This is a genomic window from Bradyrhizobium sp. HKCCYLRH3059 (genome assembly GCF_051168035.1).
Classification (GTDB): domain Bacteria; phylum Pseudomonadota; class Alphaproteobacteria; order Rhizobiales; family Xanthobacteraceae; genus Bradyrhizobium.
On sequence record NZ_JBNPUF010000008.1, the window covers coordinates 114,660 to 230,002 of the forward strand.

Annotated in this window: 98 protein-coding genes and 1 tRNA gene (2 of these 99 cut by a window edge); 49 read left to right on the forward strand and 50 right to left on the reverse strand. The window is 64.9% G+C overall.

Annotated features, from left to right (window positions below):
• From ACQR13_RS24640 to ACQR13_RS24655, 4 genes are all read right to left on the reverse strand, one after another.
• Nucleotides 1–8, reverse strand: partial view of a GspE/PulE family protein gene (locus ACQR13_RS24640; RefSeq protein WP_316202518.1) — the start only. It extends 1,669 nt beyond the left edge of the window; the window shows 8 of its 1,677 coding nt (coding positions 1–8); its start codon is at nt 6–8; the stop codon falls past the left edge of the window.
• Between the two features lie 113 nt (nt 9–121).
• Nucleotides 122–649: a tetratricopeptide repeat protein gene (locus ACQR13_RS24645; protein WP_316202517.1), complete on the reverse strand. Its 528-nt coding sequence runs from the start codon at nt 647–649 to the stop codon at nt 122–124.
• Nucleotides 646–3,003 (reverse strand): type II secretion system secretin GspD, encoded by a 2,358-nt coding sequence (gspD, locus tag ACQR13_RS24650; protein ID WP_434863320.1) that lies wholly within the window; start codon nt 3,001–3,003, stop codon nt 646–648. Before gspD ends, ACQR13_RS24645 begins: the two co-directional genes overlap by 4 nt.
• Nucleotides 3,004–3,140: 137 nt before the next feature.
• Nucleotides 3,141–4,979 (reverse strand): porin, encoded by a 1,839-nt coding sequence (locus ACQR13_RS24655; RefSeq protein WP_315715581.1) that lies wholly within the window; start codon nt 4,977–4,979, stop codon nt 3,141–3,143.
• Nucleotides 4,980–5,896: 917 nt separating this feature from the next.
• Between ACQR13_RS24655 and ACQR13_RS24660 the strand changes: the two genes are divergently transcribed.
• The 3 genes from ACQR13_RS24660 (at nt 5,897) to ACQR13_RS24670 (ending at nt 13,431) form a co-directional block, all read left to right on the forward strand.
• Nucleotides 5,897–10,933 (forward strand): helicase, encoded by a 5,037-nt coding sequence (locus tag ACQR13_RS24660; RefSeq protein ID WP_434863321.1) that lies wholly within the window; start codon nt 5,897–5,899, stop codon nt 10,931–10,933.
• Between the two features lie 37 nt (nt 10,934–10,970).
• Nucleotides 10,971–12,485 carry a formylglycine-generating enzyme family protein gene (locus ACQR13_RS24665; protein ID WP_316201043.1) on the forward strand — a complete coding sequence of 505 codons (1,515 nt, stop codon included), beginning with the start codon at nt 10,971–10,973 and terminating at the stop codon, nt 12,483–12,485.
• Nucleotides 12,486–12,867: 382 nt separating this feature from the next.
• Nucleotides 12,868–13,431 (forward strand): DUF4399 domain-containing protein, encoded by a 564-nt coding sequence (locus ACQR13_RS24670; RefSeq protein ID WP_316186890.1) that lies wholly within the window; start codon nt 12,868–12,870, stop codon nt 13,429–13,431.
• A 513-nt stretch (nt 13,432–13,944) separates the two neighbouring features.
• On the opposite strand, the gene ACQR13_RS24675 is transcribed toward ACQR13_RS24670, so the two are convergent.
• Genes ACQR13_RS24675 through ACQR13_RS24710 form a run of 8 tightly spaced genes read right to left on the reverse strand, consistent with a single transcriptional unit; the run spans nt 13,945 to nt 21,317 of the window.
• On the reverse strand, nt 13,945–14,868 hold the full coding sequence (locus ACQR13_RS24675) for an NAD-dependent epimerase/dehydratase family protein (protein WP_315828109.1): 924 nt from the start codon (nt 14,866–14,868) through the stop codon (nt 13,945–13,947).
• A gap of 3 nt (nt 14,869–14,871) precedes the next feature.
• Nucleotides 14,872–15,873, reverse strand: coding sequence for a fumarylacetoacetate hydrolase family protein (locus ACQR13_RS24680; protein ID WP_315715577.1), 1,002 nt, complete (start codon nt 15,871–15,873; stop codon nt 14,872–14,874).
• A complete protein-coding gene (locus ACQR13_RS24685; RefSeq protein WP_434863322.1) occupies nt 15,873–16,448 on the reverse strand; it encodes a cupin domain-containing protein in 576 nt (191 codons plus the stop codon). The genes ACQR13_RS24680 and ACQR13_RS24685 overlap by 1 nt, the downstream gene beginning before the upstream one ends.
• Before the next feature lie 16 nt (nt 16,449–16,464).
• Nucleotides 16,465–17,622, reverse strand: coding sequence for an MFS transporter (locus ACQR13_RS24690; protein ID WP_316174801.1), 1,158 nt, complete (start codon nt 17,620–17,622; stop codon nt 16,465–16,467).
• A 49-nt stretch (nt 17,623–17,671) separates the two neighbouring features.
• Nucleotides 17,672–18,802, reverse strand: a complete 1,131-nt coding sequence (locus ACQR13_RS24695) for an FAD-dependent oxidoreductase (protein ID WP_315828108.1) — start codon at nt 18,800–18,802, stop codon at nt 17,672–17,674.
• Between the two features lie 37 nt (nt 18,803–18,839).
• Complete coding sequence (locus ACQR13_RS24700; RefSeq protein WP_315715574.1) at nt 18,840–19,199, reverse strand: Rieske (2Fe-2S) protein; 360 nt, start codon at nt 19,197–19,199, stop codon at nt 18,840–18,842.
• Nucleotides 19,183–20,136 carry a VOC family protein gene (locus ACQR13_RS24705; protein WP_315828106.1) on the reverse strand — a complete coding sequence of 318 codons (954 nt, stop codon included), beginning with the start codon at nt 20,134–20,136 and terminating at the stop codon, nt 19,183–19,185. The genes ACQR13_RS24700 and ACQR13_RS24705 overlap by 17 nt, the downstream gene beginning before the upstream one ends.
• Nucleotides 20,137–20,159: 23 nt before the next feature.
• Entirely contained in the window at nt 20,160–21,317 is a 1,158-nt protein-coding gene (locus tag ACQR13_RS24710; protein WP_315715572.1) for an alpha/beta hydrolase family protein, read from the reverse strand.
• Nucleotides 21,318–21,462: 145 nt separating this feature from the next.
• Here ACQR13_RS24710 and ACQR13_RS24715 point away from each other — a divergent pair, with 145 nt between their 5' ends.
• A complete protein-coding gene (locus ACQR13_RS24715; protein WP_315715571.1) occupies nt 21,463–22,371 on the forward strand; it encodes a LysR family transcriptional regulator in 909 nt (302 codons plus the stop codon).
• 89 nt (nt 22,372–22,460) lie between these two features.
• Here the strand turns inward: ACQR13_RS24715 and ACQR13_RS24720 are convergent, their stop codons facing one another.
• Nucleotides 22,461–23,444 (reverse strand): SphA family protein, encoded by a 984-nt coding sequence (locus ACQR13_RS24720; RefSeq protein ID WP_315715570.1) that lies wholly within the window; start codon nt 23,442–23,444, stop codon nt 22,461–22,463.
• A 1,188-nt stretch (nt 23,445–24,632) separates the two neighbouring features.
• On the opposite strand from ACQR13_RS24720, the gene ACQR13_RS24725 reads away from it, so the two are divergent.
• A complete protein-coding gene (locus tag ACQR13_RS24725; RefSeq protein ID WP_315715569.1) occupies nt 24,633–25,367 on the forward strand; it encodes a LuxR family transcriptional regulator in 735 nt (244 codons plus the stop codon).
• A gap of 78 nt (nt 25,368–25,445) precedes the next feature.
• Nucleotides 25,446–26,216, forward strand: coding sequence for an acyl-homoserine-lactone synthase (locus ACQR13_RS24730; RefSeq protein ID WP_434843936.1), 771 nt, complete (start codon nt 25,446–25,448; stop codon nt 26,214–26,216).
• Between the two features lie 530 nt (nt 26,217–26,746).
• On the opposite strand, the gene ACQR13_RS24735 is transcribed toward ACQR13_RS24730, so the two are convergent.
• From ACQR13_RS24735 to hemA, 5 genes are read right to left on the reverse strand one after another with little or no spacing between them, the layout of a single operon-like run.
• The gene (locus ACQR13_RS24735; protein WP_434843935.1) at nt 26,747–27,706 is read right to left on the reverse strand and encodes a DMT family transporter; all 960 of its coding nucleotides are present in this window, start codon (nt 27,704–27,706) and stop codon (nt 26,747–26,749) included.
• A gap of 18 nt (nt 27,707–27,724) precedes the next feature.
• Complete coding sequence (locus ACQR13_RS24740) at nt 27,725–30,133, reverse strand: penicillin acylase family protein (RefSeq protein WP_315752037.1); 2,409 nt, start codon at nt 30,131–30,133, stop codon at nt 27,725–27,727.
• Nucleotides 30,133–31,638 (reverse strand): hypothetical protein, encoded by a 1,506-nt coding sequence (locus ACQR13_RS24745; protein ID WP_315752038.1) that lies wholly within the window; start codon nt 31,636–31,638, stop codon nt 30,133–30,135. Before ACQR13_RS24745 ends, ACQR13_RS24740 begins: the two co-directional genes overlap by 1 nt.
• Complete coding sequence (locus tag ACQR13_RS24750; RefSeq protein ID WP_315752039.1) at nt 31,635–33,173, reverse strand: B12-binding domain-containing radical SAM protein; 1,539 nt, start codon at nt 33,171–33,173, stop codon at nt 31,635–31,637. Before ACQR13_RS24750 ends, ACQR13_RS24745 begins: the two co-directional genes overlap by 4 nt.
• Nucleotides 33,174–33,230: 57 nt before the next feature.
• The gene (gene hemA, locus ACQR13_RS24755) at nt 33,231–34,538 is read right to left on the reverse strand and encodes a 5-aminolevulinate synthase (RefSeq protein ID WP_315752146.1); all 1,308 of its coding nucleotides are present in this window, start codon (nt 34,536–34,538) and stop codon (nt 33,231–33,233) included.
• Between the two features lie 517 nt (nt 34,539–35,055).
• Between hemA and ACQR13_RS24760 the strand changes: the two genes are divergently transcribed.
• The 4 genes from ACQR13_RS24760 to ACQR13_RS24775 are packed head-to-tail and all read left to right on the forward strand — an operon-like array spanning nt 35,056 to nt 39,452.
• Nucleotides 35,056–35,865 carry a HalD/BesD family halogenase gene (locus tag ACQR13_RS24760; protein WP_315752040.1) on the forward strand — a complete coding sequence of 270 codons (810 nt, stop codon included), beginning with the start codon at nt 35,056–35,058 and terminating at the stop codon, nt 35,863–35,865.
• Nucleotides 35,862–36,770, forward strand: a complete 909-nt coding sequence (locus tag ACQR13_RS24765; protein ID WP_315752041.1) for a DMT family transporter — start codon at nt 35,862–35,864, stop codon at nt 36,768–36,770. Before ACQR13_RS24760 ends, ACQR13_RS24765 begins: the two co-directional genes overlap by 4 nt.
• Nucleotides 36,767–38,218: an amidase gene (locus ACQR13_RS24770; protein ID WP_315752042.1), complete on the forward strand. Its 1,452-nt coding sequence runs from the start codon at nt 36,767–36,769 to the stop codon at nt 38,216–38,218. The genes ACQR13_RS24765 and ACQR13_RS24770 overlap by 4 nt, the downstream gene beginning before the upstream one ends.
• A gap of 46 nt (nt 38,219–38,264) precedes the next feature.
• Nucleotides 38,265–39,452 (forward strand): amidohydrolase, encoded by a 1,188-nt coding sequence (locus tag ACQR13_RS24775; RefSeq protein WP_315752043.1) that lies wholly within the window; start codon nt 38,265–38,267, stop codon nt 39,450–39,452.
• A 191-nt stretch (nt 39,453–39,643) separates the two neighbouring features.
• Here ACQR13_RS24775 and ACQR13_RS24780 read toward each other — a convergent pair whose 3' ends face one another.
• Both ACQR13_RS24780 and ACQR13_RS24785 read right to left on the reverse strand, forming a co-directional pair.
• Complete coding sequence (locus ACQR13_RS24780; protein WP_315752044.1) at nt 39,644–40,111, reverse strand: GNAT family N-acetyltransferase; 468 nt, start codon at nt 40,109–40,111, stop codon at nt 39,644–39,646.
• Nucleotides 40,112–41,051: 940 nt separating this feature from the next.
• A tRNA-Gln gene (locus ACQR13_RS24785) sits at nt 41,052–41,126 on the reverse strand.
• Nucleotides 41,127–41,415: 289 nt separating this feature from the next.
• Here ACQR13_RS24785 and ACQR13_RS24790 point away from each other — a divergent pair.
• Nucleotides 41,416–43,194, forward strand: a complete 1,779-nt coding sequence (locus ACQR13_RS24790) for an acyl-CoA dehydrogenase (RefSeq protein WP_315715558.1) — start codon at nt 41,416–41,418, stop codon at nt 43,192–43,194.
• A gap of 1,041 nt (nt 43,195–44,235) precedes the next feature.
• Nucleotides 44,236–44,529: an HdeA/HdeB family chaperone gene (locus ACQR13_RS24795; protein ID WP_315715557.1), complete on the forward strand. Its 294-nt coding sequence runs from the start codon at nt 44,236–44,238 to the stop codon at nt 44,527–44,529.
• A gap of 115 nt (nt 44,530–44,644) precedes the next feature.
• On the opposite strand, the gene ACQR13_RS24800 is transcribed toward ACQR13_RS24795, so the two are convergent.
• The gene (locus ACQR13_RS24800) at nt 44,645–45,337 is read right to left on the reverse strand and encodes a phytanoyl-CoA dioxygenase family protein (protein ID WP_315715556.1); all 693 of its coding nucleotides are present in this window, start codon (nt 45,335–45,337) and stop codon (nt 44,645–44,647) included.
• A gap of 270 nt (nt 45,338–45,607) precedes the next feature.
• On the opposite strand from ACQR13_RS24800, the gene ACQR13_RS24805 reads away from it, so the two are divergent.
• Nucleotides 45,608–45,976 carry a hypothetical protein gene (locus tag ACQR13_RS24805; protein ID WP_315715555.1) on the forward strand — a complete coding sequence of 123 codons (369 nt, stop codon included), beginning with the start codon at nt 45,608–45,610 and terminating at the stop codon, nt 45,974–45,976.
• Nucleotides 45,977–46,248: 272 nt separating this feature from the next.
• Complete coding sequence (locus tag ACQR13_RS24810; protein WP_315715554.1) at nt 46,249–46,506, forward strand: hypothetical protein; 258 nt, start codon at nt 46,249–46,251, stop codon at nt 46,504–46,506.
• Nucleotides 46,507–46,859: 353 nt separating this feature from the next.
• Here the strand turns inward: ACQR13_RS24810 and ACQR13_RS24815 are convergent, their stop codons facing one another.
• Nucleotides 46,860–48,128, reverse strand: coding sequence for a DUF892 family protein (locus ACQR13_RS24815; RefSeq protein WP_315715553.1), 1,269 nt, complete (start codon nt 48,126–48,128; stop codon nt 46,860–46,862).
• Nucleotides 48,129–48,702: 574 nt separating this feature from the next.
• Here ACQR13_RS24815 and ACQR13_RS24820 point away from each other — a divergent pair.
• Together ACQR13_RS24820 and ACQR13_RS24825 are read left to right on the forward strand one after the other, a co-directional pair.
• Entirely contained in the window at nt 48,703–49,032 is a 330-nt protein-coding gene (locus tag ACQR13_RS24820) for a hypothetical protein (RefSeq protein WP_434863323.1), read from the forward strand.
• A 1-nt stretch (nt 49,033) separates the two neighbouring features.
• Nucleotides 49,034–49,408, forward strand: coding sequence for a hypothetical protein (locus tag ACQR13_RS24825; RefSeq protein WP_315828092.1), 375 nt, complete (start codon nt 49,034–49,036; stop codon nt 49,406–49,408).
• A 26-nt stretch (nt 49,409–49,434) separates the two neighbouring features.
• Here ACQR13_RS24825 and ACQR13_RS24830 read toward each other — a convergent pair whose 3' ends face one another.
• The gene (locus ACQR13_RS24830; protein ID WP_434863324.1) at nt 49,435–50,247 is read right to left on the reverse strand and encodes a hypothetical protein; all 813 of its coding nucleotides are present in this window, start codon (nt 50,245–50,247) and stop codon (nt 49,435–49,437) included.
• 246 nt (nt 50,248–50,493) lie between these two features.
• Between ACQR13_RS24830 and ACQR13_RS24835 the strand changes: the two genes are divergently transcribed.
• On the forward strand, nt 50,494–51,258 hold the full coding sequence (locus ACQR13_RS24835) for an enoyl-CoA hydratase-related protein (RefSeq protein WP_434863325.1): 765 nt from the start codon (nt 50,494–50,496) through the stop codon (nt 51,256–51,258).
• A 21-nt stretch (nt 51,259–51,279) separates the two neighbouring features.
• Nucleotides 51,280–52,473: an N-methyl-L-tryptophan oxidase gene (gene solA / locus ACQR13_RS24840; RefSeq protein ID WP_434863326.1), complete on the forward strand. Its 1,194-nt coding sequence runs from the start codon at nt 51,280–51,282 to the stop codon at nt 52,471–52,473.
• 12 nt (nt 52,474–52,485) lie between these two features.
• Here the strand turns inward: solA and bla are convergent, their stop codons facing one another.
• Nucleotides 52,486–53,373, reverse strand: coding sequence for a subclass B3 metallo-beta-lactamase (gene bla / locus ACQR13_RS24845; protein ID WP_316164259.1), 888 nt, complete (start codon nt 53,371–53,373; stop codon nt 52,486–52,488).
• Nucleotides 53,374–53,480: 107 nt separating this feature from the next.
• Here bla and ACQR13_RS24850 point away from each other — a divergent pair, with 107 nt between their 5' ends.
• The 7 genes from ACQR13_RS24850 (at nt 53,481) to ACQR13_RS24880 (ending at nt 62,178) form a co-directional block, all read left to right on the forward strand.
• The gene (locus ACQR13_RS24850) at nt 53,481–55,157 is read left to right on the forward strand and encodes a bifunctional metallophosphatase/5'-nucleotidase (RefSeq protein WP_315752054.1); all 1,677 of its coding nucleotides are present in this window, start codon (nt 53,481–53,483) and stop codon (nt 55,155–55,157) included.
• Nucleotides 55,158–55,269: 112 nt separating this feature from the next.
• Nucleotides 55,270–56,199, forward strand: coding sequence for a histone deacetylase family protein (locus ACQR13_RS24855; protein WP_315715545.1), 930 nt, complete (start codon nt 55,270–55,272; stop codon nt 56,197–56,199).
• Nucleotides 56,200–56,299: 100 nt separating this feature from the next.
• Nucleotides 56,300–56,551 carry an exodeoxyribonuclease VII small subunit gene (locus ACQR13_RS24860; RefSeq protein WP_315715544.1) on the forward strand — a complete coding sequence of 84 codons (252 nt, stop codon included), beginning with the start codon at nt 56,300–56,302 and terminating at the stop codon, nt 56,549–56,551.
• Nucleotides 56,552–57,513: 962 nt separating this feature from the next.
• Nucleotides 57,514–59,439, forward strand: coding sequence for a 1-deoxy-D-xylulose-5-phosphate synthase (dxs, locus tag ACQR13_RS24865; protein ID WP_315715543.1), 1,926 nt, complete (start codon nt 57,514–57,516; stop codon nt 59,437–59,439).
• 29 nt (nt 59,440–59,468) lie between these two features.
• A complete protein-coding gene (locus ACQR13_RS24870; protein WP_315715542.1) occupies nt 59,469–60,029 on the forward strand; it encodes a nucleoside 2-deoxyribosyltransferase in 561 nt (186 codons plus the stop codon).
• 183 nt (nt 60,030–60,212) lie between these two features.
• A complete protein-coding gene (locus ACQR13_RS24875) occupies nt 60,213–60,950 on the forward strand; it encodes a TlyA family RNA methyltransferase (protein WP_315715541.1) in 738 nt (245 codons plus the stop codon).
• Nucleotides 60,943–62,178 (forward strand): class I SAM-dependent RNA methyltransferase, encoded by a 1,236-nt coding sequence (locus ACQR13_RS24880; RefSeq protein ID WP_434863327.1) that lies wholly within the window; start codon nt 60,943–60,945, stop codon nt 62,176–62,178. Before ACQR13_RS24875 ends, ACQR13_RS24880 begins: the two co-directional genes overlap by 8 nt.
• 199 nt (nt 62,179–62,377) lie before the next feature.
• Here the strand turns inward: ACQR13_RS24880 and ACQR13_RS24885 are convergent, their stop codons facing one another.
• Nucleotides 62,378–62,950 (reverse strand): septal ring lytic transglycosylase RlpA family protein, encoded by a 573-nt coding sequence (locus tag ACQR13_RS24885; protein WP_315715539.1) that lies wholly within the window; start codon nt 62,948–62,950, stop codon nt 62,378–62,380.
• A 199-nt stretch (nt 62,951–63,149) separates the two neighbouring features.
• On the opposite strand from ACQR13_RS24885, the gene ACQR13_RS24890 reads away from it, so the two are divergent.
• Nucleotides 63,150–63,992 (forward strand): nucleotidyltransferase domain-containing protein, encoded by an 843-nt coding sequence (locus tag ACQR13_RS24890; RefSeq protein ID WP_434863328.1) that lies wholly within the window; start codon nt 63,150–63,152, stop codon nt 63,990–63,992.
• 64 nt (nt 63,993–64,056) lie between these two features.
• Here the strand turns inward: ACQR13_RS24890 and ACQR13_RS24895 are convergent, their stop codons facing one another.
• On the reverse strand, nt 64,057–64,911 hold the full coding sequence (locus tag ACQR13_RS24895; RefSeq protein ID WP_434863329.1) for a DUF1194 domain-containing protein: 855 nt from the start codon (nt 64,909–64,911) through the stop codon (nt 64,057–64,059).
• Nucleotides 64,912–65,137: 226 nt separating this feature from the next.
• Between ACQR13_RS24895 and clpS the strand changes: the two genes are divergently transcribed.
• Nucleotides 65,138–65,443 (forward strand): ATP-dependent Clp protease adapter ClpS, encoded by a 306-nt coding sequence (gene clpS / locus ACQR13_RS24900; RefSeq protein ID WP_315715536.1) that lies wholly within the window; start codon nt 65,138–65,140, stop codon nt 65,441–65,443.
• Between the two features lie 9 nt (nt 65,444–65,452).
• Here clpS and ACQR13_RS24905 read toward each other — a convergent pair whose 3' ends face one another.
• The 4 genes from ACQR13_RS24905 to fabI all read right to left on the reverse strand — a co-directional run bounded on the left by ACQR13_RS24905 (nt 65,453) and on the right by fabI (nt 69,347).
• A complete protein-coding gene (locus tag ACQR13_RS24905) occupies nt 65,453–66,643 on the reverse strand; it encodes an adenylate/guanylate cyclase domain-containing protein (RefSeq protein WP_315828083.1) in 1,191 nt (396 codons plus the stop codon).
• Nucleotides 66,644–66,701: 58 nt separating this feature from the next.
• Entirely contained in the window at nt 66,702–67,787 is a 1,086-nt protein-coding gene (gene aroC, locus ACQR13_RS24910; RefSeq protein ID WP_315715534.1) for a chorismate synthase, read from the reverse strand.
• A gap of 114 nt (nt 67,788–67,901) precedes the next feature.
• Nucleotides 67,902–68,501, reverse strand: coding sequence for a histidine phosphatase family protein (locus ACQR13_RS24915; RefSeq protein ID WP_315715533.1), 600 nt, complete (start codon nt 68,499–68,501; stop codon nt 67,902–67,904).
• A 12-nt stretch (nt 68,502–68,513) separates the two neighbouring features.
• Nucleotides 68,514–69,347, reverse strand: coding sequence for an enoyl-ACP reductase FabI (gene fabI, locus ACQR13_RS24920; protein ID WP_434863330.1), 834 nt, complete (start codon nt 69,345–69,347; stop codon nt 68,514–68,516).
• Between the two features lie 206 nt (nt 69,348–69,553).
• On the opposite strand from fabI, the gene ACQR13_RS24925 reads away from it, so the two are divergent.
• Together ACQR13_RS24925 and ACQR13_RS24930 are read left to right on the forward strand one after the other, a co-directional pair.
• On the forward strand, nt 69,554–70,042 hold the full coding sequence (locus ACQR13_RS24925) for a sigma-70 family RNA polymerase sigma factor (RefSeq protein ID WP_315752062.1): 489 nt from the start codon (nt 69,554–69,556) through the stop codon (nt 70,040–70,042).
• A gap of 91 nt (nt 70,043–70,133) precedes the next feature.
• On the forward strand, nt 70,134–70,907 hold the full coding sequence (locus ACQR13_RS24930; protein WP_315752063.1) for an anti-sigma factor family protein: 774 nt from the start codon (nt 70,134–70,136) through the stop codon (nt 70,905–70,907).
• 369 nt (nt 70,908–71,276) lie between these two features.
• Here the strand turns inward: ACQR13_RS24930 and ACQR13_RS24935 are convergent, their stop codons facing one another.
• Together ACQR13_RS24935 and ACQR13_RS24940 are read right to left on the reverse strand one after the other, a co-directional pair.
• Nucleotides 71,277–72,239: a DnaJ C-terminal domain-containing protein gene (locus ACQR13_RS24935; protein ID WP_434841927.1), complete on the reverse strand. Its 963-nt coding sequence runs from the start codon at nt 72,237–72,239 to the stop codon at nt 71,277–71,279.
• A 112-nt stretch (nt 72,240–72,351) separates the two neighbouring features.
• Nucleotides 72,352–72,756: an RT0821/Lpp0805 family surface protein gene (locus ACQR13_RS24940; protein ID WP_315715528.1), complete on the reverse strand. Its 405-nt coding sequence runs from the start codon at nt 72,754–72,756 to the stop codon at nt 72,352–72,354.
• A gap of 125 nt (nt 72,757–72,881) precedes the next feature.
• On the opposite strand from ACQR13_RS24940, the gene pdxH reads away from it, so the two are divergent.
• Nucleotides 72,882–73,532 carry a pyridoxamine 5'-phosphate oxidase gene (gene pdxH, locus ACQR13_RS24945; RefSeq protein ID WP_315715527.1) on the forward strand — a complete coding sequence of 217 codons (651 nt, stop codon included), beginning with the start codon at nt 72,882–72,884 and terminating at the stop codon, nt 73,530–73,532.
• 139 nt (nt 73,533–73,671) lie between these two features.
• Complete coding sequence (locus ACQR13_RS24950) at nt 73,672–74,424, forward strand: SDR family NAD(P)-dependent oxidoreductase (RefSeq protein ID WP_315715526.1); 753 nt, start codon at nt 73,672–73,674, stop codon at nt 74,422–74,424.
• A 256-nt stretch (nt 74,425–74,680) separates the two neighbouring features.
• Here the strand turns inward: ACQR13_RS24950 and ACQR13_RS24955 are convergent, their stop codons facing one another.
• Nucleotides 74,681–74,899 carry a hypothetical protein gene (locus ACQR13_RS24955; protein ID WP_409998659.1) on the reverse strand — a complete coding sequence of 73 codons (219 nt, stop codon included), beginning with the start codon at nt 74,897–74,899 and terminating at the stop codon, nt 74,681–74,683.
• Nucleotides 74,900–75,290: 391 nt separating this feature from the next.
• The gene (locus tag ACQR13_RS24960; protein ID WP_316226605.1) at nt 75,291–76,268 is read right to left on the reverse strand and encodes a magnesium transporter CorA family protein; all 978 of its coding nucleotides are present in this window, start codon (nt 76,266–76,268) and stop codon (nt 75,291–75,293) included.
• Nucleotides 76,269–76,611: 343 nt separating this feature from the next.
• On the opposite strand from ACQR13_RS24960, the gene ACQR13_RS24965 reads away from it, so the two are divergent.
• On the forward strand, nt 76,612–77,292 hold the full coding sequence (locus tag ACQR13_RS24965; RefSeq protein WP_011925214.1) for a L,D-transpeptidase: 681 nt from the start codon (nt 76,612–76,614) through the stop codon (nt 77,290–77,292).
• 96 nt (nt 77,293–77,388) lie between these two features.
• On the opposite strand, the gene ACQR13_RS24970 is transcribed toward ACQR13_RS24965, so the two are convergent.
• The gene (locus tag ACQR13_RS24970; RefSeq protein WP_434863331.1) at nt 77,389–78,861 is read right to left on the reverse strand and encodes an extensin family protein; all 1,473 of its coding nucleotides are present in this window, start codon (nt 78,859–78,861) and stop codon (nt 77,389–77,391) included.
• On the opposite strand from ACQR13_RS24970, the gene ACQR13_RS24975 reads away from it, so the two are divergent.
• The 4 genes from ACQR13_RS24975 (at nt 78,808) to ACQR13_RS24990 (ending at nt 84,145) form a co-directional block, all read left to right on the forward strand.
• On the forward strand, nt 78,808–80,436 hold the full coding sequence (locus ACQR13_RS24975) for a fatty-acid--CoA ligase (RefSeq protein WP_315752068.1): 1,629 nt from the start codon (nt 78,808–78,810) through the stop codon (nt 80,434–80,436). The genes ACQR13_RS24970 and ACQR13_RS24975 overlap by 54 nt on opposite strands.
• A gap of 164 nt (nt 80,437–80,600) precedes the next feature.
• Nucleotides 80,601–81,806, forward strand: a complete 1,206-nt coding sequence (locus ACQR13_RS24980; RefSeq protein WP_315715521.1) for an ABC transporter substrate-binding protein — start codon at nt 80,601–80,603, stop codon at nt 81,804–81,806.
• 127 nt (nt 81,807–81,933) lie between these two features.
• Nucleotides 81,934–83,151: an MFS transporter gene (locus tag ACQR13_RS24985; RefSeq protein WP_316171895.1), complete on the forward strand. Its 1,218-nt coding sequence runs from the start codon at nt 81,934–81,936 to the stop codon at nt 83,149–83,151.
• Between the two features lie 133 nt (nt 83,152–83,284).
• On the forward strand, nt 83,285–84,145 hold the full coding sequence (locus tag ACQR13_RS24990) for a DUF1499 domain-containing protein (RefSeq protein WP_315715519.1): 861 nt from the start codon (nt 83,285–83,287) through the stop codon (nt 84,143–84,145).
• Nucleotides 84,146–84,225: 80 nt separating this feature from the next.
• Here the strand turns inward: ACQR13_RS24990 and ACQR13_RS24995 are convergent, their stop codons facing one another.
• From ACQR13_RS24995 to ribB, 3 genes are all read right to left on the reverse strand, one after another.
• On the reverse strand, nt 84,226–85,143 hold the full coding sequence (locus ACQR13_RS24995; protein ID WP_316171894.1) for an MBL fold metallo-hydrolase: 918 nt from the start codon (nt 85,141–85,143) through the stop codon (nt 84,226–84,228).
• Between the two features lie 211 nt (nt 85,144–85,354).
• Entirely contained in the window at nt 85,355–86,569 is a 1,215-nt protein-coding gene (locus ACQR13_RS25000; RefSeq protein ID WP_315715517.1) for an acyl-CoA dehydrogenase, read from the reverse strand.
• Nucleotides 86,570–86,633: 64 nt separating this feature from the next.
• On the reverse strand, nt 86,634–87,710 hold the full coding sequence (ribB, locus tag ACQR13_RS25005) for a 3,4-dihydroxy-2-butanone-4-phosphate synthase (protein ID WP_315715516.1): 1,077 nt from the start codon (nt 87,708–87,710) through the stop codon (nt 86,634–86,636).
• Nucleotides 87,711–87,885: 175 nt separating this feature from the next.
• On the opposite strand from ribB, the gene ACQR13_RS25010 reads away from it, so the two are divergent.
• A complete protein-coding gene (locus tag ACQR13_RS25010) occupies nt 87,886–89,124 on the forward strand; it encodes a PLP-dependent aminotransferase family protein (protein ID WP_316164245.1) in 1,239 nt (412 codons plus the stop codon).
• Nucleotides 89,125–89,135: 11 nt separating this feature from the next.
• Here the strand turns inward: ACQR13_RS25010 and ACQR13_RS25015 are convergent, their stop codons facing one another.
• Nucleotides 89,136–90,416 carry an amidohydrolase family protein gene (locus ACQR13_RS25015; RefSeq protein WP_434863332.1) on the reverse strand — a complete coding sequence of 427 codons (1,281 nt, stop codon included), beginning with the start codon at nt 90,414–90,416 and terminating at the stop codon, nt 89,136–89,138.
• Nucleotides 90,417–90,591: 175 nt separating this feature from the next.
• On the opposite strand from ACQR13_RS25015, the gene ACQR13_RS25020 reads away from it, so the two are divergent.
• Both ACQR13_RS25020 and ACQR13_RS25025 read left to right on the forward strand, forming a co-directional pair.
• A complete protein-coding gene (locus ACQR13_RS25020; protein WP_315715513.1) occupies nt 90,592–91,038 on the forward strand; it encodes a hypothetical protein in 447 nt (148 codons plus the stop codon).
• A gap of 144 nt (nt 91,039–91,182) precedes the next feature.
• Nucleotides 91,183–91,410, forward strand: a complete 228-nt coding sequence (locus ACQR13_RS25025; RefSeq protein WP_315715512.1) for a hypothetical protein — start codon at nt 91,183–91,185, stop codon at nt 91,408–91,410.
• A gap of 91 nt (nt 91,411–91,501) precedes the next feature.
• Here the strand turns inward: ACQR13_RS25025 and ACQR13_RS25030 are convergent, their stop codons facing one another.
• From ACQR13_RS25030 to ACQR13_RS25040, 3 genes are all read right to left on the reverse strand, one after another.
• A complete protein-coding gene (locus tag ACQR13_RS25030) occupies nt 91,502–92,323 on the reverse strand; it encodes an aldo/keto reductase (protein ID WP_434863333.1) in 822 nt (273 codons plus the stop codon).
• A 192-nt stretch (nt 92,324–92,515) separates the two neighbouring features.
• Entirely contained in the window at nt 92,516–92,935 is a 420-nt protein-coding gene (locus ACQR13_RS25035) for a hypothetical protein (RefSeq protein WP_434863334.1), read from the reverse strand.
• Between the two features lie 322 nt (nt 92,936–93,257).
• The gene (locus tag ACQR13_RS25040; protein WP_434863335.1) at nt 93,258–94,139 is read right to left on the reverse strand and encodes an aldose 1-epimerase family protein; all 882 of its coding nucleotides are present in this window, start codon (nt 94,137–94,139) and stop codon (nt 93,258–93,260) included.
• Nucleotides 94,140–94,470: 331 nt separating this feature from the next.
• On the opposite strand from ACQR13_RS25040, the gene ACQR13_RS25045 reads away from it, so the two are divergent.
• Entirely contained in the window at nt 94,471–95,667 is a 1,197-nt protein-coding gene (locus ACQR13_RS25045; protein WP_315715509.1) for an amidohydrolase family protein, read from the forward strand.
• A 147-nt stretch (nt 95,668–95,814) separates the two neighbouring features.
• On the opposite strand, the gene ACQR13_RS25050 is transcribed toward ACQR13_RS25045, so the two are convergent.
• The 8 genes from ACQR13_RS25050 to ACQR13_RS25085 form a co-directional block, all read right to left on the reverse strand.
• A complete protein-coding gene (locus tag ACQR13_RS25050) occupies nt 95,815–96,330 on the reverse strand; it encodes a MarR family winged helix-turn-helix transcriptional regulator (protein ID WP_316164241.1) in 516 nt (171 codons plus the stop codon).
• Nucleotides 96,331–96,343: 13 nt separating this feature from the next.
• Nucleotides 96,344–97,048 (reverse strand): ABC transporter ATP-binding protein, encoded by a 705-nt coding sequence (locus ACQR13_RS25055; RefSeq protein ID WP_315715507.1) that lies wholly within the window; start codon nt 97,046–97,048, stop codon nt 96,344–96,346.
• A complete protein-coding gene (locus ACQR13_RS25060; RefSeq protein WP_434844815.1) occupies nt 97,045–97,836 on the reverse strand; it encodes an ABC transporter ATP-binding protein in 792 nt (263 codons plus the stop codon). The genes ACQR13_RS25055 and ACQR13_RS25060 overlap by 4 nt, the downstream gene beginning before the upstream one ends.
• Nucleotides 97,833–99,719, reverse strand: coding sequence for an ABC transporter permease (locus ACQR13_RS25065; protein ID WP_434863336.1), 1,887 nt, complete (start codon nt 99,717–99,719; stop codon nt 97,833–97,835). The genes ACQR13_RS25060 and ACQR13_RS25065 overlap by 4 nt, the downstream gene beginning before the upstream one ends.
• A gap of 182 nt (nt 99,720–99,901) precedes the next feature.
• Nucleotides 99,902–101,104 carry an ABC transporter substrate-binding protein gene (locus ACQR13_RS25070; RefSeq protein ID WP_315752083.1) on the reverse strand — a complete coding sequence of 401 codons (1,203 nt, stop codon included), beginning with the start codon at nt 101,102–101,104 and terminating at the stop codon, nt 99,902–99,904.
• A gap of 26 nt (nt 101,105–101,130) precedes the next feature.
• Nucleotides 101,131–101,715 (reverse strand): amino acid synthesis family protein, encoded by a 585-nt coding sequence (locus ACQR13_RS25075; RefSeq protein WP_315715503.1) that lies wholly within the window; start codon nt 101,713–101,715, stop codon nt 101,131–101,133.
• Between the two features lie 39 nt (nt 101,716–101,754).
• Nucleotides 101,755–102,642, reverse strand: a complete 888-nt coding sequence (locus ACQR13_RS25080; RefSeq protein ID WP_434863337.1) for a UPF0280 family protein — start codon at nt 102,640–102,642, stop codon at nt 101,755–101,757.
• Nucleotides 102,639–104,090, reverse strand: a complete 1,452-nt coding sequence (locus ACQR13_RS25085) for a 6-hydroxynicotinate reductase (RefSeq protein WP_434863338.1) — start codon at nt 104,088–104,090, stop codon at nt 102,639–102,641. Before ACQR13_RS25085 ends, ACQR13_RS25080 begins: the two co-directional genes overlap by 4 nt.
• A 285-nt stretch (nt 104,091–104,375) precedes the next feature.
• Here ACQR13_RS25085 and ACQR13_RS25090 point away from each other — a divergent pair, with 285 nt between their 5' ends.
• The 9 genes from ACQR13_RS25090 to ACQR13_RS25130 all read left to right on the forward strand — a co-directional run.
• A complete protein-coding gene (locus ACQR13_RS25090; RefSeq protein WP_316193384.1) occupies nt 104,376–104,858 on the forward strand; it encodes a (2Fe-2S)-binding protein in 483 nt (160 codons plus the stop codon).
• A complete protein-coding gene (locus ACQR13_RS25095; RefSeq protein ID WP_434863339.1) occupies nt 104,858–108,403 on the forward strand; it encodes a molybdopterin cofactor-binding domain-containing protein in 3,546 nt (1,181 codons plus the stop codon). Before ACQR13_RS25090 ends, ACQR13_RS25095 begins: the two co-directional genes overlap by 1 nt.
• 153 nt (nt 108,404–108,556) lie before the next feature.
• Nucleotides 108,557–109,339, forward strand: a complete 783-nt coding sequence (locus ACQR13_RS25100) for an IclR family transcriptional regulator (RefSeq protein ID WP_315828064.1) — start codon at nt 108,557–108,559, stop codon at nt 109,337–109,339.
• Nucleotides 109,339–110,214 carry an ABC transporter permease gene (locus ACQR13_RS25105; RefSeq protein WP_315828063.1) on the forward strand — a complete coding sequence of 292 codons (876 nt, stop codon included), beginning with the start codon at nt 109,339–109,341 and terminating at the stop codon, nt 110,212–110,214. The genes ACQR13_RS25100 and ACQR13_RS25105 overlap by 1 nt, the downstream gene beginning before the upstream one ends.
• 8 nt (nt 110,215–110,222) lie before the next feature.
• The gene (locus ACQR13_RS25110; RefSeq protein ID WP_315715496.1) at nt 110,223–111,101 is read left to right on the forward strand and encodes an ABC transporter permease; all 879 of its coding nucleotides are present in this window, start codon (nt 110,223–110,225) and stop codon (nt 111,099–111,101) included.
• 14 nt (nt 111,102–111,115) lie between these two features.
• Nucleotides 111,116–112,180 carry an extracellular solute-binding protein gene (locus tag ACQR13_RS25115; RefSeq protein WP_316193386.1) on the forward strand — a complete coding sequence of 355 codons (1,065 nt, stop codon included), beginning with the start codon at nt 111,116–111,118 and terminating at the stop codon, nt 112,178–112,180.
• Nucleotides 112,177–113,265 (forward strand): ABC transporter ATP-binding protein, encoded by a 1,089-nt coding sequence (locus tag ACQR13_RS25120; protein ID WP_316193387.1) that lies wholly within the window; start codon nt 112,177–112,179, stop codon nt 113,263–113,265. Before ACQR13_RS25115 ends, ACQR13_RS25120 begins: the two co-directional genes overlap by 4 nt.
• A 78-nt stretch (nt 113,266–113,343) precedes the next feature.
• Nucleotides 113,344–114,447 carry a DUF917 domain-containing protein gene (locus tag ACQR13_RS25125; protein ID WP_315828060.1) on the forward strand — a complete coding sequence of 368 codons (1,104 nt, stop codon included), beginning with the start codon at nt 113,344–113,346 and terminating at the stop codon, nt 114,445–114,447.
• A gap of 2 nt (nt 114,448–114,449) precedes the next feature.
• A protein-coding gene (locus tag ACQR13_RS25130; protein WP_316202488.1) for a hydantoinase/oxoprolinase family protein crosses the window boundary here: on the forward strand, nt 114,450–115,343 show its 5' portion. Its footprint extends 660 nt past the window's final position; the window shows 894 of its 1,554 coding nt (coding positions 1–894); the start codon lies at nt 114,450–114,452; the stop codon falls past the right edge of the window.

Below are 115,343 nucleotides of genomic sequence, written 5' to 3' on the forward strand. Positions count from 1 at the left end.
GAGCTCATGGCGCGTCCCGTGACGGATCGTTGTCGATCACCTCATTGTCGAGGTCTGGATTGTCGAACAGTTCGTTCTCGATACCAAAGATGACCCTTCTGCGGTCAGCTGATTAGAACAACTACAAACCCGAACTCGATGCGGTCGCGCGAACTCCGCCGGGCTGCGTCGGCCGCCATTCGAGCGCGAGCCGTTGGCCGTCGGCGATCTGATCGGGCGACATCTTGAACGCGATGGCGTCCCGGATTCGCAAATAAGGTTCGCGCAGACGATTGGGCGCTGCGGCCGCTGCAAGGTTGAGCCATTTGTAGGCCAGCACGAGGTCCTGGCAGACGCCATGCCCCTTGTCGTAGCTCAGACCCAAGAGGTGCTGCGCCGTCGGGTCGCCGCGCTCGGCGGCTCCGATATAGAGCTCGACCGCCGCCTCGTAGGACTGCGGGACGCCGAACCCGTTTTCATACATGTAGCCGAGCGCGGTCATGGCGGGCGGATGTCCACTCTGCGCCATCGGCGCCAACGCTGCGGCCGCCCTGACATACTCGCCGCGCGCCAGCGCGGCCCATGCGTCGCCGCGCGGCCGCGCGTCGGCCGCGACGATGCCGAAGGCGAGCGCCAGAACAGCGAAGGCCGTTGTCGCATGCCGCATCATCGATTGACCCGCGGAGTCTGAAGCGCACTTGTCGAGACAGGCCTGATCGTGCCGCGCAGCTTGGAGCGCAGCTCCTCGGCGACGTAATGGGCGTCGGTCCCGTCGCGGATGATCTGGGGGCGAATGAAGATGATCAGCTCGGTCCGCCCGCGGCTGCGGTCGTTGTTGCTGAAGAGGTCGCCGAGGCCCGGGATCTGGTCGATCCCCGGCACGCCGCTGCGGGTGCCCTGATGGGTTTCGCTGATGAGACCGGCCAGCAGCACGGTCTGGCCGCTGGCAACTGCCACCGAGCTCTTCACCTTGCGCTGGGCGACAGTCGGCGTGAGGCTGTTGACGGTCTGCGGCGAGACGTTGCTGATCTCCTGCTCGATCTCCAGCCGGACGTTGCCGTTCTCGTTGACCCGCGGTGCGACGCGCAGGATGATTCCGGTGTTGCGGTAGTCGATCGTGTTGACGACCGTGTTGTTGGTCGTCAGCACCGTGGCGCTGCCGGTCGAGACCGGCACCTGGTCGCCGACCTGCAATGTCGCCGCCTGGTTGTCGATCACCACCAGCGATGGGTTGGACAGCACCTTGACATCGGTGACCGTATGCAGCGCGCTGAGGATCGCGCTCGGCTGGGATTCCGACCCGACCAGGAAATTGAACCCGGGAAAAGCGCGGCTGAGAAAGGCGTTGGTGATCGTTCCCGCGGCCGAGGCGACCGTTGCCGGCGCCGATGTCGAGGTGGTGTTGAGCACTGACCCCTGGTCGGGTCTCAGGCCGAGGTTTTTGCTGGTGAGATAGGCCTGCACGCCGTAGTTCAGCGAATCGTTGAGCGTGACTTCGGCGATCGTCGCGTCGATCGCGACCTGCAGCTGCGGACGATCGCACTGACGCAGGGTAGCTTCGATCAGCCGGTAGTTTTCCCTGTCGGCATAGATGAGAAGCGTGTTGTTGACGACGTCGGGCGTGATCCGCACGCCCTCCATGAGCGGCTTGCCGCCCGCGCCCGTTGCGCGCGCTTCCGATCCCGCATCGAGTCCCGCCTGGGTCGGTGGCGGCGTCCCGCCGAAGCCGCGGTTGGCGACCAGGCCGGCGTTGCCCTGCTGCTGGCTCGCGAAGCCGCCCGACTGAGCCGTCGTGCCGGCGGCCGAGAGCCGTTCGCTGCTCGAGCTCGACGATGCTCCGGACCCGGGAGCGAGGTCAGTCGACGATCCCTCGGCCGCGCTGCCCGCGTTTCCGGTGAACATGTCGTTCAGCACCCGCGCCATCTGGCGCGCCTCGCCATACTTGACACGGTAGACATGGACGCTGTTGCGCAGCGTGTTGCCGGCATCGAGCCGCTTGATCCAGGTCTCCGCCGTATGCAGCAGCGCCGGCTTGCGGCTGATGACCATGACGGCGTTCATCCGGCTGACAGTCTGGAACTTGACCATGTTCTGGCCGAGCCCGCTGTCGCCGGTGTCCATGATCTTCTCGAGCTCGGCGACGATCGGCTCGGGATTGCCATTGACGATGGGAAAGATCCCGACCGACTGTCCGCGCATCCAGTCTGCATCGAAGCTCAGCGCGGCATCGATCGCGGTGCGTCGCTCGGCGCCCGTCCCCTGGATCAGCAGCACGTTGCGGCCGGGATCGGCGCGCACCGTGCCGGGCTTGAGCGCAAAGCTGTCGAGCAGCTTCAGCAGTGTCGGGGCGGAGACATATTGCAGTGGCAGCACGGAGATGCCGTAACCAGGCTCTGCCGAGCCTCCGGCGGCATCGACGTTGCCGGCACCCACTGCGTCGCCGAGTGGAATCAGCCGGTATCCGGAGTTGTCGCGAACCAGCGCCGTCCCCGAGAGCCGGAGCGCGTTCTCGAGCACGTAGGCAACGTCCGATTTCGGGACCGGGCGCACCGAGGACAGGCTGACCGTTCCCTGGATCCTTGGATCGATGGTGTAGCCGACGCCGAGAACGTCGCCGAGCACCACCTTGGCCACCGTCGCGATCGGCGTATTCTCGAAGTTCAGCTCGAACCCGTTGCCAACCGGCTGCGAATGCGCGGCCACCTGCTGGATCGGAAGCGAGCCCGCGGCCGGCGCTTCCGCTCGCGCGTCCCTGGCATCTCGTGCATCGTCGTTGCCGCCATAGATCTCGGCACGGGCGCGCCGCGCCGCCGGCGACTGCTCCGGCATGGCCTGCCTGGGATAGCGCGGCGAAAGGTCGATCCGGCCGACCTTGTCAAGCACGTCATCGCCGCGGCTATCGCTGCCGAGCGTCGCCGGGTTGCAGCCCGCCAACGCGATCGACATCGTGAGCAACGTTGCGAGCGTGCGGCATCGCAGCCAAGCTGCGCTCAAATCAGCAATCTCAACCACTCGCCCGCCCACCCGATCTGCCGAGTCCGTTCTACGTTTCGAGGCACACCCGGGCGGAGAGCGGTCGCGCTCCGCCCGGGTGCTCCAACCTGTGTCTTGCGAGGAGACGCCGCTGCCGTCAGGCCGCGGCCCCTGCTCGCGTCGGTCGGCTACCAGAGCCAGCCGACGCCCGCGAGAACCCGGTCGGACATCGCCCCCGCCGCGCTGTGATCGATCACCTTGGTGTAGTTCAGCTTGTAAACCAGGCTGGGATTCGGAAACACGGCAAGGCCGACGTCGTGGAACGTCATGTCACCGCTGCCCGTGATGTTGTTCAGGCCGTTGGTGAGATCGGAGCCGAGCATGCCCGACGTCTGGAAGTTCTGTCGGGTATAGCGATAGAACGGCACGATGTCGTAGTCGTTGGGCGCCCTGAAGTGGTAGGCGATCTCGCCGGAGTAGCCCCACATGTTCTTGCCGACGTTGTTGTCGTCGACGAGATCATTGTTGGCGCGGAGGTTCTCCGGATTGGAGAAGTTTACGTGGGCATATTCAGCCCGCAGCTCCAGCCCGGTGTTCGGAACGCGATAGCGGGCCTCGGTATTGAAGATCGTCATCGCGTTCTTGCCGAGGGGCACCTCGCTGCCGTCCGGCAGCGTCGCATAGGCGCCCCGCGGCGTGACGTTCGGCGAATAATAGATCGCCGAGCTTCCGGCAAAGCCGGGAAGGAACGACGGCGTGTAGCTCAGCCGCAGCGTATAGGCGAGCTGGTTGCTCAGCTGCCGGAAATCGCCGATCGGCGCTCGCGAGAGCGCGAGCGCTTCCGAGCCGTTGATGCCGCCTTCATAGCCGCCCGGATTGATATGACCATTGTCGCCGCGATGATCGAATCCGTCGCCGAAATCCTCCGCGCTCTGGCTGACCTGGAACTGATAGTTCAAGCCGTCGATGATCTTGCCGTGAAACCCTGCCGATGGCGCGTACCATGTCGTCGGGATCAGGCCGTTGGCAAGCTCCGGCCGCTGCACGCTGTAGAACAGCGTCGGCTCGTGATACAGGTTGGTGAAGGAGATCGGGATGAGATCGATACCCGGCGAACGCAGGGTGAAGTGGTCGTTGAACTTGACGTCGAAGAAGGCCTGCTCGACCTCGACCGCACCATGCAGCTTGTCGTCGTTATCGAATGCGGTGCCGCCATGCTCCCATTCCAGCTCCGCGTTGAAAGTGATGGAGTCATTGACCTGATAGGTCGGCAGCAAGACAAGGCGGGCCATGTCGAAGCCGTTCTGCCACTGACCGTTCGCTGCGGGATTTTGCACCGAGCCGAGCTTGATCTCGCCGTACATGCCGATCTTCATGCCGGGGACCGGCGACGGCGCGGCGCCGAACAGGTCTCTGCTGGGCTGCGGCGCAGGTGCTTTTAGATCTGCTGCCGGCAGAAATCGCGGCTTGGAATCCGAATCGGCGAACGCTGCCGCCAGCCGTGATGCCGGGGATGGCGATGGTCCGGCATCAGCCCCCTTCGACCCACTGTCCCTGACGTCCTTCGAGTCGGCGAGCGCCATGGCGTTGCCGACCGGCTGGCTGGACGCAGTCTGCGCGTTGTCGGAGGCTTTCGCACCTCCGGCACGCGCGTCCTTGGCGCCGATCAGAGGCATCGGGTCGGCCGGGCGGCGAGATGCGAGTGATGCGGACTGTCCGACGCTGGTCGTCTTCTTTGCCTTGGCGTCCTTGAGCTCGACTTGAAGACTGTTGATGCGCTGCTCCATGGACTCGAGCTTCGCCATCAGCGCTTTGACGGCTGCCCCGTCCGTGGACCGCGCCGAGCCGGCGTCGGCCGCCTGGGCTGCTGCGGCGCTCAACGCCAATGTCGATACGGCGGCAAGCAGAGATGGCAGGAGTCGGTCGCGGCCGCGAAGCGGGCCACCGCCTTTGCCAATACTCAAAGCGCCGTCGTGTGAAGACGCGGAGCAATCTGCGCGCCTTCCGCTGCAGCTAATCAAGACCATCAGTCAAACCTCCCCATGATGATGCGCGGACGTGCATCCCCTTCGCCCGCGCCGCCGTGAGCACAGAATTCGTGCGCGACTGCGAGCCATTCGCGCTAGAAGCCCGCGATGTCGATACTTGGGCTCGTCGGAGATGCTCGCGTGTCAGCACTTGGGCGGCGCTCGTTGCGCGGCGGAGGCACGGCTTGCCGACCAATCGCTTGGACGCCAGCCGAGATCTGGCTAAGTGTTTTCAGTCATTGATAATTGCTGCTGGGTTCATGTCCGGCGTGCGGAGCGTCGAGCGGCGCAGCGTAGAGCTGCATTCATGCCTTTGCATCGCGAAGTAATAAGCGACGTCACACTTCGCCAACGACGGCCCTACTCCGAAAGAAATTGCGTTCGTGCGATGGCGCAGCTCGGACGAAGCAATGGAATCCAACGAAAAGCCGCAAGCGGACGCGACTGAGATTGCGGCAAGACGCCGCACGCTTCTCTCGTGGAGATGTCGCATCTACGCACGCGAATACCAGTCCCTTCCGATCAAGGCAGTCAAACCGGTAAGGCGCTCGGCTTCTTTAAAGAGATTCTAAACCGGTTACGCGAACCGACAGCGGTGGTTCTCGAAATGATAACAAATCAGTTGGCGCAGTTTTCAGGGTCGACGACACGCCCGGACTCGCTCCCATCATTACGCCGCATTGCGTGACGCTATTATTCGCCAGTTAGTGTGGTCTATCTGACGTTGGCTTCAGTATTCCCTCGAATGCCATCGACGAAGACGTCGCCTGACCACATCAGGATCGTGAATAGTCAGATACGTCCATCTTCTTCGACGCGCGTGACGGAATTTTCTGCAAAGCGGGACGGACGTCAGGACGGGAGTTGAGGGTGAACCGATTGCTTCGCTTGGTCGCCGCTATCATCGGAGAGGCACTATGAACGCTGTCCATCGGTTGGAGCCGGCGGCCGGACCGTTGCAGAATGTTCTTGGGTATCTCACCGAGATGATCCTGCGCAATGCACGTGCGGTCGCGCGCCTGTCTGACCATCGGCTTGCGGGCGGACAATGCTTCGTGTTCCATCAGCATGAGCTGGAGAAGCTGCCCGGCATTACCTACAACACGTTCGACGCTGATGGGCCCGTGTGGCTCTCCATCGAACGCCTGGTCGCCACCGATCCTCCCGCCGTCGAGTACGACCTGGCGATGTGGATTGACGTGTCCGCTGATCCGGACCGTCGCCCGCTGGTTCGGCAACGCGTGACGATCACGGTGCACGCGGCGGAAAAAGACCGGTTGATCGCGGCCGGTGACGCACGCGGCGAGCACTGCTCGCCGGCGAACGGCCCGGGGGTGGCCGCCGGGCTCTGGAACGTGCGATTGCATCTTGAGCAACGCCCGGACATCGTCGAGCGTCTGGACCGCTATCTCGCCGGCTCGTGGACAAATTGGGCCGCGGCCGAGCGGCTACGCCGCAAGACCATCGCGGTTCATCAGCGATTGCGCGAGATGGCTCGCGTGGCGGGAGCCGGAGGCAACGATGGCAGCTGCGAAATCGTGTGGGGCATTGGCGTGTCACGCTGGCGGCAACAAGGCCGCGAGTTGGATCTTCCGCTGCTCGAACGCCTGGTCGAGATCGAGGTCCTCGATGGCTCCGACACCGAAATCAGAATCCGGCCCCGCATGGTCGGCGCGACGGTCAATCTCAAGGCGTTCGAACCGCTGACATCAGCGGCCGGATTGGCGGGGCAAACGGCCGAGCAGTTGCTCGAGACGATCGAGCGCGGCAACGAGCTTTCGCCATTCCAGCCCGCCAGCTTCGAGCCGGTTCTCAGCGCCATCGGCTCACAGCTCGACCCGCATGGGATCTACTGTCCCACCATGCCCGACTCCGCATTGCTGCTTCCCGAGGAGGACGAGCAACTGGTCGTCTCCGATCGCTGGGTGATCTTTGCGCGGCCGCGCTCGGACGCACTGCTGTTGCGCGACATCGAGCGGCTGAAGCGAGCGATCGAATACGCGCCCGGCGACGCTTGCTGCCTGGCCGCACTGTCTCGCCTTCTGCTTGGCGCGCCGGACCACGAAGCCCATGACGGCGCGCGCCGTCGTCTATCCGGCGTGATCGGTGAACCGATCGACGTCGGGCCGGATGCGCAGATCGCGGCGGATCACGGCGACCTGTTCTTTCCGCTGCCGACGAACTCCGACCAGATGGAGGTCGTGCGACAGCTCCGGCGATCGGACGGACTTGTCGTGCAAGGCGCGCGCGGGTCCGAGCGCACGTCCACCCTCGTCAACCTGGTTTGCCATCACCTCGCAATGGGCCTGCGCGTTCTCGTCGTCTCGCGCAACGAGGCTGCACTCGGACTGTTGTCCGAGAAGCTGCCGCGCGCTGTCCGTGATCTGACCGTCGATCTAACCGGCTCCGACAAGGACGTCTTGAAGCATGCGGAGACAGTCGTCAGCCGGCTGCTGTCGATCCTCAAGACCACGAACCCGCGCGCGCAGGCGGAACAGGTCAATCGGCTGGAGCGCGACATCATCGCGACCAGCGTCGAGATAACGCGTCTCGATGACGCGTTCGCAGACATCGCCAGCCGCAGCATGCTGCGGTCATCCGGTGTCCCCGACCTGCCGTTCGACGCGTTGACCACGCTGATCGCCGACCGCGACGCCTATGCCTGGTTCACCGATCAGCCGTCACGATTCGTGAGTGAGAGCGACCTTCTGGTTGCGGCAGTCGAGCAGGCCCGTGAGGCGCGTGTTCGGCTGGGTACCGATCTCGCATATGTCGACGACGCGCTCCCGGAAATCGCGGCCCTGCCGGACGCCGTGACCGTGAGACGTTTGCACGAGGACCTGCAGCCGGCGCGGATCGACGGCGAAAGCCATGACAGCCGGCTTGCCTGCCAGATCATCGCGGAGCTCGGGCCGGACGGAGCGGACTTGCTCGCCGGCGACCTCGACGCGCTCGCGGCGGCCCACCGGATCATTGCCGACGAGCCCTGGCTCGCAGCGCTGTCGCCGGTCGGCCGCAAGGCCGATGCAATGTCGGTTGACGGTGGCATCCTCGTCGATTTTGCCCGCGATGCGTCGTCCCTGCTGTCGCAACGTGCCGGCTTCCTGGTTCGGCCGGTGGAAACGCCGGCGGACGCCTTCGCCAGCCAGGAACTGCTCACGATTGTCGAACGGCTGTCGGCCGGAGCAAGGCCGTTCGCGACATTCTCCCTGTCCGGCCGTGCGTTGAAGCAGACCGTGGAGGCGATCAGGGTGGCTGGCTTCGCGCCGAAGGGCGCGGCCGACTGGGGCCATGTTCGCGACTATCTGACCTGGCGTCGTCACCTGCATTCGCTCGACGCCAGATGGCGATCGCTGGCGGCCGAAATCGGTGCGCCTGCGCCCGAGCCGGACTCCTCTCACACGTTCCACGGTCACGAGCGCGTCGTCAAAAGCGTCGAGGCCGCGATCGTGCTGGCGGCGCTGGCGAAGCGCAATGTTCTCACCGCCGCACCGAAGCTGTCGATGCCGGACGACGCGATCGCCGGACTGCTCGGTGACGGCCGAAGACTGTCCGCGCTCGCAGCCGCAGTGAGGAGCATGGCTCTCCGCATCGGCAAGCAGCGGCTGGAGCTCACCCGGCTGAACGAGCTGTTTGGCGGCAGCGGCAAGGTCGCAACGCAGGCTCATGCCGACGTGCTCTCGCAGATCGGCCGCGACGGTGTCGACCCGCGCGACATCGAGACACGCTGGAGCACCCTTCGCACCCGGCTGCAGTCGCTGCACGACCGGCGCCAGGATTTCGAACTGCTCGACGAGGTCTGCCGAGCGATCACCGAGGCCGGAGCGGACGCCTTCGCCCGGCGGATCAGGACCGAGCCGGCACATCCACAGACCGGGGATCCGGTGCTCGTTGCAGATTGGATGATGGCCTGGAATTGGGCAGTGCTGATGCGGCAGACCGAAGGCATCGGTCAGCATCAGCGTTTGCAGGACCTGTCCGACCAGCGCGCGGCACTGGAGATGCAGTTGCGCGAGCTGTTCGGTCGGGTCGTCGTGGCACGGATGCATCTCGGCCTGGCACAGAACACCGGCAGCGCCATGAGGCAGGCGCTCACCGTGTTCATGACCACGCTGAGAAAGATGGCAGCGACCTGTTCCGGCCCCATCGCGTGCCGGTTGCGTCAGGCCGCACGCGAGGCACTCGAGAGCTGCTACGAAGGCATCCCATGCCAGCTGGTGCCGGCATGGCGCGTGGCCGAGCAGTTGCCGGCCCGGCTCGGCGCATTTGATCTCGTCGTCATCGACGATGCCTCGCAATCCGATCTCCGCGAACTCACTGCGATGCTCCGGGCCCGCAAGGTCGTCGTCATCGAGGACGATCGGCAGACCGGCGAGCGCGTCGCGCAAGGTGAGCACGACATCGAAACCATCGCACGCAGCATCCTGCGCAGCGGTCCGGCTGCCATGCGCCGGTTCCTGCTGCCGGGCGCAGCGCTCTGCGATTTCGTCAAGATGCTGTTTCCCGACCGGATGATCAGACTTCGGGAGCACGCTCGCCGGGTCGATCCGGTCGCGCTTGCAGCCGTCGGCTCACAGCAGCCATCGGCACAGCCGGCGACCAGCCCGCATCCGGCTGCCGCGCGGCTCACTGGCGCGGCGGAGGATCACCCGGCATCCGCGCGATCCGTAACGCGCCGCGCCTATTCGCTGGAAGACGAGATCGCCACGGTGGCCGAAAGCCTGTCGCTGGCGCGGCTCTCGGAGCAACGCGCTGAGCCGGCCATCTCGATCGAGAGCCCGGTGCCGGATTGGCTGGGCAACCGCGCCGGCGCCGGCATCGGGGCGCGTCCAACGCGGCGCCGCGAGCATGAGGTCGCGACCGATGAAACGCGTGCCGCCTCGTCGTCTGATACGCCCGCCTCTGCGCCGCCCGCGTCCGTCGCGCCCGCAGCGCCTGTCGAGATCGAGGAGAATCAGCCGTCCGCGGCCGATCGGCTCGCGGAGGCTGCGAGGTCGCCGGCCGACGATGCCACCATCGCGCGGGTGGCCGTGCTCGCCCGCCCGGCGGAACTGTCCGAGACGACGACGCGCGGCCAAGCCGAGTCGGAGCGCGACGCCGTGCATATCGATCATCGCGCGCTGTCGCCGGGTCGGCGTCCGCGGCCTGATCATGGAGCGAGGCGTCCACACCGCTCGCTCCGCCGGCACATGATGGCCGCTGCCGCCGGCTTGGCGGTCGCGGTGGTTGGCGCATCGATCTACTGGCAGCCGGCGGCGAGCCGGATCACGACGTCCTTGCAAACCGTTTTGAACCGACTCCCGGTGTCCTGGAATGCCGCCTCGCCGGCCGCCGCCGAGCCGCGCAAGGTCATCGCGGATCGGATAACGCCTGACGCCAGGGGCGGTGCTGGCGGCGATGCGATCACCACGGGGAGCGCGACCGAGACGATGGTGTCACATGCCGTGCTGTACCAGGAGGATCCGCAGGATCCGCACGGCAAGCGCTATCTCGGGAAAGTCACCTGGCATGTCGAGCCTGCGGCAGGAGCGGTGCCAGCCTCGATCAAAGGCGATGTCGAGATCGACAAGAGGATGACGGCGACGTTGTCGCTGCGTCCAAACAAGGAAGCCGAAATGCCGGCGAGCCACATCATGGAGATCAAGTTCAACTGGCCGGACGACCCGTCTCACGCCGGGGTGGAGACCTTGAAGGGCGTCAGCATGAAGCCCAAGGAAGCGGGTCGCGGGACCCCGTTGACCACCATGACCGCCAAGGTGACGCCGGAGTTCTTCATGATCGCGCTGTCGGCGGGGGATGTCGACATGAAGCGGAACGTGTTGCTGCTCAAGGGCAAGGACTGGATCGACATCCCGATCGTCTACAATGGCGGCAGCCGGGCGGTGCTGGCGATCGAGAAGGGAGCGGACGGTGAGCGCGCGTTCAAGGATGCGTTTGCCGCCTGGGGACAATGATCCGGCGGCAAGGCCGACGCACGGAAGGCGCCGTCCTATGATCGGCATCGACATCCTCGCGCCATCGCAGGCTCCGGTCACCGATCGGGACGAGCGACCGCTGACCGCCGTGACCTATCCGGTGCCTTGCGAGCAGTGCGGCCGGATCGTGCGGGTGGCGATGAACACGCTGCGCCCACCCGGCTTCCACCGCCTCGACGAGCAGGTCGCCTGCCCCGAGATCCAGGAGCGCCGCAGCAGGGGCGACGGCGGACTGTTGTTGATGATGTGCGGCCCCTTGAAGCAATCGCTCGCCGCACGATGCGATGCGGCCGAGGTCGAGGCCACCGCTCCCGGTGGCGGACAGGCGGGACGGGTCGTCTGCAGCATTCCCGGCGTCTCGATCGCTCAATACGCCCCGAACGAGGCGCGCAGCCGCGCGGAGATCTGGCAGGCGCACGGCTACGACAAGCTGGCCACGAGGCTGCGCGCGGCCGCAGCAAGGGCGGAGCGCAGGCCGCTGGTCTGGACCCGCGCTGCGGCGGCCAGCCTCGGCGCATTGTTGCTCGCTGCCGCCGCCAGCTGGTTCATGCTGGCGCGGGAGCCGGCCGCTCCCCCGCCAACACAGCCGCAAGCCGCCGAGGCCTCCGTGGCCGCGTGGAGCCGCGCAAGCGTCGAGAGTTCGGGGCGCGTCGTCACGGCAGAGGCCATGTCGGCCGCGACCGCCCCGGCGCCGATGCCGGACGCGCCCTCGGACCCTGCAACGCTCTCGCGTTCCACGGAAACCGCGCCGCTCGAGGCACCCGCCCTGCTCGCGTCGGCAAGCGCTGCGACCGCTCCCGAGACTGCGCCGGCAGCAGAGTCGACCGCGACCCCAGGGCCGGCGGAGGCAGCGGCGATTCGCCTGCCTGACATGGTGATGATTCCAGGAGGGGCATTCGCGATGGGCGGCGTCGAGAGCTCCGAGCTTCCGGTCCACCGCGTCACGACCAAGCCGTTCGCGCTCGGCAAGTACCCCGTCACGATTGGCGAGTGGAAGGCGTGCGTGGCTGACGGGGCATGCGCCGACGTGATGAGCGGCCCGGACGACAACCCCGTGACGAATGTCGGCTACGACGACGTCAGGGGCTATCTGGCTTGGCTCTCGCGGGCCGTCGGCAAGCCGTTCCGGCTCCCGACCGAGGCCGAATGGGAATATGCAGCGCGCGGCGGCGCAACGACGGCGTTCTGGTGGGGCGACCGGATGCGCTCCGGCATGGCCAATTGCAACGGATGCAACGAGCCCGGCGCGCCCGCGCAGCTCATGAAGGTCGGAAGCTTTGCGGCCAATCCGTTTGGCCTGTTCGACATGGGCGGGAGCGTCGACCAATGGGTGGCCGACAGCTGGCACAAGAGCTATCAGGGCGCGCCGTCCGATGGCTCGGCATGGATCGACGAGCAGAGCTTCGTCCATGTCATTCGCTCGGGTTCATGGAAGAAGGATGCGAGCTATGCCCGCAGCGGGAGCCGCGACCGCTATGATGGGCGCGTCAGGTATCCGACCCATGGCTTTCGCCTCGCTCTTTCGCTCTGATGCGGCCGCGGTATGCTGAGCCAGGCCAGCGTGCCGTCGACGCCGATGCGGGGCCTGCGCCCGCAAATGTCTCGCGCCACAGCGAACACCAGCGTCGCAGATCCGCAGGACGCCTGGTCTGCCGAGCCTCTTTATTCAAATTCTTATCGGGAATCGTAGGACGAGACCGATCGAAACCTCAAATTTGCCGCGCTACGCCCCATTCATGGACCGGCTACACCGTTCGATATTTGCGATCGATGATCGTCGTTGTTTATGAGTTGGGGATATGTGGAGTGAGAAATCTACGCGTCGCGCGCCGCTACTGGATCTGACGCCCTGGCGACGACGTCGTCTCGCCGCAGTCGCGACGCTCGGGTCCACCGTGTTGGCCTGCACGCTGGTGCTGTTGCCGACTCTCGCATGGGCGCAGGCGAAAACGGCGCCGAAGGACGCCTACCTGTATTTCATCACGCCAACCGACGGCGACACCGTGAAGACCGCGTTCTGGTGCCGGTTCGGACTTCGCAACATGGGCGTGACCCATGCCGGTGACGCCTTTGCCAACACCGGCCATCATCACCTCCTGATCGACGCCGATGAGCCGATCAGCCCGGGCGAGCCGATTCCGCAGGACAGAAAGCACCTGCACTACGGCGCGGGCGAGACCGAGGCCCTGATCGAGCTGCCCCCCGGCAAGCATAACCTGCAGCTCGTCCTGGGCGACGGCATGCACTTCAACTTCGATCCACCGCTGGTATCGAAGAAGATCACGATCACCGTGAGCAGTGCTTCGCAGAGGCACGGGCAGAGCGCCACTTACGCCCACCGGCGGACGCGGCATCTTCACGCGCACACCGCGCGTCAGGCGGCGCAACCGTCGGCCACCGAAGCGCCGCCGTCCGATCCGGCAAAATCGGCGGGAGCCGTCGATTTCATCAAGAGCTTCCTGTCGGGTGCGAAATGAGCCTCCGCCCGCTCCCCGATGGAGCCGGTTCGGCCGGCACATCAGTTCATCGCGACGTGCCGGAGCCTCCAACCGCAGCACTGCATTTGTCCGGCTCGGCTCTATTGATACGACCTCCAGACGCGTGGCTTGCTTCGCCTCGGCGAGCGCCAAGAGCGATCATCAGCATCGGTCCAAGCTCGGAGGCGAGGCGCGGGGAGACCACGCCATTGATCGTCCGGAACAGGTACGACAGGAAATAACCAGCCGCGAATGGAATGAACACCAGAGCCGTAACGGTCCAGCCTGGGATTGCGGCACCACCGACCTTGGCGTCAACGCCCATCCTGCCGAACATGTAGTCCGGCTCAAACTCCCAGAAATCAATAGTTCAGCTTGGAAACTGGCGCTCCCTAAGGAAGCAGGGAAAACCAACAAACTCAAAGAATCAGCACTCCTTTCGGGACGCCATGGCTGCGGTGCCCGTGGCCTCGCCCGACAGATGCTGGTCCGGCGAGTTGGGCTCATTCCCCGTCATGCGATCGCGCGCACCGCATTCGCGATCATCTCCGCCACCGATCCATCGTGGGCGAAGCCGAGGGCCAGCTCGGCGGTGGCATCCAACTCGGGATAGCGGCCGAAGACGTCCTCTATGCCTTGATCGGGATCGAACGTCACGCGCGCGGCGCGCTCCGCGCCGAGCAGCTGCGCCAGGCCGTCCACCACCTCGGCGATCGAGAGACGAAGCGCCGGAAGCTGCAGGGTTCCGCAGACATCGAGCTTCCCGGCGAGGAGGAGATTGTCGACGGCGGCCTTCGCGGACAACCACCAGGCCGTCGCGCCCGGCGACACCGGACAGACATAGCGCTCGCCCGCGGACAGCGCGTGCAGCAGCTCGCTCATGAACGCCGATCCGAAGCCGCTCACGGGCCTGGGCCGCGCCACGATGCCGGGCAGCCGCAGTGCGATACCCGACAGATCTCCGCGTCGCGTGTGATCGGCGAGCGCGATCTCCACCATCCGCTTGTGCGCGCCATAGGTGATCGCCGGCCGCGCCTCCGTGCGTGCGCCGACCCGCGCCTCCGCAAGCGCGCCGTAGACGGCGATGCTGCTGGCATAGACCACGCGCGGCCGATGTCGGCTCTCCGCCAGCAGCTGGAAGAGATCCAGCGACGCATCGAGATTGACGCGGCGGCCGAGCGCGGGCGCGGCCTCGGCGCGGCCGCCGGGAATGCTGGCGAGGTGGAACACGAGGTGGAACGGCGCGGCGCCGAGTTGCTCGAGCACGGCGGGATCGTCGAGGCCGCCTCGGATCCAGGACAGACGCGCACCGGACAATCCCGCTGGCGCCTCGGCGAGATCGAGTGCGGTGATTTCAGCACCGTCCATGTCGATCAGCAACCGATGCAGCAGCGCACGGCCGATGAAGCCCGCGGCCCCCGTGACAAGAATACGCATGGTTCAATCCGGCCGATCGGCGCCCGCCGCACGAACCACGCGCTGCGCGACACGCCCGAACGGACCCGGCCGGCCATCGGCGAAGCAGGCCTGCATGGTCACCTCCTCACCGAAGCGCAGGAACGAGGTCCGCGCCGCGCCGTGCTCGATCATCTCGATCGCCCGGACCTCGGCAAGGCAGCTCGATCCGGCGGCGCGATCGGCGTTCGAGACCGTGCCCGAGCCGATGATCGTGCCGGCCGTCAACCGCCGCGTCCGCGCCGCATGGGCGATCAGCTGCGGGAACGAGAACGCCATCTCGCGGCCCGAGGCTGCGCCGATCCGCTCGCCATTGCGCCGGACATGCAGGGCCATGTCGAGCCGGCCATCGCGCCAGGCATCGCCGACCTCGTCCGGCGTCACCGCAAACGGCGCGAAGCTGGTCGAGGGCTTCGCCTGCAGGAAGCCGAAGCCGGTGCGAACCTCGCGCGCGCCGACCGCGCGCAGGCTCCAGTCGTTGATCTGCACCAGCAGCCGGATTCGTTGCGCAGCCTCTTCGGCAGAAGCAGCCATCGGCACGTCGTCGACGATGACGCCGAACTCGCCCTCGAAGTCGATGCCATCAGCTTCTGTCACGAAGGGAACATCGTCCTGCGGCCCGAGGAAGTCGTCGCTGGCGCCCTGGTACATCACCGGGACGGTGTCGAAGTCGGGGATCGGCGGCTTGTTGAAGGCGACATCCATCAGCCGTCCGTGATTCAGGAAGGCCGAGCCATCCAGCCATTGCGGCGCGCGCGGCAGCGGTGCGAGGCATCGCGCGGGATCGAACGCCGTTACATCGGCAGCCGATCCATCCTCGAGACTTTCAGCGAGCTGGCGCAACGCCGGCTCGACCTGCTGCCAATTCCGCAGCGCCGTCAGCAGATCCGGTGCGATGGCGCTGGCATTGCACGCGCGCGCCTGATCCCCGGAGACGATGACCAGGCCGCCGTCGGGGCTGCCGTTCCGATAGGTCGCGAGTCTCATCAGCTGGCCTTGGTCGGGTTGGCTTCGGGACCGAACTTGCCGTCGACCAGGATGAACAGCATCCGGCACGGCTTGTCGCTGCGGTTGGCCCAGGCGTGGTTGGTGCCGCGCTGGATCACCACGTCGCCGACCTTGAGGTCAGCGGTGCCCTTGTCGAGCACCAGCGTGATCTCACCGGAGATGACGATGCCATAGTCGATCGTCTCGGTGCGGTGCATCAGCGGATGTGGCGATTCCGTCGCCACGGTCGAGGCGTGGGGGTCGCCGATCTGGCTGAACGCGGCATTCATGCGCGCCGCGCCGTTGCGGAGAAAGTCCTCGGTATCCGGCGGAATGTCGACGAAGCGGATGCGGCTGCCATGCGTTGGCGGCGGCAGCCGCAGCGGCCCGATCGTCGGATCGGGACCGTTGTCGATCAGCGCCGGCGTTGCCTGCGTGCTCCAGACCTCGTGGAAGAAGGTGCCGGGGATCGCCGCCAGCTCGGTGACGGTTGGCAAGGCGCCGTCGGACGAGATCACGGCGGCGCCCTGCGCGTCATGGCCGGTGACGACGCGGCGGATCTGCGGAAGGGTCATGCTGGAGGCCTCCTGGTCAGGCGATTTCGAGAGAGGCGGCGGACGCCGCGCCGCGCGCAGCGAACACGCGCGAGAACATCACGACGGCGACGGATGAGATGATGACGGCGCCGAGCCCGAGCGCAGGATAGCCGAACAGCTGCACCAAGGTGCCGCCGAGAATGGGGCCGATCGCAGCGCCGATCATCAGCATCGCCGGCGTGCCGGCCAACGCCCGCGCGGTCGGGTCGAGACGCGACAGCAGCCCGAACGCAAAGGTGTGGGTGAAGATCATTACCGCGGCAAAGATCGCGGTCGGGACCGCATAGGCGACGAAGCCGGAGCCGAAGGTGATCGTCACGGCGATCAGCGCCTGGCAGACCGGGCCCGCCAGCAGCACGTGTCTCGCCGGTAGCCGCCGCTCCATTATGGCGGCGAGCGGCGCCGGCAGCAGGTTGACGAAGCCGAGCGCGATCAGCACGCCCGTCACCGCGTCAGCTTCGAAGCCGCGGTCAGCGCCGATCCGCTCGATGAAGCTGAACAGCATCGCCTGGGTCAGCGCCATGCAGCTGATGCCGGCAATGCCGAACCAGACGGCGCGCGGCAGATGGCTGACCTCCGCGATCAGATCCTCGTCACTGCGCACCACGCCCTTCGGAAATGACAGCGCCGCCGCCAGCGCCGCGACCGCCATCACGCCGGCAAACACGACGAACAAGGCCTGGCCGCCGAAGCTCGCCACGAGATTGGGCGTCATGCCGAGAAACAGAATGGCAAACACACCGAGCGCCATTCCGACGATGGCGAACAGGCGGTGCGGGTTGGCGCTGCGTGCGATGGTGCCGTGAGTGAAGCTCAGCCCGCAGGCCGCTGTTGCGCCGCCCAGCGCGTGCAGCATCGCGAGCAGCGCAAACTCCGACGTTCGGCTCGCGGCCAGGAACACCAGCGCGGCCACGCCATATCCCGCAGCCGCCGCCAGGCGGGCGTTCATCCGGTTGAAGCGAGGTGCGAAGAACAGGCTGCTGAGCACGGCGCCCAGCAGGAACAGCGTGGCCAGCAGTCCCGCCTGCTGCGGGCTGAACCTGTAGCGCTCGATCAGCGCGCCCACCCAGACCGGCAGCGCGACGAGATCGACCATCCCGGCGCAATGCGCGACCATCAGCGCGATGCGTCCGCGCCACGTCTCCGTCGTCACCGTCATGGCTTCCTCCCCGTTGATGATGTTGTTCGTTGATGTTGTTGGCTCAGATCGGCTGCGTCAGCCCGACGATCGACTCGCGCATGATCCTGGCGTGCTCCGCCTTGTCGCCGTTCTCCATTTCGATGCGGCAGAGCTGCGCGGAGTTCTCGATCACCATGCGGCAGCGCTCCCAGCGGCGCGCATGGAAGCGGTCGAATGCCTCCTGCAGGGTCGTCGCGCGAGCCAGCTCCTCGGCCAGCACGATGCCGCTCTCGATGCCGATGCCCGCGCCGGAGGCGAGGTGAGGCGTGGTCGCGGCCACGGTGTCGCCGATCAGGATGACGCGGCCGCGATTCCACGGCGCCGGCACCAGCAGGTTGGCGAGCGGCCGATAGTCGATGGCGGCGTCGGGAGCGAACAAATGCGCCCGCAGTGCCACCAGCACGGGATCGCTGAACGGCGCCAGCAGGTCCGCGACCAGTTGCGGCCAGGACGCGCGCTCGGCCTGGAGCTTTTCCGGCCGCGCCTCCGTCACGAACATATACATGTGGCTCGGCGACACCGGGTTGACGCCCGCCTTGACCGCACCACCCAGCCACATCCGCGGACGCACGATGTCGGCCGGCCGCGGCAGCACGGCGCGCCAGACCACCTGGCCGATGTATTGCGGCGACTTGACCTCGGGAAACAGCAGCGCCCGCGTCTTCGAATGCACGCCATCGGCAGCCACCACGAGATCATAACGGCCCGTCGTGCCATCGGTGAAGGCGACCTCGACATCGCCGTCGTGCTGCGTGATCCGCGTGTAGGTGCAGCCGACACGCACGTGAACGCCAGCGGCGCGCGTCGCATCGGCGAGGATGCGCCCGAGTTCGGGCCGCATGATTCCGCCGCCGCCGGGCACATCCGATCCTACGGCCTTCGGTGTCGGGATCTCGCCGATCCGATGCCCCGATGGCGCGAACAGGTCGACACCGTCAGCCGTGTAGCCGCGCCGCGCGAATTCCGCGAACACGCCGATCGTCTCGAGCGCGCGCAAGGTCGGTCCGCTGACCGTGATGCCGGCGCCCTCCGGCCGCCAGTTCGGATCGACCTCGACGAGATCGATGTTGATGCCCGCCTTGCGCATCTGGATCGACGCGGCCATACCGGAAAAGCCGCCTCCGATCGTCAGCACCCTGCTCACCACTGCCATGGTGCTTCCCCCTCTGCAGTCCGCCCTTGCGGGCATGTTATGACTTTACGAACAACTCGCCGTCGATGACGACGAGCTCGAGACGGCTCAACCGCTCGCCGCGGCACGGCCCCTGCACGCACAGCCCGGTGTCGGGCATGAACTCGGCGCCGTGCGCGTGACAGACGATACGCGTGCCGTCGGCGTTGAGATACGCATCCCTGCGCCAGGCCATCGGCGCACCGCCGATATGCGGACAGGCGTTGCGCCAGCCATGCAGCTGTCCGTGCCGGCGCACGACGAACAGGCTGTCCTGCCCCTCATCATCGGGATCGAAGCCGCGCGACTGCGCCTCGCCGATCTCATCGGCGCGGCACAGCCGGATCCATCGCGCCTCGGCCTCACGCGTAGTCGCCATTCTCGGGGATTCCGGGGCCGGGGTACCATTTCTTGCGCATCTTCATCAGGAAGGTCTGCGAATTGTCGGCGGATGCCGTCGCCTCGCGCGGCTGCCAGCTCGCATCGTGCTGGTCCATGTCGGCATCCATCTCGATGTGGCAGCCGAACGGGCTATTGAAGTACCAGAACCAGTTCGAGCCCAGGATGTGACGGCCGGGGCCCCAGAACGCCTGATAGCCCTTCTCGACGAAGCGATAGCCGTTGGTGATCATTTCCGAAGGACCACCGAAATGGAACGTGAAGTGCTCCACGCCGTGCATGTGCGGCGGCGCGCCGATCAGGAAATGGGTGTGATGGTCGAGCGAGCCGCCCGGCTGCAGGAACGGCCCGGTGCCGGTGAAGCGATCGGTGCAGCGGAAGCCGAGCCGGTTGACGTAGAACGCCTCGGCCTTCACCACGTCGGGCACGAAATAGACCACATGCGACAGCGAGCGCGGACGGATCACGCTGCCCGGCGGCGGCACGCCGAGGCTGTTGATCGGCCGGAACACCACGCCGCCCGGCGCATTCGAAATCTCGCTGGCCAGCATGAACGGCCGCCGTGCCGTCAGTTGAAAGCCGATCACGAAGTCGGAATCGTCGGTCGACTCGATCGAGCCATCGGGCAGCCGCCGGACCTCGCGGTCGCGCCGCAGCTCGGCGGTGATCGCCCCCAGCGTCGCCTCGTCGGCGACGCCCATCACCGTCTTGCGCAGACGGCAGCCCGGCACGGGCGCCGGCGGCAGAGCCGGATCATCCTGCCGTGCGATCACCACGGCGGTGCCGTCGATCGCCTCGAAGCGGCCGCCGCGATCGGAGACGTCGACGGGCGTCAGCCCGTAATCGACCAGGAAGCGCGCCGCGCCCCTCACGTCGTCGACACCGAATATCAGGCTCTCCAGACCGACGATTTTCATAACTTTCCTCTCCACCTGCTGCTTCAGGCGATGTGTCCGTTCAATGTCTCTGCGACCCAGTCCGCGATGTAGTGGCCGGCATTGATGCTGTTGTCGAAGCTCGCATGCTGGGCGCCGCCTTCACGCGCGGTGAAGACCTTCAGCTCGCGCTTGGGCGAATTCACCAGTTGCTCATAGGTCCGCTCGGCCCAATGCAGCGGAATCTGCGAGTCCTTTTCGCCATGCGTCACCAGGAACGGCACCTTGATGCGGTCGAGAATGCCGTCGAGGTGAACCTGCTCGGCAATCCGCATGAAGTCGTCCTGATCTCTCGCACCCCACACCCAGCGCACATGCGCCCAGTAATGCGGGACCGGGAAATCACCTTCCTTCTGCAGGCGCCTCTTCTGCACGTCGCGCCAATCGTGATTGGCACCCCAGGCGACGCCGCAGGCAAAGCGCGGCTCGAAAGCCACCGCGCGCGGACAGTAGTAGCCACCGAGCGAGACGCCCTCGAGACCGATCCGCTTCGGGTCGACGTCGCTGCGGGTCTCCAGCCAGTCGACGACCCGGGACGCCCAATGCTCGCTGTCATGGCGCGCGGTGAGACCCTGCAGCCGGAGCGCCTCGCCCGATCCGGGCTGGTCGATCACGAGCGACGACACGCCCCGTCGGGCGAGCCAGGCGGGCAAGCCGACGCGGTATTTCATCTCCTTGGTCGAATCCAGGCCGTTGACCTGCACCAGCAGCGGCGCCGGCCCGTCGCGCCCTTCCGCGCGGACCATGAGACCGGCAATGTGGGAGCCTTCATAGGGAATCTCGACGCGCTCGCAGTTCTCCCGCGCCAGTGCAATGCCCTTGGCGAACACGTCGAGACATCTGCGGTACAGCGCCAGCCGCCCCGGCGCCTCGTGCGCCTGCAGACGCTCGCAGGTGATCAGATAGCTCGCTGCGCGGCCATATTTCTCGCCGGCCGACAGCAGCCGCCCTTTCGCCTCGTCCTCGGACGCGAGCGCACAGAGCTTGTCTGCCATCCGCGCCCAGGTCTCGCGGAAGGCCTGGGTACCGTTGGCATCGGGCTGCCGGGCCGCCTCCTGCAGCGGCGCGCACATCTCTTCGATCTCGCCGATCCGCGCGCCCATCTCGATCGCGAGATCGACCGAGAGATTCCAGACATAGTTGGTCGGAAAATACTTGAACATGAATGCACTCGCGACGCGCGGCCCGGCCACGCGTCTTCCTCGACGTTCTTCCCGAGGTCTGGCATAGCCCCGTTTGACCATTTCGAAAAATTGATTAACAAGATTGATCGCATTGATCTCTTGAATACCTCGAGCGAGGCCGCCCATGCGCTTCAACAACAAGTTCGACCTCAATCTCCTGGTCGCGCTCGACCATCTGCTGCACCTGCGCAGCGTCAGCGGCGCCGCCGCGCGCATGAACATGACGCAGTCCGCGATGAGCAATGCCTTGCTGCGTCTGCGAACCTATTTCGATGACGAACTGCTGGTGAAGATCGGCCGCAAAATGGAGCTGACGCCGCGAGCGGAGACGCTGAAGGACTCGATCAGGGACCTTCTGGTGCGGGTCGACTGGGCCATCGCCTCGTCTGCCGAGTTCGATCCCGCGCAGTCCGACCGCTGCTTCAAGATCCTGGCGTCGGACTACACGCTGGTGACGCTGATCCCGCGGCTGCTGGCGCGCAGCGAGGCCCTTGCGCCCGGTATCCGCTTCGACTTCCTGCAGCAGGTGCAGCGGCCGGAGCGCGCGCTCGAGCGCGGCGACGTCGACCTGCTGATCATCCCGGAGGAATTCAGCTCCAAGCTGCACCCGTCCGAGGTGATCTTCGAGGACGACTTCTGCGTCATCGCGTGGAGCAAGGGAAAGTATGGCAAGGGCAAGCTGTCACGGCAGGATTTCGCCAAGTCGTCCCACGTCGTGATGCGGCCGGCGATCGCGGCGCAATCGCTCGAAACCTATTATCTGGAGCAGCGCAACACGAGCCGCAGCGAGGACGTTTCGGTCTACGCGTTCACCGCCATTCCGCATCTCGTTGCCGGGACGAACCGCCTTGCCACCGTGCACCGGCGGCTCGCCATCGCCGCCCAGCGCAGCCTTCCCATCCGCATCATCGAGCTGCCGATCGCGCTGCCGGCGCTGCGGCAGCGCGTGCAATGGCATCGCTACCGCTCCAACGATGCCGGCCTGCTGTGGCTGCGCACTCTGATCCGCGAGGTCGTCGCCGAGCTGCCCTGACCACCGTCGACCGGCACTGGCGATGGCGAACGGCCGGCGCGAGACGCCGGCCGCCTTCGTTGATGAGCGATCAATCCAGCTTGCGCGAGTCAGCGCTTGATCGGTCCGGCTCCGGGCGGCGGCGCGGGCACCCAGATCGGGAATGCCAGATTGGCCCAGACCGTATCGCCGCGGCTGCCGTTCTCGACGTAGAATGTATGCTGGTAGTTCACGTTGATCTGGAAGGGGCCCGCATTATAGGTCAGCGACGGGCCTGCATTGATCGAGCGCAACCGGTTGCCGTCCTGCACCCCGGCGAAATTGAATGCCTTGACGCCGTTGATCTTGTCGTCCTGATACTGATGCGTATAGCCACCGACGACGCCGAGCTTCCAGGCGCCGATATTATAGCCCGCGTTGAAGTCGACCACCAGCGCATCACCGCTGCGGTACTGCTGGGTCAGCTGCGTGAAGGCGTTGACCGAATCGGTATTGGTGCCGTTGAGCAGCAGACGTGGCGAGACGGCGAATTCGAAGCCCTTCGGATCGGCATAGCGATAGGCGAGGACGGGCGAGATGGTGGTGTAGTTCGTGCCGACGTTGAGGGGCTGCCGCGCCGAATAGGTGCCGGTGTTGGGCATGATGTCCAGGCCGACCGTGAAGGTCTGCACGGGCGACAGCGCCCAGCTCAGAATGATCGGCGAGAAGGTCAGATTGGCAAGGCCGTTGGCCTGGAACGATCCGCCGGGATTGGTGCTTTCGAGATGGACGAAGGGCACCACGAGCTGCGAATAGACATGGGCGCCGAAAAAGTCGCCGGGATAACTGGCGAGAAACCGCATCGTCTCCGACACGGCGGAGAGCTTGAAGTCGATCGGCAGCTTTTTGCCCTGCCCGTCATACAGGCCGTTGGCGCTGGTGTAGCTGGTCTGGCTGATCGCAAACAGGCCCGGGATCGGCGGAAACGACGCAATGAACACGCCGGGCGAGCCCGCCGGATAGTTGGTGGCCGCGTTCTCGGCGGCCCACGCACCCTGGATCATCCCGGCCAACATCAACGCTGCGGAAGCGGACCGCTGCAGTCCTCTTGTCATGAATCCCCCCTTGGTGGCGCGTTTTCTACGAAACGAGCTTGCCCCCGACCGACCTCATGGCGACGCGCCCGCGCCCGACCGATCGCGTCATTGATGAGCGATCCCAGATCATTCGTAAAATTGATCGTTTTGATCCAAGCTATTCACAGTCTCGATGTGCCGGCCTCACGGGCGTCGATTGATGTCGCGCTCCTTGGTTCGAGCAGAGTGAGCAACCACGGGCACGTCACCGACGACATAATCGATCTCACCCACCGTGTTGAAGATTGCCCGTACGAGGCCTGCAGTTCAGGCCTTGGATCAAACACAACCATAGATTGTTGGCGGCAGACGCATAGGGCACGAACCTAGGACCCGCTGATTAAGAGGCGTATGACTTGCCAGTAACTTCCATGGTCATTCCACCAATGACGATTTCATGACGTCGGGCCACGCTGCTGGATGAGAGGCCGCATGGCGGATTCAAAATCAGTTTGATGATGCAACGATATCAAAGCCATTTTGGCAAATCGTCGAGACGAACTGCCGCAATATCAATCGGTTGTTTGCCTTCTCAATGAACGCGTCGTATCCGGACGCGCGGCGCGATCGGTTCAGCAGGCCGGCTGTTCGCGTTGATGGCGAAAAAACGCAGCGCTTGCAGACCGCTTTTCAAGTGCTGGCTGGGTCAGTCTTCTCATCGTCAATCAATACGTGTATTCGCTGACACTCTCGTCTCCTACCCAGGACGTCGGGGCCGCCGGCTTCTGGCCGTTCATTATCGTTCGGTCGCGTTTGATGGCAGCGAGAGCTGCCCAGCAGAGGAATCGGTGAATGGGTTTCGCCACAGCTTTCTTGATGTCTGCGGCCGATTACCAGAGTCGTACGGCAGACATTCGACGCACCGCTCCGACCAGATTGCCATTCAATCTGCAAAAAACCATTCCAAGGAAACCAGAACGGTTGCATTCCTATACCGTCACTGCTAATCATCCGCAGAGGTTGTAGGGCATGTCGAAGAAGCGACTCTCCAATTTTTTTGTGCACGACCGCGCGGGCGAGACGAGGAATTTCTGAACGGAACGTCGGGAGGAGGTGCGCTGGTTGAATGTGTGGCGACTCGCGAACTTCTAAGGTGACTGTCCGGACGAGAGATATCCGTCAGCTATCGGCAGTATCCTGACTACTTTGCGTTCGAGACAGAAGGCAATGTTTGAGATCCCTCAGGCCTATGGCGAAGCTATCGCTGATGCTACTAGCATCGACAGCCTACTCGAGCTGCTTCTAGCCTCCACTGAGCGCTTCGGAGTGACCGGCGTCTTTATCGCTGACCTGCCGAGCCGAATGGAAATCCTCGAGCCTCATATCCAGCTACGTGGCTGGAATGATGCCTGGATCAGATATTATAATGAGAGAAATTATGTCCATATAGACCCGATTGCCCAACTGCTTCGGGAAAGAGCGACGCCGTACGTCTGGAGCGAGGAGTGTGCGGTTCAGCCGCTCACCGCAAAACAACGAAAGCTCATGGACGAAGCAAGGGACGCAGGACTGATTGACGGCTTCACGGTCCCGATCCACGGTCCGCAAATGCGCACAACCTGCGTATCGTTTGCGACGGGCGCCAAGCCGCTGCAGCGAAGCGATCGGCACAATCTTCATTTCATGGCGTTACTCAGTCATCAGCGTGTCGACCAAATGATACACGCGAAAAGACCTGCAACGGCGAAAGAGGAGCGAGCGTGCGTGCTCGCGCCGCGCGAACTGGAATGCCTACATTGGGCGATGCACGGCCTGAAATCCAAGGAAATCGCCTTTGAGGCTCGTCTTTCCAAGCGAACCGTCGATCAATATCTTCGCAACGCGATGTCGAAGCTTCGCGCCGGCAGCCGAACAGAGGCCGTCCGCATCGCGATATTGAACGGTTCGCTAAAGCCAGTATGAAGTAAATACTGTACTAGAACGGCATCGCCAATACTTCTGCAAAATGATCGGTTGGTCTCCCTACCCGAGGAGACCATGATGATATTTGCGTTCTACGAGGATTCAAAACTGGCGACCCCCAGCCTTATGGATGAAATCTACGATCTTAGATATAGGATCTTCGTGGAAGCGCTTGCGTGGTCAAGCCTTGTCAAGCCGGACCGGCGCGATCGGGACCAGTTTGATGGTGATGATGCGCTGCATGTAGTTGATATCCACGACGGACGGGTGATGGCGTACTCGCGGCTTCTTCCGACGACCAGGCCGCATCTCCTGTCGCACGTGTATCCGGAGCTGGTGCGGGGGCGATCATATCCGAAGGCGCCGGACATCTTCGAATGGACCCGTCTTTGCGCCAGGTCCGAGATCGGAGACGGTGACGTTCTAGCCTCGCGTCGACTGATGGTCGCCATAGCAGAGATCTGTCAGTACCTCGGCATCACGGGTCTTATCGCGCAATCCAAACCGGGTTGGGTACGGCGGCTGAACCGGCTTGGATGGAATGCGCAACCACTCGCCGATCCCGTGGTCTTTGATGGGCGACCGACCCTTGCGTTGGAGGCGAGAGTCTCTGACCGTACGGTATCTACATCGCGCAAATGCTTGGGAATCGACACTGACATCTTGGACCAACCATCCCTCCGAGACCTCGCCGCTTCCAAAGCAAAACGTCACATCTGCGCAGGAGCGCTGCGCAGGACCGGGGTACTTCACGCGCAACGAGAGATTGTACCCGAGCCGTTAGATTTATGCTCCTTGCAGGTGGACGGCGCCAACCGCACCTACAGCGCGGCGATGCCGGTGACCTAACCAGACCTGTCATTCCGAGCCCAAGTTGCCTTCTGGCTGTTGGCTACAGCGAGCCGCCCGCAAGCACCTGCAGGCGGTAAGCCCCGTCCAGGGACGAGCGCTCGGCAGTTCGAGTGCCGATCAGCAGCTTGCGGTCCGCCGCGCCAAGAGCGTGCCGAGCCAGCGTTCGCGCTGACAGCTGTGCGATCGACGATCGTCACCGCGGAATGGCTGGGAGCATTTGCCGATACTTCGCTCTCGGGCGACAGGAAGCGCGGGCTGACTGCGATTGTCGCACCGGACGGCAAGCCGGGCGCGATCGTCTCGGACAAAGTACCGAGCTCACCCGCAGCGTCATGATGAACCGGATGCAGAGATCCGCGACGAGTTCTTGAACGAAACGCTGTTCTTCGACCTTGCGGTTCGGCTCGCTGACAACAACAACCTGCAACCGCATTCATCCAGCACAGCAATTCGCCCAGCCGCTATTGCGGAACGCACATCAAGAGCCGCATTGCTAACCGGCGACCCACCTCGCGGGATACGACCTCTCACGCCGACTTTCGACAGAAGTATACCCCCGTGAGAACCAATCCAACTGCAGCAAAAATGCTCATCGAAAGCTGCTCTCCCAGAAAGATCACGGCTATCAAGAGTGATACGATCGGCTGTCCGAACTGCAGAGGCGCAATCGCCGAGACGCCTCCCTTGTCCAAAGCCCAGAACCATGCGGCGAATCCGATCAAGGTGCAAAAGACCGCAAGAAAGAACAGGGCCCCTCCTCCTACGACCGTCACCCCGGAGATCGCCTCCAAGACAGAGGGCAACAGCGGCGTCACAAGAGCAGCACCGAAGATGATCGACCATGCCGTCGCTCCGAACAGGCCAATTCGCGCAGATGCGCGAGCGCCTGCCACATATCCAATGCTGACCGTAATGGTGCCGATGAGAACGATGACGTCGCCCACCATTGTTCCACTGCCGAAGACATCGCCGTTCGAACGAGCGCCGATCAGAAACGTCTCACCACACAATGCCATCGCACTTCCGATCAGCCAAAGAGTGCGGGGAAATGTCCGGGACAGCACATGCTGGATGATGGATGTAAACACCGGAGCGCAAGCCAAGATGAGAGCCGCGTGCGAAGTCGACGTTCGCGAGAATCCCAGACCCTGCAGAAAGAACGAACCACCGAACCCGATCATACCGTTGATCGCGACGGCGATCCAACCTCCCCTATCGGTCGGAAGCGGCGGCCGAAGCAGGAGAACCATTGGTAGGAGGAACATCGCGGCCAGGAGAAGTCTGGACGGCCCGATCAACGATGAGGGCATGTCATGGGCGACCAGTACTGTCGCGGCCGGAGTCGTTCCCCAAAACATGACTGCGATCAGCCCCAAAACATAGGGACCGGATCGACTGGATCCTGAGTCGACCGGCGGCAACGGCGCGCCCGAGGAGTCGGCTTCCGTATCACCCGATTTGACCAAAGATGCGTCCTCGACCGCCATGTGACTGCCCTGTCAGCCCTACGGAATAAATCTCATGAGAGTCGCGCCTTCACGCTGCAAGGCCAACTCATCGCCAGCCAGCGTGATCGACTCGCCTTCGTTCCAAAGCGGCGTCAGGTTTCCGTAAAAGCGCGAGAAGATATGGCCAGATTGGCCGGTCGCGGTCATGAAGCGGGACCGATCCGGATCGCCGAGATCATATAGGGCTCTAAATGTCGGAACGTGTTTCCGCTCGAACGGGCGATCATGGTGCGGCTGCAGAGCACCTCCGCTGTTGAGCGTATACAGGTCCCCGCCACTTCCGACGCCAAGCTCGCTCAATGACCTGAAGATCGGTATCCGCGAGTAGAAGACGTGCGAAAGCGTCGAGATGTGCTCGTCTCCCCACCGCCATTTCGTCAGGTCAGACCCGCGGCGCCTCGAGAGCATCGCCATAGCTTCTTCGAGAGCCCGCGTCAGACATGCACGACATTCCAGATCCGTCTCTTCGCCCGAAGCGCACCATTTGGGATGCTCCAGGATAAGCTTCCTGAGGAGCGAAGCCGCACATGGCCCGACATACTCAAGCTTCACCTTCGCCTTGTCATCGATCAGCATTCGTCGGAGCGCCTGCATCCACCCGTTGAAAATGAGCGGTTCTGCCCAGTCCTTGTGCATCGTGCCGTCCCACTTCGAGAGCAGCGCGAGGGCTTGCCGTCCCAGTGGACTGGACGGGGTTGCTCGAAGCAAAATCGGCAGAAGATCCTGAGCGGCGAGAGATAGAATGTCGGCCTGCATTTCGGCAGATGTTTCCAGCGAGTGCAATCTGATGTTGTCGAAAAACTGCTGGACTCTTTGTGTCCGATACGGCTCTTCCCAATCGCATCCCATAAAGACATCGTGCCCACACCAGGCCGGTCGACCATTCGCATTATGGATATAGCCACAGGCCGGATTGAACGAGTGCGGCATCTGGTCGAACGGAACGTAGCCTGACCAGTCTGCATCACCTGTTGATCCCGCCGCGGGATGCAGGCCATATTCCGACTTGCGCACTGGGACCCGCCCGAGACTCATGACTCCGATATTGCCGGCGACGTCGGCGTAGAACATGTTCTGCGCAGGCGTTTCGTACAGCCGCAGACTATCCTTGAATTCCTCCCAATTCCGCGCCCGATTGAGCTTCAGAAACGCCTCGGCAGTGCGGTCACAATCTCCGAGCCCGCTGAAGGATAGCGCGATGACGCCATCGCTGCCCGCCAGCGCGGCAAGACGCGGGACAGCATCGGATAGCACCGGGCCATGCCGCGACTTGCGGATGGCGAATTTGACGTCGGGCCGACCTCGGACTCGAATCGTCTCTTCATGCCTGTCAAATGCGTGAGAGCCAGCCTGCGCAAGATATTTGGTCGGATCCGACGGATCCAGAGTTTCCACGAACAGATCCTGAACGTCGGACATCGCCGCCGTGGTTCCCCAGGCGATGCTCTCGTTCTGTCCAAGCAGGATCATCGGTACGCCTGGTACTCCGGCTCCCTTCACCCATCCTCCGGGGGTGACGATCCGGCATAAAAACCAGAGCACCGGCGACGACACGTCAAGATGCGGATCGTTCGCGAGGAGCGGATGGCCGCTCGTGGTACGCTCGCCGGCGACGACCCAAGCATTTGAAGCGCCATTGGCCAATCCGAGCAACGCTCCCATCTTGTCTGAAAAGTCGGATTGTCCGCGCGAGCCACCAGACCCACCCGATACCAATGGTCCGGTCTTGCCCCGCATGGGATCCGGATAAAACGGGCCGGCATCGACCGTTCCGATTCTGCTGGTCAACTCGGCTCGATTCAGCTCGGCGAGATAGTTCCGGCTCATTTGCCAAGCCATGAGCTTGCCCCACACGACTGAATCAATGGGAGACCATGGCTCCGGCCGGATTCTCAACCAGACCATCTCAAACGGCAGTTTGCTTCGGTGGGTCGACAAGAATGCATTGACGCCGTCCGCATAGGCCGAAAGCGTGGATTGAGTTTCCGGCGCAAGCGCGGCAAAGCTGGTCTTGGCCAGTTGGTAGAGACCTAGAACACGAATGATTTTGTCTGTGTCGACGAAATCCGCCCCGAAGATTTCGGAAAGTCGCCCCTGTCCAGCACGTCGGTGAATTTCCATCTGAAACAGGCGCTCGCTTGCGTGCAGGTAACCCAGGCACCGCGCGGCATCCTGAAAATTCTCCGAGAAGATATGGGGAACGCCATGCTTGTCGTGATAGATCCTGACCTCGTTCTTCAACCCGGCAAGCCTGCGTTCACCCGATCGCCTTGGCATCGCGCGCACGAAGATCGTCGCAACCAGCGCCAGCCCGAAAAGAAAACACGGCCCAACAACGCATAGCGTCCCTGTCACCACCGCGGCCGTGAAAGCAGGCATCGAAAATGAGTTGTTCAGCACGAACATCAGTCCGAGACGGCCGCCAAGCGCCGCGTCGCCTCCGCGTTCTTCTCTGACGGGGCGATATCGAGGCGAAGGCTCGGATCTCCCATCAGCAGGATCGGCTCATCGCCCAGGCACTCCTCGCGGACCAATCGGACTGATTGTCCGATCGCATAGCCAACCTTGAGAAATTCTGAAATGGCCGCTACGGCAGCTCGGCATATCCTGGCGGGCACGATGAGCAAATGATACGGGCCAATCGCGACGACGGTCATTTCTGGTCCACCGGCGAGGCTCCACAAACCTGGGCCGAGCCCACGACCGCACGCGCCTGTCGGCGCCTCGTACGACACAAGACCCACCGGATGGACCGCGATCGCCACTTGTGTTGGTCCAATGAAGTTCAGATACGAGCCGAGCAACGTCGACGAGAGAGCCGGCAGGTCCGCGGCGGTCAGGAGCCCGATAGCGCATCGGCGTTGCGCTGCCGATAAAACCGCCTTCGACAGTGCCCGATCAGCCGGTCCGATAATGGCAGTCACGCTCGATACGGACGGTGGGCAGAGAGAGGGCAGTTCCCCCCAATCGTTCAACTCGACCAGACGCTTGCAGGTCAGGACAGCGTATAATCGCGCCAAGACCAACGCCTCCGAGTCGACAAGAACCGCCACCAGGGTCTTGGACGAAAACCGAGCATTCAGATGCGCGAACCGACTGCCCGCGGTGATGGTCGTGCGATCCGGGCAGGCAGGGCGAGTGGGAGATGCTGTTGAAGTTGCCGAAAAGAATTCATCGTCATCTGACCGCACCTCGACTGTCCTCAGATGACGCGTAAACGCCTCATCGCGCGGCAGGTCGATCACCCGGTCGGGACGAGCCAGATACGGCAGATGCCCAGGGATCAGATCCTTTTCGAGAAGGGTCTCGAAAGTCACCCCGAATGCCGACGCGGTGTCACACCGATGAAACACGGTGTCGAACACCCATGTCAGATCGCTCTCGGTCCACGGTTCAAAATGAGCCGCCGCGCGTTCTGAAAGACTCTCCTCCGCCGCTGCATTGACACCAATGTCGTAGCGCATCGGTGTCCAGTCGCAGACAAATCCTGGCTTCTTGAACTTTCCTCCGATGGGAACGCACCCCATCGCCTGATACATCATCAGATTTGCGTCGGACGAATCCGCCCTGATTGACCTGATCCCATTTCGCTTCATGAGCAGAATAATGGCTCCGAACAACAGCCGCAGATGCGCTTTCCGGCGGTATTGCGCCGCGAGGCATAGGTAGCTGACATAGTACTCCTGCCAATCTCGGATGTAGGCAAGACGAACAGCACCTATCAAACGGTTGCCCGCAAGCAAAACGACATTCTTCGAATACCAATCGAAAATGACGTCGTGATAGGATCGCTCCTGAATCCCAAGCTCATCACAGAACACCTCGCCCCGCAGAGACCTAAGCGCGGCAAAATCGTCGGGGCGTCCGAAGCGCAGCTTGATATCATTCGTGACGTCGGCCTCGTCCGTCATGACGGAACCCCTGTCGGAAACACCTTGTCGATGTCGACGGAGCCATATTTCTTGTCCGCTACCGCGTCACCGCCGCAGCTTCCGCGCCGCATATCAACCCATGGAAGTGTTGGAAGTTCGCCCCCGCTTCGCTCTACGTAGCCGTAGTGCTTGTAAGACGTGTAGACGCGAAGAAAGTAGATCCAGAATGACGGAACGTTACAAATGAATTTGAACAGACCTATGCGCCGGATCTGCTCGAGTGGAGGTCTCTGGACCTTGAGCAGCATCTTCCCATAGAGATGGCAGAACTCCTTGATATCGAGCCTTGTGGGGAGCACGGCGTGCTGAAAATCGTAGTACGTCGGGTTCTTGTAAATGAGCGCGTCTTCGTTCTTGGCGTAGTCTGTCGTCCCCGGCATCGGCGTCGCTACAGTGATGTTCGGGATATCGACTTTTCGGCTGCGGATGTAGCTCGTCAAGTTTTCGAACTGTTCTCTTTTGTAGTCGACACCGACGATAAACAGGCCTTCGATCAAGACTTCATGCTTCTTGAGAATCTCGATGGCCCTGTCGTTGTGCGCCACGGAGCTGCCCTTTTCCATGGCACCGAGCTCGGAGTCGGAATAGCTCTCCAGACCCATCCGAAGGCGCTTGAGCCCAACCCGCGACCACAGCGCGACCAAGCTCGGGTCTCTGACAATCGCGTCCGCCCGACTGTAGAACAAGTACTCCTTCTTGATGCCCGCCCGAAGGATCGCTTCACCAATGGCGTGCGCCCGGCGCCCGTCCCCGAAGAAGTGGTCGTCTGTAAATATGACATACGGCTCCTCGATCGTCTTGAGGTACTCGACGATGTATTCCGGACTCCACGTTAGATACTTTCCGAGGTTCGGCCGCCACAAGTTGCAGAACGAGCATCTTGCGGGACATCCCATGGACGTCCTCAGGGCAGCAACCGGCTTCCACCAGAGGTGATAGTATCTGCCCTTATACTTGCCGAGGATGCTTCGGTCCGGGAGGGGGAGGCTGTCGAGATCGAAGGACTTCGGAACGACCGCCTTGCCGTTCGAGAAGAATTTGCCGTTGTCCTGCCAGGCAACGCCTGCCAGATCAGCTACGTTACGCTCGCTTTCCCGGCAGCGCAGGATCAGATCCCGGAAAGAGAGATAAGCCTCTCCCATCATGACGTAGTCAATGTTGGGGTCCGCAAAGTCGGACGGACTTAGGCTAGCATGGTGCCCCCCTACCGCAACGATGATCGAAGGGTCGATCTGCTTGACCAGCGCCGCCTGCATCCGCACGAGGTCGACATGCATCGTCCAAGACGTGAATCCGACGAAGTTTGGACGCAGGCGCCTTATCGTCTCGAGCAGGGCCAACGGGCGGCGATCAAGGCGCTGATCCAGCAGAGAAATGTCCACCTCATCCTTGTCCAGCATGGACGCCAGCACTTCGTACTGGATGGGTTCAACAATATAGATCCGGTCGTCTGCCAGATGAATTGGATGATAGTGCTGCGTTACGAACAGGATCTTGTACTTGGAATGCGTCATGTATCCGCCCTCGCCATGCCTGATGCCGCATCGTCACGACGCGCGGTGCGTCCGCCTTTACTCCGCCGGAACCGACCGCTGATTCGTCATGTCTTTCGGATTGACCGCGTCGTCCGTCATGCCAACGATCGGAGATCGCGCGGCCCGTTCATCGTACGGAAGCTCGAGAGACGCCCAGACATCAGAGAGAGCGGCGACCAGCAGGTCGATGTGCACGTCTCGATGGGCCGGTGTCGGAGTCAGACGAAGCCGCTCCGTGCCCTTGCTCACAGTCGGATAATTTATAGGCTGAACATATATCCTGTGTCGTTCCAACAGCATCTGGCTCGCGGCGGTACATTTCTGCGCGTCGCCTACCACGACCGGGATGATATGCGATTCATTGGCCATGACCGGCAGGCGCGCGGCCTGAAGCGCACGCCGGACCCTGCGCGTCACCGCTTGCTGTTGGTCGCGTTCGGCCTTGGACCGGCGCAGATGCCGTACCGCCGCCGTTGCGCTCGCGGCGACGTGTGGCGGTATCGTCGACGTGAAGATGAACGACGGCGCATAGCTTCGGATTGAATCGACGATCGATGCATTTGCGGCGACATAGCCGCCAAGCGATCCGAACCCTTTGGCGAGCGTACCTTGAATGACGTCGATCCGATCTGCGAGGCCGTCTCGATCGCAAATGCCCCCACCTTGAGGTCCATACAGCCCCACGGCATGAACTTCGTCGATGTAGGTCATGGCACCGTACCGTTCAGCGAGAGCAGCGATCCCGCCGATGGGCGCAATACTGCCGCTCATCGAATAGAGACTTTCAAATACGATGAGTTTTGCGCGATTGCGGGGCTCCGCGGCAAGCAGCTGCTCAAGATGCCTCACGTCGTTATGACGCCAGATCTTCTTCTCGCATCTCGAGCGGCTGATACCCTCAATGATCGAGTTATGGTTGTCCGCGTCTGAAAATATCACGCAGTCCGGCAACAGAGTCCCGATGGTGGAGATTGCTGCGAAGTTCGATACCCAGCCTGACGTGAAGACGAGCGCCGCCTCCTTTCCATGCAGACTGGCCAGCTCCTGCTCCAACTCTACGATTTTTTGGTGCGTGCCGGAGATGTTCCTTGTTCCTCCCGCGCCCGTGCCAAAGCTCCGGGACGCTTCCGTGGACGCTTCGATCACATCCGGATGCAGGCCCATGCAGAGATAGTCATTGGAGCACCAGACGGTGACGGGCTGTGGTGCTCGTGTCTCGCCCGGCGGTCGCCAGAGCGCAGTCGGCGCAGTCTCGGGATTGCGCACCAGAGTGGCAAATGTCCGATATCGCCTTTCCTCACGAAGAGCGTCGATCGCCCGGACAAATATGCCTTCATAATTCATCATCGCTGATTCCACTCTATTGAGCGAACACATCGTCGGTGAAGTCGAGGTGGCTTGAGATAGAGCTCCGAGCGGCGGTGGATGACACGGTGATTAGCAGGCAAGCAGCGCCGCGGCGAACGGCACCGACGATGAACGCCGAACAGGCGGCGTGACGTAGGGAGGATATCCGTCGAAGACGCACTCCTTAACTTTGTGACACGATACTGAACGTCAGGGAGCCGCGTCGAACATTCGCAATATCGCGCCGCATCCTGCTTGGCTCTCGCTCACCGACGCCATCCTTTGTGATTTGTCGCCTTCAACGCGAAGCAGAGCGAGCCCAATGCCCTGTCGTCCATAGCTACCGACGACCACCGCGGGCGGCCATATCCGAAAAATACGGTATCGATACTTCCATGGCCCACAGGCACCGTACAGAACGACGGAGGCAGTCGCGACGCGCGCGATGCATAGCCGCACGTCCTCGGGCGGGGGGATCCGCCCTGGCTCTTTCAGCACCGAACTTGAGGTTGCAATGAATCTGTCAGCAAACTGCACGCCCACAGACACCGAGCTGCGCCTAGTTAGTCACATTGGCGGCCTGTCGCAAGCCGCCATCGATCAGCTGTCACAAACGTTCAGGAGCAATCACGTCGCTGTCATCGATCAGCTTCTTCCGAAGGATATGGTCGAAGCGCTCACCAGCGAAGCCAATATCCTGCTCGACCGGGAGTCGAAGCGGCGAAAGCTGACCATCAAGGAAAGCGGCAACACACCAAGAGCCTACAGCAGCGTCGGGCGTGACGCTATTTGTCAACATGACGGGATTATTCCGGCCATCTTCAATAGCGACGCGGTTCTCTCCTTCCTCCGGAAGCTCGCCGGTGAGAACATTGAACGGGTTCCTTACCGACCCGAGGAGTATATCATCAACAGCCAGTGCGAGCCTGGCGACACCCATGGATGGCATTGGGACGATTATGCCTATGCCCTCATTTTTGTCATTGAGGCTCCAGATCCGCTCCTCGGGGGACGCGTCGAGTACCTCTCGAACGTCGAATGGCAGAAAGGCTCGACTGAGCCATACCTCCGGCGGGTCCTGCAAGACAACGTCGTTCGGTCTCTCTACGTCAACAGCGGACATTGCTATTTTATGAAGGCGAATACGACACTGCATCGTGTGGCGCCCCTGACGGGATCTACCAAGAGAACCGTTGTGGTCCTGACGTTTGCGTCGCCGGAAGACATGGTGTCGGATTCCATAACGCACAACTCGATGGAAGACATCTATCCAGACGATACCAGGTCTGATGACGCAACAGTCGAGACGGCTAACGTCGAATGACGGTCGGCGTCGAAGTTGCCGGGCTTGGAACCGCTGCGTGCCTGGCGATCAGTAGCCTCATTGCCGCTGACGTCAGTCGCACCACAGGTGTTTTCGAGTTCACGAAGACGCGAATGATCTTCGCGTCTTTTTTCATGCTACCGGTGCTGTTCATCGCCGATGTTCCGCTTCGCGTGAGTGTCGCGGACGCGCTGACGCTCGCGGCATCGAGCCTCATTGGAATTGTGGTCGGCGACCTGTCTCTCATTGCCGCCATCAGCAAAATAGGGCCGAAGAAGACCAGCATCATATTCTCGTCCAACGTCGTTATCGGCGCCGTGCTGGAGGCTGCCATCTATCACAAGAGGACCACGATAGAGGCGGGAGTTGGTATTCTTCTTGTACTGACTGGGGCGTTGATTGTCATTGCCTTCAGAGGAGGCGCCGGCGCTCCCCTGAATGGACATCTCAACGCCGAACGTCAGAACACGGGCGTCGCATTGGCGGTTCTTGCAGCCGGATGCCAGGCGATCGGCACGCTGATCTCGACTCCCGTCGTAACGGCGGGAACGTCGCCCATCATGGCGACGACAATACGGTTCTGCGCAGCGTCCCTATTGTTTGTCATCATGGGCCGCACCCGCAGCGACGACATCAGGACAGACGCCAGCTCAGCTACCGTTTACGCCAAGATCGTTGTGAGTGCGCTCGTTGGAATGTGCGGCGGCCTGACGCTTCTTATGCTGGCGATCACGAGCGGAAAAATCGCAATATCGATGACATACGCGTCCTCGACGCCGCTGGTGCTCCTGCTTCTGCTCTGGCTTACGCGGGGTGAGAGACCGAATGCAAGTTCGCTCCTGGGCGCAATCACAGCAGTGGCGGGCACCGCTTTACTCATCTTCGAAGGGGCACACCAGCGATGAACGCCTTGCTCGACTATTCGGCTGTTGACGTCGTGTCCCTGCTTAGACGCGGTGACGTGACTCCGCATGATTGCCTTGATGCGGTGGAACAGCGCGTCGGCGAGGTCAACTCGACCGTCAACGCCCTGCCGACGCTCTGCTTCGATAGGGCGCATGATCGTGCATCAAAATTGATGCAGAAGCCTCGCGACGAGCGCGGCCAACTGTCTGGCCTGCCGCTGGTCATCAAGGACCTTCAGAAAGTGTCCGGGGTTCGATCGACGGCCGGATCTCTCATATATAGCGATCATGTTCCAGCCTTCACTGATGCGGTCGTCCAGCACATCGAAGACGAAGGGGGACTTGTATTTGGAAAGTCCAACGTCCCTGAACTCGGCGTTGGATTCAATTCTCTGAATCCGGTCTTTGACCCGTGTTTGAACCCGTGGAACGTCAAATATTCGCCGGGGGGATCATCTTCCGGTTCGGCTGCTGCTCTGGCGTTGAATATGACGTGGCTTGCTCATGGCTCTGACATGGGGGGATCCTTGCGCATTCCCGCGAGCTTTTGTGGCGTTGTTGGGATGAGGCCGTCGCCGGGGCGGGTCGCGATGGCTAACCGCGCATCCGTTGATCAGACGCTAGCCGTCCAAGGCCCCATGGCGCGAAACGTCGTCGATCTTGCAATGTTCCTTGACGCCATGTCGGGCGAGACCCATAGGGATCTGCTTTCCAAACCACGTCCATTGCGGTCGTTTGCCAGCGCGGCTGAAGTCCAGAAGTTGCCGAAGCGAGTCGCCTTCTCTGCTGATCTGAACATCGGCCCTGTGGACCCCGAAGTCGCTTGCATCGTGCAAAATGCCGCGGCGCGACTTCAGGCCAATGGCGTCGTCGTGGATCAGGCGTCTCCGAATCTAGATGGTGTCCAGCGATGTTTTCGAGTGATGCGTGCTTACGTATTGGCGTGCAGCCTTGGTAGCGTCCTGAGGAAGCAGGGTACGCTGGTGAGATCAACCGATATCAGGGAGAACGTGACCGAGGGGCTGAAGCTGACGATCGACCAGATGCTTGAAGCCGAACAGGCGCGGGTTCGCATCGTGCAGCATGTGGCTGATTTCTTCGAAACATATGATCTCTTGATATGTCCGTCGACAATCGTGCCGGCTCATCCGATCGATCAGCCGACCGTAGTTGAATGTGCAGGCCATGTATTCGATGGCTATTTCGACTGGACAGCGTTGACCTACGTTGCGGCCGTGGCCGGTCTTCCTGCGTTGTCGCTGCCTTGCGGTGTGACGCGGTCGGGTCTTCCAGTAGGACTGCAGGTGATCGGGCCGACAAATGGCGACCACGACGTCATTTCCTGTGCGGCCGCCCTGGAGGACATGCTGTCGTTTCACCAACTCGCTCCTGTTCGTGGAAGGTCGGAGGCAATGGCCTTGTCCGAGAACATCCAGAAGCTGGCGTAGCGGGTCGCAGCGACGAGGACGCCCGCTTCGAGACGAAGGAGATGATATGTCATTGCGTGACGCACTGCAGCCAGGCACTCTCGATCAAGCGATACGCATCCGCAGGGCGCTGCATTCGATTCCGGAGTTAGGGTACAAGGAGCTCAAGACGTCGGCGATGGTTGTGGAGTGTCTGCAAGCGCTCGGTGCCGACGAGATACAGACCGGGATCGGCGGAACCGGCGTGGTCGGCATCATTCGCGGCATTAAAGGGACTGGCCCCAGAAAGTATGTGGGGTTGAGGGCAGAGCTGGACGGCCTGGAATTGACGGAGCAGACGGGTCTTGCTTGGCAGTCGCAGAACAGCGGCTGCATGCATGCGTGTGGTCACGACGGCCACATGGCCATTCTGCTCGCTACCGCACGAGAGCTTTCAGCGAACCGTGAGTTTTCCGGAACCGTATGTTGCATCTTCCAGCCCGCTGAGGAGGGGGGAGCGGGTGCAAAAGCGATGATCGAAGATGGATTGCTTGAGAGATTCCCGCTCAGCTCGATCTATGCAATTCATAATGCGCCATGGCTTCCAATCGGAAAGATCGCCATCAATAGCGGGGCGGTGATGGCCGCGGCGGACCGAATCGAAATCTCCGTCCTTGGAGCGGGTGGCCATGGCGGAATTCCCCACCAGACGAGGGATCCGATCGTTGCCACCGCAAACATCATCTCGATGCTGCAAAACGTCGTATCGCGCTATGTGGATCCCGTGGAGGCTGCCGTCATATCTATCGGAGGCATTCACGGCGGAAGCCCTCTCAAGGGCAGCATGATTCCCGATCGGGTCGACTGTGTCGGCACGGTTCGTACATATTGTACGGACGTTCAATCGACTATTGAGAAGAAGATCCGAGATATCGTGGACCACGTCTGCGATGCCCATGATTTGACGGGATTGGTGACCTACAAAAAGCTCTATCCAGCCACGATCAATCATGCGGACCGCGCTGCTCTCGTGACCGGCGTTGCAGACATCTTGCTTGATCAAGACGACATCCTGAGCAACGTTCGTCCGAGCATGGCCGGAGAGGACTTTTCCTTCTTTCTACAAAAGGTCCCGGGGGCGTATTGCTTGATTGGTCAGGGGACGGACAGCGCTGCCAGCCTGCACAGCCCCTCATATGATTTCGACGATCGCAATATCGAGCGTGCCGCGTTGCTGTTGAAGCGCATAGCCCTTAGGGAACTGGCGTCCACTTGATGCTCCTCAAATGGAAAGACAGGGTACTAATGCCTTTTTTTCTGATTCAATTCGTGTTCGAGCTTGACCTCAATAGGCCGCCTGCGGCCGCCGCGCAGAAGAGCGAATACCGCGCAACGACCAAGACAACGACAGAATCCAACGTCGGCACCAAAGTGCAGGCAGATGCCTGTGGGACATTCAACAGGTTGCTAGAGGTCGCGCTGCATGAATATGCTCAGCGGGTCAATGCTGTAACCGCCAAACGGCGGAATTTCGAAGAAGCTGTTCTTTCGATACAATGCTATCGCGGAATGCTGCAGGTACCCGGTTTCCAAACGAATACAAGATAGCCCTGCCCCTCGCGAGGCCTGCACGATCGTATCCAGCAGATCTTGCGCGACCCCCAGCCCCCTATAGGCAGGATCTACATACATGCGTTTCAACTCACCATAGTCAGGTGACAAGACGAGGGCCGTGCAGCCAATCACCCTGTCGTTGATCTGAGCGACGAAGAATAGAGTATCGTCCTTCGCCAACTCATTCACATCGATCAAGTGGTTGCTTTCTTGCGGGTAAAGCGACGCATAATATTCGTCTGCGTCTCTGAGCATACGGACGACATCTGCGTGAAAGGGATTTCCCTTCGCGATCTCGACGCCTCCACCCTGCTTGTTCATCTCCAGCAACTCCATTGCACGCACATCGATGTATGACGATGATATCTTTCATGTCGTAACAAGGATAGCGAACTACACCGAAAAAGATAGAACGGGCACGAAGAATCTAGGCTCTGTTACCAAGATCTCGCCGAGCCAAGGCAGACGACTCGCTCGTCATCGCTCAAGCCCCGGCCCATCACCCGTGAGGCCATAGCCGCTTGCATCTGCGCTTCCCTCAACGTCTTCGATCAGATGGTGCAGGCAGGAAGTATGCCGAAGCCCGCACTCATTGGCGCTCGCCGAAGAGCATGGAACGTCGGAGAGCTTGATTGTGCCAATGATCGGCTGCCTTCGGATGACAGTGATTCTGACAGCGACGAGACGTGGAGTGATGCCGATGCCAAAATCGAAAGGGCATCCCCAATCCAAAGGCTTCTGTAGCGCGCGTCGGCTCGGTTGATTGGCCTTTCCGCGAATATGAGCAGACAAAGGCATATCTCGAAAAGGTCTCGAAGCGCTTGCGACCCGGCTACGAGCACAGCATGCAAGCCATCTGCGACGTGCGCAACAAAGGAGGCGAGCGCATCGGGTGCTCGCCGATCAAGAGTATCACCCCGCGTGCCGCTGATAAGCTCTACGAAATGTTCATCAGGGATGACGCGGGCGAGAGCACACTGTTTCGGCGCGGCGAGAAATTCGTTGGCCTGTGCCGCAGGGCATGGCGCGTGGTTCATCGACTGTACCCGGCCGAATTCGCCAAGGATATCCGGAATCCTTGGCCCGGAGTAACGCCGGTTACGCCAAGCGCACGGCTCCGCGCATCCTTGCGGCAACACGCAAACGACGAGCTCACGTTTTGGCGAACACAACGCAAACAGAGTTTCGGAATGCGGCGTCTGGCGAGGTGCAGAACAACAAAATCGTAAAAATGTAAGATACCGACTGGGCTCCGGAAATCTGGCTGGGGCGGGAGGGATCGAACCTCCGAATGGCGGAATCAAAATCCGCTGCCTTACCGCTTGGCTACGCCCCATCAGGCCCGTCGGATCGGCGCGGCGCGCGGGCGCCATGCGATTCCGGATCGGCGCCCGTGGTCTACAGAGCGCGCCGGCCCATTTCAACCGCTGCGCCGCAGGAAATTTGCGCGGGCTCCGGGTGATCCGCCGCGCTCGCCGATTCGTCAATCTGAACAAGCCTTTACCCTGTCCCGCCGGGTCCGCCGCGGCCGCCCGCCGCAACGGCTTGCGAAAAAGTTGAGACCCGGCCGGTTTCATGGGATGACGGCGGCCAAACCGGCCAATTTCGACCCCCGAGGACACGCCATGACCTATCGCGCCCCGCTCAACGACATGCTGCTCGCCCTCAACCATGGCGCCGGGCTGAAGGCGGCGGTCGAGGCCGGCCATTACGGCGATTTCGACCCCGACATCACCGCCGCCGTGCTCGAGGAAGCCGGCAAGTTCGCCACCGACGTGCTCGCCCCGCTCAACCAGATCGGCGACAGGAACGGCGTCAAGCTCGCCGACAAGAAGGTCACCACCGCGCCGGGCTGGCCGGATGCCTACAAGCGCTGGACCGAGGCCGGCTGGAACGCGGTGTCCGGCCCCGAGGCGCATGGCGGCCAGGGCCTGCCGCTCGCCATCAACGCCGCCTGCACCGAGATCTGGAGCGCGGCCAACGTCGCCTTCGGCCTGTGCCCGCTGCTGACCTTGTCGGCCATCGAGGCGCTCGATGCCCATGGCAGCAAGGAGCTGAAGGACATCTATCTCGGCAAGCTGATCTCCGGCGAATGGACCGGCACGATGCAACTGACCGAGCCGCAGGCCGGCTCCGACGTCGGCGCCTTGCGTACCCGCGCCGAGCGGGCCGCGGACGGCAGCTACCGCATCACCGGAGCCAAGATCTTCATCACCTATGGCGACCACGACATGACCGACAACATCGTGCATTTCGTGCTCGCGCGGCTGCCGGACGCGCCGGCCGGCACCAAGGGCATCTCGCTGTTCCTGATCCCGAAATTCCTCGTCGATGCCGACGGCTCGCTCGGCGCCCGCAACGACATCTACGCCACCGGCGTCGAGCACAAGCTCGGCATGCACGCCTCGCCGACCTGCACCATGACGATGGGCGACAATGGCGGCGCCATCGGCTATCTCATCGGCGAAGAAAACGCCGGCATGCGCTGCATGTTCACGATGATGAACCAGGCGCGGCTCGGAGTCGGCCTCGAAGGCGTCGGCGTCGCCGATCGCGCCTATCAGCAGGCGCTCGCCTACGCGCAGGACCGCCGCCAAGGCCGCGCCGTCGGCAGCAAAGGCACCGGCTCGGACGCGATCATCGCCCATCCCGACGTCAAGCGCATGCTGATGCAGATGCGCGTCCTGACCGCCGCGTCGCGCTCGATCTGCTACGCGACCGCCGTGGCGCTCGACGTCGCCGTGCGCGCCAAGGATCCCGCCGTGCGCGCCGAGGCGGCCGCGCGCGGCGCGCTGCTGACGCCGATCGCCAAGGCGTTCTCCACCGACATCGGCAACGAGGTCGCCTATCTCGGCGTGCAGATCCATGGCGGCATGGGCTTCATCGAGGAGACCGGCGCCGCGCAGCACTATCGCGACGCGCGCATCACCGCGATCTACGAGGGCACCAACGGCATCCAGGCGATCGACCTCGTCACCCGCAAACTGGGTGCGAACGGCGGCGCCTCGGTGTTCAAGCTGCTCGACGAGCTCACCGACATCGTCCGCCGCGTCGAGGCCTCCAACGATCCGGCGTTCGGCACGACAGGCGCCAAGCTGCGCGACGCGCTCGGCGCGCTCGACCGCTCCAGCCGCTGGCTGTTGGAGAAGCTGGCGACAGCCCCGAACGACGCGCTTGCCGGCGCCACGCCGTACTTGCGCCTGTTCGGTTCGGCGCTCGGCGGCTGCATGCTGGCCAACGAGGCGCTCGCCGCGCGCAGCGAGAGCGAGACCGTCGGCGCCCGTCACGTGGCGCTGGCACGGTTCTTCGCCGAGACGTTTGCCGTGCAGGCGCCGTCCCTGGAAAAGACCGTCACCGACGGCGCCGATGCGGTGCTCGGCGCCGAGGCCGTGCTGGTGGCGTGAGTTCGACTCGGTCGTGACAGCGCAGCTTTGACGTCCTTACATCATGGCTGATCACCGGGCTCCCACCCTCCCCTGGAGGGAGAGGGTCGCCTCACGAGGAGCGCAGCGAAACGTGAGGCGGGGTGGGGTGATGTCTCCACACGCACCCGTGCCGGTGGAGACATCACCCCACCCCGCTCGCCCGCTTCGCGCGCGATCGACCCTCCCCCTCCAGGGGAGGGTGAGCACCGGCCATGTAGCATCGTGTGATCCACAATCTCAAACAGCATGTCACGATCAGCTCGGAGCGTAGCTCGGCATGAGCATCCGCGCTCTCGCGACGCGCTCCGCGCCCGAGCTATGAGCTAAATTCCCGCCCTCACCGAGTGGAGGGCGCGAGGAAGGCCGGACCTCGGCTGAGGCCCGTGGCCCGCCTGCAGAAAAAAGGCAGGCGGCAGTCACCACAGGTACAGCCGGACAGACCCGGCCTTCCCCGCGCGATGGTTTTAACGGTCTATAGCGCGCTCTTCCTGGTGCACCGGGCTTTCTGGCCACCATGTCGCGCAATGCGCTCTCGCGCATTACGCTTGATACTAGCGTCGGAGTATCAGAACCACACGCCTTCACCGTCCGCGAGCAGCCGTTCGTCCGTGCCAACAGCACTGCGCCCGCCCGCGTCCACCGCATCCCGCTGCCAACGTCCGTGACGACCGCGAAGCGTCCCCTACCGTGCAACGGGATGGGCGTACCATAATGCTGATTTGGGGAAACGACAAAGCGATTTATGTTTTTCAGCAAACCTTGACACGATCATTTCGGGTCAACGTGATTTGCCCGACAGGCGCGCGCCCGCCGAGGCTCCCAATTCAGACCTCGGAGCCGGAAAGGCTCGATGCACCCTGCGGCTCTCCCGCTCATGCTTGACTTTCTCCGCGCGGTACAGACAGTTCCGGCCACCGCTCCCGTCGCGATCGTGATCACGGAATTCGCGCCGCTTCGCGAAGGGATTGGTGAGCCTCTGCATAGTTCATCGTTTTTGATCATGCCCATTCGGAGAACCATATGAAATCGCTCGTTGCCCCACTATTTGCCGTCGCCCTCCTGCTGTCATCTGCGCCGGCGTCGGCGGTCGTCCTCGATCTGTCGACCATGAGCTGCAAGCAGTTCGTCGAAAGCGGCGACGACACCATCAAGATGGTGCTGATCTGGCTGGACGGCTGGTACAAGGGCGATCAGGACGAAGCGCTGTTCGACACCGAGGAGTTCATCGCGAACGCCAAGAAGTTCGGCGCGTACTGCGCCGAGCATCCGACGGTCAGCATCGTGACGGCGGCCGAGAAGATCCTCGGCAAGTAACCGGCGACGCGCACCATCCGTGTCGCGTAGGGCGGGTTGGTGTTAGTGTGACCCGCCTTTCCACCGCGCCGCCAAGGGCGGATGACGCTCCGCTCATCCGCCCTCCTCCGTTGTCTCAAATGCCGAGCCATTCCAGTCCGCCCGGCAGCTCATCCGCGGCAAAATCGACTTGCAGCACGCGGCGATGGCCGGGCTGCACGGATAGTTCCGAGGCGTGCAGGATCGGTGTTGCATACAGCCAGATGTCGCCCGGCTCGGCGTGGCACGCGACGGTGCCGCACCGCGCGACGACGATCGGCACATCGGCTTCCGGGATGCGGCCGAGGCAGTGTGAGCCTGGCGCAATCAGGAGCGGGGCGTTGCCGTCGGGCACGGCGTCGAGGTGGACACGCAAGGTGACCATCCGCGCTAGCACCTCGTAAGGCGGCGCGACGTGCTGCAGGCCGCCCTTGGTGGTCCAGGGACCGAAACCCGAGAGCTCGATGCGCTCGCGCACTACGATGGTCCGGTCCTGATGCCACGGGACCGCCCAATTCATCTGCGGCGTCTTGTCGAAATAGACGGCGCGCACCGGGCGCGCGGCATCGCCGAGAACGGCGGCGGCGGCGCGGCCGACCGGACCGTCATTGGCGAGCAACGGCGTCAGCGCGGCAACACCGTGCAGCCGGGTGCCGGCCTGCGCCGGTGCGTGGCGGGACAGCGCGGCGGCGAGAGCGTGCAAAGCGGACGCATCGAGTGCCGTCGTGACGTGCAGCGCGCCGGCGTCGGTGAACTGCGATTTCTGCTGGGAAGAGAGCGCGAAGGTCATGCGCGCAGGAGACTAGAGTGCGCCGCGGGAGCTTGGCAATCGCTCTTCTTTCCCGCCGCCGAGTTCGCAATCCATGCCCACGATGGACATGAGATGCGAGCGCGATGGGGCCACCGGCGTCAAGCTTCGGTCTTGGTCCGGCATCAGGACGGCGGCGTCCGGACATAATCAGACGCAACTGGCGCCGCCAGTTTCGGGCGGCAGTTGCGTTGAAGAAGCGGGCCGAACGCCCACCGCGCGGCCCGGCTTCCTTCTTCACGCGAGAGTCCCATGTCGATCAGCTCTGTCACAACGCCCGTCGCGGCCACCGCGTCCCAGGCAAGCACCGCCACGCAATCCACCTCGTCCACGTCTCAGACGTCGTCGTCCTCGGCCACCAGCTCCGCCAGCGCCACGTCTGAAAGTTCTTCCGGCAGCGGCGGCTCATCGTCGGGCAAGACCGTGGTCAGCGAGGTCTCGATCACCCTCGACGGGATCACCACGACGACGATCACCTATTCCGACGGCTCGACCGAGGTGACCAAGACTGCCGCTGCCTCGAACGGAAGCGGCAACAACGCGCAGACCTACAATGCGCAGGGCGCGACCAATGGCGCAGCCAGCAGCACGGCTGCGTCGAGCCAAGGCGTGACGGCCTGAGGCTCGTTCGGAATCCCCGCGCCGTCCTACGAGCTGTGGGTCGCGCCGAGCGATGGCGTGGCGCCGATCGCGAGCGTCGCATCCGAACGCGCCGGTTCCGAATGAGGAACTGGACGAGCATTACAACAGCAAAACGCGCTGCGACGCACGCGTCGCGGTGACGCCGTGAAGCAACAGTCCGCGCGCGATGTCATGCGCGGCCCATTGTTAATTTGCCCCGGCGCGCCGAGTCACGCCTGCTGGCAGGCGGCTACGACAATGGGGAGACGACGATGTTGCGGAGCGTGATCGGCGCGGGAGTGCTGGTGCTGGCGATGGGGTCCGAGTTGCAGGCGGCCAACGAAGCAGGTCCGGAGACGCGGATGTCGTGCTCCGAGGTTCGCTACTACGTCGAGAAATATACCGCCGAGGTGGCCGAGATGTATGCGCGCAGCCGGGGCGCCACCGACGCCCAGATCAGCCGGGCCCGGCGCTGCCTATCGCCGGTTCACTTCCGCCGGGCGGAGCGGTCGCACAGCTATACGGAGTGAGACGGCAGCCCATGTTGGCTTGCTCGTTGTTGTCATCGCTCCCTCCACCGTCATTCCGGGGCGCCCGCAGGGCGAGCCCGGAATCCATACTCACGATGGTGGTGAGGTGCGAGCGGCATGTGGCGCGTGCTCGCCTCAAACTGAGGCCTGTGGTTATGGATTCCGGGCTCATTCACGCTGCTTCAAACGGCTGCGCCGTTTGCGCGCGAATGCCCCGGAATGACGACTGGGAGAGAGTTGAGACTCTTAGGGCAGGTTAGCCGCAGGCGTAACCCGCCGTCTTGATTTGGAAGGCGGCGGATTTGGAAGGCGGCGGATGACGCTGCGCTCATCCGCCTACGACTACGCCCTCCTCACGCCTGCTCGATCGCGGCCGGCATCTTCGCCACCGACATCAGCGAGCGGGCGACCTGGTTGAGGAGCTGGTCGGCGTTCTCCTCCTCGGCCAGCGACTTCGACAGCAGCGCGACGACGGCGCTGTGGCGGAGCTGCTGGGCGAGGTTGCGCGCGGTGGTGTAGCCGGAGATCTCGTAATGCTCGACCCGCTGCGCGGCGCCGATCAGTGCGAGGTCGGCGGCGGCATCCTCCTTGTCCTCGCTCTGGGTCATGATCTCCTGGCCTTCCTCGATGAGGCCCATCATGCCCTTGCAGGGTTTTGCGCGCGGCGTCTTCCCAAGGAGCTCGAAGCACTCGTTGATGCGCTCGATCTGCGCTTCCGTCTCGGCCAGATGCTGCTCGAACAATTCGCTCAACTGGTCGAAGCGCGCGGCCTCCGCCATCTTCGGAAGCGCCTTTGTGAGCTGCTTCTCAGCATGCAGGATGTCGCGCAGCTCGTCCATGAGGAGATCGCTGAGGCCGGATTCGTCGGCCGGCGGCGAGCTTTCGGTGACAATCGCAGAGGCTGCTCCGGGCTCGCCGGCCTGGATCGCCGGCGATTCCGTGAACACCCAGTCGCCGCCCTCGTTCCAAGGGCCCCGGGTGTCGATCTCGCCGTGGTCCCCGGCGCCGGTGGAATCGTTGAAGAACTGATCGACCAGGCCCGGCGTCGGCGCGAGGCGGCCGATGCTGAAGGCGGGCTTGCCCATGCTCTCCAGCGCCAGCGCGAACGCCTTCATGTGGGTGATCTCGCGCGTCATCAGGAATTGCAGCGCGTCCTTGGTCCCGGCATCGTCGGTGAAATTGATCAGCCGCTCATAGACGATCTTGGCGCGCGCCTCGGCGGCGATGTTGCTGCGCAGGTCGACGTCGAGCTCGCCGGTGATCTTGAGATAATCGGCGGTCCACGGATTTCCCTGCGAGTTGAACAGGTTGACGCCACCGCCGCCGGCGATCGCAATGAGCGGATCGGCCTCGGCGGCCTCGCGGTCGAACTTGGCGGGCTTCAGGTGCATGCGGGCGAGCGTGCCGACCACCTCGAGATGGCTCAGCTCCTCGGTGCCGATATCCATCAACAGATCCTTGCGGTCGGGATCCTCGCAATTCAGGCCCTGGATCGAGTACTGCATGGCCGCGGCGAGTTCGCCGTTGGCGCCGCCGAACTGCTCGAGCAGCATGTTGCCGAAGCGCGGATCCGGCTCGTCGACACGGACGGTGAACATCAGCTTCTTGACGTGGTGATACATGGGGAGGCCTCGGACGTTTGCGGGGGGACGGCAAGCAAGGTCCGAACGGCCGGCCACCACGGTTGTTCCTTACCGCCGACTGACGCCATGCGCGTTCCTGCCGGCCGCGCGATCGAGGCAGGCCGGCCATGGCACGAGGGGTCAGGGCGACGCCGCGTCAAACGCGCTTCCTCCTTGTCGGCGAGCTCCATATGCACGCCAAGACACACTCCACACCCGGATTGCCGGTGTCATCGAGGCTCTGCGCGTTTGGTGCCAGGAATGCGCAAGAGGGAACCTGCCGGCGGGAGGAGGTGCCTGCGCCACCGGCGCGGGCTGCCACGCGACATCCTGTTGGCAGCTGAACGATGGCCCCTTGCTAAGGTTTTCCCTGCTCGCCTAAGCTGTTCCGCTGGAGAGTGACATGTTGATGCGAACACCGGCCAGGGAGAACCCAGGTCTCGGCGCGCGAGTCCGCCGGGTCATCGAGCGACTCCGCGACCACGCATCGTCATTCACCTCATCATCGCCCGCGAATGGGGCGACACTGCGGAAGCCGTCCTACGTTGTCGACGATGAGCCTGACGACAGCAACATGGACGTCGCGCTGGCGGCGCTGATTGATCAGATCGAACGTCCGGCGCACACGCCGCTACCACGGTTTCCGAGTCTCGCGCGCGTCACGTCGTCGCGCCAGGCGCCGCACATCCCGGTGTACGAGCGGCCACCCTATTTCGACGTCGCGCCGCGCCCCGTCGAGGTCGAGCCGCGGCGGATGGCCTATGATGAGGCCGCCGAGCGCATCGTGCCCGAGGACGAACTGTCGGAACTGCGCAAAGACCTGATGAGCGCGATCTCAGCGCGGCTCGGATCGCCGGAGGATCATCTGGCGACGATCAGGAACCTGCTGAGGTCGGTAAAGTAGGATGTGGGGCCGCAGCAATATCGGCAAGACGGTCGAGGAGCTGACCGATCATCTGCGGCTGGTCGATCACGTGCGCGCGCTGCAGGATGGCCAGAAGGAGATCGCCGAGGCGATCAGGGCGGTCAACAACCGCCTGACCTCGATCGAGGCCGAGTTCAGGGTGCTCAAGGCGGAGACGCAGCGCGATGCGCTGCGCGAGGTGCAGCACGCCGTGCAGGGTGTCCAGGGCTCGGTGCATGACGAACTGACCCGCATGGCGACTCGGCTGGTGGTGCTGGAGCAGGCACTGCGGCGCGAGGCTGTCCGACAGCAGGCATCGCCGGCCGCCGGCCCGCGCCCGCCGGCTGCCCCGTCCCGCCCGGACGGATCACGCTGAGGCGCGACAACTGGACCGCGGCAGACTCAGCGCAACTTTGCCGAGCGGCTTGCAATCTCGATGATGACGCTGCCGCTCTTGGCGTAACCGTCCGGCACAAAGGCTTCGCCCGGTGCGAGTTCGCGCATGTCCTCCGCGTCCTTCGGCTTCGGAAAGCCTTTGGCGCAGGCCGTGCTGATCGTCTCGTGATCGGCGTAGCTGACGGCGGCGACCACGCTGCCGGGGGTTGGCCCGGCCGCGAGCTTCGACAGGCCGAAATATTTGAGCTGCTCCGAACAGGTAACGATGATGGTCAGATAGGCTCCCGTCGTGTCCTCGGCCTGCAGCAGAAAATCGTAGGACATCTCGATGGACCCGCCGCTGGCACTGGCGAAGCCGACGCGCGCCACGCCGGTCTCGACCACCCCCTGCCCCATATGCCCGGTCAGGCAGACGAGCACGTCCTGCGCTTCGTCCCTGGTGGTGGAGATGACGCATTCATTCACCTGCATGCCCGGCTGGAAGCCGCGAAATTTGTAAGCGCCGCCGACCTGCTCGAACACGACCGCGCCGCCGAAATCGGTCGCGTGCGGCTCGCAGCCGCTGCCATAGCTCACGACCAGCAGCGGATTGGCTCCGGCCACGAATTGCCCCTGCTGCCGCTGCGGCTGGAGAGTGACGTTACAGCGACGCCCCTCGGCCTCGGGATAGGATTTGACCTCTTTGCAGGTCGCCCCTGTAATCGACTTGGGCGCACAGAATTGCGACAGCAGCGCGCGATCGCTGGGGGCGGCCTCGGCGCTGCTCATGAATGCGCAGCACAGCAGCAACGAGATCAGCACGGAAAGACATCTGGTCATGGAATTTTGCCTTGCTATGACGACACGCTTGGCGTGCAACGATAGCTTATCGCCGATGCGGTTGAAAACCAGTCGTCAACCATGAACGCGCGCGGCCGCGCCTGCGCGCCTCGGCCGCGCCCGCCCCGGCCGGCGACGGCCGCTTCGGCCCTTGGCGCGGTCGGCGGATGATGTAGGCTGATGCGCGAGAAACGACTCAGGACAACGACCGGCGCATAGCGGCCGGCGCACACGCGCGAGGGGCCCATGACCGACCATCTGATCGTCACCGACGAGGGCGAGACGCGGACGATCAAGCTCAGGCGTCCGGAGAAGAAGAACGCGATCACCCAGGCCATGTATCTCGGCATGAGCGATGCCATCGACACCGCGCAGAACAATCCGCTGGTGCGATGCATCATCATCACCGGCGGCTCCGGCGTGTTCACGGCCGGCAACGATCTCGAGGATTTCCTGCACGCAGGCCATGCCGCCAGCGAGGCCGCGCGCACCTCGGCGGCGACCAAATTCCTGTATTCGCTGGCGCATAACGTCAAGCCGATCATCGCCGCGGTCGACGGCGTCGCGATCGGCATCGGCACGACGATGCTGTTCCACTGCGACTACGTGCTGGCCTCGACCACGGCGACGTTCTCGACGCCCTTCATCCATCTCGGCTTGGTGCCGGAGGGCGCCTCGAGCCTGCTGATGCCGCGGACCATGGGCTATCAGCGGGCGTTCGCGATGCTGGTCATGGGGCGCACCATGACCGCGGCCGACGCGCAGATCGCGGGCTTTGTCAACACGGTGGTAGCGCCGGGCCATACCGAGGTCGAGGCGCACAAGGTGGCGCGCGACATCTGCCGGCTGCCGGCCGAGGCGGTGGCGATCGGGCGCAGGCTGATCCGCACCGCGCCTGACGAGCTCACGCGCCGGATCGACCAGGAGGCCTATCTGTTCGCCGAGCGCATGACCTCCGAGGAGGCGGTCGGCGCGTTCAAGGCGTTCCTGTCGCGCAAGAAGAAGAAATGAGCGGGGCCGCGGCGGGCGCGCATGGCGCAGTTTGATGTCATCGTGATCGGCTGCGGCGCGGTCGGCAGCGCCGCCGTGCTGCATCTCGCCAAGGCCGGGACGCGCGTGCTGGGCATCGACCGTTTCCAGCCGCCGCATAGGCTCGGCTCGACCCATGGCGAGACCCGCATCACCCGCGCGGCGATCGGCGAAGGCGTCGACTACACGCCGCTGGCGCAGCGCTCGCACGTGCTGTGGCGTGAGCTGGAGCGCGAGACCGGCGCGCATCTGTTCGAACAATGCGGCTGCCTGTTCATCCCGAGCCAGGACGGCGGCGAGGTCCACGGCGTCTCTAGCGCGCAGTTCTTCAGCAACATCGAAACCGCCGCGCGGCTGCACGGCGTCGACGGCGAGACGATCTTGCCGGAGCGGCTGCGCGCCGACTATCCGGCCTTCGCCATCGCGGCGGGCGATCGCGCCTTCCTCGATCGCGAGGGCGGCTATCTCATGGTCGAGGACTGCGTCCGGGCCGAGCTCGCGGTCGCCGCGCGGCATGGCGCGGAGCTTGTGACCGGCCGGCGCGTGACGGCGTTTCGCCGTGCCGCCGGCGCCCACATCGTGACCATGGACGACGGCACGACGGCGTCGGCCAACAGATTGATCGTCACCACCGGGCCGTGGATCACCGAGCTGATCGCGCCTCTGCGCCGGCGTGTGAATGTCACGCGGCAGGTGCTGTACTGGTTCGAGGTCCTGTCCCATCCCGAGCGCTTCGGGCCGGACACGCCGGTCTTCATATGGGACGTCAGCGGACGCGGGCGGGCGGCGTCCGATATCTACGGCTTCCCCTGGCTCGGCTCGCCGGACAACGGCGTGAAGATCGCCAACGAGGTGCTGACCGGCGAGACCGATCCCGACCACGTGTCGCGGGCGGTGACGGCGGACGAGATCGCCGAGGTTTACGAGACCTATGTCCGCCCCTTCGTGCCGGATCTCGGCCCGCGCTGCCTACGCAGCGAGGTCTGCCTCTATACCAACGCGGCGGGCGGCCGCTTCGTCATCGACCACGATCCAGGTGACGCCGAGGTGATCTACGCCTCGGCCTGCTCGGGCCACGGCTTCAAGCATTCGCCGGCCGTGGGCGAGGCGCTCGCGGCGATGGCCCGGGGCGAGACGCCGCGCGTCGACCTCTCCGGCTTCACGCTGGACCGGCTGGCCGTCGCCGATCCAGCATAGCGGACGGCGCAACTACTTGCCGGACTGCAGCGCCGCCGTCTGCTTGGCCAGCCCGTCGTCGAACTGCGTCTCGAGCTTGTCGAGATAGGCGTTGAACTCACCCGGCTTGACGAACGGGTTGGGCGCGCCGTCGGCAATCTTCGCTCGCTTTCCGGCCATGTCGTACATCTCCGGATGCGGCGCCAGCAGGATGTCGGGATGCGCGGTCTTGGCCCAGGCGAAGGTCTTCTTGTAGTCGTCGACGATGCCCGGATAGGTGGGACGGCCGACCAGCCGGTTCAGCGCCACGGTGGCGCTACAGAAGAAGATCAGGCTGCGGGTGGCGTCGCCATCCTTCACGTCGGTCGTCCAGCTGGTGCAGCCCGGCGAATGGCCCGGCGTCTCATGCGCCGTCAACGTGACGCCGCCGAGCGTGACGGTGTCGCCCTCGCGCACGGCGCGGTCGACCTTGACCGGCGGGAAGCCGAGATAGCGCTCCTCCTCGCGGCCCGGATAGAAGCCGCCTTCCAGCAGCGGCACGTCCTTGGCGCCCGCCACCATCTGCGCCCCGGTTTCCTGCTTGATCTGCGCCAGCCCCCCGGTGTGGTCGATATGGGCGTGGGTGTTGAGGATGTATTTGATGTCGGCGACCTTGAAGCCGAGCTTGCCGATGCTGGCCTCGATCTGCGCGGTCGATTCCGGCATCACGGTATCGATCAGGATATGGCCCTGCGGCGTGGTGATCAGGTAGGAAGCGAGCCCATTGGTGCCGACGTAGTAGACGTTGTCGATCACCTTGAACGGCTCGGTCGGCTTATTCCACGCCGCGACCATCTGCTTCATCAGGTCCGGCAGCGATTGCGCTGCAGCGGAGCCGGCGGCCAGCGACAATGTCGCCGCGAGCAGCATCATTCTTTTCATTCCGGCCTCCCGATGTATTGGTGTTATGAAATCGTTTTATGTCATTGCGACCGCGGCGGGGCAATCGCGCTTCGTCCCGCGGCCCCTGCATCACACGTGACCCTGCCATGAGCCGTCTCTCCCGCTTCGCCCTTGCCTGCCTGCTGACCGGCGCCGCCGTTGCAAGCATCGTCGGCCCGCCAGCATCGGCCGAGGACGAGCCGATAGCGTTGCGCATCCTCGCCATCAACGACTTCCACGGCAATCTGGAGCCGCCCTCTTCCGGCATCCGCGTCGCCGATCCCGCCGATCCAACCAAGACCACCGTTGTTCCAGCCGGCGGCGCCGAGCACATGGCGAGCCTCGTCAAGCTGCTCGCCGACGGCCAGCCCAACACGATCTTCGTCGCAGCCGGCGACCTGATCGGTGCGAGCCCGTTCCTGTCGGCGATGTTCCACGACGAGCCGACCATCGAATCGATGTCGCAGATGGGGCTCGCCCTGTCGGCGGTCGGCAATCACGAGTTTGACGAGGGCAAGGCCGAGCTGCTGCGGATGCAGAACGGCGGCTGTCATCCGACCGACGGCTGCCGCGGGCCGCAGCCGTTCACCGGTGCCAAATTCCACTATCTCGCGGCGTCGACGTTCCTCGCCGGCACCGACAAGACGGTGTTTCCGCCCTATGAGATCCGCACCTTCGAGGACGTTCCGGTCGCCTTCATCGGGCTGACGCTGAAAGGGACCCCGGGCATCATCTCGCCGGCGAGCGCGGCCGGCCTCGACTTCCGCAACGAGGCCGAGAGCGTCAACGCGCTGATCCCGGAATTGAAGGCCAAGGGCGTGCAGGCGATCGTCGTGCTGATCCACGAGGGCGGCTGGCCGTCCGGTGGCATGAACGAATGTCCCGGGCTGTCGGGGCCGATCGTTGACATCGTCAAGGAGCTCGACAGCGCGGTCGACATCGTCATCTCGGGCCACACCCATCAGGCCTATGTCTGCACCATCGACAAGCGGCTCGTCACCTCGGGCGACAAGTTCGGCACGCTGGTGACGGCGATCGACGTCAAGCTCGACCGCACCACGCGCGACGTGATCAGCGCCACCGCGACGAACATCGTCGTCGACACCAGCCTGCCGAAGGATCCGGCGCAGACCGCGCTGATCGACGCCTATGAGAAGCTCGCGGCGCCCTACGCCAATCGCCCCGCCGGCGTGCTCACCGCGACGCTGTCGCGGCTGCCGAACGCCTCCGGCGAGAGCGTGCTCGGCGACGTCATCGCCGATGCCCAGCTCGCAGCGACAGCCGCGGCGGACAAAGGGAGCGCGGTCATCGCGATGACCAATCCCGGCGGCATCCGGACGGATCTCGTTCGGCGCGACGACGGCGCGGTGACCTATGCCGACGTGTTCGCGAGCCAGCCGTTTCGCAACCAGCTGATGACGGTCACCCTGACCGGTGCCGAGATCAAGGCCGCGCTGGAGCAGCAATGGCTCGACCCGGCGCGGCCGCGCATCCTGCAGGTCTCCAGCGGTTTTTCCTATGCCTTCGATGCGAAACAGTCCGCGGGCGCGCGGATCGATGCCGCCAGCATGATGCTCGAGGGCAAGGCCATCGATCCCGCCGCGTCCTACCGGGTCACCATCAACAACTACCTCGCGCTCGGCGGCGACGGCTTCACCGCGTTCAAGAGCGGCCGCGATCCGATCACGGGACCCTATGACGACGAGGCGCTGTTCGCCTATCTCAAGGCCAACAGCCCGCTGGCCCTGCCGCCGCGCGGCCGTATCGTCAACAAGGCTTCGTGACGCCTGCCGCGCCGGGGCGGAAAGCCGGTCATATCGCCCGCGGGGCTCTTTCCGAGGCTGCGTTCAGCGCATAGATTGGGCCCTCCCGCAACGCGCGAGTGGCAGAGCCCTGATGTCGACGCTGTATCTCTCTCATGAAGCCTGCCTCGATCACGCCACGCCGTCCGGCCACCCCGAGCGCGCCGACCGCCTGCGCGCCGTCGAGGAGGCGCTGACCGAGGAGCGCTTCGCCCTGCTCGATCGCGACGAGGCCCCGGAGGCCGACATCGAGCTGGCCCTGCTCTGCCACAACGAGCACTACGTCACCGAGCTGCGCCACATGGCCCCGACCTCGGGCATCATCTATCTCGACGGCGATACCTCGATGTCGCCCGGCACCTGGGAGGCCGTGATGCGCGGCGTCGGCGGCGCCGTCGCGGCGACGGAGTCGGTGATGTCGGGCCGCCACCGCAACGCCTTCGTGGCGGTGCGCCCGCCCGGACATCATGCCGAGATCGCCAAGCCGATGGGCTTCTGCTTCTTCGACAATGTCGCGATCGCCGCCCGCTACGCCCAGCGCACCTTCGGCATCGAGCGTGCCGCCATCGTCGACTTCGACGTCCACCATGGCAACGGCACCCAGGACATCTTCTGGGCCGACAAGAGCGTGATGTACTGCTCGACCCATCAGATGCCGCTGTTCCCGGGCACGGGCGCCCGCGGCGAGCGCGGCGAGCACGACACTATCGTCAACGCACCGCTGGCCTCCGAGGACGGCAGCCTCGAGTTCCGCTCCGCCTTCGAGAACCTGATCCTGCCGCAGCTCACCAAGTTCAGCCCCGAGCTCGTGATCATCTCGGCCGGCTTCGACGCCCACTATCGCGACCCGCTGGCGTCGCTCAACCTGCGGGCGGAGGATTTCGGCTGGGTCACCCGCAAGCTGATGGAGCTCGCCGACAAGACCGCCGGCGGCCGCGTCGTCTCGGTCCTGGAGGGCGGCTATGACCTTCAGGGGCTGAAGGAATCCGTCGCGGCCCACGTTGCGGCGCTGACCGGGGCGTAATCCCCAGGTTCCAGCCGATCCACCCCGGCAGGGCCTGACAGGGCCGCGAGCGGGGTGTAAAAGCACGGCCCCGGAGTTGAGTGAGCTGCAGGGAACCCGCATGGCGGACAACACCGTAACCGACGTCAAGAAGCTGTCGTTCGAGCGCGCGATCGAGGAGCTTGAATCGATCGTGAAGCGGCTCGAGGACGGCAAGGTGCCGCTCGAGGAGTCGGTGGCGATCTATGAGCGCGGCGAGGCGCTGAAGCGGCGCTGCGAGGAGCTGCTGCGCCAGGCGGAGGCCCGGGTCGAGAAGATCACGACCGACGCCAGCGGCCATGCGGTGGGAACCGTGCCGCTCGACGTGCAATAGCGGCTTGCGGCCGACCGGCCGTCTCCGAGCGACAGTCCGGATTTATTTCGCTGCGTGTGGCCCGACGCGACACGCGGGTAAAGCGCCTCCCATTCGTGCAATTCAGCCGCACATCGGTGCAACTGCATCGTCAATGGGCTTGGCCGCCAAGTGTCCCCCGGCGAAGTCTCTGCCACCGCGTTCACCGCTCGAGAGCCAGCGCTACGTCCTTCGTTTACCATGCGACACGATTGGATCCGGGCAGTTCGCCGTGGCGCCCCCGATCCTACGATCGTTCCGTTCCGCGTCTGCGATCGTCCGGCCCGATCATGACAATGTGCTTGGATCGCAGGTCTTCCGCGTCCGCTTCGTGACGATCCACGAAAGGCCGCACGCCTGCGACTTCTTCATGATGGCCTGCGGACCGATCCCCTGACGCGAACGCATGGCTCACCGTGCCGCGGCGCGCGCAATCGCCGCATCGGCGGATTCTGCGGCGCGGGAAAAAGCCTGGACCGAGCTCGCGTCCCCGGTCTATTCCGGAGCGACGGCTGCCGTCGATTTGAGCAGAGCAATGGAACCTCCGGCACGCCGCCGCGGTTGAGACGTGGCGCAAAGGTACCGTTTGCGGGCTTGCCAACTCCCGCCGGGTTGGCTTTAAGACGCACTTTGGTGTAAAGCTTCTCGCAACTGCGGGTTTTTGGAAGTGTCCATCCTCTCCGGAGAGAGGAATCTAAGCGCTTGCAAGAGCTAGCAAAACTGACTTGGCTGAACGACTTGGCGATCTTGGGCGACTAACGAGGACGGCAAGGCCACCAAGAGTGACTTACATCACATAGATCGATCCCAAACCCGGCTAGTCTTCGGACTGCGGCTTCGATCCGCGCGGATGTGACCTTCAAGACCTCAGGTTTCGCCGCCCGTTACGATGAACCTCTCAGATGTCGGCCCTTGAACCCGACCTGCAAAATTGGAATGTCACCGTGACCACATTTAGTAAGACGCCGCTTCTCGACACCATCAAGACCCCGGAAGATCTGCGCCGGCTGAAGGTCGAGCAGGTCCGGCAGGTCGCCGACGAATTGCGCCAGGAGACCATCGACGCGGTCTCGGTGACCGGCGGCCATTTCGGCGCTGGTCTCGGCGTGGTCGAGCTGACCACGGCCATCCATTACGTGTTCGACACCCCGCGTGACCGCCTGATCTGGGACGTCGGCCACCAGGCCTACCCGCACAAGATCCTGACCGGACGCCGCGACCGCATCCGCACCTTGCGCACCGGCGGCGGCCTCTCCGGGTTCACCAAGCGCGCCGAGAGCGACTACGATCCGTTTGGCGCTGCGCACTCGTCGACCTCGATTTCCGCCGGTCTCGGCATGGCCGTTGCGCGCGACCTGTCGGGCGGCAAGAACAACGTGATCGCCGTGATCGGCGACGGTGCGATGTCCGCCGGCATGGCCTATGAGGCCATGAACAATGCCGGCGCGATGAACTCCCGCCTGATCGTGATCCTCAACGACAACGACATGTCGATCGCGCCACCGGTCGGCGCCATGTCGGCCTATCTGTCGCGCCTGTACTCGGGCAAGACCTACCGGACGCTGCGAGATGCCGCCAAGCAGCTCGGCCAGCATCTGCCCAAGGTGATCGCCAACCGCGCCAGCCGCGTCGAGGAATATTCCCGCGGCTTCATGATGGACGGCGGCACGCTGTTCGAGGAGCTCGGCTTCTACTACGTCGGCCCGATCGACGGCCACAACCTCGACCATCTGCTTCCCGTCCTGAAGAACGTCCGCGACATGGAGACCGGCCCGATCCTGGTCCACGTCGTGACCCAGAAGGGCAAGGGCTACTCGCCCGCGGAAGCCGCGGCCGACAAATATCACGCGGTGGCCAAGTTCGACATCGCCACCGGCACCCAGGCCAAGGCCAAGCCGAACGCGCCGGCCTATCAGAACGTGTTCGGCCAGAGCCTGGTCAAGGAAGCCGAGAAGGACGACAAGATCGTCGGCATCACTGCCGCGATGCCCTCGGGCACCGGCATTGACATCTTCGCCAAGGCGTTCCCGAAGCGCACCTTCGACGTCGGCATCGCAGAGCAGCACGCCGTGACCTTCGCCGCCGGCCTCGCAGCCGAGGGCTTCAAGCCGTTCTGCGCGATCTACTCGACCTTCCTGCAGCGCGGCTACGACCAGATCGTCCACGACGTCTGCATCCAGAGCCTGCCGGTGCGCTTCGCCATCGACCGCGCCGGCCTGGTCGGCGCCGACGGCGCGACCCATGCCGGCTCCTTCGACAACGCCTATCTCGGCTGCCTGCCGAACATGGTGATCATGGCGGCCTCCGACGAGGCCGAGCTGGTGCACATGGTGGCGACCCAGGTCGCGATCAACGACCGGCCGAGCTCGGTGCGCTATCCGCGCGGCGAAGGCCGCGGCGTGGAAATGCCCGAGGTTGGCGTTCCGCTGCCGATCGGCAAGGGCCGCATGATCCGCCAGGGCAAGCAAGTCGCCCTGCTCTCCTTCGGCACCCGGCTTGCCGAGTGCGAGAAGGCCGCCGACGAGCTCGCCGCCCATGGCCTGTCCGCCTCGATCGCCGATGCGCGCTTCATGAAGCCGCTCGACGAGGAGCTGGTGATGAAGCTCGCCCGCGAGCACGACATCCTGATCACGATCGAGGAAGGCTCGATCGGCGGCTTCGGCTCGCACGTGATGCAGTATCTGTCCGACCAGGGCATGCTGGACGGCGGCCTGAAGATGCGTTCGATGGTGCTGCCCGACGAGTTCCAGGACCACGACACGCCGGCAGCGATGTACGCCCGCGCCGGGCTCGACGCCAAAGGCATCGTCCGCAAGGTGTTCGAGGCGCTCGGCAAGGATTACACGACCGAGTCGGTCAAGCTCGCCTGAGGCGAGCTTGCGTCCCGCAGTGGTGAGCCATGAAGATCTATCTGGCAGGTCCCGACGTGTTCCTGCCGGATGCCATTGAAATCGGCCGGCGGAAGGTCGCGATCTGCGACCGCCACGGCCTGATCGGCCTCTACCCCCTCGACAACAGCATCGACCTCGCCTCCTCCGACGCCTCGCGCCAGATCTTCCATGGCAACGAGGCGATGATGGACGACGCCGATGCCATCATCGCCAATCTCACACCGTTCCGCGGGCCCGGCGCCGATGCCGGCACGGTCTATGAGTTCGGCTACATGGCCGGCTCCGGCAAGCTGTGTCTCGGCTACTGCAACGACCCGGCCGTCTACGCCGATCGTGCCCGACGCTTCACGGCGGTGACGGAGCAGGACGGCCGCCTGGTCGATGGCGAAGGCCTGACTGTCGAGGATTTCGGCCTGCCCGACAATCTCATGATGATCCACGCGCTCGAGCTACGCGGCGCCCCGCTCGTCGCTCCACGCGAACGCCCTGCGGACGTCTGGCATCATCTGGCAGCGTTCGAGACCTGCGTGAGATTGGCGGCGGAGCGGCTGGCGACGAGGACGGTTTGATCCCGGGCCCCTCCGAAGCCGCGAATACGCGCGAACAGCTTGCAACACCCGTCATTGCGAGCGAAGCGAAGCAATCCAGGGCTACAAAGGAGGTCTGGATTGCTTCGTCGCGTCGCTCCTCGCAATGACGGAGTTCAAAATTCATTGCGTCGCCCTCATCTCACCTATCTCGCGATCCGGCCCATGACCCCTGCCCGCAAACGTGCTGACATCCTCCTCGTCGAACGCGGCCTGTTCGAGAGCCGCGCGCGGGCGCAGGCGGCAATCGAGGCGGGGCTCGTGTTCGCCAACGACAAGCAGGTGGGCAAAGCCTCGGAGAACATTCCCGCCGACGCCGTCCTGCAGGCCGAGCCGGCGCATCCCTGGGTGTCGCGTGGCGGCGTCAAGCTGGCGGCGGCGCTGGAGCATTATGGCATCGAGGTCGAAGACCATGTCTGCCTCGATGTCGGTGCCTCCACCGGCGGCTTCACCGAGGTCCTGCTGGCGAATGGCGCGGCGCTCGTGTTCGCAGTCGATGTCGGCCGCGACCAATTGCACCCATCATTGCGCAATCACCCGAAGATCATCTCGATGGAGCAGACCGACATCCGCAGCTACGACGGCAAGCGCCTGCCGCAGCGCCCCGACGTCGTCGTGATCGACTGCAGCTTCATCTCGCTCAAGGCGGTGCTGCCGGTCGCATTGTCGCTCGCGGCCTCGCCGATGAGCCTGCTGGCGCTGATCAAGCCGCAATTCGAGGCGCAGGGAAAGCACGGCAAGGGCGGCATCATCAAGGATGCAAGCGTGCATGCCGCCGTCTGCGACGACATTGCGGCCTTCGCCGCCTCGCTCGGCTGCAGCGACATCGAGATCTTCCCGTCATCGATCAAGGGCGGCGACGGCAACGCCGAGTTCTTCCTGGGAGCGCGCCGCCATGGTTGAGCGTCTCGTCATCGACCATGTCGGCCATCGCGGCGATGGCGTGTCGCTGTCATCGGGCGAGGCGCTGTACGTGCCCTACACGCTGGCCGGCGAGACCGTCGAGGCGGCCGTCGTGCCCGGGCATCCCGATCGCCGCAAGCTGCTCGCGGTGGAGGCGGCGAGCTCGGAGCGGATCGCGCCATTCTGTGCGCATTTCGGCGTGTGCGGCGGCTGCGCCATCCAGCACTGGATGCCCGGGCCCTATCAGCAGTGGAAGCGCAACATCGTCGTCGAGACGCTACGGGCCGCCAAGGTCGACTGCGAAGTGGCCGATCTGATCGATGCCCACGGCGCCGGCCGGCGCCGCGCCACCTTCCACGCCCGGATGGGCACGCACGACGTCCTCAGGGTCGGATTCTCGGCCGCGAACAGCCACGACATCGTGCCGATCGACCGCTGCCCGATCCTCGACCCCGCGCTGGACGGTGCGCTGGAAGCCGCATGGGCGCTGGCGGAGGCGCTGAAGCCGACCGGCAAGCCGCTCGACATTCAGGCGACCGCGACCAGCAACGGCCTCGACATCGACATCCGCGGCTCCGGCCCGCTGCCGCCGCCGCGCGTCGCGGCCCTGTCCCGCCTCGCCGAACAGCACCGGCTGGCGCGGCTGACGCGCCATGGCGAGCTGGTGCTGATGCGCAATGCGCCCGTGGTTACGATGGGGACGGCACAGGTGACGCTGCCGCCCGGCTCGTTCCTGCAGGCCACCGTGCAAGGCGAGGAGACGCTGGCGCAATTGGTGATGGAGCGGATCGGCAAGGCCAAGCACGTCGCCGACCTGTTCTGCGGCGTCGGCCCGTTCGCGCTGCGGCTCGCCACGCGGGCGCGCGTCACCGCCATGGACAATGATGCCGGCGCGATCGCGGCGCTGCAAAAGGCGTCTGGCACGCCCGGCCTCAAGCCGATCAAGGCCGAGGCGCGCGACCTGTTCCGCCGCCCGCTGATGTCGCCGGAATTGCGCGACATCGACGCCGTCGTGTTCGATCCGCCGCGCCAGGGCGCTCAGGCGCAGGCCAGGCAACTCGCGGCCGGCAAGGTGCCGGTGATCGTCGCGGTGTCCTGCAACGTCACGACGTTCGCGCGGGATATGCGCATGCTGATCGACGGCGGCTACAAGCTCGAGACCGTGGTGCCGGTCGACCAGTTCCGCCACACCCCGCATGTCGAGCTGGTGGCGAGGCTGGTGCGGTGAGCACCGTCAACGGATTTACGAGCGAGATCGGCTTTTTCGGGGAGCGCCAAGCGTTGCCCCTGCAATGACGCACGGAGCTCGCGCATCACGCTCGGTGCGTCCCCTCGCCCCGCTTGCGGGGAGAGGTCGACTGAGAACGCCGCTGACTGTGAGCACGAACTCGTAGGCGATCGACCAGCGATGTCGCCTATCCGATGCGCTACCTCACCACGCTGACCTTCACCGGCGCGACGCCGGAGTTGACCATGCCGAGCGCCTGCGCGGCTGAGTAGGACACGTCGACCACCCGCCCCTGCACGAACGGTCCGCGATCGTTGACGCGCACCACCACGGAGCGGCCGGTCTTGACGTTGGTGACCTGCAGGCGGGTGCCGAACGGCAGGCTGCGATGCGCGGCCGTCAGCTCGGAGGGATTGAAGCGCTCGCCGCTCGCGGTCTTCTGGCCTTCCGAATAGTAGCTGGCGAGACCGGACGCTCCGGAGTGCGCCGGCGGCGGGCTGAGCTCGGCCCGCCGGACGCGCACCACTGACTCCGGCGCCTTCTCCGCACGCTGCACCTGCGGCCGAAATTCGGCTCCGGCTTGCTTCGTCGGCGCCGCCCAGCGCGCCTGCCGGACCGCCGATGATTGCGCGCAGGCTGCGAGCGAAGCCGCCGCCGCACACACCAGCGCTGCCCTGAGAAGTTGGCAAGCGAGCCCTGCACGCGGACCTTGGATGACTGACGAGCGCCTGACGCGCTGCGCGGGACGTGCTGTCCGGTCGATGATACGCATGTTCTGTGCGCCTCCGCCTCAACCCGCTCATGGTCGCGGCCCAATCGCGGCGGCACGGTGGCAAAGGGAAACTTGCGGGAGATGCAACCCCTGGTTTTTGGGAGATTGTGGCTTAATGGCAACAGATCAGCCTGAACAGCGGCCTTGTGGAGTTTTTCCACGCAAGAACTTCATACTGTCATCCTGGGAGAACACGTGAATGCCTGACCCGCTGCTGACCCGCATCGTCGGCGAACTTGCCGATGTCCCGGGACTGCGCGCCATCGCGCTCGGTGGATCGCGTGCGCGCGGCACCGCGCAGGCGGGCTCGGACTACGACGTCGGGCTCTACATCGCATCCAGGCACGACCTCGACACCGACGTGCTGCGCGAAGCAGTGCGGCGGCTCGTCGACGACCCGCAAACGCTCGAACTGACGGCGGTCGGCGGCTGGGGACAGTGGATCGTCGGCGGCGGCTGGCTCAGAATCGACGGGCACAAGGTCGACCTGCTCTATCGCGAGATCGATGCGGTCGGCGGCGTGATCGACGACTGCCGGAAAGGGCGGATCGAGATGCACTACCAGCCAGGCCATCCGCATGGCTTCGTCTCGGCGATCTGGATGGGCGAGGTCGCGCTCTGCCGCCCGCTGCACGATCCCGCGCAACTGCTGGCGGGGCTGAAGTCGCGCTGCACGCCCTATCCGCGCCGCCTGCGCGACGCGATTATTGCGCGCTTCCAGTGGGAGATCGCATTCAGCATCGATAATGCCGAGTTGGCTGTCGGGCGTGGCGATCATACCCACGTCGCGGGCTGCGCCTATCGCGCCCTCGCCTGCCTTGCGCAGGTGCTGTTTGCGGTCAACGGGCGCTACCTGATCAACGAGAAGGGCGCGCTCAAGGAGGCCGCGACGTTTGGACTGGCACTCGTCGGTCTCGCGGCGCGAGTGGAGTTCATCTGGCAATCGATCGGCAATGGCGAATTCGGTGCGGCGCTCCGCAGCCTGCGGGAGGTCGAGGCCGAATTGAAACAGGCGTTGGTCCATGCTGCGACGGCCGGCTGAGATCGGCGCCTTACCAATCAAGTCTCCCCGCGCGCGCGTCTGCTCGGCAGCCTGGGCCTGCTGGTCACCGCCCCCAGCGGTCCTGCCAGATCTTCTCGCCGATCGTGCAGGACACGCGCGGCTCCTTGTCGGCATCGTCGGCGACCGGCACGATGCGCGGCGGCGGTGCGCGTCCGGCAACCTCCATCAGCAGCTTGGTGCGGATGGCTTCCTTGAATTCGTCGCGGCTCTTGATCGTGACCACGAACGAGCCGTGGCCGCCGGTCACGCAATCCTTGTAGTAGAGATCGAGGTTCTCGATATCCATGGTCGAGTAGGACGGCTCCTTGACCATGATCGGCAGGCCGTTGATGGTGATGCCCTTGTCGACGGCCTCGTCGCGCGCGATCGTCACCGGGGAGGGGCCGTTGTTGTTGGGCCCGTCGCCGGAGATGTCGATGACGCGGCGCAGCCCGCGATAGGGATTCTCATCGAACAGCGGCATGGCGAAGTAGATCGCGCCCGAGATCGAGGTGCGCGACGCGCGGCGGATCGGCGTCTTCATGATCTCGGCGGCGACGGCGTCGGCACTTTCCGGTCCGTCGATCAGGCGCCATGGAATGATGATCTTCTGGTCGCTCGAGGCCGCCCATTCGAAATAGGTCACGGCGATGCGGCCATGCACGCCGCTCTTCAGCGCCTGCAGGAACTCGCGCGAGCTGAGCGCCTGGGCGTAGCCTTCGCGCTGGATCGCCAGCTCGTCCAGATCCATCGAGTAGGACACATCGACGGCGAGGATCAGCTCGACGTCGACGGACGCTTCCTTCTCGCTCAGCTGCTGCGCCGGCTGGGCCCTCGGCGCGGCCACGACGCTGGCGACGTCGCCGCCGGCCAAGGCGCCTGCCAGACACGCCACCCCGATCGAGATCCACCAGCGCATGAGCTGCCCTCCAATCGCGTCCGATGATGGTGACATGCAATCCGCAGAGCGCAAAGCGGGAACGCACACATCCATTCACATTCCGGTTAGTCCCCTGGGGTTTGCCCGGATGTCAGGCAGCCGCGTGCGCCCATCGCGCAAGGCATGCAGCCCGTGGTTTCCCGGAGCGGCCGAAGCCTGTATCGTGGCGTGACTGCCGCATCCGGAACACAGGCGCGCCCTTAGAATGAACGATGCCGTCACCAAGCCCAAGACGAAGGTACGCACCAAGACCGAGCGTCCGCGGCTCTACAAGGTGATCCTCGTCAACGACGACTTCACGCCGCGCGATTTCGTGGTGATGATCCTGAAGGCGGAATTCAGCATGACCGAGGACCAGGCCTACAAGGTCATGATCACGGCGCATAAGCTCGGCGTCTGCGTGGTGGCCGTGTTCACCAAGGACGTCGCCGAGACCAAGGCGACGCGCGCGACCGATGCCGGCCGCGCCAAGGGATACCCGCTGCTGTTCACCACCGAGCCGGAGACCTGAGCCGGCGAACTAATTCCCTTCCTCGCGCAGCCCGTACGCACGTTGTGCGGTCGCGAGGCCTGCGATCGGAAATTCGCCGAGATCGGTCCAGAGATCGGTCAGCGGCCCGGGACAGGCGCCGGCAAACGCCTCGGACGCGACCACCGTCCGCTTCAGTCGCGCGGCGATCTTCTCGAGCCGAGCGGCGAGATTGACGGCCGGGCCGATGCAGGTGAAGTCGAGCCGGTTGCCGCCGCCGATATTGCCATAGAGCAGCCGTCCGACATGCAGCGCGACGCCGAAGCGGAAGCGTTCCCCGGTGCCGCCGGCCGCGTATTCGAGCGCATCGACGCGGGCCCGCGAGGCGCGCGCCGCCGCAAGGACGCGGGCGCAGACCTCGGTCGGATCGCCGCCCTGCTCGCGAAACGGAAACACGGCGAGCAGGCCGTCGCCCATGAACTTCAGCACCTCGCCGCCCTGCTCGCGGATCGGATCGACCTGGCAGTCGAAATAGTGGTTGAGGATCGCCACCACGTCCTCAGCCGGCAGGCGATCGGACAAGGGCGTGAAGCCGCGCAGATCCGACAGCCAGATCGCCGCATCCAGCGTATCGGTGTGGCCGCGGCGGATCTGGCCGCCCAGAATACGCTCGCCGGCGCTATTGCCGACATAGGTGTCGAGCAGCATCGAGGCCGTACGTCGAAGCGTGACGATCTCGGTGTAGCGCGCCAAAGCCGGCATCAGCGAGCGAATCGCATTCAGATGCGCGTCGGTGAAGCCTGTTGGAGATTTGGTGGTCCAACTCGACGCGTGGACCGCACGGTCGATGAAGGTCAAAGGTAGAGTGAAATAGTCGGTCACGCCTTCGGCCCGCAGATCCATCAGGATCGGAAAGAGCTCGGCTTCCCGATCGCGAGGATCGGCCCTGAACTCGGTCCCCTGCTCGAACACGCGCGCAAGCGGGCTGTCCCTGTAGGCCGGCGTGCTCTCGAAGCCGAAATCGACCGAGCCCATCTCGACCTCCGCCCCCTGGCGCCAGATGAAGCTGCGGCCGGCGATATCAGGATGAAGGGTGCGGACGAACACGCCCACGCGCCACAGCGGCACGCCGAGCCCGACCAGACGATCGCAGCATTCGGACATCATCTGGCTCGGCGTCGCCGCGGAACGCGCGCCGTCGACCAGCCAGTCCTTGATGTCCCGCAGCTTCGAAGCGTCCATGGGACGACACTAGGCGAGCAGCGTGGCAACAGCAAACAGCCGCGGCGGCAGCGTGCGGCTACCCCACCTGGCCGCGATGGCGCAGCAGATGATCGGCCAGCACACAGGCCATCATCGCCTCGCCGACGGGAACCGCGCGGATGCCGACGCAGGGGTCGTGACGGCCCTTGGTCAGGATCTCGGTCTCCTGGCCCGAGCGGTCGACGGTCTGGCGCGGGGTGAGGATCGACGAGGTCGGCTTGACCGCGAAGCGCAGCACGATCGGCTGTCCCGTGGCGATGCCGCCGAGAATGCCGCCGGCATTGTTGGAGAGGAAGCGCGTGCCGTCATTGGCCGAGCGCATCTCGTCGGCATTCTCCTCGCCGGTCAGCTCGGCCGCACCAAAGCCGGCGCCGATCTCGACGCCCTTCACGGCGTTGATGCTCATCATCGCCGCGGCGAGATCGGCATCGAGCTTGCCGTAGAGCGGCGCGCCAAGTCCCGCCGGCACGCCCTCGGCGACGATCTCGAGCACGGCGCCGATCGACGAGCCGGACTTCCTGATGCCGTCGAGATAGTCCTCGAAGAACGCCGCCTTGTCCTTGTCGGGGCAGAAGAAGGGATTGCGCGCGACCTCGTCCCAGTCCCAGTTGCCGCGATCGATCTTGTGCGGCCCCATCTGCACCAGCGCACCGCGCACCTTCACGTCCGGCAGGACCTTGCGCGCGATCGCGCCGGCGGCGACGCGCGTCGCGGTCTCGCGCGCCGAGGAACGACCGCCGCCGCGATAGTCGCGCAGGCCGTATTTGGCCTCGTAGGTGAAGTCGGCGTGACCGGGACGAAACTTGTCCTTGATCTCGGAATAGTCCTTGGAGCGCTGGTCGGTGTTCTCGATCAGGAGCGCGATCGGCGTGCCCGTGGTGACCTGCACGCCCGTGTCGGGATCAGCCATCACGCCTGACAGGATCTTCACCTGGTCCGGCTCCTGGCGCTGGGTGGTAAAGCGCGACTGGCCGGGACGGCGGCGGTCGAGATCACGCTGGATCTCGTCGGCGGCGAGCGGGATCCGCGGCGGACAGCCGTCGACCACGCAGCCGATGGCCACGCCATGGCTCTCACCGAAGGTGGTGACGCGGAACATGTGGCCGAAGGTGTTGAAGGACATGAGCTGATCACCCAACCGGAAAAACCATCATTCCGGGATGGTCCGAAGGACCAGACCGGACTCTCGAGATTCCGGGTTCGCCTCTGCAAGGCGCACCGGAACGACGGAGACAAACTAACTGTACTTCTCGAACCCGTTCTCGCCGAACACATAGACCGCGCCCTGCTGGATCGGCAGGTCGACGGCGCCGTGCGGCGTCTCGAAGCCCAGCGCGACCATCAGCGCCCGCGCCGTGCCGCCATGGGCGACCGCCACGATATCGCCAGACAGCCCATCGTACCAGTCGCGCACGCGGCGCTCGACGTCGGCATAGGTCTCGCCGCCCTCGGGCGCCAGCGACCATTTGTCGGTCAGCCGCCTGGCATAGAAGGCGGGATCGGCCGCCTGCATTTCCGGCAGCGTCGCCCCTTCCCATTTGCCGTAGCCGATCTCGCGCAGCCGGGCATCGAGCGCATAGCCCTCGGCTGGCAGGCTCAGGGTCTCACGCACCAACTCCATGGTCGCGCGGGCGCGGCTGAGGGGGCTAGCGACGTAGGGCAGGCGCGCCGCATCATGGCCGTTGCGCGCAGCGAGCTCGGCCAGGATGTTGCCGGCCTGCACCGCCTGCACCCGCCCGAGCGCGTTCAGCGGAATGTCCTGCGTGCCTTGCAGCCGGCCGAGCGCATTCCATTCCGTCTCGCCGTGGCGGATGTAGTAGATCGTGGGCCGTGGCATTGCGCGTTGACGTTATTCCTTGGCGCCGACGGAATTGTTCAGCGAGATGTCGGGCGCCTCGGGCCGCTTCAGGCCGACGACATGATAGCCGGAATCGACGTGATGCACCTCGCCGGTGACGCCGCGCGACAGGTCGGACAAGAGATACAGCGCGCTGTCGCCGACCTCGTCGATGGTCACGGTCCGGCGCAGCGGCGCGTTGTATTCGTTCCACTTCAGGATGTAGCGGAAGTCGCCGATGCCCGAGGCGGCCAGCGTCTTGATAGGTCCTGCCGAGATCGCATTGACGCGGATGTTCTTCTCGCCGAGATCGGCGGCGAGATAGCGCACGCTGGCTTCCAGCGCGGCCTTGGCGACGCCCATCACGTTGTAGTGCGGCATCCACTTCTCGGCGCCGTAATAGGTCAAGGTGATGATCGAGCCGCCGTCGGTCATCAGCTTCTCGGCGCGCTGCGCGATCGCCGTCAGCGAGTAGCAGCTGATCAGCATGCTCTTGGAGAAATTGTCCTGCGTGGTTTCGATGTAGCGGCCGTCGAGCTGGTCCTTGTCGGAGAAGGCGATGGCGTGGACCACGAAATCGATCTGGCCCCACTTCTCCTTGAGCACGTCGAACACCGCGTCGATGGTCGTGGGATCGGTGACATCGCAATGGCCGAGCACGAGCCCGCCGAGCTCGGCCGCCAGCGGCTCGACCCGCTTCTTCAGCGCGTCGCCCTGGTAGGTCAACGCGATCTCCGCGCCGGCCGCGCGCGCGGCCTTGGCGATGCCCCAGGCGATCGAGCGGTTGTTGGCCACGCCAAGGACGACCCCGCGCTTGCCCTGCATCAAACCTGAAATCTGCGCCATGCGGCTTCCCATCGAACTGATTATTAAGGACTGGACGTACACCACCGGTCTGGCCCGGTACAGCCCCATTCCGCCCGCTCTGTGGCAAACTCCCCCGCAGGGCTTGCGGTCCGGAATACGCTGATCATCGCGGGGTTATGATCTTTGCAAGACGCCGGCTGCGGCCTGCGCCCTTGTCATCGCAGCGAACAGCCGCAGGGCATTCCATGAACGCGTTCCGCCAGAGCGTCGAGACCATGATTCCGGCACTGCGCCGTTATGCCCGGGCGCTGGCGCGCGACATGGACGCGGCCGACGAACTGGTCCAGGACACGCTGGTGCGGGCGCTGCGCTCGGAGCGGCTGTTCCTGGGCGGCGACATCAGGAGCTGGCTGTACACGATCCTGACCAATCTGAACAAGAACCGCCGGCGCTCCTTGGCGCGGCGGCCGCACTTCATGCCGCTCCAGGACGACAATGCCGACGCCAGCGGCACCGAGGCCGAGGGCCGGGACATCGAGCACGCGCTGGCGACCCTGGTGGAGGAGCAGCGCGCGGCGCTTCTCCTCGTCGTGCTCGAAGGCCTGAGCTACCGCGAGGTCGCCGACATCCAGGGTGTCCCAATCGGCACCGTGATGTCCCGCCTCGCCCGCGCCCGCGCCCATGTCCGTGCCGTGCTCGAGGGCGAGCGGCCGGCGCTGCGGAGGGTGAAATGACCACTGCACAAAAGCCGCCCTGCCATGTTCGGCTGCCCAAGCCTGCAGCGACCGCGCATCGCCGCAGCCGCCCGATTGCAACGAGATCCCGATGATGACCGAGCCGACCATTCCCGTCACCGAAGACGAGCTGCACGCCTATGTCGACAACGAGCTGCCGGCCGAGCGCCGCAGCGACGTCGAGCGCTGGCTGGCCGCGCATCCGGCGGACGCCGAGCGGGTGCAATCCTGGCGCAGCATGGCTGAGGCGCTCCATGCCCGCTACGATTCGATCGTCAACGAGCCGGTGCCGCCGCGGCTCGACCTCGACGGCCTGGAGCGCCGGCCGCGGCGCTGGGTCGTCGCGGCCATGGCGGCAAGCGTGGCGGCCTTCGCGGTCGGCGGCGCGGTCGGCTGGGTCGCGCGTGGCGCCGCGTCCTCGCCGTCGCCGCTGCAGGCCCTTGCCGGCGAGGCGCTCGATGCGCACCGGCTCTATGTCGTGGAGGTGCGCCATCCGGTGGAGGTTCCTGGCGACGAGAAGGCCCATCTGCAGCAATGGCTGACGCGGCGCTGCGGTCGCACCGTGCAGGCGCCGGAGCTGGAAGCCACCGGACTGAAGCTCGTCGGCGGCCGGCTGCTGCCCGGGCCGACCGGCCCGGCGTCCTTCCTGATGTACGAGAGCACCTCCGGCGAGCGCTTCACGGTGTATGCGACCAAGGTCGGGATTGAGGCGGCCGAGATGCGCTATACGGCGCAGGGCAACACCGCTGCACTCTCGTGGGCGGAGCGCGGCGTCAGCTACGTCGTCAGCGGCGGCAGTGACCGGACGCGTCTCACTCAGGTCGCGCGCCTTGTTTATGACCAGACCGAACGGGCGGGCGGCTAGCGGCGGACCATTGCCCGATTTCGCGAGGTGCCGGCCTCGGCGCGATTACGGCCGTGATCAGAAGCGTTTGCAGGATGGCCGCGAGCGCTGCCCGAGAGGATCCTGATCCCCGCATGGCTCAGGCGGGAGACACGCCAGGGTCGGCGCCGCAATTCGGTCACCGGAAATCTGGAATCAGGTCACCGGCACGTCTCAATATAGCGCCAAATGTTCACGAAAAAATGAGGAGTGTTCGATCCGCCGATCGACACGGAAGCGGCCTCGATTGGGGTTTTGTACCGCGCTGGTCCCCCTTTCGAGGCCGCACTTTTTTCTCAGCTTTCCAGCTCGTCCTTCAGCTTTCAGCCGAGTGGTCCGCAACGCGCAACCTCAGGAGAGGTTGCTGCGCGGATTGTAGGGATGACGGTCGCGCCACTTGGTCATCAGGGCCTCGAGCTCGGCGTCGTTGCCGTCGGGCAGCACGATCCGGGTGGTGACGAACAGATCGCCGGCCGAGCCGTCGCTCTTGGGCAGGCCCTTGCCCTTGAGCCGGAAGGTCCGGCCGCTGGAGGTGTTCTTCGGGATCGACAGCTCGACCGCGCTGCCGAGCGTCGGCGCCCTCACCTTGGCGCCCAGGACCGCCTCGTAAAGCGTGATCGGCAGATCGAGCCTGAGGTCGCTGCCCTCGACCTTGAAGAACGGATGCGGCGCGATCTGGATCGTGATCAGGAGATCACCCGGCCGGTGTCCGGGCGCGCTCTCGCCCTGCCCCTTCAGCCTAATCTGCTGGCCGGCGGTAACACCGGCGGGGACCTTGACGTTGAGCTCCTTGCCCGACGGCAGCCGCACCCGCTTCTCGCCGCCCTTGACGGACTCCTCGAGCGAGACCGACATCGCAACCTTCAGATCGAGGTCGAGGCCGACACCGCCGGTATCGAACTCGAACGAGCCGCCGCCGCCGCGCCCAGCGCGCGCGCCGGCGCCGCCGAACATGCTGTTCAGAATGTCCTCGAATCCGCCACCGCCGAAGCCGCCGCCCGGCCCGCCGCCGCTGCGGAAGGTATAGCTCTCGAAGCCGCCCCCCGGCCCGCCGCGGCCGGCGCCGCCACCCGGAAAGCCCTGGAAGCGCGGCTTGCCGTCAGCGTCGATCTCCCCGCGATCGAACTGCTTGCGCTTCTCCTCGTCGCCCAGGATCTCGTTGGCCGAATTGATCTCGGCAAACCGCGCCGATGCCTTCGGGTCATCCTTGTTGCTGTCGGGATGATGCTTCTTGGCGAGCTTGCGATAGGCGCTCTTGATGGCCGCAGCGCTGGCGCTTCGCGGCACCCCCAAGACCTCATAGGGGTCGCGCATCCGTCACGTCTCCTTACAGAAAGTCAGATACTAACCTATGGGCTCCCCGCCCGCTTCGCATTTCATCTGGGGAGTCCGTTGTATTTTTGCAACGGGTTCCAGACGACCCCGGCTAGCTTTGCTGCCAGGGTTTGAGCGTCTGGATGTCCCAGCGCCCACGCTCGATACGGCACGCCGAGCCCTGCAGCCAGCGTTCCGTCTTGCCGTTGACGTAGCTCGCCAGGAAATCGCGGCACGTGCGGCCGTTGTCGGCCGTGTAGGACTTGGCGATCGGCGTCACCGAGCCGCGGGCGCCGGTCTGGGGATTCTGCCACGGCTGGCTGGAATCCTTGCTCCCCTTGGTCAGCACGTCCGACGCGGCGTTGCGGGCAAAAGCGAGATCGGCTTCGGTCGGCTCGCGCTCGGGCGGCGAGCTGACCGCGCCGGTGATCTCCGCATCGTCCATCTTGGCAAAGGCCGTTTCAGGGCGCGACAGGCTGCAGCCGCCGCCGGACAGGCCGATTAGAATGAGTGTCAAAGCCGTGCCGGCATGACCGATCGCGGATAGGCCAAGCCGGACCGATGCCCTATATAGGGCCGGACCAGAATGGACTTGCACGCGCCTGGCCGCGGGTGAACGCAAAACTCGGACTCCCCATACACATGACCGACCCCACGAGCATCAAACACCAGACAACCTTAACATCCGGTACATCGGCCGATTTTACCCAGGCCGGCGAGCCGTTTGCGCTGTTTGCGGCGTGGTTTGCCGAAGCCGGCAAGAGCGAGCCCAACGATCCGAATGCGATGGCGCTGGCAACGGTCGACGACAGCGGGCTGCCTGACGTGCGCATGGTGCTGATGAAGGGCTATGACGAGGACGGCTTCGTCTTCTACAGCCACAAGGCCAGCCAGAAGGGCCGCGAGCTCGCCGCCAATCCGAAGGCCGCGCTGCTGTTTCACTGGAAATCGCTGCGCCGCCAGGTCCGCATCCGCGGCCTCGTGGCGCCGGTGACCGACGAAGAGGCCGACGCCTATTTCGCGACCCGGCCGAAGCAGGCGCAGCTCGGCGCCTGGGCCAGCAAGCAGTCGCAGCCGTTGGAGAGCCGCTTCGCGTTCGAGCAGGCGATCGCCAAGGTCGCGGCGCAATACATCATCGGCGAGGTGCCGCGCCCGCCAGGATGGAGCGGCTGGCGCATCACTCCCGTCAGCATGGAGTTCTGGCACGACCGGCCATTCCGCCTGCACGACCGCATCGAATTCCGGCGCGAGGCTTCGGGCCGGCCGTGGACCAAGGTGCGGATGTATCCGTAGAGGATCGCCGCGCGGGCTTGCGCCCGGCCTCCAGGCGTCCGATACGCCAACGAATCGCCATCGCGCGCGTGAATCAGGCGCCGAACGCACAACCATTGTGGTAAGTTGATCCCGTCCGGGATCGTGAAAGACGCAGTTCATGCCGACCTCTTCCAATCAGCCACGGCGCACGATGCTGCTGACCGGTGCCAGCCGCGGCATCGGTCATGCCACCGTGATCCGCTTCTCATCAGCCGGCTGGCGCGTCCTCACCTGCTCGCGGCACCCCTTTCCCGAAGAATGCCCGTGGGGCGCCGGCCCCGAGGACCACGTCCAGGTCGACCTGTCCGATCCCCAGGACACCGTGCGCGCGATCGCCGAGATCAAACAGCGGATCGACGGCGGCGAGCTGCACGCGCTGGTCAACAACGCCGCGATCTCGCCGAAGGGCGCGGGCGGTGCCCGGCTCGGCACCGTCGACACCGACCTCGACACCTGGAATCACGTCTTCCGCGTCAACTTCTTCGCGCCGATCATGATGGCGCGCGGCCTGATCAAGGAGCTGAAGGCGGCCAAGGGCTCCGTCGTCAACGTCACCTCGATCGCCGGCTCGCGCGTGCATCCCTTCGCCGGCGCGGCCTACGCGACCTCCAAGGCGGCGCTGGCCGCCCTGACCCGCGAGATGGCGTCGGATTTCGGCCGGGTCGGCGTCCGCGTCAACTCGATCGCGCCGGGCGAGATCGACACCTCGATCCTGTCGCCGGGCACCGAGAAGATCGTGCAGGAGCAGATCCCGATGCAGCGCCTCGGCACGCCCGACGAAGTCGCCAAGATCATCTACGTGCTGTGCTCGGAGACCAGCTCCTACGTGAACGGCGCCGAGATCCACATCAACGGCGGCCAGCACGTCTGAGCCATTCGGCGCGGAGACGGTTGCCCGTGTTCGATTTGGTTCATGGCGGCTTGCCACGTTCGGCAAGTTCCCGATGACCGCGCGAAGGCGTGATTAACGCCATCTCCGAAGATCGATACGGACCTACCGACCACCACAAACAAGACAGCGCTCCCGGAGGGAACGCTGTTCATGGGATGGGATCGGCGTACTGAATTTCCAGTCGCTGGCTGCGCGGGCGGCATTGCCTGAATACCGTCCGGTCGAGAACGGTCGTTCAGCCTTCGCACACCAAACCGCGCAGAATCTGCGCGGCGCGCCAGCGCAGGCGGTCGGACTCGACGTTGAGGGCGCTGGAGCAATCATCGTCGCGCTCGTCCTCCTCGAGATCGGCGCCGCAGTAGCGGCAGGTGCGCGGCGACAGCGCATGGGCCACGACGATGTCGGCGCGGCTGCGCTGATAGCTGGCAAGATCGATCACGTTGTTCGATGCCATTATGCGTTTCTCAACCATTGCCGCCGCCTCTTGGATAAGGCGCGATGAACGCGCCCTCGAGCTCTGCCTTGCATGCCACGCGCCGAGGCGCTCGTTGTTTGTCATGCTGGTGCAGATTTATCGCAGAGAAGTTTCGATCAAACGTTCAGCGTTCCCGTCAAATTTTACCTGAGGAATTGGGGCGGCTTTGCAGCGGCATTGCAGCCGGCCTAACAAGTATTTCCTATTATGTGTTGCATCTCACCGCTTGTGTCACCTGAGGTGCATAGCGACGGACTCTGCCCCGCTGCTAACAACGGGGCGCGAATGAGGCATCACCTGGAATGACGGCACAATGTCGCAGGCCTCGCCCAGATTTGTCGCCAGAGCCTGGATTTTCAGGCCAGCGGCACTACAGCCACTTCTTCAATTTGAAGATGTAGTACGGCACGATCGCACAGATCAGCATCAGCACCAGCGCCATCGGATAGCCGTGCACCCATTCGAGCTCCGGCATCATCTTGAAGTTCATGCCGTAGATCGACGCGATGAGGGTCGGCGGCATCAGCACCACCGCCATCACCGAGAACAACTTGATGATGTTGTTCTGCTCGAGGTTGACGACACCGAGCATCGCATCCAGCACGAAGGTGATCTTGCCCGCGAGATAGGACGCGTGGTCGGTCAGCGAGGCGACGTCGCGCTGCATGGTCTTGAGCTGCTCGCGCATATCCTTCGACCACTTCACGCCTTCGACGACCGCAGAGAGAAACGTGACGAGACGACCGATCGACACCAGGCTCTCACGCACCTTCGAGGTCAGGTCGCCCTTGCGCCCGATCGCGATCAGGATCTGCGAATACTGCTTGGCGTGCCCGTGACGCTCATTGTTCGGCTCGAAGATCTCGTGGCTGACCTGGTCGATATCGGCCCCGACCTTCTCGAGAATGTCGGCGCAGCGGTCGATTACCGCATCGAGCAACTCCATCAGCACCATCTCGCCGGTGATCCCGGGCGCACAGTTGCGAGCGAGCTTTGCCTCCACCACGGCGAACGGTCGCGGCTGGTCGTAGCGGACCGTCACCAGACGGTGGCCCGCCAGGATGAAGGTGACGGCGGTGGTCCTGGGCATATCGGAGTCCGAGTGGCACATCAGCGTAGCCGTCATGTAGCGGGCGCCGTTCTCGATATAGAGGCGGCTGGAGATCTCGATCTCCTGCATGTCCTCGCGCGTCGGCACCGCAATCCCGGCCAGCTTTTCGACGGCCCGATCCTCGGCACTGCTCGGGTTCACCAGGTCGACCCAGACCGCATTGTCCGGCAGAGCCGCGGGATCGGTGATCGCCGCCTTCTTCAGCGCGGTTTCGGACGGGACGAACACCGAGAACATGGACAAACTCCGAATCGCGAAACCTGAATTTCGGGGACTTAGCGGTGGGATGCTGCCGCCTTGTGACGCAGCTTGCGAGTCCGGTCCATCGGCTTTTCGCGCCAATGCTCCGCGGCCTCTCGCGCGGCGCCGCGGGGGAGCTGACCGTGCCATTCGAAGCACAGCTGTGGACGACTGCCCGCAACTTTGCGGCAAAAAAGCAACAATCGCGGCGCTGCAGCGTGACCTGTGCGTGTATCGGCTGGAATTGAGAACGATTTTGACGATAATGGGACATGTGGAATCGCGCTGCAGTGGCGCGGCCGTGTCATTGCAACGTCAGCTGTCGATTGGAATTGGTGACATGTCGCTGAAGGTGAAACTCGGACTCCTGGCCGCCGGCCTGATGCTGTCGGGCTGCATGCAGGCCACGACGTACGAGGCGACCAACACCCAGGCCTTCAAGCCGAAGGACAAGGAACTTCTCGCGAAGATCCGCTACACCAACACGCCGGTGGCCGAGCCCTATCGGCGCGCGATCGTCGACTATCACCGCAAGGAAGCTCCGGGCTCGATCGTCGTCGATTCCGACAGCCACTACCTCTATTACGTGCTGGATGGCGGCAAGGCGATCCGCTACGGCATCACCGTCGGCGAAGAGGCCATGGCCTGGTCGGGCATTGCCAAGGTCGGCGCCATGACCGAGTGGCCGGCTTGGCATCCGACCAAGGGCGAGATCGAGCGTCTGGGCGTTCCGACCTTCGTCGCCCCGGGCCCCGACAATCCGATGGGCTCGCGCGCGATGTACCTCTATGCCAACGGCAAGGACACGCTGTTCCGCATCCACGGCACCAACCAGCCGGAATATATCGGCGCCTCGATCTCCTCGGGCTGCATCCGCCTGACGAACGAGGACGCGATCGACCTCTATAACCGGGTGAAGGTCGGCACCATCGTCGTGGTACTCGATCCGAAGAAGGGTGATTCGCCCTACAAGCCGCAGATGGCGCTGCAGGGCGGGGGCACCTACGCTGCGATGCAGTGAGCCTCGGCTGAAGCCGGCACGATATCAAAAAGCCGAGAAACGCGTTTAGCAGCCTTTCCAAGGGCGCCGGTCACCCGGCGCCTTTTGTTTTGGGGGCTAGAACAATCCGCGGAAAGGATCCCAGCCACGACGGCTGTGATGGCGCGTCCGAGAAGCCGGCTTCGACGGCGAAGCCCGACCCACGCGGGGACTGTTCTGTGCGCGCTGGTCCCGCCCGGCTGCATTCCGCACCGTGTCGGAAGCTGCGGTCGGCGCGCGCGCCTCTGCCGCGGAGCTTCCGGGCTCTTGCTGTTCAGGCGCCGACTGGGACGCGGTCCGCCGGCTGCGGGCCGTTGCAGCGGGCTTTGTGGCCGGAGGCCCTGCTTCCGCGTCGGCCCGTCGGGAGCTGTCGTCAGCAGAAGGATTCTCCGCTGCGGCCGAGGGGTCGGCCTTCCTCTCGTCGGCGCCGGCGCGACCGCCGTCGTTGTGCTCGGCTTTGGTGCTCGGGCTCTTCCGGGCGTTTTCGGTGCCGGCCTGCGCGGTCTCGCGTGGCGGCGCGTCTTCGGGTCTGGCGGCGGGCATCAGGGGCGCGACCTTCGGCAGCGGATCCAGCACGTCCCATTGGCAGATCCGGTAATTGTTCCGCCGCTCCATCAGGTCGAGATGGATGTGGTCCTCGTGGTACCAGTCGGAATCGGGGCCGAGCACCGTGGAGAAATGAGTGCAGACCGCGTGCAGCACCGCCTCGCGCAAATCGCGCGGCTGGGTGCGGTCGGTGAGATCGACCAGGCGGCCGTCGGCCAGCTTGAACCCTTGGACATCCAGCGCATTGGCACGGCCGTGCTCCGATAGCTGCGCGCCGCTGACATTGTTGCGGCCGCGACACTGATATGAATCGAAATTGTCGAGCGCGGTGACCGCGCTGCCGAGCCGCTCGGCCAGCGGCGCCACGTTGTTGCGCACCCAGTTGACGACCGCGGTCGCCATCGGACAACGCATGGTCGCCGCGGGCGTCAGCGCCACCCTGCGCTTGTCAGGCAGCACCACCGCCTCCAGCCGCACCAGGTCCTCGCCGCCGCAGCCGCCAGGCCCCTTGATCGGCGGAATCGATGGCGCGATCGCGACCTCTTCGGTCAGGGCCAGCCGGCAGGCCGAAGGCGGCGGCGGGGCTTGGACATCCGCCTTCGGACCGCCGCTGGCCGCGTCGCGCGGAGCGGCATCCTCACCGTTGGCCGCCTGCCGCGCCGGCGCGTCGGCTGGCCGCGGCTGCGGAAGCGGCACCTTGGCAACGTCGTCGGCCGGCTTCGCTGCGGGCTCAGAGGCCGCGGGCGGGCTGCGGTGCGCCGATTTCGCGGCCGCCGCCGGCACCGCCATGAGCCAGCTCAATGCGATCGCCACGGCCACAGCGCTAACCATCACGCCCGGCGCGACGTCGTGGCCATCACAAGCCCATTTGCGTCGGGTGCGGCGCGCGCTAAAATTGACCAAAGAGACCAAAAGACCCTCGCTGCAAGCGAATACCGGAGGAACGACCTGATGCTTGGTTTGATGCAAGACTGGCCCCTGCTTTGTCACCGGATCATCGAGCATGCGGCGACAATCCACGGCTCTCAGGAGGTCGTGACCCGCTCGGTCGAAGGCCCCATCGTTCGCACCACCTATCGGCAAATCCACGACCGCGCTCTCAAGGTCTCGCAGAAGCTGACGCGCGACGGCATCAAGCTGGGCGACCGCGTCGCCACCATCGCCTGGAATACCGGCCGTCATCTCGAGGTCTGGTACGGCATCATGGGAATCGGCGCGATCTGTCACACGGTCAATCCGCGCCTGTTTCCCGAGCAGATCGGCTGGATCATCAACCATGCCCAGGACCGCATCGTCATCACCGATCTGACGTTCGTGCCGATCCTCGAGAAGCTCGCCGACAAGCTGCCGAGCGTCGAGCGCTACATCGTGCTGACCGACGCCGCGCACATGCCGCAGACGACGCTCAAGAATGCCGTCGCCTACGAATCGTGGATCGGCGAGGCCGACGGCGATTTCGCCTGGGGGACCTTCGACGAGAACACCGCAGCCGCGATGTGCTACACGTCCGGGACCACCGGTGATCCGAAAGGTGTGTTGTATTCGCATCGGTCCAACGTGCTGCATGCGTTGATGGCCAATAGCCGGGATTCACTCGGTACGTCCGCAGCAGACACAATGCTTCCGGTGGTTCCGCTGTTCCATGCCAACAGCTGGGGCATTGCCTTCTCCGCTCCCTCGATGGGCACCAAGCTGGTGATGCCCGGCCCCAAGCTCGACGGCGCGTCCGTCTACGAGCTGCTCGACACCGAGAAGGTGACCTACACCGCCGGCGTGCCGACGGTGTGGCTGATGCTGCTGCAGCACATGCAGGCGCATAACCTCAAACTGCCGCATCTGAAGATGGTCGTGTGCGGCGGCTCGGCGATGCCGCGCTCGATGATCCAGGCCTTCCTCGACATGGGCATCGGCGTGCGCCATGCCTGGGGCATGACCGAGATGAGCCCGATCGGCACGCTCGCCACCCTGAAGCCGCCGTTCCTCGCCGCCGACGGCGACGCCAAGCTCGATGTGCTGCAGACCCAGGGCTTCCCGCCGTTCGGGGTCGAGATGAAGATCACCGACGATGCCGGCACCGAGTTGCCGTGGGACGGCAAGACCTTCGGCCGGCTCAAGGTGTCCGGTCCCGCGGTGTCGAAGGCCTACTACAAGGTCGACAGCAACATCCTCGACGATGAAGGCTTCTTCGACACCGGCGACGTCGCCACCGTCGATGAGCATGGCTACATGCGCATCACCGACCGCTCCAAGGACGTCATCAAGTCCGGCGGCGAATGGATCTCCTCGATCGACCTCGAGAATCTCGCCGTCGGCCATCCCGCCGTCGCCGAGGCTGCCGTCATCGGCGTCTATCATCCGAAATGGGACGAGCGCCCGCTGCTGATCGTGCAGTTGAAGCCCGGCCAGACCACGACGCGCGAGGACATCCTGAAATACATGGAAGGCAAGATCGCCAAATGGTGGATGCCCGATGACGTCGCCTTCGTCGACGGCATCCCGCACACGGCAACGGGCAAGATCCTGAAGACTGCGCTGCGCGACCAGTTCAAGAGCTATCGCTTCCCCAACGCCGCTGCCTAGCAACCACTCCCGCTCCGCGCGAGACTCACGGCCCCTGCGCCCCGCGGGGGCCGTTTGCGTTCCGCGCAAAAAGTTCCATCGCCCTCGCCTCGACCAAAGGCGAATAGGAAGCCCATGGGAGCGTTCCTAAGGTCCGGCACCATAAAAAACGAGGGAACGCCACCATGCTAAGATCAACCCGCCTGCTGCCCTGGCTGCTGGGAGCATCACTGGCCGCCACGGCCGCTCACGCCGCTGGCAACAAGGTCGTGATCGGCGACATCGACGACATGTCCGGGCTCTATGCCGACGTGATCGGGCCGGGCGGGGTCGAGGCTGCAAAGATGGCGATCGAGGATTTCGGCGGCAGCGTGCTCGGCAACAAGATCGAGTTCATGGAGAGCGATCATCAGAACAAGCCGGACGTCGGCGCCCAGAAGTTGCGCGAGTGGGCCGATCGCGACGGGGTCACCATGATCCTCGGCGGCTCCAACACGGGGGTCAGCCTCGCGATGGCCAACGCCGCCAAGGAGAAGAAAATACCGTTCATCGCGATCGGTGCCGCCGGCGCCTCGCTGACCGGCAAGGACTGCACGCCCTACACCGTCCACTACGCCTACGATACGACCTCGCTCGCCAACGGCACCGCCAAGACCATGGTCAGCCAGGGCGGCAAGAGCTGGTTCTTCCTGACCGCCGACTACGCCTTCGGCACCCAGTTGCAGGAAGCCGCGTCCAAGGTGGTCGAGGCCAATGGCGGCAAGGTGGTCGGAGCGGTCCGCGTGCCGCTCTCCACGTCGGATTTCTCCAGCTATCTGCTGCAGGCGCAGGGCTCGGGCGCGCAGGTTCTGGGCCTCGCCAATGCCGGCAACGACTTCACGAACTCGATCAAGGCCGCGGATGAATTCGGCATCGCCAAGACGATGAAGCCGGCGGCACTGCTCGCCTTCATCAGCGACATCCACAGTCTCGGCCTGAAGACCGCGCAGGGTCTCTATCTCACCACCGGCTGGTATTGGGACCTCAACGACAAGACCCGTGCTTTCGCCAAGCGCTACTACGAAAAGACCAAGCGCGAGCCGACCATGAACCAGGCCGCCTACTACTCGGCGACGATCACCTATCTCAACGCCGTGAAGGCGGCCGGCACCACCGAGTCCGACAAGGTCATGGACCAGCTGCGCAATATGAAGATCGACGACATGTTCACGTCCAACGGCAAGATCCGCGCCGACGGCCTGATGGAGCATGAGATGTACATCATGCAGGTCAAGAAGCCGGAGGAGTCGAAGTACCCCTGGGACTACTACAAGCTGATCCAGACGATGTCCGGCGAGGAGGCATTCGGCAAGCTTTCGGAGTCCGCCTGCCCGCTGGTGCATTCGCATTGAGCATCTGACGCAAGCCTGACCAAGGCAGCCACGGCCCCTCCCCTTTGGCGGGGCCGTGGCGTTGCGTGCCGCCGTGGCGTTGACGTGGCGCAAGGCGGGCATGCCGGGCCGCATCTAGAAGGTGGGCATGAGTTCAAGAGCGCGCCTCCCAGCGTCTACGACATGGCGCGACATACCGTCGACGGTGCTGACGCTCGGGCTGGTATCGCTCCTGATGGATATCTCCTCGGAGCTGATCCATGCGCTGCTGCCGGTCTTCCTCGCGACCGTGGTCGGCGCCTCCACGGTGACCATCGGCCTGATCGAAGGCGTGTCCGAGGCGACCGCCGCAATCACCAAGGTGTTCTCCGGCGCACTGTCCGACCGCATTGGCAAGCGCAAGCTGCTGGTCGCAATCGGCTATGGGCTGGCGGCATTGACCAAGCCGGTGTTTCCGCTCGCCAGCACATCATGGCAGATCCTCGCGGCGCGCTTCGTCGACCGCATCGGCAAGGGCATCCGCGAGGCGCCGCGCGATGCGCTGATCGCCGACGTCACGCCGGAAGGCATCCGCGGCGCGAGCTACGGCCTGCGCCAGGCGCTCGACACGATCGGCGCCTTTGCCGGTCCCCTCCTCGCCGTGGCGCTGATGGCGCTCTACGCCGACGACTTCCGGGCGGTGTTCTGGTGGTCGGCGCTGCCGGCCACGCTTGCCGTGCTGCTGATCCTGTTCGGCCTGCGCGAGCCGGCGCAGACCGCGCCTGCGGCGCGCCGGGACTGGCCGGTCCATGCGCGCGAGCTGCGCCGGCTGCCATCGGCCTATTGGATCGTGGTCGCCACCGGCGCGGTGTTCGCGTTGGCCCGCTTCAGCGAGGCGTTCCTGGTGCTGAAGGCGCAGGCCGACGGCCTCGCTCTCGCCCTGATCCCGTTGGTCTACGTGCTGATGAACCTGATCTATGCCGGCGTCGCCATGCCCGCCGGCATCCTCTCCGACCGCATCGGCCGCAACAACGTGCTGACCTGCGGCCTCGTGGTGCTGACAGCCGCCGACCTGACGCTGGCCTTCGTGCCCGGCCTGATCGGCACCGCGATCGGCGTCGCGCTGTGGGGCCTCTACCTCGGGCTGTCGCAGGGGCTGCTGTCGGCAATGGTCGCCGATACCGCCCCGCCGGATCTGCGCGGCACCGCGTTCGGCCTGTTCAACCTTGTGACCGGCGCTGCGCTGCTGGTCGCGAGCCTGCTGGCGGGATCGCTGTGGCACGCCTATGGGTCGCAGGCGACGTTCACGACCGGCGCAGCCTTCTCGATCGCAACCGTCCTGTTGATGCTGACGGCGTTGCGCAGCCGCCCGGACCGAGCCGCCTGACGCGGTCTCCGCATCAACCGCCCTCTCCGGGCCAAACGCCTCTTGAATTTGCGCCATCCGCGTGGTCTCACACGGGGTGATCCGGCCGCCCGGCAACGCAGGCAGCGGCCCAACCCCGGCAGTTCCTGACACGATGGCACGCAGGTTTCACGCCCCCTATCTGTCGGAGCCGATCTCCAGCCTCGCGACCTGGACCCGCAATCTGGCGGTGTTCTCGGTCGTCGCCGTGCTGGTCTCGATCCTGATCCTGCGCTTCGATTTTCTGGAGATGAAGCCGGCGCTGGCGACGTTCTTCGGCGCGCTGGGGCTCGCCGTGCTGTCGATCCTGCTCGGGCTTGCCGCCTTCGTCGCGATCTGGCGCAACGGCAGCCGCGGCATGAGCCGGATCCTGCTCGCCTTCATGATCGATGCGGTGGTGCTGGCCTATCCGGCCTACCTCGCGCTCCAGTACCGCAAGCTGCCGAAGATCTATGACATCACCACCGACCCGATCGATCCGCCGCGCTTCGAGGCTTTGGCGCCGCTCCGCAACGGCGACGGCACCAACACGGCCGTCTATGCCGGGCTGTATTCAGCCGAGCAGCAGCAGAAATTCTATCCGGACATCGAGCCGGTGCAGATCGAACTGCCGCCCGATCGCGCCTACGCGATCGCCCTGAAGCTGGTCAACCGGCGCAAATGGTTCGTGGTCGACGAACGCGCGCCCCAGCCGCCGCGCCGCGTCGGCCGCATCGAGGCGGTCGCGCGCACGCCGATCATGGGCTTCCGCGAGGACATCTCGATCCGCATCCAGCCCGACGGTGAGGATTCCCGCGTCGACGTCCGCTCCGCCTCGCGCTATTTCGAGTCAGATATCGGCAGCAATGCCGCGCGCGTGACCAAGCTGATCGAGGACCTGTCCAACGCCGGCGAGGCCGAGGCGCAGAAGCCGGTGAAGAAGGTCACGCCGCCGCCGGTGGCGGCGAAGGGCAATGCGAAGACGGTGAAGAAGTGAGCGGGGCGAATGGCGAATAGGGAGTAGCGAATAGGGAACGAAGTCTTCCCGGCTCGCACTCTTCCCCTACTCGCTATTCGCTACACCAGCCGATACGTCCCGCCGATCACCGGATCACCTTCCGTCGCGACCACGCCGCGGGCGACGAGGTCTTCCAGATGGGCCAGCACGGAATAGCCGGCCGCGGTGGTGAGCCGTGGATCGATGCCGATATAGATCGCGCGCACCATGGTCGGGATGTCGGCCTCGCCCTTGGCGAGGCGATGCAGGATCGAGGCCTCTCGGGCCTGGCGGTGGCGCATCAGGAAGCGCGTGTAGCGCGGTCCCTCCGGAATTTCCGGACCGTGACCTGAGAAATACAGCTCCTCGGGCCGCGCGGCGAGCCGCTCCAGCGAAGCCATGTAGTCGACCATCGAACCGTCGGGCGGCGCCACGATCGACGTCGCCCAGCCCATGACGTGATCGCCGACGAAGGTGGTGCTGCGCTCGGCCCAGGCGAAGGCGAGATGGTTGGCCGTATGGCCCGGCGTCGCCACGGCCTCGACCCGCCAGCCCCGCCCTTCGATCACATCGCCGTCAGCAACGGTGACATCCGGCGCAAAGTCGCGGTCGACGCCGGATTCCGGACTGTGCTTCTCACTCTCGTAGCGCGGCCGCGAGGCGCGATGCGGGCCCTCGGCATAGACGGTGGCGCCGGTCGCGGCCTTCAGCCGGCCGGTGTTCGGCGAGTGATCGCGATGCGTGTGCGTCACCAGGATGTGCGTGACGGTCTCGCCTCTGATGGCATCGAGCAGCGCCTGCGCATGGGCCTCGTTGTCCGGACCCGGATCGATGATCGCGACGTTGCCGGTCCCCACGATGTAGCTGACCGTGCCGGTGAAGGTGAACGGACTCGGATTGTTGCAGAGGACGCGGCGAATGCCCGGGCGGACCTGCTCGACGACGCCCGCCCGAAGCGGGAAGTTGCGGTTGAACGGGACGTCGTCATTCTCGGCCATGGCGTGCCTTCCCTGTGCATGGGGCAGATCGCCTGCCTCACTCGCTGCCGTCATCCCCCGCGAAAGCAGGGGATCCAGTACTCCGAGACGGCGATGAGCCTCGATGGGCCGGTGATTGCTGGATCGTCCGCTTTCGCGGACGATGACAGCGAGGGCGCAACGGCGACCGCGTATAGCGCCCTATGCAGCGAATGGGCGTCGCGCACAGCAGTTAGAAAAACGCCTGAATGCCGGTGATGGCGCGGCCGAGGATCAGCGCGTGGACGTCGTGCGTGCCCTCGTAGGTATTGACCGTCTCGAGGTTGGCGGCATGGCGCATCACCTGATACTCGATCGAGATGCCGTTGCCGCCGTGCATGTCGCGCGCGACGCGGGCGATGTCGAGCGCCTTGCCGCAATTGTTGCGCTTGACGATCGAGATCATCTCCGGGGCCATCTTGCCCTCGTCCATCAGGCGGCCGACGCGAAGCGAGGCCTGCAGGCCGAGCGCGATCTCGGTCTCCATGTCGGCGAGCTTCTTCTGGACCAGCTGCGTGGCAGCCAGCGGCTTGCCGAACTGCTTGCGGTCGAGCGTGTACTGGCGAGCGCGATGCATGCAATCCTCGGCGGCACCGAGCACGCCCCAGGAGATGCCGTAGCGGGCGCGGTTGAGGCAGCCGAACGGCCCCTTGAGGCCGGACACGTTGGGCAGCAGCGCGCTCTCCGGCACCACCACGCCGTCCATCACGACCTCGCCGGTGATCGAGGCGCGCAAGGAGAGCTTGCCGCCGATCTTCGGCGCCGACAGGCCCTTCATGCCCTTCTCCAGGATGAAGCCACGGATCTGGTTGTCATGCGCGGCCGACTTGGCCCACACCACGAACACGTCGGCGATCGGCGCGTTCGAGATCCACATCTTGCTGCCGGTCAGGCGATAGCCGTCGGCCACCTTCTCGGCGCGGGTCTTCATGCCGGCCGGATCGGAGCCGGCATCCGGCTCGGTCAGGCCGAAGCAGCCGACCCACTCGCCGCTGGCGAGCTTCGGCAGATACTTCTTGCGCTGGCTCTCGTCGCCATAGGCATAGATCGGATACATCACCAGCGAGGACTGCACCGAGTTCATCGAGCGGTAGCCGGAATCGACGCGCTCGATCTCGCGTGCCACGAGGCCATAGGCGACGTAGCTCGCATTGGCGCAGCCATATTCCTCCGGCAGGGTGATGCCGATCAGGCCGAGCTCGCCCATCTCGTTGAAGATCTCGCGGTCGGTCTTCTCCTCGAGATAGGCCTTGGTCACGCGCGGCAGCAGCTTGTCCTGGGCGTAGGCGCGCGCGGTGTCACGCACCATGCGCTCGTCCTCGGTCAGCTGATCGTCCAGCAGGAAGGGATCGTCCCACTGGAAGCTCGACTGGGCCGGCTTGTCCTTTGCCTGAGGGCGCGCGCTCATGAATGGTCCTTTCGCGTCTCGCTGCGCACGGGTCGCAGCAGTTGAGAGGTTAAATCCTGGAAGTTCAGCCTTCAAGCCGCTCGTTGGCGACGATCTCGATGCCGAAACCCGACAGGCCCTTGTAGTCATGCACCGACGACGTCAGGTTCCGGATCGAGGTCACGCCGAGATCACGCAGGATCTGCGCACCCACGCCGACCTCGCGCCACTGCCGATGGCGATCGGCCTCCGCGGTATGCGGCTCTTCGACCGGCTCGACGGGAACGCCGGCCGCGCCGTCGCGCAGATAGATCAGCACGCCGCGACCGGCCCGCTTGAAGTGCTGTAGCACCGCCTGGATACGCTGCGGACCTGCGATCAGATCCTTCACGATGTTGGGCTTGTGCAGCCGCGTCAGCACGTTCTTGCCGTCGCCGATGCCGTTATAGACGAACGCGGCGTGGGTGATCGGATCGAACGGCGAGCGGTAGGCGAAGCCCTGCAGCGGCCCGATCGGGCTGTCGGTCGTGAAGGTCGACACCCGTTCGATCAGCTTCTCGCGCGCCTGCCGGTACGAGATCAGATCGGCGATGGTGACATGCTTGAGATTGTGGGCCGCAGCGAAACGAACGACCTGCTCGCCTTTCATGACCGTGCCGTCGTCGTTCATCAACTCGGAGATGACGCCGACCGGCGGGAGCCCGGCGAGCTTGCAGAGATCGACCGCCGCCTCGGTGTGGCCGGAGCGCAGCAGCACGCCGCCGTCACGCGCGATCAACGGGAAGATATGGCCGGGGCGCGCGAAATCAGCGGCACCGGCATTCGGGTTGGCGAGCGCACGACAGCAGGAGGCGCGCTCTTCGGCCGAGATTCCGGTGCCACCGTCCGGCTTGTAGTCGATCGAAACGGTGAAGGCCGTGGTGTGGTTGGAATCATTGTGCGCGACCATCGGGTCGAGCCGCAGCCGCCGCGCGTCGTCGGCGGTGATCGGCGCGCAGACGATGCCGGAGGTATGGCGAATGATGAACGCCATCTTGTCGGGCGTGCAGAGCGAGGCGGCGACGATGAGATCGCCCTCGCCCTCGCGGTCGTCGTCATCGGTCACGACGACCATCTCGCCCTTGGCGAAGGCGTACAGAACTTCCTGGATCGAGTCGGCCATTGCAAGTCTCGCTGCTTTTCCGGGCTGCTTTAGCCGGGATCGCAGGCGCGCGCCAGAGCGGCGGAACCGCCGCTCGAAGGTCGCCTTCCCCGGGAAAAGGACCGGCCCTGCCAGGACAAGCGCCCTGGTATCTGTTTAAAGTCGCCTCAAATCGAGAACAAGGGAGCCGCGCCTCATGGCCGCATTCGATTTTGCACCCCTCCTCAGCCCCGGCCTGCCCGCACCCGCCGCGCGCTGGACGGGACTCGCAAAATACAGCTTCGTCGGCGGCAACAACGACGCCGATGCCGTGCCCGTGGAGGGCTTGCGCGCGGCCGCCGACGCCGTGCTCGCCCGCGAGGGACGGGCGCTCGCCACCTACGGCCTCGCGCATGGGCCTCAAGGCTACCGGCCGCTGCGGGACTTTCTTGCCGCCAAGCTGACGCGGGACGCGGGCATGTCGGCGCGCGCCGACGACATCATGATCCTGTCCGGCTCGCTGCAGGGCCTCGACCTCGTCAACCAGGCGCTGCTCACGCGCGGCGACACCGTGCTGGTCGAACAGGACAATTACCAGGGCACGCTGACGCGGCTGGCACGACTGGGCGTCAAGGTCATCGGCATCCCGCTCGACCAGGACGGCATGCGAACGGATGCGCTGGCGACGGTGCTGGCCGATCTAAGGGATCGCGGCATCCGGCCGAAATACATCTATACCATTCCGACGGTGCAGAACCCGACCGGCACCATCATGCCGGAAAGCCGGCGGGCCGAGCTGCTGTGGCTGTCGCGCGCTTATGGCGTACCGGTGTTCGAGGACGACTGCTACGCCGACCTGATCTGGGACGGCAAACGGCCCCGCGCGATCCACGGCATGTCCGACCATGGCGGTGTGATCCACCTCGGATCGTTCTCGAAGTCGGTCGCGCCGGCGTTGCGGGTCGGCTTCCTGGTCGCCCCCTGGGAGATCATGTCGGTGCTGCTGTCCCTCAAGACCGATGCCGGCTCGGGTGCGCTGGAGCAGATGGTGCTCGCGGAATATTGCAGGCCGCATTTCGCGACCCACGTGCCGCAGTTGGTGCGGGGACTGCGCGCCAAGCTGGACACCCTGATCGAGGCGCTCAACGCCGAGTTCGGCACCGCCGCCGAGTTCGCGCCGCCCAGGGGCGGGATCTTCCTCTGGGTCAAGCTACCGGACCAGGTTGACGCGATGAAGCTGTCACAGGCAGCGCTCAAACGCGGCGTCTCGATCAATCCGGGACCGGAATGGTCCACCGACGCCGCGCATGCGCGGAGCCGCCTGCGGCTGTGCTTCGCCAGCCCCTCGCATCAGGAGATCCGCGAGGGCATCGCAGTCCTCGCCGACGTCTGCCGGGAGGAGTTCGGGGTCCCATTGCGCTCATCCAATGTGGAGCGGACGCGCGCGATCGAGTGATCGCGCGCTGCTCACCGCACCGAAAAGGGCGACTGGTAGGGCCGCCCGAACGGCACGCCATTGATCACCGTCTGCACCGGCTTGAGCTGCAGCTTGCCCTCGCGCTTGTTGCCGCGGGTATCGACGAAGCTGACGGGCCCCTCGACCAGGTCCATGATTACGACGTCGGCCGGCGCGCCAACCTGCAAGCTGCCGATCTTCGGCGCACGGTTGATGATCTTGGCCGGCGCGGAGGTGGCCATGCTCACCACCTGCTCCAACGAAAATCCCATAGCGATGAATTTCGCCATCACGTTGGGCAGGAACGGCATGCCCGGGCTGTTGCCGGAGAAGACATGGATGTCGGAGGAGATGGTGTCCGGGCCGCAGCCGCCGGGGATCGCGACCTCGGCCACGGTGAAATCGAAGCTGCCGCCGCCATGGCCGACATCGAACAGCACGCCGCGCTGCTTGGCGGCGAGCGCCGCGGGCAGCAGCTTGCCGTCCTGGACGATGTTGGTGAAGGCGCCGCCCATATTCGGCGCGCCGGAATAGGCATGGGTCAGGATGTCGCCGGGGCGCAGCAGGTCCAGGATCTGCGACATCAACTCGCCGGTCTCGACCCCACCGATATGCACCATCATCCGCGCCGGCCAGCCGCACAGCTCGCAGGCCTTGATGCCGCGCTTCAGCGGCTCGAGCCCATGCTTGAAGATCACGTTCTCCGACATCCGCACCTTGACCCCGAGCAGGAAGTCCGGGTTCTCCGCCAGCGCCATGGCGCAGGCGTCTACCTGCGCATTGTCGATGTTGTAGAGCTCGGCCACCGGAAACGCCGACAGGCCGTTGTTGGCGATGTGGACGAAGGCGTAGATGCGTGCCCGCGACTGGGCGGCGATGAAGCGGCGCAACGCAGCAAGATTGTTGACGCCGGCGTCGCCGGCCGAGACGACCGTCGTCGTGCCCTGGAATTGCACCAGTTCGTCGGGCGGGATCCCAATCGCCGAGCCATAGGGATAGACATGACTGTGGAGGTCGATGAGGCCCGGCGTCACCAACCGGCCGTTGGCGTCGATCGACCGCAGCGCCCGCTCGGCCGGTATCTCGGGCTCGACCGCTTCGACGACGCCCCAGCGGATCCCGATGTCGCGCTTGCCTCGGAGCGACTGGCTGGGATCGATCACGTCGCCGCCCTTGATCACCAGATCGAACTTGTCGGCCGGCCCCACCGCGGCGCCGGCAGGACCCGATAGCGCGGCCATGGCGGCCGCTCCGGACGACAGCAGGAATTTGCGGCGCGACAGCGCAGACATGGTCAGCCTCCCCACGCTTGTTTGTAGTTGCGGGGAGCATGCGCCTTGTCCCCCTCGCCAGCAAGGCCGGCCCGAAAAGAATGAGACTTTGTGCCAACGATCTCGGCGCAGGTCTGTCGTTGCGCCATTGACGCAGTGCATTAAGATGTCACGGCAGTCATCCCCGCGAGACCGCATGATTTCGATCTCCCGCCCTCTCATCGCAATCGTCCTCTGCGCATCATCAGCGTCTGCCGCTCGGGCCGGCGACACCGTCGAGGTTGCTCGGACCTGGGGCCTGATCGGAACCTGGGCCGCCGACTGCAGCGCACCCGCGGTCAAGGGCCGCGGCGCCATCATCTCCTACGAAGTCACTGACGATGGTCACCTGATCTATCGTCGTGACCACGATCCGTCCGACGTCAACCAGGTGGCGAGCGCACGCGTCGAGGCGGACCAGACGCTGGTGCTCTCGATCGTGCTGCCCAAAGCGCGCCAGACGCGAGAGAATGGGATCACCCGGACCGCCGACGGCAACATCCGCTCCGCGTTCAATCGCGGCGAGGACGACAGCTACACCATTCGTGACGGCCGCTTCGTCGCCAACGGCAAGCCGACGCCAGCGCTCAGGAAGTGCGACTGACGCGGCAGGCTCGAGGGGACGGCACGGTTCGCCCGCGAGCGTGAAGACCAAATCTGAACGTGTATTCAGCAACTTCGTGGAAGTTCCTGCGGAACGTTCTTTCACACTTCAAGTTGATCCCGCACTTTCATTCTGGAGGACAACATGAAGAAAATCGCTCTCGCGCTCGCTTCCCTTGCGGTCGTCGCGCTCGCGGCACCGTCGATCGCCAACGCCGAGACGGTGGTCATCAAGCGTGGCGGCCATCACTACCACCACGGCTGGGATCGGTCCCACGCCGAATACCGCATGCATCGTGAGTACCGGCCTCACCGCTATGTCCGGCCGTTCCACCGCCATCACGATCGCACCGTGATCATCCGGCGCGACTGATCTGCAACTTCGACACAGCAATGGCCCCGAGAGGGGCCATTTTCTGTGGCGTTCGTTCTGACGTCCGTTCTCGCAGGGCCCCGCGTGATGGTCAGCGGTCCCATTCCGGCGCAAAGGCCGGATTGACGAAGCGCTTGTCCTTCGGGAGGAACGCGATGGTGGCACGATCCTCATCATCGAGTTGAAGCTTCATCGCATCCCAGTTCGCACGCTGACTTTCCGGGCGCGCGGCCTTGGGGATCGCCGCCACCCCATCCTGGTCCAACAGCCATTTCAGTGCGACCTGAGCGGCGCTCGCGCCATGCTTCCTGCCGATGGCCCCCAGCGTCTCGTCGGCGGCGGCGCGTCCCTGCGCCAGCGGGCAATAGGCCACCAGGGGAATCGACCGGCTCGCCATGTAGGCCATCAGCTTCGACTGGTCGAGCATCACATGATACTCGACCTGATTGCAGGCAACAGGTGCCTCGACGTCCTCCACCGCCTGTTTCAGCAGCGCGACGGTGAAGTTGGCGACGCCGATCGCGCGCGTACGCCCCTCCTCCTTCAGCTTCAACAGCGTCTCCAGCGCGGCCGGCAGGTTCATCCCCTTGGCCGGCCAGTGGATGAGATAGAGATCGACGAAATCCAGTCTGAGCTTCCTCAGACTCGTGTCGAACGCGCGACGGATCGCGTCCGGCGCGAGGTTCTCCGGCCAGACCTTGGTGGTGACGTGCAATTCGGCGCGCGGCAGATTTGTTGCCGCAAGTGCAGCACCGATCGCGTCCTCGTTGGCATACATCTCGGCGGTGTCGATGTGGCGGTAGCCGAGCGCAAGCGCGCTCTCGACGGCCTCGCGGCAGACAGTGCCCTGCATGCGAAAGGTGCCGAGCCCGAGCTTGGGCAGACGGATACCCTGGGTGTCGATGGCGTTCATGAAATCTCCTGGAATCGCGCGAGCCATTCGCCAGCAAACGCCGGCGGCAGCCTCGAACATCAAGACCTTGGCGGGAAGCGCTCAACTTGCCTTTGCTCCGCTTGCGAGTTCAAGCGAGCCGGCATCCGCCTCAATCAAGATGTCGGGAGCGAGGTTCCTGAACGCAACAGGCGCGCGGGGTAGCCCCGCCGATCAGCGCCAGTTACAGATGCCGCCGCTGCCAGGCCGGCACGGCCAGGTCTGAATGCGCGTATCCATCGCCTGCGCGTCGAGCGGATTGCCGCGCCGATGGACGAGCTTGGCGCGGGCGGCGCCGCGGGGCCGCTCGGCCGTCCTGGTGCCATGAGCGCGCCGGCTGGCGATGGCGCGCGGGATGGCGGAGCGCTCGTCCGGGTCGATCGCGGAACGGACGGCGATCGCAGGTCGATCTGATTTGGCTTCGATAGGCACAGGTTCGAAATGCGCCTCGGGGCCGAGCGGCTCCGGCGACAACACGGCCTTCGACAGATCAAGCTTGAGGAAGTCACCCGGCTGATAGGCCCCCGCCACAGCATCGCTCGCCGTGAGCAACACGGCGCATGTAATCGTGCCGATAACAGCTCTCAACACCATCCCATCCTCCCGTTCCCCGCGTAACGCCACTTACGCGCCCCTGCCGCGAGATCTCTGCACGCCGGCTGATGGGGAACTCGCAGCGCTGCCCGGCTGCAAGAGCCAGCTAAGAGCGCCTGACATCACGCCGCACGTCATGTTCGATGATCGACCGTTATCAGTTCGGAGAAAGCGCCCACCAACCGCCGGTCGTTCGACGCATCATAGCCAAAGTTCCGCGCTCGTCTCTGATGTAGGTCACGGCGCCGTCATTTCCAGGCCCAAAACTGCTGATCACGGTTACCGCTGTGCACGCAAATGGGCGCTGCCGAGATAAGTCATACTAATTCGAGGATTCGATCCTGATGCGGCAACTTAGCCTCTCGGCGACGCCCGGTGCGATATGCATTACGCCAGGCTTGGCGGCGAACTCGCCGTCGAAATCGAGCGGACTGGCGAAACCGCGCCACGGCTCGATGCACAGGAACGGCACGCCGCCGGGCTTCGACCAGATTCCAAGCTGACGAAAATGATCCCAAGTTAACTCAAGCGCCGGTCCTGTGGTTCCGACGAGGCGAACCGAGCGGCTGGCCGGCTGATCGAGGATCACGGCATCGTCGTCGAACAGACGTTCGCTCAACGGGAGAACGCGCCCCTCGATCGGTGAGGGCTCCGGCCGCTCGCGCAGCAAACCTCCTGTCAGACGGCGGATCGGCGCCGGCTCCGGCTCTGCAAAGATCAGCCGATAGCTCTCCTTCGGCTGGCCGGGGAGCAGCGGCCAGTTGAAGGCGGGATGGCATCCGAACGAGGCTGGCAGAACCTCCGCGCCGGGGTTGGCGATCTCGACCGCCACGTCCAGCGCATCAGCGGTGATCCGGTAGCTCACCGTGAGACGGAAGGCGAACGGATAGCGCGCCCGCGTCGTCTCGTCGTCGGTCAGCTGCAACACGCACCACTCGGCCCCGCGCTCCAGCCAGGTGAATGGGAGGTCGCGGGCGAAGCCGTGCTGCGTCATCGGATAGGTTTGGCCGCGGTGGTGGAGCTGGTCATTCTTGAGTCGGCCGACGATCGGAAACAACCACGGCGCATGGCGCGGCCAGACGGCTCCGGCCTGCCACAGCAACTCCAGGCGCCCGGCCGTCTTCAACGAGCACAGCTCGGCGCCATCAGCCTTGACCGAGGCGGTGATGCCGCCCGCGCCGATCATGTGGAGGTCGTCGCTCATCTGCCGTCACCCACGTCGCAAAAAGATCGCACGAGGTGATGCCGGATTGCGGCGGCAACGTCCAGGGGTGCGGTTCGTCACCTGCGCGTAGACCACCGCCACAAGCACAGGGGACGGGAATGTCGAACACGCGACCGAAGCCGAGGATGTCGCCGCGCTCATAGGGCCCGCGCTGTGTCTGAAGGGTAGGCAACCCGCGCCAAATCTTCGTGCAGGCCGCAGCTTGCCGGACTAGATCATTCGTGTACGAATGACCGAAACCGGCTTGATGCTGCGCCGCGTGCAGGCGCAAACTGCCGCAAATGCCTTGCCAGGAGAGAAGGATATCCCGATGGCCCATGACGCGCCGCAAGCAACCGGTCCCAGCAAGCTGGTCATCCGCAACATCGGCCTGATGCTGTCCGGCGCACTGGAACGGCCCATCCTGGACGCCGATACGATCGTCGCCGAGAACGGCAAGATCACGGGCATCGGCCGCTTCAAGGACGTCGACACCGAAGGCGCGACGACCATCGTCGATGCCCATGGCACGACGGTAGCGCCAGGCCTGATCGACAGCCATGTTCATCCGGTCGCCGGCGACTGGACGCCGCGGCAGAACCAGACCAACTGGATCGACTCCTATCTGCATGGTGGCGTCACCACGATGATCTCCGCCGGCGAGGTGCACATGCCCGGTCGCCCGCGCGACGTCGTCGGCCTGAAGGCGATGGCGATCTTCGCGCAGCGCGCATTCTGGACGCTCCGCCCCGGCGGTGTGAAGGTGCATGCCGGCGCGCCGGTGATCGAATGCGAGATGGTCGAGGACGATTTCAAGGAGCTCGCGGCGGCCGGCGTCAAGCTGCTCGGCGAGGTCGGCCTCGGCGGTGTCAAGGACGGCCCGACCGCGCGCAAGATGGTCGGCTGGGCGCGCAAATACGGCATCCAGAGCACCATTCACACCGGCGGTCCGTCGATTCCCGGCTCCGGCCTGATCGACAAGGACGTCGTGCTGGAGGCCGGCACCGACGTCATCGGACACATCAACGGCGGCCACACCGCCCTGCCCGACGACCAGATCCGCTGCATCTGCGAGGGCTGCAAGGCTGGGCTCGAGCTGGTGCACAACGGCAATGAGCGCTCGGCGCTGTTCACCTTGCGCACCGCGCGCGAGATGAACGAACTCAACCGCGTGATCCTCGGCACCGACGCGCCGGCCGGCTCCGGCGTGCAGCCGCTCGGCATCCTGCGCATGGTGTCGCTGCTGTCCTCGCTCGGCGACGTCCCCGCCGAGATCGCGTTCTGCTTCGCTACCGGCAACACAGCGCGGATGCGCGAGCTCGACTGCGGCCTGATTGAGGTCGGCCGCTCCGCCGACTTCGTCATCATGGACAAGGCGCAGCACTCGCCGGCCACGACCTTGCTCGACAGCGTCCAGCTCGGCGATCTCCCGGGTATCGGCATGACCATCATCGACGGCATCGTCCGCACCCAGCGCAGCCGCAACACGCCGCCGGCCACGAAGATCCCGGAGATCGTGGCGAAGTAATATCGTCGTAGAGCGGCATACACAGTCATTCCGGGGCGCCCAAAGGGCGAACCCGGAATCCTGAGATTGGCCTGCGCTGTTCTTTCCCTCAGCTCGGGATTCCGGGTTCGTCGCTTCGCGACGCCCCGGAATGACGTGGAGGAAGGGCTACCGCAGCCGGTTCAACAACCCCAGCAGCGTCTCGCGTTCCTTCGCATCGAGCGGCGCCAGTGTTTCCTTGGAGATGGCGAGCGCGAGCGGTGCGGTCTTCTCCGCGAGCTGCTGGCCGGCGCGGGTCAGGCTGACGAGCAGCCTGCGACCATCCTGCGGGTCCGGGCTGGTTTCGGTGAGACCGCGCGCGGTCAGCCGGTCGATCACACCTTTGATCGTCGCGACGTCCATCGCCGTGAACCGTCCAAGCTGGTTTTGCGAGCACGGCCCGGTCTCGACCAGCTTCGACAGTGCCGCCCATTGCGTTGGCGTCAGGTTGCTGCCGATGTCGCGCGCGAAGATCATCGTGTGGCGCTGCCAGACCTGACGCAGGATGAAGCCGATCTGATCGTCGAGCACGTAATTTGATTTCGCCGCTTTGGCCGTGGCCTTCGCGGCGGCCTTTGCCTGCGGCTTCGGCGCGGTCTTCGTTGCGGTCCTTGCCGATCGCTTCAGCGTGGCGCTCTTGGCCATATCTTCCCTCGCCTCAGATCGACAGATGCGCGTCGCGGATGTCGGGCCGCGCGTCGAGCTCGGCCATGGTGCCGGAGAAGCAGATGCGGCCGCGCTCGATGATATAGGCGCGGTCCGAGATCAGCTTGGCAAAATGCAGGTTCTGCTCGGAGACGACCAGCGAGACGCCTTCTTTCTTCATGGTCAGGATCGCATCGACCATCTGCTCGACGATCTTCGGCGACAAACCCTCCGAGGGCTCGTCGAGCAGCACCAGCGACGGATTGCCCATCAGGGTACGGGCGATGGTGAGCATCTGCTGCTCGCCGCCGCTCATGCGGCCGCCCGGGCGGTTCTTCATCTCGCCGAGATTGGGAAACAACTGATAGAGTTTCTCGCGCGTCCATTGCGGCGCATTGGGCCGCGGCTTCTGCCGACCGACCTCGAGGTTTTCCTCCACCGTCAGCTCGGTGAAGATGCGGCGCTCTTCCGGAACATAGCCGAGGCCGGCGCGGACGATCTCATGGGTCGGCGCGGACGAGATGTCCTTGCCCTCGAACATGATCTGGCCCTCGCGCAGCTCGACCAGGCCGACGATCGAGCGGAACGTCGTCGATTTGCCGGCGCCGTTGCGCCCGAGCAGTGCCACCACCTCGCCCTCGCCGACCTCGAGGCCGATGTCGAACAGGATATGCGCCGGACCGTAGTGGCTGTTGAGACTGGCGACGGACAGCTTCATGTCGGAGCTCCCTCGCGATGATCGGCATCATACAGCAGGCCTTCGCCGAGATAGATCGCCTGCACCTCCCGGTTGGCGCGCACCTCGGCTGGCGATCCCTCGGCAATGAGGCTGCCGCGATTGAGCACGAGAATGCGGTCCGCATGCTCGAATACCACGTCCATGTCGTGCTCCGTAAAGAGGACGCCGATCGACTGCTCACGCGCGATTCCAGCCGTCAGCCGCATCAGCTCGACACGCTCGCGCGGCGCCATTCCGGCGGTCGGCTCGTCCATGAGCAGCAGCTTCGGCTGGTTGGCAAGCGCGATCGCGAGCTCCAGCCGCTTGAGGTCGCCATACGCGAGCTCGCCGCAGGGCCGTTCGGCATAGCCGGCCATGCCGACGAGATCGAGCAGGCGATCGGCTTCGTCCCGCTCGATGCCAACCATCGGGCTCCAGAAATCGAACAGGCGGCGATGATGCGAGACCAGCGCGACCTGGATGTTCTCACGCACGGTCATGGTCGGATAGGTCGCGGTAATCTGGAAGGTGCGGCCGACCCCGAGCCGCCAGACCTCGCGCGGCTTGCGCCCGGTGGTCTCCTGCCCCATCACCGTGATGCGGCCGCTGTCCGGCACGTTCTGGCCGTTGAGCATGTCGAAGCAGGTGCTTTTCCCCGCGCCGTTCGGGCCGATCAGCGCCAGGATCTCGCCGGCCCGCAGCGTGAACGACACGTCGCGGACGGCGTGAATGCCGCCATAGGATTTAGACAGGCCTTCGACCGAGAGCAGCGACACGCCGAGACTCATTGTGCGCCCTCCATCTTGGCCGACAGCGAAGCCCCCTTGGGGGACACTGCGCGGCGCCGATGCATGACGGTCTCGACCACGCCCACGATGCCTTTCGGGAACACCACCACGATCAGCACGATGAAGATGCCGAGCACGAGCTTCGACCAGTCGGTCTGGCTGACCAGCCAGATGTTGAGCGCCTTGTAGACGATGGCGCCGAAGATCGCGCCGGGCACCGTCTCGACGCCGCCGAGCAGCACCATGACCAGCGCATCGACCGAGAGCGAGATGCCCATGTTGTCAGGGAAGACGCTGCCCTTGAGATAGGCGAACAGCGCGCCGCCGATGCCGGCCGTCGTGCCGGCGATGATGAAAGCGGTCCACTGGATACGCTTGCCGTTGATGCCGATCGACTCGCTGCGCAGCGGCGAGTCGCGCATGCCGCGCAGCGCGTAGCCAAAGGGTGAGAAAGTAATCAGCCGGAGCACGCTGACCACGAGCGCCGACACGCCCAGTGCGAGCCAATAGAAGTGCGACGGCGAGGCCGCCCACTTTTCCGGCCAGAGACCGAGAATGCCATTGTCGCCGCCGGTCACGGCCACCCATTGGAACGCGATCGACCAAACGATCTGGGCGAACGCCAGCGTCAGCATCGCGAAGTAGACGCCGGAGAGCTGGACCGCGAAAGCACCAAACACGGCTGCGCCGAGCGCGCCGAGCAGCGGGCCCAGCAAAAGGCAGACGATCATCGGCAGTCCCGCCATCTTGGCGAGGAAGGCGACGCCATAGGCGCCGAGGCCGAAATAGGCGGCGTGACCAAACGAGGCGAGCCCGCCGACCGCCATCAGGAAATGCAGCGACGCCGCGAAGATCACGAAGATCGCGATCTCGGCGCCCACGGTCAGCGCGTAGTTGCCGGCGATGAAGGGCAGCATCGCCGCCAGCGCCAGAGCGACGAGGGACGCCAGCCGCTCGACCGAGCTCAGCGGACGCCACGGAATAACGGTGAGGCCCGGCGTGCGGCGCGCGGGCGCTTCCTTCTTACCGAACAGGCCCCAGGGCCGGACGACCAGCACGACCGCCATCACCAGGAACACCAGGATCAGCGAGATCGTGGGGAAGATCAAAATGCCGAAAGCGTTGAGCTCCGACACCAGCACGGCGGCAACGAAGGCGCCGAGGATGCTGCCGAGGCCGCCGATCACGACGACCACGAACACCTCGACGATGATGCGCAGATCCATCGCGTGATGGACCGCGTCGCGCGGGATCTGCAGGGCGCCGCCGAGCGCGGCCAGGAAGACGCCGACCGCAAACACCGAGGTGAACAGCCATTTCTGGTTGACGCCGAGCGCGGCCACCATGTCGCGGTCCTGCGTCGCCGCGCGCACCAGGATGCCCCAGCGGGTGCGCTGGAACAGCAACCACAGCACCCCGAGCACGATCGGACCGAGCGCGATCAGGAACAGGTCGTAGCTCGGAATGTTCTGGCCGAAGAAATCGACCGCACCTTTCAATCCTGGCGCGCGGCGGCCGACCAGGTCGTCCGGCCCCCAGATCAGCACAACGAGATCCTCGACCATCAGCGTCAAGCCGAAGGTCGCGAGCAGCTGGAACAGCTCCGGCGCGTGATAGATCCGGCGCAGCAGCACGATCTCGACGAGCACGCCGACGGCCGCGACCGCGAGCGCTGCCACGACGATGCCGCCCCAGAAGCCGAGCGGACCGGACAGCCTCTCAGTGAGCGAAAAGGCCACATAGGCGCCGAGCATGTAGAACGCGCCATGGGCGAAATTCACGATGCGGGTGACGCCGAAGATGATCGACAGTCCCGACGCCACCAGGAACAGCGAGGCTGCACTGGCAAGGCCGGTCAGGAACTGGACGAAATAGAAGGCCATGGGCGGTCCGCGTGAGGAGATCGTCGAATCGATGAGCCGCGTTTGCGCTCGGCGCTCCCTCAGAGAGCTGGCGAGCAAGCGTGGGGTGAGGGATCTCGGCCCGAACCTGCAGATCAGGCGTCGTATTCCCTCACCCCGCCCGCTCTCCCCCTGCGGGAGAGGGAGAAGCAGGATCGTGTGGATCAGTCCTTCGGCCGGAGCTTGCCGACCTCCGCGTCACCAGGCAGGTAGTCCGAGCCCTTGCGATAGACGGCGTCGACCATGATGCCCTTGCCGTCCTTCAGCGCAGTCTTGCCGACGTAAGCGCCGAGCGTCGACTGGTGATCGATCTTGCGGAACGTGATTTCACCGAAGGGCGACGGCACCGACAGTCCCTCGGCCGCGGCGATCAGCTTGTCGGTATCGGTCGAGCCGGCCTTGGCGAGGATGGCGGCTGCCGACTTGATGGTCTGGTAGCCGACGATCGAACCAAGCCGCGGATAGTCGTTATATTTGGCCTGATACGCCTTCAGGAACGCGTCGTGCTCGGGCGTCTTGATCGAATACCAGGGATAGCCGGTGACGATCCAGCCCTCGGGCGTCTCCTCCTTGAGCGGATCGAGATATTCCGGCTCGCCGGTCAGGAAGCTGACGACCTTGCGGTCCTTGAACAGGCCGCGGGTGTTGCCCTCGCGGACCAGCTTCACGAGATCGGCGCCGAAGGTGACGTTGAGGATCGCCTCCGGATTGGCGGCGGCGACGGCCTGCACCACCGGACCGGCGTCGATCTTGCCCTGCGGCGGCCACTGCTCGTCCACCCACTGGATGTCGGGCCGTTTCTCCGACAAGAGCTTCTTGAACACCGCGACGGCCGACTGGCCATATTCATAGTTCGGCGCAATGGTGGCCCAGCGCTTGGCGGGAAGCTTGGCGGCCTCCTCCACCAGCATCGCCGCCTGCATGTAGTTCGACGGACGCAGGCGGAAGGTGTATTTGTTGCCCTTCGCCCAGGTGATGGCGTCGGTCAGCGGCTCTGCCGCCAGGAAGAAAACTTTCTTCTGGTTGGCGAAGTCGCTGACGGCGAGGCCGATGTTCGACAGGAACGTACCGGCGAGCATCGCCACGTTCTCGCTCGACACCAGCTCGTTGGCTGCGGTCTGCGCGTCAGCCGGCTTGCCGCTGTCGTCCTTGGAGACGACGACGAGCTTCTTGCCGTTGATGCCGCCGGCCGCATTGATCTCCTCGACCGCGAGCTGCCAGCCCTTGCGATAGGGCTCGGTGAAGGCCGGCAGCAGCGAATAGCTGTTGATCTCGCCGATCTTGATGACGTCCTCGGCGCGCGCCGCGCCCGTCAATCCCGCGACGGCAAGGCCCAGGCCTGCCGCAAGCATCGTTCTCCGTCGCATCCCTTCAGCCTCCATGTTGAGTCGAATTACCGTAGACCGTCCTCGCCCTTGATCTCGGCGACCGTGAGCCCGCCGACGCGCGGCAGCGGACGGCCGCTGTCGGTGACCGCGAGCGCGACCATGATCTCATTGGCGCGCGGCGCGTCGTTGATCTGCACCTCCATGCCATCGAAATGACTGCGCACGAAGGCCGCATCTTTATGGCCGAGCGGAATGTCGAGCGTGCAGCCGACGCCGCCGCGCTTCTTCGACGACGGGATCAGCGCCGCGCCCTTGCCGAGTACCTTGCGCACCGGCGCGCCCATTTTCGGATGCAGGATCGCGGCCGCATGCTCCAGCTCGCCGTCGCTGCCGACGGCGGCCGCCTTGCCGTAGCTGTGCGCGGCCGGCCCTTCGATGCCGAGCGCGGCCACGGCGCGCTTGGCCAGCATCTCGCCCAGCTCCTCGCCGATCGCAATCAGAGGCGACAGGTCCTCGACATAGCGGCCGGCAAACGGATTCTCGATCACCGCCACTGCCGCAGCCCGCCGCGTCGGCGGCGAGACGGACCGGCCCATCTCCTGATGGACTTCCTCGACCACGGTCACGATCTTTCTGATGACGGCGCTCATCGATGATCCTTCGTGTTCCTGCACATCATGCATCAAACCTCACGCCGCCGCCGCTCGCAACTGCGGCCGACGAACGATCTCGATCGCGCGCGGACCGACAACGCGAATGTTGCCGCGAAGCTGCAGAACGGCGCCTTCGATCAGACCGGCCGACAGCAGCGACTGCCCACGATGCTCGCCCGCGGCCAGCGCTTCGGCAACCTCGACATCACGGAGCTCTCCGACCTCGCATGTGACGAGGCGATCACCGAGATCGGTCTCCGGTTGCAACTCGCAGGCGGGTCGGCGAAGCACGGCCGGATGACCCGGAAGATCGACCGCGTTGCCGATCACCGTCGCCGCCGCATCCGCCTGCGCCGCGCTGCGCGCGAGTACCGTCACCGCGTCGGCAATGCCCAGCGAGAAACTGCGGCCGTGGCGGCCCGACGTGGCGACGCCGCCGATCGCATCGGCAGCACGAAGCGTCATCCTGCGCATCACACCTGCGCCGTCGGGACGGTCCATCAGCCCGACGCTGAAGGTGGCGGCATCCCGCAGATGGAGTGCGATGTCACCGCCATTGTTGACATAGGCCCGCGTCAGATTCGTCGCGCCGCGCATGGCGCCGAGGATCTCCTCGGCCACGCTCCCGGCAACCGCGGCCATCGGCGTGATGAACATTTCGCGGGCGAACGGCGACACGGCCGCATGCATCCGCCGCGCGACGACACCTTTCAATGGGCATCGATCGTGATCGGCGCCCCTGCGCAGATCGGACAGTTCGGCACACAGCTCGTCCAAGAGACCCGTGAAACGCTCGGCCGCCGCACGATAGGCCGCGCGGATATCACCATCGATCGCGTCGGCGCCGATGATCAGATCGATCGGGCCGTCCTGCAGATGCAGCCGCCGGTCAGGCAACAAGGCGATCTGTGGCTGCCGGGTCATGCACCCGGCCTCGGCCACGGCAGTTGGCGAATGTCCTTGCTGACATCCTTGAGCGAAGCGAGCGGCTGGACGTAATCCATGTGCCCGCCGAGCGCCGCATAATCCGATAGCCTCAGCGTGAACTCGATCGGCGCGACGATCGCCGGCGTCGGCACATAGCCGAAGGCGCCGGCCGGCATCTGGGTCACGTCGACCATATAGGTGATGCCGCCGCCCGGCCAGACATAGACCGGCGCACCGCCGCTCGTCACCCGCGTCAGCGTATCCTTGACCGACCTCGTCAGCCGCACCGGATTGTCGGTGACGCCGGCGCGCAGCGAGCCGCCGGCACCGGCCATGAACAGCACGGTGCACAGCGCCGGCTCGCAGTTCTCCTGGATGCGCTCGACCGAGAACTGCAGCTCCGCCGGCATCTCGCGCTGCACCGGCCTGAGCGTCTCGTCGAGCACGTAGTATCCGGCATGCTCGCCCGTCGTGGACACCATCAGCAGCGTCGTTCCCGGCTTCGCCGTCTTGGGATCGAATGGCCCGAGGATCGACAGCGGATCGGAGATGTCGGTGCCGCCCCAGCCGGTTCCGGGCTGCGCCACCTGGAAGTAGCGGCCCGGCGTCGAGCGTCGCCCCTTCATCTTGATGCCTGTCGCGGGAATGTCGAGCAGCTTGCCGGCCTGGTGCTCTGACAGCACGCCGGTGATGTGATCATCGACCACGACGACCTCGTCGACCTTGCCCTGCCATTGCTTGGCGAACATGCCGATCGTGGCCGAGCCGCAGCCGACGCGCATGCGCTCTTCCTTGACGCCGTTGACGATCGGGGGCTGCCCCGCCTGCACGATCACGCTGGAGCCGCCGTCAACCACGAGTTCCACGGCTTTGCGGTTGCTGAGGTCCATCAGCGCGTCACAGGTGACACGCCCCTCCTTCTTGGAGCCGCCCGTGAGATGATGCACGCCGCCGAGCGACAGCATCTGCGAGCCGTATTCGCTGGTCGTAACGTGACCGACCGCTTCGCCGTCGACGCGCACCGTCGCCGCTTCCGGGCCGAGATAGCGGTCGGTGTCGATCTTCACCTTGACGCCGCAATAGCTGAAGATGCCCTCGGTCACGACCGTGACCATGTCGACGCCATCGACGACCGATGACACGATGAACGGCGCCGGCTTGTAGTCGGGATAAGTGGTGCCGGCGCCGATCGCGGTGACGAACAGCTCCGGCTGATGCACGATCTTGCCGTCCCAGTCGCCGCTCGCCTGGAACGGCACCAGCTTGCCGCCATGCGACACCGTGCGCTCCAGCAGGATATGCGGATCGACGCGCACCAGCACACCGTCCTGATTGGCATAGCGGTCGCAGGCGCCTGCCGCGCCCGGCTTGATGTAGCACATCACCGGGCAGGCATCGCAGCGGATCTTGTCCCCTGCACCGTCGCTCGCCGTCTCAGTCACCATGCAGAGAAGCCCATCTTGAAGCGGAGTTGGCGGCAGCCATCCACGCGCCGCGGCAATTCGTTCGTATACGAATGATGTCGCGCCCCTCCGCCGGCTGTCAAGCGCCACCGCGAACGAAAAGCACGATTGCCGGATAAACGATCAGTTTGCCCTGCACAATGACGACAAATCGTGCATACGCTGCAGCGCAATACGTGCCACTTGCATGTTAGTACACAAACGATACGCTCGGAGCGATCACCATCGCATCCTCGTTAACGATAGCATAGCGGACGACAGAAGGGCATGACGCCAGCAACGATTCGGCTGACCGTGAACGGACGGACGCATGACGTCGCGGCCGCGCCGGACACGCCCCTGCTCCATGTGCTGCGCAACGACCTCGCTCTGAACGGTCCGAAATACGGCTGCGGCCTGGGGGAATGCGGCGCCTGCACCGTGCTGATCGATGGCCGCGCCGCCCGTTCCTGCATCATTCCGGTGGAAGGCTGCATCGGCCGCGACGTCACCACGCTGGAAGGACTGGGCTCGCGCGAGGCGCCCGATCCGGTGCAGCAGGCCTTCATCGCCGAGCAGGCCGCGCAATGCGGCTACTGCCTCAACGGCATGATCATGACGACCAAGGCGCTGCTGGCGATCAAGCCCGATCCGTCACCCGACGAGATCAAGCAAGCGCTGCGCTACAATCTCTGCCGCTGCGGCGCGCATGTCGAAATCCTCCGCGCGGCGATGCGCGCGGCCGGCCACACGCTCGAGGCGCTGGACTGATGAACGATCGCCTCACCAAGGACGCCGACATGCCTCGCGGCCGGCTGGTTGTCGAACGTCCCATAGCCGGCAAAGATGGCCAGTTCGAAACCTTCATCCGGATCACGGCGGCAGGCGAGGTCTCCGCCTTCAACGGCCATGTCGATCTCGGCACCGGCATCCGCACCGCGCTGGGACAGATCGTCGCAGAAGAGCTGGACGTCTCCTTCGCTCGGGTCGTGGTCGTGCTCGGGGACACCGCGGTCGTGCCGAACCAGGGCGCGACCATCGCCAGCGAGACAATCCAGATCACCGCCGTGCCCCTGCGCAAGGCGGCGGCGCAGGCGCGCGCCTTCCTCTTGGCGCGGGCGGCGACGCAGCTCGACCTCGACGTTCAGGACTTGACGGTCGAGGACGGACTGGTCCGCGGGCCCAACAACCGCGTCCTCAGCTATGGCGAGCTGATCGGCGATGAGACGATCCGCCTCGAGCTCGCCGACGATATCCTCGTCAAGTCGGTGAACGACTATCAGGTCGTCGGCCGCTCGGTGCCGCGCGTCGACCTGCCGGCGAAGGCGACCGGTGAGCTCACTTACGTGCATGACGTTCGCGTCCCCGGCATGCTGCACGGCCGCGTCGTGCGTCCGCCCTATGCCGGCGTCGATGCCGGCCCCTTCATCGGGACCAGCCTTCTTGGCGTCGATAGGGAGTCAGTGCGCGATGTCCCTGGCCTGGTCGACGTCGTCGTCATCGGCGACTTCATCGGCGTCGTCGCCGAGCGCGAGGAGAATGCGATCCGTGCCGCCGAGCGCCTCGAGGTGAAATGGAAGCCGGTGCCGACCCTGCGCGACCTCGACGATGTCGAGAACGCGCTGCGGGCCAATCCGTCCGCTCCGCGCCGGCTGCTCGACAAGGGCGATGTCGATGACGCCGTCGCCGGCGCCGCCAAGCCGATGCGGAGGACCTATCTCTGGCCCTACCAGATGCACGGCTCGATCGGACCGTCCTGCGCTGTCGCCGACTATCGCGACGGGCAGATCCGCATTTATTCCGGCACGCAGAATCCGCACATCCTGCGCGGCGATCTCGCCAAGCTGATCGACTGCCCCGAGCACCAGATCGAGCTGATCCGCCTCGAGGCCGCCGGCTGCTACGGCCGCAACTGCGCTGACGACGTCACGGCCGATGCGCTGCTGCTGTCGCGTGCGGTCGGCCGCCCGGTGCGGGTGCAATTGTCGCGCGAGCAGGAGCATCTGTGGGAGCCCAAGGGCACCGCGCAGCTGATGGACGTCAATGGCGGCCTCAATACCGACGGCTCGGTCGCGGCCTATGAGTTCGCCACGCGCTATCCCTCGAACGGCGCGCCGACGCTGGCGCTGCTGCTGACCGGGCGCATCGGGCCGGAGCCTGCGGTGTTCGAGATGGGCGACCGCACCGCGATCCCGCCTTACGACTATGAGCACATGCGCGTCACGGCGCATGACATGCCGCCGATCGTGCGTGCGTCCTGGATCCGCGGTGTCTCGGCGCTGCCCAACACCTTCGCGCACGAGTCCTACATCGACGAGCTCGCCGCCGAGGCCGGCGTCGACCCGATCGAATACCGGCTGCGCTATCTGAAGGACGAGCGCGCACGTGATCTCGTGAACGCCGTGGCCGAGCGCGCCGGCTGGACGCCGCGCCCCGTGCGGGAGGAGAAGACGCCCGAGAACGGCGTCGTCCATGGCCGCGGCTTTGCCTACGCGCTCTACGTCCACAGCAAGTTTCCCGGCTACGGCGCGGCATGGTCGGCGTGGATCGCCGATGTCGCCGTGAATACGACCACCGGCGATGTCAGCGTCACGCGGGTCATTGCAGGCCAGGACTCCGGCCTGATGATCAATCCAGACGGGGTACGCCACCAGATCGAAGGCAACGTCATCCAATCCACCAGCCGGGCGCTGATGGAGGAGATTCCCTTCACGCGCGGCAAGGTCGCGGCACGGGAATGGGGCGCCTATCCGATCATCACCTTCCCCGACGTGCCTGAGATCGACGTGCTGATGCTGCCGCGGCCGGATCAGCCGCCGCTCGGCGTCGGCGAGTCCGCGTCCGTGCCCAGCGCCGCCGCGATCGCCAATGCGATCTACGACGCCACCGGCGTCCGCTTCCGCGAGCCGCCATTCACGCCGGAGCGCATTCTGAAAGGCCTGCGCGGCGAACGGGCGGAGACGCCGGCGCCGCAGTCGCTGCCCGCCCCCGAAAGACCGGCGACCACGTGGCACAAGCCCTTTGCCAAGCGGGGCGGCGTGATCGCCACCGCCGTCGCGGCATGCGCCGCGGCGATCGGCATCGCCACCGCCGTGTTGCCCTGGCGCGCCATCGCGCCGATCACGCGCCCCGATCCCTCGGTCTATTCCGCAGCGACGATCGCGCGCGGCGAGGCGCTCGCGGCACTCGGCAATTGCGCTGTCTGCCACACCGCGGATGGCGGCCTGATCAATGCCGGCGGCCGCGCACTGGAGACGCCGTTCGGCACGCTGTTCAGCACCAACATCACGCCCGACGTCGAGACCGGCATCGGCGCCTGGTCCTATCCCGCCTTCGAGCGCGCGATGCGCGAGGGCGTGCATCGCGACGGCCGGCAGCTCTATCCGGCGTTTCCCTACACGCATTTCGCGCGAACCGATGATGCCGACCTGCAGGCGCTCTACGCCTACCTGATGGCACAGGCGCCAGTGAGACAGCAGGCGCCTGACAACGCGCTGCGCTTTCCATTCAACCTGCGGCCGCTGGTCGCCGGATGGAACGCTCTGTTTCACGACACGCAGCCGTTCCGGCCCGATCCGACACAATCGGAGCAGTGGAATCGCGGCTTCTATCTCGTCGAAAGCCTCGGCCATTGCAGCGCCTGTCATTCGCCGCGCAATGCGCTTGGCGCCGAGCAACGCAACGCACATCTGGCTGGCGGCTTCGCCGATGGCTGGGAAGCCCCTGCGCTGACCGCGCTCTCGACTGCCCCGATCCCGTGGACCGAGGACGAATTCTACACCTATCTCCGCTCCGGTCAGTCGCGCTTCCATGGCGTGGCCGCCGGTCCGATGGCGCCGATCGTGAAGGATCTCGCGACGCTGCCCGACGCGGACGTTCGGGCCATGGCGATCTATCTCGCCTCGTTCCAGACGCCCTCGTCCGAGGCAGCGAAGCTGGAGGCGATGGCCGCGGAGTTGGAAGCGCGCACCAAGACGACCTCGACGGCGTCTCCGGCGGCACGGCTCTATCTCGGCGCCTGCGCGGTCTGCCACGAGGTCGGCGGCCTGCCGTTGTTCGGCAGTCGGCCCTCGCTGGCGCTGAACAGCAACCTGCACAGCGCCACACCCGACAATCTGATCCAGGTGATCCTGCACGGGATCATGAAGCCGGTCTCGTCCGATCTCGGCTACATGCCGGCGTTCAAGGACCATCTCAGCGACGGCCAGCTCGCCGAACTCGTCGCCTATCTCCGTCAGCAATTTGCTCCGGACAAGCCGGCCTGGACGGGCGTCGACGCCGCCGTCGGTCGCATCAGGTCCACCGTGGCGCGGTGAGGCTGAGCATGCTCCGTCTGCGCCCGGCGCCCCGACCACCACCCTGACGCGCATTCGGGCACCTCGTTGCCAGTAATTTCGCCTTGCGGCAGACGGTCTGCCGCTTCTAGAATTTGGGACTACGTTCCAAAAAATGGAACAAACGGTATCATCATGAGCGCCCTGACCAACGCCATCGACATCCTGCGCTGCTTCTCGACCGCGCGGCCCGACCTCTCCTTTGCCGACGTCCAGGTCCTGACCGGCAAACCGAAAAGCTCGACCTCCCGCCTGCTCCGCTCGCTGCGCGATTGCGGCCTGCTCGAGCAGGATCCGCACAGCCGCCGCTACCGGCCGGGCCTGCTCACCTTCGAGCTCGGGCGGCTGCACCGGGCCCATGACGACCTGATCGCCACCGCCGAGCGCGAGCTGCGCGATGTCTGCGCGCGCACCGGCCACACCGGCTACATCGCCGTGCTCGACGGCTATCAGCAGGTGGTGCTGCGCATCGTGCCCGGCTCCAACCCGCTGCGCGTCGTCAACCCGCCGGGCCAGCGCACGCCGGCCATCATCACCTCGAACGGCCGCGCCATGCTGGCGCGTCTGACAGACCAGGAGATCCGGGCGCGCGTGCCGCTCGACTACCCGAAGGTCCCGGCCAACTCGCCGCAGAACTTCACCGAGCTGATGGCGCGGCTGAACGAGATCCGCCGGACCGGCATCTCGGACGCCGCCGACGAGGCCATCGAGGGCGTCGGCTCGCAGGGCTTTGCGCTGACGAGCGGCGAGAGCGGTGAGCTGATCGGCATCGCCGTCTCCTACTCGGTCCAGGCCACCACCGAGATCGAGCGTGCCAATGTCCGCCGCGAGCTCGGCAGCATGGCCGCAAAGCTGCGGCGCATGACCGGCGATCCGCTCGGCCAGACCATCGAGCAATTGGCCGGACTGGCCTCCTGATGACGAGCAGCAGCGCGCCGCGCGTCAACAGCCTGGCGCTGTTGATCCTGCCGAGCGCGCTGCTGTTTGCGTTGTTCTTCTTTCTGCCGATCGGATTGATGGCGGTGATGAGCGTCCTGACCGGCAACCCCGTGGTCATGCCGAACGTCGCCCTCACAGCCAGGCACTATGCCCGCATGGGCAATGACGGCTACTATCTCGAGGTGATCTGGACCACGATCCGGATCGGCCTCTGGACGACGCTCGCCGCGCTCGTGATCGGCTACCCGCTCGCGCATTGGATGGCGCGGATCAAGAGCCGCACCGGCCATGCGCTGCTGCTGATGGCCGTGCTGGCGCCGATGCTGACCGGCATCGTGGTGCGTACCTTCGCCTGGATGACGCTGCTGTCCGACAAGGGTGTCATCAACCAGATCCTGGCCTCGCTCGGGCTGGTCACAAGGCCGTTGCAGCTGATGTACAATGAGACGGGCATCATCATCGGCCTGGTCCACATCTATGTGCCTTTCATGGTGCTGACGCTCACCGGCGTGATCGGTCGCATCGACGAGCGGCTGGAGCAGGCGGCGGAGAATCTCGGCGCCAGCCCATGGCGCGCATTTCTCGAGGTCACCCTGCCGCTCAGCCTGCCCGGCATCCTCGCCGGCTCGCTGCTCATCTTCGCGCTCGCGATCAGCGCCTATGTCACCCCGATCCTGCTCGGCGGCTTCCAGGTCATGACCTTGCCGATCCTGATCTACCAGCAGATCTCCGCCAACTTCAACGTCGGCTTCGCGGCTGCGCTCGGCATGGTGCTGCTCATCATTTCGCTCTCGCTCGTCATCGCGTATAATCACGTGCTCGGCCTCGTTTCGGGCCAGCGCGAGCTGCAATGAGGGCGCAGATGACGAGCCTTGCTCCGGGATCGCGGCCGCCGCTCGCTGCGCCAATCGGTCTGGCGGCCACACCTGCCCTTCGCAGCAAGGCGCGGCCGCTCCGGTGGGGCCGCAGGCTCTATCTCGCCGCCAACACCGCCATCCTCGTCTTCCTGCTGGCGCCGATTGCGATCGTGATCGTGTTCGCGCTCAACCCGACGCCTTTCATCCAGTTTCCACCAGTCGGCATCTCCTTTCGCTGGTTCGAGAAATTCTTCGCCTCGGGCGACTTCATGCACGCGCTGCTGTTCAGCATCGAAGTCGCGGCCATGACCACGGTCGCGGCCACCGTGCTGGGCGCCTCGGCCGCGCTGGCGATCGCCCGCGGCAACCTGCCAGGCTCCCGGCTGATCGTGGCGACCATGCTGTCGCCGCTCATGCTGCCGGCGATCCTGACCGGTCTTGCGCTGTTCCAGTCCTACGTACTGCTCGACGTCGGACGCCCGGTGTGGGGGCTGGTGGCTGGTCACACGCTGGTGACGATTCCCTACGTGGTGCGGACCACGCTCGCCGTGCTGCACAATTTCGATGTCAGGTTGGAGGAAGCCGCGCAGAATCTCGGCGCCAGCCCCACCCGGACCTTCTTCGAGATCACGCTGCCGCTGGTGAAGCCCGGCGTTCTGGCAGGCGCGATCTTTGCTTTCATCGTCTCGTTCGACCAGTTTCCGGTGTCGCTGTTCCTGGTCGCGCCGGGCAGCGAGACCTTGCCGATCACGCTGTTCAACTATCTGAAGTTCGATCTCGACGGCACCATCGGCGCGGCCTCGGTGGTCTCGATCCTGCTCGCCTTCATCGTCGTCATCGCGCTCGACCGCACCGTAGGTCTTCGCTCCTACGTCAAACTCTAAGGGAGATCCCGGACATGACCGCCTCATCGCGTCGTTTTCCCCTGAGCCGCCGCCGCCTGCTGACCGCGGCTGCGTCGCTCGGCGCCGGCGTTGTCGCTGCTCCCTTTGTCGCGCATGCGGACGAGCCCGTTCTCAACGTCACCGGCTGGGGCGGCAAATGGGGTGACGTGATGAAGGCCGAGATCGGCCCGGCCTTCGAAAGCGAGTTCAAGTGCAAGCTCAAGACCGACACCGCGCTGCCATTCCTGCCGAAGCTGCAGGCGAGTTCGCGCTCGGCTCCCATCTACGACGTGCTGCACACCAACTCCAACGAGCAGTGGGCGGCCGTGGAGATGGGTCTCGTCGAGCCCAAGGTCGACCCCAAGCTGGTTCCGAACATTGCCGACGTCTACCCTTACGCCGTCAGCGACAAGATCGTCGGCGTCTGCATCTTCACCAGCGCCATCGGGCTCGGCATGCGCACCGACAAGGGCTATGGGAGCGTCACGTCGTGGAAAGACTACTGGGATGCGAGATTCAACGGCGCGCGCGGCGGCTATGTGATCCCTGCCAACAGCCTGGGACAGGCGTTCGTGATGATGTGCGGCGCGCTGTATGGCAAGGGCCAGACCGACCTTGACGCCGCCTATGCAGCGCTGGAGAAGCTGAAGCCGATCAAGCTGGTCGACTTCACCGGCGCGATGGAGAAGCTGATCCTGTCCGGTGAGGTCGGCCTCGGCATCCTGCATGATTCCGGCATCTATCGTTACGACGGTCAGAACCAGACGGTCGACTTCGTCACGCCGAACGAGGGCGTGCTGTCGCTCGAGCAAGTGCTGAGCATCACGCCCGGCAGCAAGGTGAAGGAGCTCGCCAACGCCTATATCAACTACATGCTGCGCCCCGAGGTTCAAAAGCGCCTCGCTGAGACCGTCTGGTATTCGCCGGCCAACAAGAAGGTCAAGCTCGACTCCAAGTATGACGCCAAGCTGCTGACGACGCCGGAGAAGGTCGGCAAGCTGATCCAGGTCGACTGGAAGTGGTACAACGCACGGAAGGACGAGATCGACAGCCGGGTCAACCGGATCTTCCGCGCATGAGCGCTGCCATCGAGATCGCCGCGGTCAGCAAGATCTATGACGGCGGCGTACGCGCAGTCGACGCGGTTGCCGTGAACATCAGGCCTGGCGAGTTCTTTTCGCTGCTCGGCCCGTCCGGCTGCGGCAAGACCACCACCCTGCGCATGATCGCCGGCTTCGACAGCCCAAGCGCCGGCGAGATCCGCCTCGACGGCGCCGACATCACCCACGTGCCGGCGCACAAGCGCGACATGGCGATGGTGTTCCAGAACTACGCCCTGTTCCCGCACCGGACCGTGGCCGAGAACGTCGCCTTCGGCCTGCGCATGCGCAAGATCGACAAGGCGACGATTGCCGCGAAGGTGAAGGCAGCGCTGGCGATGGTTGAACTCGGAGGCCTGGAGAACCGCAGGCCGGCGCAACTGTCCGGCGGCCAGCAGCAGCGCGTCGCGCTCGCCCGCGCCATCGTCATCTCGCCCCGCGTGCTGCTCTGCGACGAGCCGCTCGGCGCGCTCGACAAGAAATTGCGCCAGCAGATGCAGTTCGAACTCAAGCGGCTGCAGAAGACGCTTGGCCTCACCCTCGTGTTCGTCACCCACGACCAGGAGGAGGCGCTGGCCATGTCGGACCGCATCGCGGTCATGAACGCCGGCCGCGTCGAGCAGATCGGCACCCCGCTCGAGATCTACGATCAGCCGCGGACGCGTTTCGTTGCCGATTTCATCGGCGACACCAACATTTTTCGTGGTCAGCGCGTGACCTTGGACAATGGCGTCGGGATAGCCGTCGGCAACGGTCTGGTGCTGGCCCTGGCGGACACAGTTGCAGCAGCCGAGGCCGAGGTTCTGTCGGTCGCGCTGCGGCCGGAGAAGATATCGGTATCGCCAGCCGAGGTGGCCGATGCCAAGCGGACAGGCATGTCCGCGCGCGGCACAGTCGAGAGCACCAATTTCCTCGGCGGCGCGGTGCTGTACCGCATCGCCCTGGAGTGCGGACAGCACGTGCTGGCGCAACAGCCGAATTCCGGAGCTGGTCCTCTCCACGCGCCGGGTCAAACGGTCACGCTCGACTGGCGTCCGGCCGATCTCGTCATTCTCGAGGATTGATACTGTGAGCGTTATATTCCTATTCCCGCAGCAGTACCGTGCGCCGCAGTCACAGAGCGACGTCGAAGAGCTTGTGCCGTGAGCGCAGCCGGCATGAAGACGATCAGCCTCGACGACATCGAGGCGCTCGCGGTCGGCGCCTGGATCCTCGGCACCGGCGGCGGCGGCAGTCCCTATCTCGGCCTGCTCAACCTGCGCCGGCTCTATGCGGAGGGGCGTCGCGTGCAGATGATATCGCCGCTCGACCTCGCCGACGACGACTGGGTCGCGGTGGTCTCCAACATGGGCGCCCCCTTGGTCGGGCAGGAACGGCTGGCCGACAGCCGCAGCATCGCGCGTGCGGTGCGCATGCAGGAGGAGATCAACGGCATCACATTTCGCGCCGTGATGTCGGTCGAGATCGGCGGCGGCAACGGCATGCAGGCGCTGATGGCGGCGGCGCATCTGAACATCCCCGTGGTCGACGCCGACTGCATGGGCCGCGCCTTTCCCGAGGCGCAGATGACGTCGGTCGCGATCGGCGACCTCAAGCCCTATCCCTGCACGCTCTACGATCCGCGCGGCATCGAGGCCGTCGTGACCAAGGTGCCGAGCTGGAAGTGGATGGAGCGCGCCAGCCGCAAGATCTGCGTCGAGATGGGCTCGATCGCCTCGACCAGCAAGGCGCCGCGCACGGGCCGCGAGGTCAAGGACTGGGGCATCCATTTCACCACCACCAAGGCGATTGCGATCGGCCGTGCGGTCGAGGCAGCCAACCGGAGCCACCAGGATCCGATCGCGGCGATCCTCGATTGTGAGGGCGGCCAGCGGCTGTTCAGCGGCAAGATCGTCGACGTCGAGCGCCGCACCACCGAGGGCTTTCTGCGCGGCAGCGCCGTCGTGGAGGGCAGCGACGACGATCGCGGCACCCGGCTCAAGCTGTCGTTCCAGAACGAATGGATCGTGGCTTGGCGCGATGGCGAAGCCATCGCGATGTCGCCGGACCTGATCTGCGTGCTCGACAGCGTCAATGGCCACGGCATCGGCACCGAGACGGCGCGCTACGGCCAGCGCGTCACCGTGATCGCGCTGCCCGCGCCCGCCGTATTGACCAGCCCGCGCGGGCTCGAATTCGTCGGCCCCCGCGCCTTCGGTTATGACCTCGATTTCCGGTCGCTGTTTGCGACCCCTGGAGCTCCCTGAGAATGAAGCGGATTGGCATTGACGTCGGTGGCACCAACACCGACGCCGTCCTGATTGCCGACGACCATGTCGTCCACTCCGTCAAGGCTGCGACCACCGCCGACGTCACCTCCGGCATCCTCGCGGCGCTGAAGGCGCTGCGAGAAAATCCCGCGGCGGCCGTGCCGGTCGACGCGGTGGTGATCGGCACCACGCATTTCATCAATGCGGTGGTGCAGCGGCGGCACCTGCAGAAGATCGGCGCCATCCGCATCGGGATGCCCGCCTCCGCCTCGCTGCCGCCGTTCTGCGACTGGCCGGGCGATCTCGCCGCGCTGGTCAGCGGCGAGACCTTCATGCTCGAAGGCGGCCACGATTATGATGGCCGCCCATTCATGCCGCTCGACATCGGCGGCCTGAAAGCCGCCGCGCGCGCGATCAAGGCCAAGGGCCTGCGCGCGGTCGCGGTCGCCTCGTCGTTCTCGCCGCTCGACCCGAGCTGTGAGATCGCGGCGCGGGAAATCCTCGCCGAGATCTGCCCTGATGTGGCCGTCACGCTCTCGCACGACCTCGGCCGCATCGGACTGCTGGAGCGCGAGAACGCCGCCCTGCTCAATGCCGCGCTCCACGACCTCGCGGTCACGACGGTCGCCGCCTTCCGCAAGGCGATCGCGGAGTCCGGCATCGATGCGCCGCTGTTCCTGACGCAGAACGACGGCACCGTGATGCAGGCGGAGATCGCGACCGCCTTCCCGGTCATGAGCTTCGCCTCCGGCGCCACCAACTCGATGCGCGGCGCCGCGTATCTCTCCGGCCTCGACGACGCCATGGTCGTCGACGTCGGCGGCACCACCAGCGACATCGGCCAGTTGCGCCACGGCTTTCCGCGCGAGGCCAACACCGTCGTCGAGGTCGGC

Bases quoted from the DNA above. Each gene is read 5' to 3' on its own strand.
- clpS (WP_315715536.1), top strand. From the start codon at position 65,138: ATGAACGATGCCGTCACCAAGCCCAAGACGAAGGTACGCACCAAGACC.
- ACQR13_RS24745 (WP_315752038.1), bottom strand. From the start codon at position 31,638: ATGACGGACGAGGCCGACGTCACGAATGATATCAAGCTGCGCTTCGGA.
- ACQR13_RS24805 (WP_315715555.1), top strand. From the start codon at position 45,608: ATGTCGATCAGCTCTGTCACAACGCCCGTCGCGGCCACCGCGTCCCAG.
- ACQR13_RS24730 (WP_434843936.1), top strand. From the start codon at position 25,446: ATGATATTTGCGTTCTACGAGGATTCAAAACTGGCGACCCCCAGCCTT.
- ACQR13_RS24930 (WP_315752063.1), top strand. From the start codon at position 70,134: ATGATGACCGAGCCGACCATTCCCGTCACCGAAGACGAGCTGCACGCC.
- ACQR13_RS24915 (WP_315715533.1), bottom strand. From the start codon at position 68,501: ATGCCACGGCCCACGATCTACTACATCCGCCACGGCGAGACGGAATGG.
- ACQR13_RS25070 (WP_315752083.1), bottom strand. From the start codon at position 101,104: ATGCGACGGAGAACGATGCTTGCGGCAGGCCTGGGCCTTGCCGTCGCG.
- ACQR13_RS24875 (WP_315715541.1), top strand. From the start codon at position 60,213: ATGACCCCTGCCCGCAAACGTGCTGACATCCTCCTCGTCGAACGCGGC.
- ACQR13_RS24645 (WP_316202517.1), bottom strand. From the start codon at position 649: ATGATGCGGCATGCGACAACGGCCTTCGCTGTTCTGGCGCTCGCCTTC.
- ACQR13_RS24795 (WP_315715557.1), top strand. From the start codon at position 44,236: ATGAAATCGCTCGTTGCCCCACTATTTGCCGTCGCCCTCCTGCTGTCA.
- ACQR13_RS24835 (WP_434863325.1), top strand. From the start codon at position 50,494: ATGACCGACCATCTGATCGTCACCGACGAGGGCGAGACGCGGACGATC.
- ACQR13_RS24830 (WP_434863324.1), bottom strand. From the start codon at position 50,247: ATGACCAGATGTCTTTCCGTGCTGATCTCGTTGCTGCTGTGCTGCGCA.
- ACQR13_RS24710 (WP_315715572.1), bottom strand. From the start codon at position 21,317: ATGTTCAAGTATTTTCCGACCAACTATGTCTGGAATCTCTCGGTCGAT.
- ACQR13_RS25065 (WP_434863336.1), bottom strand. From the start codon at position 99,719: ATGGCCTTCTATTTCGTCCAGTTCCTGACCGGCCTTGCCAGTGCAGCC.
- ACQR13_RS24880 (WP_434863327.1), top strand. From the start codon at position 60,943: ATGGTTGAGCGTCTCGTCATCGACCATGTCGGCCATCGCGGCGATGGC.
- ACQR13_RS24955 (WP_409998659.1), bottom strand. From the start codon at position 74,899: ATGGCATCGAACAACGTGATCGATCTTGCCAGCTATCAGCGCAGCCGC.
- ACQR13_RS25120 (WP_316193387.1), top strand. From the start codon at position 112,177: ATGAGCGCTGCCATCGAGATCGCCGCGGTCAGCAAGATCTATGACGGC.
- ACQR13_RS25020 (WP_315715513.1), top strand. From the start codon at position 90,592: ATGATTTCGATCTCCCGCCCTCTCATCGCAATCGTCCTCTGCGCATCA.
- ACQR13_RS24980 (WP_315715521.1), top strand. From the start codon at position 80,601: ATGCTAAGATCAACCCGCCTGCTGCCCTGGCTGCTGGGAGCATCACTG.
- ACQR13_RS24695 (WP_315828108.1), bottom strand. From the start codon at position 18,802: ATGGCAGTGGTGAGCAGGGTGCTGACGATCGGAGGCGGCTTTTCCGGT.
- ACQR13_RS24860 (WP_315715544.1), top strand. From the start codon at position 56,300: ATGGCGGACAACACCGTAACCGACGTCAAGAAGCTGTCGTTCGAGCGC.
- ACQR13_RS25090 (WP_316193384.1), top strand. From the start codon at position 104,376: ATGACGCCAGCAACGATTCGGCTGACCGTGAACGGACGGACGCATGAC.
- ACQR13_RS24990 (WP_315715519.1), top strand. From the start codon at position 83,285: ATGGCACGCAGGTTTCACGCCCCCTATCTGTCGGAGCCGATCTCCAGC.
- ACQR13_RS25060 (WP_434844815.1), bottom strand. From the start codon at position 97,836: ATGAGTCTCGGCGTGTCGCTGCTCTCGGTCGAAGGCCTGTCTAAATCC.
- ACQR13_RS24750 (WP_315752039.1), bottom strand. From the start codon at position 33,173: ATGACGCATTCCAAGTACAAGATCCTGTTCGTAACGCAGCACTATCAT.
- ACQR13_RS25105 (WP_315828063.1), top strand. From the start codon at position 109,339: ATGACGAGCAGCAGCGCGCCGCGCGTCAACAGCCTGGCGCTGTTGATC.
- ACQR13_RS24725 (WP_315715569.1), top strand. From the start codon at position 24,633: ATGTTTGAGATCCCTCAGGCCTATGGCGAAGCTATCGCTGATGCTACT.
- ACQR13_RS24985 (WP_316171895.1), top strand. From the start codon at position 81,934: ATGAGTTCAAGAGCGCGCCTCCCAGCGTCTACGACATGGCGCGACATA.
- ACQR13_RS24925 (WP_315752062.1), top strand. From the start codon at position 69,554: ATGAACGCGTTCCGCCAGAGCGTCGAGACCATGATTCCGGCACTGCGC.
- hemA (WP_315752146.1), bottom strand. From the start codon at position 34,538: ATGAATTATGAAGGCATATTTGTCCGGGCGATCGACGCTCTTCGTGAG.
- ACQR13_RS25025 (WP_315715512.1), top strand. From the start codon at position 91,183: ATGAAGAAAATCGCTCTCGCGCTCGCTTCCCTTGCGGTCGTCGCGCTC.
- ACQR13_RS25050 (WP_316164241.1), bottom strand. From the start codon at position 96,330: ATGGCCAAGAGCGCCACGCTGAAGCGATCGGCAAGGACCGCAACGAAG.
- ACQR13_RS24715 (WP_315715571.1), top strand. From the start codon at position 21,463: ATGCGCTTCAACAACAAGTTCGACCTCAATCTCCTGGTCGCGCTCGAC.
- ACQR13_RS24855 (WP_315715545.1), top strand. From the start codon at position 55,270: ATGTCGACGCTGTATCTCTCTCATGAAGCCTGCCTCGATCACGCCACG.
- ACQR13_RS24995 (WP_316171894.1), bottom strand. From the start codon at position 85,143: ATGGCCGAGAATGACGACGTCCCGTTCAACCGCAACTTCCCGCTTCGG.
- ACQR13_RS25080 (WP_434863337.1), bottom strand. From the start codon at position 102,642: ATGACCCGGCAGCCACAGATCGCCTTGTTGCCTGACCGGCGGCTGCAT.
- ACQR13_RS24890 (WP_434863328.1), top strand. From the start codon at position 63,150: ATGCCTGACCCGCTGCTGACCCGCATCGTCGGCGAACTTGCCGATGTC.
- ACQR13_RS24655 (WP_315715581.1), bottom strand. From the start codon at position 4,979: ATGGTCTTGATTAGCTGCAGCGGAAGGCGCGCAGATTGCTCCGCGTCT.
- ACQR13_RS25030 (WP_434863333.1), bottom strand. From the start codon at position 92,323: ATGAACGCCATCGACACCCAGGGTATCCGTCTGCCCAAGCTCGGGCTC.
- ACQR13_RS24810 (WP_315715554.1), top strand. From the start codon at position 46,249: ATGTTGCGGAGCGTGATCGGCGCGGGAGTGCTGGTGCTGGCGATGGGG.
- ACQR13_RS25045 (WP_315715509.1), top strand. From the start codon at position 94,471: ATGGCCCATGACGCGCCGCAAGCAACCGGTCCCAGCAAGCTGGTCATC.
- ACQR13_RS24870 (WP_315715542.1), top strand. From the start codon at position 59,469: ATGAAGATCTATCTGGCAGGTCCCGACGTGTTCCTGCCGGATGCCATT.
- ACQR13_RS24815 (WP_315715553.1), bottom strand. From the start codon at position 48,128: ATGTATCACCACGTCAAGAAGCTGATGTTCACCGTCCGTGTCGACGAG.
- ACQR13_RS25095 (WP_434863339.1), top strand. From the start codon at position 104,858: ATGAACGATCGCCTCACCAAGGACGCCGACATGCCTCGCGGCCGGCTG.
- ACQR13_RS24970 (WP_434863331.1), bottom strand. From the start codon at position 78,861: ATGCTCGATGATCCGGTGACAAAGCAGGGGCCAGTCTTGCATCAAACC.
- ACQR13_RS24665 (WP_316201043.1), top strand. From the start codon at position 10,971: ATGATCGGCATCGACATCCTCGCGCCATCGCAGGCTCCGGTCACCGAT.
- ACQR13_RS25115 (WP_316193386.1), top strand. From the start codon at position 111,116: ATGACCGCCTCATCGCGTCGTTTTCCCCTGAGCCGCCGCCGCCTGCTG.
- ACQR13_RS24735 (WP_434843935.1), bottom strand. From the start codon at position 27,706: ATGGCGGTCGAGGACGCATCTTTGGTCAAATCGGGTGATACGGAAGCC.
- ACQR13_RS24700 (WP_315715574.1), bottom strand. From the start codon at position 19,199: ATGGCGACTACGCGTGAGGCCGAGGCGCGATGGATCCGGCTGTGCCGC.
- ACQR13_RS24905 (WP_315828083.1), bottom strand. From the start codon at position 66,643: ATGGACGCTTCGAAGCTGCGGGACATCAAGGACTGGCTGGTCGACGGC.
- ACQR13_RS24680 (WP_315715577.1), bottom strand. From the start codon at position 15,873: ATGAGACTCGCGACCTATCGGAACGGCAGCCCCGACGGCGGCCTGGTC.
- ACQR13_RS24760 (WP_315752040.1), top strand. From the start codon at position 35,056: ATGAATCTGTCAGCAAACTGCACGCCCACAGACACCGAGCTGCGCCTA.
- aroC (WP_315715534.1), bottom strand. From the start codon at position 67,787: ATGTCCTTCAACACCTTCGGCCACATGTTCCGCGTCACCACCTTCGGT.
- ACQR13_RS24770 (WP_315752042.1), top strand. From the start codon at position 36,767: ATGAACGCCTTGCTCGACTATTCGGCTGTTGACGTCGTGTCCCTGCTT.
- ACQR13_RS24965 (WP_011925214.1), top strand. From the start codon at position 76,612: ATGTCGCTGAAGGTGAAACTCGGACTCCTGGCCGCCGGCCTGATGCTG.
- ACQR13_RS24675 (WP_315828109.1), bottom strand. From the start codon at position 14,868: ATGCGTATTCTTGTCACGGGGGCCGCGGGCTTCATCGGCCGTGCGCTG.
- ACQR13_RS25010 (WP_316164245.1), top strand. From the start codon at position 87,886: ATGGCCGCATTCGATTTTGCACCCCTCCTCAGCCCCGGCCTGCCCGCA.
- ACQR13_RS24975 (WP_315752068.1), top strand. From the start codon at position 78,808: ATGCTTGGTTTGATGCAAGACTGGCCCCTGCTTTGTCACCGGATCATC.
- ACQR13_RS24885 (WP_315715539.1), bottom strand. From the start codon at position 62,950: ATGCGTATCATCGACCGGACAGCACGTCCCGCGCAGCGCGTCAGGCGC.
- ACQR13_RS25055 (WP_315715507.1), bottom strand. From the start codon at position 97,048: ATGAAGCTGTCCGTCGCCAGTCTCAACAGCCACTACGGTCCGGCGCAT.
- ACQR13_RS25040 (WP_434863335.1), bottom strand. From the start codon at position 94,139: ATGAGCGACGACCTCCACATGATCGGCGCGGGCGGCATCACCGCCTCG.
- ACQR13_RS24660 (WP_434863321.1), top strand. From the start codon at position 5,897: ATGAACGCTGTCCATCGGTTGGAGCCGGCGGCCGGACCGTTGCAGAAT.
- ACQR13_RS25085 (WP_434863338.1), bottom strand. From the start codon at position 104,090: ATGGTGACTGAGACGGCGAGCGACGGTGCAGGGGACAAGATCCGCTGC.
- ACQR13_RS24685 (WP_434863322.1), bottom strand. From the start codon at position 16,448: ATGACCCTTCCGCAGATCCGCCGCGTCGTCACCGGCCATGACGCGCAG.
- ACQR13_RS24740 (WP_315752037.1), bottom strand. From the start codon at position 30,133: ATGTTCGTGCTGAACAACTCATTTTCGATGCCTGCTTTCACGGCCGCG.
- pdxH (WP_315715527.1), top strand. From the start codon at position 72,882: ATGACCGACCCCACGAGCATCAAACACCAGACAACCTTAACATCCGGT.
- ACQR13_RS24705 (WP_315828106.1), bottom strand. From the start codon at position 20,136: ATGAAAATCGTCGGTCTGGAGAGCCTGATATTCGGTGTCGACGACGTG.
- ACQR13_RS24825 (WP_315828092.1), top strand. From the start codon at position 49,034: ATGTGGGGCCGCAGCAATATCGGCAAGACGGTCGAGGAGCTGACCGAT.
- solA (WP_434863326.1), top strand. From the start codon at position 51,280: ATGGCGCAGTTTGATGTCATCGTGATCGGCTGCGGCGCGGTCGGCAGC.
- ACQR13_RS24960 (WP_316226605.1), bottom strand. From the start codon at position 76,268: ATGTTCTCGGTGTTCGTCCCGTCCGAAACCGCGCTGAAGAAGGCGGCG.
- ACQR13_RS24935 (WP_434841927.1), bottom strand. From the start codon at position 72,239: ATGCGCGACCCCTATGAGGTCTTGGGGGTGCCGCGAAGCGCCAGCGCT.
- ACQR13_RS24820 (WP_434863323.1), top strand. From the start codon at position 48,703: ATGGACGTCGCGCTGGCGGCGCTGATTGATCAGATCGAACGTCCGGCG.
- ACQR13_RS24775 (WP_315752043.1), top strand. From the start codon at position 38,265: ATGTCATTGCGTGACGCACTGCAGCCAGGCACTCTCGATCAAGCGATA.
- ACQR13_RS24790 (WP_315715558.1), top strand. From the start codon at position 41,416: ATGACCTATCGCGCCCCGCTCAACGACATGCTGCTCGCCCTCAACCAT.
- ACQR13_RS25035 (WP_434863334.1), bottom strand. From the start codon at position 92,935: ATGGTGTTGAGAGCTGTTATCGGCACGATTACATGCGCCGTGTTGCTC.
- ACQR13_RS24720 (WP_315715570.1), bottom strand. From the start codon at position 23,444: ATGACAAGAGGACTGCAGCGGTCCGCTTCCGCAGCGTTGATGTTGGCC.
- ACQR13_RS25110 (WP_315715496.1), top strand. From the start codon at position 110,223: ATGACGAGCCTTGCTCCGGGATCGCGGCCGCCGCTCGCTGCGCCAATC.
- ACQR13_RS25015 (WP_434863332.1), bottom strand. From the start codon at position 90,416: ATGTCTGCGCTGTCGCGCCGCAAATTCCTGCTGTCGTCCGGAGCGGCC.
- ACQR13_RS25100 (WP_315828064.1), top strand. From the start codon at position 108,557: ATGAGCGCCCTGACCAACGCCATCGACATCCTGCGCTGCTTCTCGACC.
- bla (WP_316164259.1), bottom strand. From the start codon at position 53,373: ATGAAAAGAATGATGCTGCTCGCGGCGACATTGTCGCTGGCCGCCGGC.
- fabI (WP_434863330.1), bottom strand. From the start codon at position 69,347: ATGGCGCAGATTTCAGGTTTGATGCAGGGCAAGCGCGGGGTCGTCCTT.
- ACQR13_RS24780 (WP_315752044.1), bottom strand. From the start codon at position 40,111: ATGAACAAGCAGGGTGGAGGCGTCGAGATCGCGAAGGGAAATCCCTTT.
- ACQR13_RS24950 (WP_315715526.1), top strand. From the start codon at position 73,672: ATGCCGACCTCTTCCAATCAGCCACGGCGCACGATGCTGCTGACCGGT.
- ACQR13_RS24850 (WP_315752054.1), top strand. From the start codon at position 53,481: ATGAGCCGTCTCTCCCGCTTCGCCCTTGCCTGCCTGCTGACCGGCGCC.
- ACQR13_RS24765 (WP_315752041.1), top strand. From the start codon at position 35,862: ATGACGGTCGGCGTCGAAGTTGCCGGGCTTGGAACCGCTGCGTGCCTG.
- ACQR13_RS24895 (WP_434863329.1), bottom strand. From the start codon at position 64,911: ATGCGCTGGTGGATCTCGATCGGGGTGGCGTGTCTGGCAGGCGCCTTG.
- ACQR13_RS24800 (WP_315715556.1), bottom strand. From the start codon at position 45,337: ATGACCTTCGCGCTCTCTTCCCAGCAGAAATCGCAGTTCACCGACGCC.
- ACQR13_RS25000 (WP_315715517.1), bottom strand. From the start codon at position 86,569: ATGAGCGCGCGCCCTCAGGCAAAGGACAAGCCGGCCCAGTCGAGCTTC.
- ribB (WP_315715516.1), bottom strand. From the start codon at position 87,710: ATGGCCGACTCGATCCAGGAAGTTCTGTACGCCTTCGCCAAGGGCGAG.
- ACQR13_RS25075 (WP_315715503.1), bottom strand. From the start codon at position 101,715: ATGAGCGCCGTCATCAGAAAGATCGTGACCGTGGTCGAGGAAGTCCAT.